The sequence below is a fragment of the Streptococcus iniae genome (genome assembly GCF_030732225.1).
Classification (GTDB): Bacteria; Bacillota; Bacilli; order Lactobacillales; family Streptococcaceae; genus Streptococcus; species Streptococcus iniae.
Genome location: NZ_CP132230.1, coordinates 2,085,685 through 2,175,659 on the forward strand (window position 1 = coordinate 2,085,685; position 89,975 = coordinate 2,175,659).

85 protein-coding genes, 3 tRNA genes, 1 pseudogene and 1 other annotated feature (1 of these 90 running past the window's edge) are annotated in these 89,975 nt (G+C 35.1%); of the genes and pseudogenes, 23 read left to right on the plus strand and 66 right to left on the minus strand.

Annotated features, from left to right (window positions below; translation table 11 throughout):
- Together rpsB and tsf are read left to right on the plus strand one after the other, a co-directional pair.
- A protein-coding gene (rpsB, locus tag Q9317_RS10115; RefSeq protein ID WP_003100386.1) for a 30S ribosomal protein S2 crosses the window boundary here: on the plus strand, positions 1-114 show its end. It extends 654 nt beyond the left edge of the window; only the last 114 of its 768 coding nucleotides appear in the window; the start codon falls outside the window, past its left edge; its stop codon occupies positions 112-114.
- 126 nt (positions 115-240) lie between these two features.
- Positions 241-1,281, plus strand: coding sequence for a translation elongation factor Ts (gene tsf / locus Q9317_RS10120; protein ID WP_121791555.1), 1,041 nt, complete (start codon positions 241-243; stop codon positions 1,279-1,281).
- A gap of 186 nt (positions 1,282-1,467) precedes the next feature.
- Here tsf and Q9317_RS10125 read toward each other — a convergent pair whose 3' ends face one another.
- From Q9317_RS10125 to treP, 8 genes are all read right to left on the minus strand, one after another.
- Positions 1,468-3,363, minus strand: coding sequence for a M13 family metallopeptidase (locus tag Q9317_RS10125; protein ID WP_003100390.1), 1,896 nt, complete (start codon positions 3,361-3,363; stop codon positions 1,468-1,470).
- A gap of 131 nt (positions 3,364-3,494) precedes the next feature.
- A complete protein-coding gene (locus tag Q9317_RS10130; RefSeq protein WP_003100392.1) occupies positions 3,495-4,430 on the minus strand; it encodes a transketolase family protein in 936 nt (311 codons plus the stop codon).
- On the minus strand, positions 4,427-5,284 hold the full coding sequence (locus tag Q9317_RS10135; RefSeq protein WP_003100394.1) for a transketolase: 858 nt from the start codon (positions 5,282-5,284) through the stop codon (positions 4,427-4,429). The genes Q9317_RS10130 and Q9317_RS10135 overlap by 4 nt, the downstream gene beginning before the upstream one ends.
- Positions 5,284-6,630, minus strand: coding sequence for a PTS ascorbate transporter subunit IIC (ulaA, locus tag Q9317_RS10140; protein ID WP_003100396.1), 1,347 nt, complete (start codon positions 6,628-6,630; stop codon positions 5,284-5,286). The genes Q9317_RS10135 and ulaA overlap by 1 nt, the downstream gene beginning before the upstream one ends.
- A gap of 12 nt (positions 6,631-6,642) precedes the next feature.
- Positions 6,643-6,927 carry a PTS sugar transporter subunit IIB gene (locus Q9317_RS10145; protein ID WP_003100398.1) on the minus strand — a complete coding sequence of 95 codons (285 nt, stop codon included), beginning with the start codon at positions 6,925-6,927 and terminating at the stop codon, positions 6,643-6,645.
- Between the two features lie 3 nt (positions 6,928-6,930).
- Entirely contained in the window at positions 6,931-8,970 is a 2,040-nt protein-coding gene (locus Q9317_RS10150) for a BglG family transcription antiterminator (RefSeq protein ID WP_003100401.1), read from the minus strand.
- A 221-nt stretch (positions 8,971-9,191) separates the two neighbouring features.
- On the minus strand, positions 9,192-10,817 hold the full coding sequence (gene treC / locus Q9317_RS10155; protein WP_003100403.1) for an alpha,alpha-phosphotrehalase: 1,626 nt from the start codon (positions 10,815-10,817) through the stop codon (positions 9,192-9,194).
- Positions 10,818-10,881: 64 nt separating this feature from the next.
- Positions 10,882-12,858, minus strand: a complete 1,977-nt coding sequence (treP, locus tag Q9317_RS10160) for a PTS system trehalose-specific EIIBC component (RefSeq protein ID WP_061866600.1) — start codon at positions 12,856-12,858, stop codon at positions 10,882-10,884.
- Between the two features lie 204 nt (positions 12,859-13,062).
- On the opposite strand from treP, the gene treR reads away from it, so the two are divergent.
- Positions 13,063-13,776 (plus strand): trehalose operon repressor, encoded by a 714-nt coding sequence (gene treR, locus Q9317_RS10165; RefSeq protein WP_003100405.1) that lies wholly within the window; start codon positions 13,063-13,065, stop codon positions 13,774-13,776.
- Between the two features lie 58 nt (positions 13,777-13,834).
- A complete protein-coding gene (yaaA, locus tag Q9317_RS10170; RefSeq protein WP_031239270.1) occupies positions 13,835-14,566 on the plus strand; it encodes a peroxide stress protein YaaA in 732 nt (243 codons plus the stop codon).
- Positions 14,567-14,669: 103 nt separating this feature from the next.
- On the opposite strand, the gene nrdG is transcribed toward yaaA (Q9317_RS10170), so the two are convergent.
- From nrdG to argR, 22 genes are all read right to left on the minus strand, one after another.
- Positions 14,670-15,290, minus strand: a complete 621-nt coding sequence (nrdG, locus tag Q9317_RS10175; RefSeq protein WP_003100407.1) for an anaerobic ribonucleoside-triphosphate reductase activating protein — start codon at positions 15,288-15,290, stop codon at positions 14,670-14,672.
- 9 nt (positions 15,291-15,299) lie between these two features.
- A complete protein-coding gene (locus Q9317_RS10180; RefSeq protein ID WP_003100408.1) occupies positions 15,300-15,800 on the minus strand; it encodes a GNAT family N-acetyltransferase in 501 nt (166 codons plus the stop codon).
- 10 nt (positions 15,801-15,810) lie between these two features.
- Positions 15,811-16,743, minus strand: coding sequence for a Gfo/Idh/MocA family protein (locus Q9317_RS10185; protein ID WP_003100409.1), 933 nt, complete (start codon positions 16,741-16,743; stop codon positions 15,811-15,813).
- Positions 16,744-16,771: 28 nt separating this feature from the next.
- Positions 16,772-16,918, minus strand: a complete 147-nt coding sequence (locus Q9317_RS10190; protein WP_003100410.1) for a hypothetical protein — start codon at positions 16,916-16,918, stop codon at positions 16,772-16,774.
- A gap of 82 nt (positions 16,919-17,000) precedes the next feature.
- Positions 17,001-19,196 carry an anaerobic ribonucleoside-triphosphate reductase gene (gene nrdD / locus Q9317_RS10195; RefSeq protein ID WP_003100412.1) on the minus strand — a complete coding sequence of 732 codons (2,196 nt, stop codon included), beginning with the start codon at positions 19,194-19,196 and terminating at the stop codon, positions 17,001-17,003.
- A gap of 114 nt (positions 19,197-19,310) precedes the next feature.
- Complete coding sequence (locus Q9317_RS10200) at positions 19,311-20,870, minus strand: ArnT family glycosyltransferase (protein WP_003100414.1); 1,560 nt, start codon at positions 20,868-20,870, stop codon at positions 19,311-19,313.
- Between the two features lie 72 nt (positions 20,871-20,942).
- On the minus strand, positions 20,943-21,083 hold the full coding sequence (locus Q9317_RS10205) for a FeoB-associated Cys-rich membrane protein (protein WP_071794741.1): 141 nt from the start codon (positions 21,081-21,083) through the stop codon (positions 20,943-20,945).
- A gap of 1 nt (position 21,084) precedes the next feature.
- Complete coding sequence (gene feoB, locus Q9317_RS10210; protein WP_016356258.1) at positions 21,085-23,238, minus strand: ferrous iron transport protein B; 2,154 nt, start codon at positions 23,236-23,238, stop codon at positions 21,085-21,087.
- The gene (locus tag Q9317_RS10215) at positions 23,213-23,710 is read right to left on the minus strand and encodes a ferrous iron transport protein A (protein ID WP_003100421.1); all 498 of its coding nucleotides are present in this window, start codon (positions 23,708-23,710) and stop codon (positions 23,213-23,215) included. The genes feoB and Q9317_RS10215 overlap by 26 nt, the downstream gene beginning before the upstream one ends.
- A gap of 177 nt (positions 23,711-23,887) precedes the next feature.
- Complete coding sequence (locus Q9317_RS10220) at positions 23,888-24,187, minus strand: DUF1292 domain-containing protein (protein WP_003100423.1); 300 nt, start codon at positions 24,185-24,187, stop codon at positions 23,888-23,890.
- A gap of 10 nt (positions 24,188-24,197) precedes the next feature.
- Complete coding sequence (ruvX, locus tag Q9317_RS10225) at positions 24,198-24,617, minus strand: Holliday junction resolvase RuvX (protein WP_037582983.1); 420 nt, start codon at positions 24,615-24,617, stop codon at positions 24,198-24,200.
- Positions 24,614-24,883, minus strand: a complete 270-nt coding sequence (locus tag Q9317_RS10230; protein WP_003100426.1) for an IreB family regulatory phosphoprotein — start codon at positions 24,881-24,883, stop codon at positions 24,614-24,616. The genes ruvX and Q9317_RS10230 overlap by 4 nt, the downstream gene beginning before the upstream one ends.
- A 111-nt stretch (positions 24,884-24,994) precedes the next feature.
- Positions 24,995-25,393 (minus strand): transcriptional regulator Spx, encoded by a 399-nt coding sequence (spx, locus tag Q9317_RS10235; protein ID WP_003100427.1) that lies wholly within the window; start codon positions 25,391-25,393, stop codon positions 24,995-24,997.
- A 594-nt stretch (positions 25,394-25,987) separates the two neighbouring features.
- Entirely contained in the window at positions 25,988-27,121 is a 1,134-nt protein-coding gene (recA, locus tag Q9317_RS10240; RefSeq protein WP_003100429.1) for a recombinase RecA, read from the minus strand.
- A gap of 81 nt (positions 27,122-27,202) precedes the next feature.
- A complete protein-coding gene (locus Q9317_RS10245; RefSeq protein WP_003100430.1) occupies positions 27,203-28,474 on the minus strand; it encodes a competence/damage-inducible protein A in 1,272 nt (423 codons plus the stop codon).
- Between the two features lie 134 nt (positions 28,475-28,608).
- Complete coding sequence (locus Q9317_RS10250) at positions 28,609-29,160, minus strand: DNA-3-methyladenine glycosylase I (protein ID WP_003100431.1); 552 nt, start codon at positions 29,158-29,160, stop codon at positions 28,609-28,611.
- Positions 29,161-29,162: 2 nt separating this feature from the next.
- Positions 29,163-29,756 (minus strand): Holliday junction branch migration protein RuvA, encoded by a 594-nt coding sequence (ruvA, locus tag Q9317_RS10255; protein ID WP_003100432.1) that lies wholly within the window; start codon positions 29,754-29,756, stop codon positions 29,163-29,165.
- Position 29,757: 1 nt separating this feature from the next.
- Positions 29,758-30,981: an MDR family MFS transporter gene (locus Q9317_RS10260; protein WP_003100433.1), complete on the minus strand. Its 1,224-nt coding sequence runs from the start codon at positions 30,979-30,981 to the stop codon at positions 29,758-29,760.
- A gap of 9 nt (positions 30,982-30,990) precedes the next feature.
- Positions 30,991-32,949, minus strand: a complete 1,959-nt coding sequence (gene mutL, locus Q9317_RS10265) for a DNA mismatch repair endonuclease MutL (protein WP_003100434.1) — start codon at positions 32,947-32,949, stop codon at positions 30,991-30,993.
- 134 nt (positions 32,950-33,083) lie between these two features.
- Positions 33,084-35,624: a DNA mismatch repair protein MutS gene (gene mutS, locus Q9317_RS10270; RefSeq protein WP_003100436.1), complete on the minus strand. Its 2,541-nt coding sequence runs from the start codon at positions 35,622-35,624 to the stop codon at positions 33,084-33,086.
- Positions 35,611-35,964, minus strand: a complete 354-nt coding sequence (locus Q9317_RS10275; protein ID WP_003100437.1) for a YlbF family regulator — start codon at positions 35,962-35,964, stop codon at positions 35,611-35,613. Before Q9317_RS10275 ends, mutS begins: the two co-directional genes overlap by 14 nt.
- On the minus strand, positions 35,961-36,398 hold the full coding sequence (gene argR / locus Q9317_RS10280) for an arginine repressor (protein WP_003100439.1): 438 nt from the start codon (positions 36,396-36,398) through the stop codon (positions 35,961-35,963). The genes Q9317_RS10275 and argR overlap by 4 nt, the downstream gene beginning before the upstream one ends.
- A gap of 290 nt (positions 36,399-36,688) precedes the next feature.
- Between argR and argS the strand changes: the two genes are divergently transcribed.
- Entirely contained in the window at positions 36,689-38,377 is a 1,689-nt protein-coding gene (argS, locus tag Q9317_RS10285) for an arginine--tRNA ligase (RefSeq protein ID WP_003100441.1), read from the plus strand.
- A gap of 38 nt (positions 38,378-38,415) precedes the next feature.
- Here the strand turns inward: argS and Q9317_RS10290 are convergent, their stop codons facing one another.
- From Q9317_RS10290 to hisS, 5 genes are all read right to left on the minus strand, one after another.
- Positions 38,416-39,294, minus strand: coding sequence for a YitT family protein (locus Q9317_RS10290; RefSeq protein WP_003100443.1), 879 nt, complete (start codon positions 39,292-39,294; stop codon positions 38,416-38,418).
- A 217-nt stretch (positions 39,295-39,511) separates the two neighbouring features.
- Entirely contained in the window at positions 39,512-40,396 is an 885-nt protein-coding gene (locus Q9317_RS10295) for a YitT family protein (protein WP_003100445.1), read from the minus strand.
- Between the two features lie 17 nt (positions 40,397-40,413).
- Positions 40,414-41,349, minus strand: coding sequence for a YitT family protein (locus Q9317_RS10300; RefSeq protein WP_003100448.1), 936 nt, complete (start codon positions 41,347-41,349; stop codon positions 40,414-40,416).
- Positions 41,342-43,090 (minus strand): aspartate--tRNA ligase, encoded by a 1,749-nt coding sequence (aspS, locus tag Q9317_RS10305; RefSeq protein ID WP_003100450.1) that lies wholly within the window; start codon positions 43,088-43,090, stop codon positions 41,342-41,344. Before aspS ends, Q9317_RS10300 begins: the two co-directional genes overlap by 8 nt.
- A 158-nt stretch (positions 43,091-43,248) precedes the next feature.
- Positions 43,249-44,523 carry a histidine--tRNA ligase gene (gene hisS, locus Q9317_RS10310; RefSeq protein WP_016356260.1) on the minus strand — a complete coding sequence of 425 codons (1,275 nt, stop codon included), beginning with the start codon at positions 44,521-44,523 and terminating at the stop codon, positions 43,249-43,251.
- A 330-nt stretch (positions 44,524-44,853) separates the two neighbouring features.
- On the opposite strand from hisS, the gene rpmF reads away from it, so the two are divergent.
- The 3 genes from rpmF (at position 44,854) to Q9317_RS10325 (ending at position 46,621) form a co-directional block, all read left to right on the plus strand.
- Positions 44,854-45,036: a 50S ribosomal protein L32 gene (gene rpmF, locus Q9317_RS10315; protein WP_000290414.1), complete on the plus strand. Its 183-nt coding sequence runs from the start codon at positions 44,854-44,856 to the stop codon at positions 45,034-45,036.
- A gap of 15 nt (positions 45,037-45,051) precedes the next feature.
- On the plus strand, positions 45,052-45,201 hold the full coding sequence (gene rpmG / locus Q9317_RS10320; RefSeq protein ID WP_002982147.1) for a 50S ribosomal protein L33: 150 nt from the start codon (positions 45,052-45,054) through the stop codon (positions 45,199-45,201).
- A 77-nt stretch (positions 45,202-45,278) separates the two neighbouring features.
- A protein-coding gene (locus Q9317_RS10325; protein ID WP_370297234.1) for an IS3 family transposase occupies positions 45,279-46,621 on the plus strand; the annotation gives its coding sequence in 2 pieces (ribosomal slippage) (positions 45,279-45,729 and positions 45,729-46,621; 1,344 coding nt in all).
- A 222-nt stretch (positions 46,622-46,843) separates the two neighbouring features.
- On the opposite strand, the gene Q9317_RS10330 is transcribed toward Q9317_RS10325, so the two are convergent.
- The 6 genes from Q9317_RS10330 to Q9317_RS10355 form a co-directional block, all read right to left on the minus strand.
- A complete protein-coding gene (locus Q9317_RS10330; protein ID WP_003100470.1) occupies positions 46,844-47,308 on the minus strand; it encodes a helix-turn-helix domain-containing protein in 465 nt (154 codons plus the stop codon).
- Between the two features lie 17 nt (positions 47,309-47,325).
- Entirely contained in the window at positions 47,326-47,571 is a 246-nt protein-coding gene (locus Q9317_RS10335) for a hypothetical protein (RefSeq protein ID WP_003100472.1), read from the minus strand.
- Between the two features lie 213 nt (positions 47,572-47,784).
- Positions 47,785-48,822, minus strand: coding sequence for a sensor histidine kinase (locus Q9317_RS10340; protein ID WP_003100474.1), 1,038 nt, complete (start codon positions 48,820-48,822; stop codon positions 47,785-47,787).
- Between the two features lies 1 nt (position 48,823).
- Positions 48,824-49,510, minus strand: coding sequence for a response regulator transcription factor (locus tag Q9317_RS10345; RefSeq protein WP_003100477.1), 687 nt, complete (start codon positions 49,508-49,510; stop codon positions 48,824-48,826).
- Positions 49,511-49,677: 167 nt separating this feature from the next.
- Complete coding sequence (locus Q9317_RS10350) at positions 49,678-50,139, minus strand: hypothetical protein (RefSeq protein ID WP_003100478.1); 462 nt, start codon at positions 50,137-50,139, stop codon at positions 49,678-49,680.
- Between the two features lie 137 nt (positions 50,140-50,276).
- Positions 50,277-51,299 (minus strand): helix-turn-helix domain-containing protein, encoded by a 1,023-nt coding sequence (locus Q9317_RS10355; RefSeq protein WP_003100481.1) that lies wholly within the window; start codon positions 51,297-51,299, stop codon positions 50,277-50,279.
- A gap of 201 nt (positions 51,300-51,500) precedes the next feature.
- On the opposite strand from Q9317_RS10355, the gene Q9317_RS10360 reads away from it, so the two are divergent.
- On the plus strand, positions 51,501-51,989 hold the full coding sequence (locus tag Q9317_RS10360; RefSeq protein WP_003100483.1) for an NAD(+) diphosphatase: 489 nt from the start codon (positions 51,501-51,503) through the stop codon (positions 51,987-51,989).
- Between the two features lie 151 nt (positions 51,990-52,140).
- Here Q9317_RS10360 and Q9317_RS10365 read toward each other — a convergent pair whose 3' ends face one another.
- On the minus strand, positions 52,141-52,668 hold the full coding sequence (locus tag Q9317_RS10365) for a TetR/AcrR family transcriptional regulator (protein WP_003100485.1): 528 nt from the start codon (positions 52,666-52,668) through the stop codon (positions 52,141-52,143).
- Positions 52,669-52,796: 128 nt separating this feature from the next.
- Here Q9317_RS10365 and Q9317_RS10370 point away from each other — a divergent pair, with 128 nt between their 5' ends.
- Both Q9317_RS10370 and Q9317_RS10375 read left to right on the plus strand, forming a co-directional pair.
- Positions 52,797-53,618 carry a cation diffusion facilitator family transporter gene (locus Q9317_RS10370; protein WP_003100487.1) on the plus strand — a complete coding sequence of 274 codons (822 nt, stop codon included), beginning with the start codon at positions 52,797-52,799 and terminating at the stop codon, positions 53,616-53,618.
- Positions 53,619-53,676: 58 nt separating this feature from the next.
- Positions 53,677-54,519, plus strand: a complete 843-nt coding sequence (locus Q9317_RS10375) for a DUF368 domain-containing protein (RefSeq protein ID WP_003100489.1) — start codon at positions 53,677-53,679, stop codon at positions 54,517-54,519.
- Between the two features lie 99 nt (positions 54,520-54,618).
- On the opposite strand, the gene Q9317_RS10380 is transcribed toward Q9317_RS10375, so the two are convergent.
- Positions 54,619-54,975 carry a DUF1304 domain-containing protein gene (locus Q9317_RS10380; RefSeq protein WP_003100490.1) on the minus strand — a complete coding sequence of 119 codons (357 nt, stop codon included), beginning with the start codon at positions 54,973-54,975 and terminating at the stop codon, positions 54,619-54,621.
- A gap of 126 nt (positions 54,976-55,101) precedes the next feature.
- On the opposite strand from Q9317_RS10380, the gene Q9317_RS10385 reads away from it, so the two are divergent.
- Positions 55,102-55,638, plus strand: a complete 537-nt coding sequence (locus tag Q9317_RS10385) for a TetR/AcrR family transcriptional regulator (protein ID WP_003100492.1) — start codon at positions 55,102-55,104, stop codon at positions 55,636-55,638.
- Between the two features lie 629 nt (positions 55,639-56,267).
- Here the strand turns inward: Q9317_RS10385 and rpsD are convergent.
- The 8 genes from rpsD to mnmA form a co-directional block, all read right to left on the minus strand.
- Positions 56,268-56,879: a 30S ribosomal protein S4 gene (gene rpsD / locus Q9317_RS10390; protein WP_003100498.1), complete on the minus strand. Its 612-nt coding sequence runs from the start codon at positions 56,877-56,879 to the stop codon at positions 56,268-56,270.
- Between the two features lie 238 nt (positions 56,880-57,117).
- The gene (locus Q9317_RS10395; protein ID WP_003100499.1) at positions 57,118-57,396 is read right to left on the minus strand and encodes a Veg family protein; all 279 of its coding nucleotides are present in this window, start codon (positions 57,394-57,396) and stop codon (positions 57,118-57,120) included.
- Between the two features lie 15 nt (positions 57,397-57,411).
- On the minus strand, positions 57,412-58,770 hold the full coding sequence (gene dnaB, locus Q9317_RS10400) for a replicative DNA helicase (protein ID WP_003100500.1): 1,359 nt from the start codon (positions 58,768-58,770) through the stop codon (positions 57,412-57,414).
- Between the two features lie 30 nt (positions 58,771-58,800).
- Positions 58,801-59,253: a 50S ribosomal protein L9 gene (rplI, locus tag Q9317_RS10405; protein WP_003100501.1), complete on the minus strand. Its 453-nt coding sequence runs from the start codon at positions 59,251-59,253 to the stop codon at positions 58,801-58,803.
- A complete protein-coding gene (locus Q9317_RS10410; protein WP_121791556.1) occupies positions 59,253-61,226 on the minus strand; it encodes a DHH family phosphoesterase in 1,974 nt (657 codons plus the stop codon). Before Q9317_RS10410 ends, rplI begins: the two co-directional genes overlap by 1 nt.
- A 90-nt stretch (positions 61,227-61,316) precedes the next feature.
- Positions 61,317-63,215: a tRNA uridine-5-carboxymethylaminomethyl(34) synthesis enzyme MnmG gene (mnmG, locus tag Q9317_RS10415; protein ID WP_003100505.1), complete on the minus strand. Its 1,899-nt coding sequence runs from the start codon at positions 63,213-63,215 to the stop codon at positions 61,317-61,319.
- 24 nt (positions 63,216-63,239) lie between these two features.
- Positions 63,240-63,698, minus strand: coding sequence for an NUDIX hydrolase (locus Q9317_RS10420; protein ID WP_003100506.1), 459 nt, complete (start codon positions 63,696-63,698; stop codon positions 63,240-63,242).
- Positions 63,699-63,892: 194 nt separating this feature from the next.
- Positions 63,893-65,014 carry a tRNA 2-thiouridine(34) synthase MnmA gene (mnmA, locus tag Q9317_RS10425; RefSeq protein ID WP_003100508.1) on the minus strand — a complete coding sequence of 374 codons (1,122 nt, stop codon included), beginning with the start codon at positions 65,012-65,014 and terminating at the stop codon, positions 63,893-63,895.
- Between the two features lie 206 nt (positions 65,015-65,220).
- On the opposite strand from mnmA, the gene sdaAB reads away from it, so the two are divergent.
- The 3 genes from sdaAB to Q9317_RS10440 are packed head-to-tail and all read left to right on the plus strand — an operon-like array spanning position 65,221 to position 67,434.
- Positions 65,221-65,892 carry an L-serine ammonia-lyase, iron-sulfur-dependent subunit beta gene (gene sdaAB, locus Q9317_RS10430; protein ID WP_003100509.1) on the plus strand — a complete coding sequence of 224 codons (672 nt, stop codon included), beginning with the start codon at positions 65,221-65,223 and terminating at the stop codon, positions 65,890-65,892.
- 11 nt (positions 65,893-65,903) lie between these two features.
- A complete protein-coding gene (gene sdaAA / locus Q9317_RS10435) occupies positions 65,904-66,776 on the plus strand; it encodes an L-serine ammonia-lyase, iron-sulfur-dependent, subunit alpha (RefSeq protein WP_003100511.1) in 873 nt (290 codons plus the stop codon).
- A gap of 10 nt (positions 66,777-66,786) precedes the next feature.
- A complete protein-coding gene (locus Q9317_RS10440) occupies positions 66,787-67,434 on the plus strand; it encodes an HAD hydrolase-like protein (RefSeq protein ID WP_003100512.1) in 648 nt (215 codons plus the stop codon).
- 111 nt (positions 67,435-67,545) lie between these two features.
- Here Q9317_RS10440 and Q9317_RS10445 read toward each other — a convergent pair whose 3' ends face one another.
- The 8 genes from Q9317_RS10445 to yfmF all read right to left on the minus strand — a co-directional run bounded on the left by Q9317_RS10445 (position 67,546) and on the right by yfmF (position 74,974).
- Entirely contained in the window at positions 67,546-68,163 is a 618-nt protein-coding gene (locus Q9317_RS10445) for a transglycosylase SLT domain-containing protein (RefSeq protein ID WP_305981558.1), read from the minus strand.
- A gap of 133 nt (positions 68,164-68,296) precedes the next feature.
- Positions 68,297-69,103 carry an energy-coupling factor transporter transmembrane component T family protein gene (locus tag Q9317_RS10450; protein WP_003100515.1) on the minus strand — a complete coding sequence of 269 codons (807 nt, stop codon included), beginning with the start codon at positions 69,101-69,103 and terminating at the stop codon, positions 68,297-68,299.
- The gene (locus Q9317_RS10455; protein ID WP_003100516.1) at positions 69,096-69,938 is read right to left on the minus strand and encodes an energy-coupling factor transporter ATPase; all 843 of its coding nucleotides are present in this window, start codon (positions 69,936-69,938) and stop codon (positions 69,096-69,098) included. The genes Q9317_RS10450 and Q9317_RS10455 overlap by 8 nt, the downstream gene beginning before the upstream one ends.
- Positions 69,914-70,753, minus strand: a complete 840-nt coding sequence (locus Q9317_RS10460; protein WP_031239148.1) for an energy-coupling factor ABC transporter ATP-binding protein — start codon at positions 70,751-70,753, stop codon at positions 69,914-69,916. The genes Q9317_RS10455 and Q9317_RS10460 overlap by 25 nt, the downstream gene beginning before the upstream one ends.
- Positions 70,754-70,755: 2 nt before the next feature.
- Positions 70,756-71,298: a CDP-diacylglycerol--glycerol-3-phosphate 3-phosphatidyltransferase gene (gene pgsA / locus Q9317_RS10465; RefSeq protein WP_003100520.1), complete on the minus strand. Its 543-nt coding sequence runs from the start codon at positions 71,296-71,298 to the stop codon at positions 70,756-70,758.
- A complete protein-coding gene (locus tag Q9317_RS10470) occupies positions 71,298-72,395 on the minus strand; it encodes a helix-turn-helix domain-containing protein (RefSeq protein ID WP_121791557.1) in 1,098 nt (365 codons plus the stop codon). The genes pgsA and Q9317_RS10470 overlap by 1 nt, the downstream gene beginning before the upstream one ends.
- A gap of 49 nt (positions 72,396-72,444) precedes the next feature.
- The gene (gene yfmH / locus Q9317_RS10475) at positions 72,445-73,728 is read right to left on the minus strand and encodes an EF-P 5-aminopentanol modification-associated protein YfmH (RefSeq protein ID WP_003100523.1); all 1,284 of its coding nucleotides are present in this window, start codon (positions 73,726-73,728) and stop codon (positions 72,445-72,447) included.
- Positions 73,721-74,974 carry an EF-P 5-aminopentanol modification-associated protein YfmF gene (yfmF, locus tag Q9317_RS10480; protein ID WP_016356267.1) on the minus strand — a complete coding sequence of 418 codons (1,254 nt, stop codon included), beginning with the start codon at positions 74,972-74,974 and terminating at the stop codon, positions 73,721-73,723. Before yfmF ends, yfmH begins: the two co-directional genes overlap by 8 nt.
- Before the next feature lie 239 nt (positions 74,975-75,213).
- Here yfmF and yaaA (Q9317_RS10485) point away from each other — a divergent pair, with 239 nt between their 5' ends.
- On the plus strand, positions 75,214-75,597 hold the full coding sequence (gene yaaA / locus Q9317_RS10485; protein ID WP_003100527.1) for a S4 domain-containing protein YaaA: 384 nt from the start codon (positions 75,214-75,216) through the stop codon (positions 75,595-75,597).
- A gap of 2 nt (positions 75,598-75,599) precedes the next feature.
- The gene (gene recF, locus Q9317_RS10490; protein WP_003100528.1) at positions 75,600-76,694 is read left to right on the plus strand and encodes a DNA replication/repair protein RecF; all 1,095 of its coding nucleotides are present in this window, start codon (positions 75,600-75,602) and stop codon (positions 76,692-76,694) included.
- A 159-nt stretch (positions 76,695-76,853) separates the two neighbouring features.
- Here recF and Q9317_RS10495 read toward each other — a convergent pair whose 3' ends face one another.
- From Q9317_RS10495 to trpS, 3 genes are all read right to left on the minus strand, one after another.
- Entirely contained in the window at positions 76,854-77,720 is an 867-nt protein-coding gene (locus Q9317_RS10495) for a GRP family sugar transporter (protein WP_003100529.1), read from the minus strand.
- Positions 77,721-77,896: 176 nt separating this feature from the next.
- The gene (gene guaB, locus Q9317_RS10500) at positions 77,897-79,378 is read right to left on the minus strand and encodes an IMP dehydrogenase (protein ID WP_003100530.1); all 1,482 of its coding nucleotides are present in this window, start codon (positions 79,376-79,378) and stop codon (positions 77,897-77,899) included.
- Positions 79,379-79,631: 253 nt separating this feature from the next.
- On the minus strand, positions 79,632-80,654 hold the full coding sequence (trpS, locus tag Q9317_RS10505; protein ID WP_003100531.1) for a tryptophan--tRNA ligase: 1,023 nt from the start codon (positions 80,652-80,654) through the stop codon (positions 79,632-79,634).
- A gap of 45 nt (positions 80,655-80,699) precedes the next feature.
- Positions 80,700-80,934: a binding site (T-box leader), on the minus strand.
- Between the two features lie 118 nt (positions 80,935-81,052).
- Between trpS and Q9317_RS10510 the strand changes: the two genes are divergently transcribed.
- From Q9317_RS10510 to Q9317_RS10520, 3 genes are all read left to right on the plus strand, one after another.
- Positions 81,053-81,925: a YitT family protein gene (locus Q9317_RS10510; RefSeq protein ID WP_003100532.1), complete on the plus strand. Its 873-nt coding sequence runs from the start codon at positions 81,053-81,055 to the stop codon at positions 81,923-81,925.
- An 82-nt stretch (positions 81,926-82,007) separates the two neighbouring features.
- A complete protein-coding gene (locus tag Q9317_RS10515; protein WP_003100533.1) occupies positions 82,008-83,627 on the plus strand; it encodes an ATP-binding cassette domain-containing protein in 1,620 nt (539 codons plus the stop codon).
- Between the two features lie 53 nt (positions 83,628-83,680).
- Positions 83,681-86,275 (plus strand): YfhO family protein, encoded by a 2,595-nt coding sequence (locus Q9317_RS10520; RefSeq protein WP_003100534.1) that lies wholly within the window; start codon positions 83,681-83,683, stop codon positions 86,273-86,275.
- Positions 86,276-86,290: 15 nt separating this feature from the next.
- Here the strand turns inward: Q9317_RS10520 and Q9317_RS10525 are convergent.
- From Q9317_RS10525 to Q9317_RS10535, 3 genes and pseudogenes are all read right to left on the minus strand, one after another.
- Positions 86,291-86,364 (minus strand) — tRNA-Asn (locus Q9317_RS10525).
- A 33-nt stretch (positions 86,365-86,397) separates the two neighbouring features.
- Positions 86,398-86,469, minus strand: a tRNA-Glu gene (locus Q9317_RS10530).
- Between the two features lie 132 nt (positions 86,470-86,601).
- Positions 86,602-86,718 (minus strand): annotated as a pseudogene (locus Q9317_RS10535) (IS30 family transposase); the annotation flags it as partial.
- A gap of 215 nt (positions 86,719-86,933) precedes the next feature.
- Between Q9317_RS10535 and Q9317_RS10540 the strand changes: the two are divergent.
- Positions 86,934-87,007 (plus strand) — tRNA-Arg (locus Q9317_RS10540).
- A gap of 54 nt (positions 87,008-87,061) precedes the next feature.
- Here the strand turns inward: Q9317_RS10540 and rlmH are convergent.
- Complete coding sequence (gene rlmH, locus Q9317_RS10545; RefSeq protein WP_003100536.1) at positions 87,062-87,541, minus strand: 23S rRNA (pseudouridine(1915)-N(3))-methyltransferase RlmH; 480 nt, start codon at positions 87,539-87,541, stop codon at positions 87,062-87,064.
- A gap of 145 nt (positions 87,542-87,686) precedes the next feature.
- Here rlmH and Q9317_RS10550 point away from each other — a divergent pair, with 145 nt between their 5' ends.
- The gene (locus Q9317_RS10550) at positions 87,687-88,889 is read left to right on the plus strand and encodes a S1C family serine protease (RefSeq protein ID WP_003100537.1); all 1,203 of its coding nucleotides are present in this window, start codon (positions 87,687-87,689) and stop codon (positions 88,887-88,889) included.
- A gap of 78 nt (positions 88,890-88,967) precedes the next feature.
- Entirely contained in the window at positions 88,968-89,741 is a 774-nt protein-coding gene (locus Q9317_RS10555; protein ID WP_016356271.1) for a ParB/RepB/Spo0J family partition protein, read from the plus strand.
- The last annotated feature ends 234 nt before the right edge of the window (positions 89,742-89,975 follow it).

Genomic DNA, 89,975 nt, shown 5'->3' on the forward strand with positions numbered 1-89,975 from the left:
GACGCTGTTATTGAAGGCCGTCAAGGTGAAGATGCAGACGTTACTTTTGAAACAGAAGCAAAAGCAGATTCAATCGAAGAAATTGTTGAAGTTGTAGAAGGCGACAACGCTTAAGTAACACTAAGTGTAACTTAGCAAAGGCTTAACTTGACAATCGAAAACCTAAACGGGGCAGAAAGCAAACCGCTCTGTCTCGTTTTTTTAAACTAAATTGTAATAAAATTTTGGAGGATTCTACTAATGGCAGAAATTACAGCAAAACTTGTAAAAGAATTACGTGAAAAATCTGGTGCCGGCGTTATGGACGCTAAAAAAGCACTTGTTGAAACTGATGGAGATATGGACAAAGCAGTTGAATTACTTCGTGAAAAAGGTATGGCTAAAGCTGCTAAAAAAGCTGACCGTGTTGCCGCTGAAGGGTTAACTGGTGTTTACGTTGATGGTAACGTTGCAGCTGTTGTTGAAGTTAATGCTGAAACAGACTTTGTTGCGAAAAATGCTCAATTCGTTGAATTGGTAAATGAAACAGCTAAAGTTATTGCTGAAGGTAAACCAGCTAACAACGACGAAGCAATGGCATTAACGATGGCTAACGGCTCAACTCTTGCTGAAGCCTATGTTAACGCAACTGCTACAATCGGTGAAAAAATTTCATTCCGTCGTTTTGCATTAATTGAAAAAACTGACGAGCAACACTTTGGTGCATACCAACATAACGGTGGCCGTATCGGCGTTATCTCAGTTATCGACGGTGGCGATGACACACTTGCTAAACAAGTATCAATGCACATCACAGCTATGAAACCAACTGTTCTTTCATACACTGAACTCGATGCACAATTCATCAAAGACGAATTAGCACAATTAAACCACGCTATCGAACTTGACAATGAATCACGCGCAATGGTTGACAAACCAGCACTTCCATTCTTGAAATTTGGTTCTAAATCTGAATTGTCAGATGACATCATTGCTCAAGCAGAAGCTGATATCAAAACTGAATTGGCTGCTGAAGGCAAACCAGAAAAAATCTGGGACAAAATCCTTCCAGGTAAAATGGACCGCTTCATGCTTGACAACACTAAAGTTGACCAAGCTTACACACTTCTTGCTCAAGTTTACATCATGGACGACAGCAAAACTGTTGAAGCTTACCTTGACTCAGTAAACGCAAAAGCAATTGCATTTGCACGTTTTGAAGTTGGTGAAGGTATCGAGAAAAAAGCTAACGACTTTGAATCAGAAGTTGCTGCAACTATGGCTGCTGCACTTAACAACTAATTTATATCAAGAAAGAGACTGTAAACTTCTTGTTTACAGCTCTTTTTTCTGTACTTTTTCCTATTTTTGATACAATTTTACGAATAATCTTATGAGGACACTTCTTAGTCTTGTCCTCATACTCCCACAAGAAAAGACTAGACGTTTTGGAACATCTAGTCTTTTTGCTTTTCTTTTAACAATCACTTACCAAATAATGACACGATCCTCAGGCGCACGCCACATGGCATCTCCTTCAGTAACCTCAAATTCTTTATGAAATTCTTCAAAATTTGTCAGCGTCACATTAGTACGGCATTGCCCTGGAGCATGGACATCAATACTTGCCATCATTTGCATAAATTCTTCACGTGCTTTCATACGCCAAATGGTTGCAAAATTGATAAAGAAATCACGTGCTGAGAAATCACTTTCTTTCTTCGCTGCTTCAAGTGCACAAGCCACACCACCTAAATCAGCAACATTTTCAGAAACGGTCAACTTCCCATTTACCTTAGCACCATAAGACTCCAAGCCATCAAACTGCGCTACAACCTTATCTGTTCTTTCTTTAAAGGCTTCATAATCAGCCTTCGTCCACCAATCATTCAAACTACCATGCTCATCAAATGAAGCCCCATTGGTGTCAAAAGCATGTGAAATTTCATGAGCAATAACAGCTCCAATACCACCATAATTAGCTGATGAACTCTGCTCTAGTGCATAAAATGGTGCTTGTAAAATAGCTGCTGGAAAGACAATTTGGTTTTGCTGTGGGTCATAATAAGCATTAACCATATGAGCAGGCATATGCCATTCACTACGATCAACAGGTTTATTCCATTTACTCCAACCATGTGCAATAGCAATTTTAGATAGGTTTTGCACATTCTCAACCAAACTAAGAGTTGGATCAATCACTTTCTTAGCATAGGTTTCTGGTAATTTTTCTGGATAGCCAATATGTGGAGTAATGACATTCAATTTGACAATGGCCTTATCACGAGTAGCTTGGTCTAACCAGTCTGCGGTTTCAAGGCGCGATTTATAAACATCAATCATTGTAGCTACTTTATGCTCAACATCAGCCTTAGCTTCTGGAGAGAAATAGTGATTTGCATACCAAAGTCCCAAGGCTTGATTATAAGGTCCTTGTGCCAAGTAGTAAGCTGCTTTTTTCTGATCCATGGCTTGTGGTGTACCAGATAGAGCACGGCCATAAACTCCCGACTCCACACGAATTTCATCTGTTAAATAAGAATTATAAGCATTAGCCGCTTCTAAAATCAGCTCAGCCTTCAACAATTCCCAATTGTCTTCTGAATAATAGGTAGCCGCAAATTCTGTCCAAAAACGTTTCTCAGGAACAATAATTTGATCTGGCTCTTCCCCTAAAATTGCTTTAAATATTGTATCTAAAGGTAACTCTGGTACCAATGCCTTGAAATCTGCCCATTTATAGGGATGGTAAAGTTTAACATACTCTGAAGATTCTTCACGAGATAAAACGTAAGCTGCCACTTTCTTATCTAATGCCAAGACCTTATCAAGAAGGTCTTGAATAGCTGGCGCAGAAAAGCCAAATTGTGGTAATAATTTCTCTTGAGATTGACGCCAAATGCTAATAAGCTCCGCTGCCTTTTCATGTCCTTCTTCATAGTAAGTAGTATCAGGAAGAAGAATCGACGGCGCATCTGCCCACAAAACATTCAGCTGTGCATTCATAAAGTCAGGAGCAATACCAAATGGTATCAGATTCGGTTTACCACTCATTTCATAGTCTGCAATTTTTGTAACAAAGTCCGCAAATGAGTTAAGATTTTGATACTCTTCAATCAAAGGCAATACAGGTGCTACACCTACTTGATCACGTTTTTTGTAATCTGACGTCATGTGATGAAAGGCTACAAAATTTTCTAAAATTGCATCTTTAGGAAGATTCTTACCTTGCAACCACTCATCTGTTGTTGCTAGCATTAAATCTTCAATCTCGTCAGCCAAGTCAGAAAAACCTCCTGTTCTTGGTTTATCATCAGGAATAACAGCTATTTTGGCCCATTCACCATTGACAGCCTCATAAAAATTTTCTTTATAATCGACCATATCTTCTCCTTCGTCCGTTCAACTTGCTTGAGTTTTTCTCAAGACTGTAATCTCTTACATTGTATCAAAAAAGCCTTTGGAATAAAAGTTCCCAAGGCTTTTATGAGTAAATCCTCTAAAGACTTATTATTTTAATGATAGTCCTTCAAAAATTCTTTAATATTATGATAAATATGGTCTTGTGTTAATTCATATACTTCTAAAAGGTAATCCATCTTACCAACTTGGCCAAATCTTTCATCAACACCCATGCGTCGAACTGGTGTATCTGTTTCTTGACTCAGCAATTCACAGATAGCACTTCCGACACCTCCAATTTTATTATGATTTTCAACAGTCAAAACTGGTTTGCCAACTAGTAATCCTTTGATATCCTCATGAATCGGTTTGATTCTAAAGAGATCAATTACACCTACTTCTAAGCCTTCTTTTGCAAGCTTATCAGCAACTTCAAGAGCCTCAGCAACCATAATACCTGATGCTACAATGGTTGCTTCAGGTCCTTGACGCAACTGAACATAACCTTTACTAAAATCTTCGTCACCATTGTAAACAGCTTTTGGTGCCTTGCGAGTCGTACGGATATAATGGAAGGCCTTACTTGTAAGGGTTTGTTTTAAAACAGCATCAAATTGAATATCATCACAAACATCATATACCACAGCATTTGGCACCAGTCGCATAAGGCCAATTTCTTCAAAAGGCATGTGTGTGCCACCATTCATCTCAGCAGTAACCCCAGCATCAGACCCAATAACTGTCGCATTAAGTTTTGCATAGGCCAAGGAGACAAAAAGTTGATCAAAGACCCTACGCGAAGCAAATGGACCAAAGGTATGCAGGTATGGCTTGTAACCTTTGACGGCTAGTCCTGCAGCAAGTCCAACCATTTCTGCTTCCATAATTCCTACATTTATGTAACGGTTTCCAAATTCTTTTGCTAAGCCATTTGTTGCCATAGAACTTGATAAATCAGCTTCTAAGACTGTGACTTTACTATTAATCTTATTGGCTGTCTTAAGGAAATCACGATAGACATACCTCATTTCTTTTACGTGACGCATCATGACATTTCCTCCAATCTTTCCTTAAGTACTGCAAGTTCTTGCTCCAATGCCTCTTTGTCTGATTGGCTTGGTCTCAAATGATGATTAGCTGCCATATCTTCAATGAACTGAACCCCCTGCCCTTTCACCGTATCTAAGACAATACATTTTGGTTTTTTAGAACCACTTGCTTTCAAACGTTCAATAGCATGGAAAATTGCTGAAACATCACTACCGTCAACTCTCAAAGCATCAAAACCAAAGGCTTCAAATTTAGTCACAAAGTCACCTGTTTGGCAAATATCACGGGTTAAACCATCCAATTGTTTCTTATTGTCATCAACAAATACGATTAGATTTGAAAGAGATTTATGAGTAGCAAGCTGAATCGCTTCCCAACATTGCCCTTCATTTAATTCCCCATCTCCAACAATAGTATAAGTGTAATAGTCTGACCCTTCTATTTGCTGTGCACAAGCAATACCAGTCGCTGCACTAATTCCTTGTCCCAGAGATCCGGTAGTCATATCCACACCCGGTGTCATATTGCGATCGGGATGTGAGGGTAGTTTTGTACCGTTGCAATTTAAAGACAAGAGAAAGTCTTTATCAAAGAATCCTTTTAGATAAAGCGTAGCATAAAGACCAGGACCTGCATGCCCTTTAGATAAGACAAAATAGTCACGGTCTTTTTGTGCAAAAACATCAGGCGTCATTGGCATTACTTCTCCATAAAGCACCGCCAAGGTCTCAACAACGGAAAGACTTCCCCCGTAATGGCCAAACCCAAGATGGTTTAAGCTTTCTAAAACATGTATTCTAATATTGAGGGCAAATTTCTCCAATTCCTGACGTTTAATGTCTGATAAGGGCATTAATGCACCTCCTCATTTTTTGCTTTTCCCACAAAAGACAAACCTACAAGGGCTAGTAAAATAAGGATTAAACCAATAGCAATGGCAGTAGTTCCACCTGCTTTATTTAAAGCACCTAAAATAATACCTGATAAACCAAAGTCAGCATCTGAGAATGTTGACCCTTCAAAACCAAGACCACCTAAAACAGGCATCAAGAAAATTGGCAGATAACTGATTAACACCCCTTGGAAGAAGGCACCAACTGTTGCACCACGAATACCACCTGAGGCGTTACCAATAACACCAGCTGTCGCACCACAGAAGAAATGAGGAACAACCCCTGGTAAAATAACTGTCGTACCTGTCATAAGCATAACAGCCATACTTACCAAACCTCCTGCAAAACTTGACAGAAAACCAATAAGAACAGCATTTGGTGCGTAAGGGTAAACAATTGGACAATCCAAAGCTGGTTTTGAGTTTGGAACCAATTTTTCAGAAATTCCTTTGAAGGCTGGAACAATCTCCCCTAAAATTAAACGAACACCTGCAAGGATAACAAAGACTCCCGCAGCAAATTGACCTGCTAATTGCAAGGCATAAACAAGACCATGTGTTCCATTTGACAATTCTTTAGCAATCCATGATGGACCAGCAAAAATAGCAACAATTAAATAGAAAATGGTCATTGAAATGGTGATACTTACTGTACTATCTCGTAAGAAAACCAAACTTTTTGGAAAATTAATATCTTCTGTTGATTTTGATTTATCTCCAACCAAGCCCCCTAGAAAGCCACTAAGAAGATAGCCTAATGAACTAAAGTGGCCCAAAGCGACTTTATCATTTCCTGTTAACATGACCATGTATTTTTGGACAAAAGCTGGAGACACACTCATGATAATACCAAGTGCTAAACCACCAAAAATAATAAGAGAAACAGAAGTAAAGCCTGAAACAGACATGATAACAGCAATCATACAAGCCATGTATAAGGTATGATGACCTGTTAAGAAAATATATTTAAACTTGGTAAATCGAGCAATAAGAATGTTAAAAATCATCCCAGCAAACATGATTAATGCTGTTGTTGACCCAAATTTTGTTAAAGCAAGAGCTACAATTGCTTCGTTATTTGGAACAACCCCTGAGAGGTGAAAGGCATGCTCAAACATTTTTCCAAATGGGTTCAAAGAACTTTGAATAATGCCCGCTCCACCTGACACTACCAAGAAACCTACAAAAGTCTTAATACCACCTTTAACAATATCTGGGGTAGCTTTCTTTTGTAAAAGTAAGCCAATAATTGCAATTAAGGCAACAAGAATGGCCGGTGTACTGACAATATCAACTAAAAACTTCATTTTTTCTTCCTCCTAGATAAGGCCTTTTTCCTGACAAATAGCAGTAACTAATTCACGTAGTTCATCCATATCAATAATACTATTTAAAATGCGAACATCCCCTAGGTGGCCTGCAACATCTTCCAAATCACGACCAACAATCCAAACATCTGCTGCACTTGGATCTGCACCGCCAATATCATAATGCTCTACTTCAACACCTGTAACACCTAAATCTTTCAAAACAGATTCAATATTCATTTGGACCATAAAACTTGACCCTAGACCTGAACCACAAGCTGTACCAATTCTCAACATAAATTATGCCTCCTGTTTAATAATAGTTTTAATATCCTGATAAGAATGTGACTGAAGTAATTGGGAAATAGCTTCCTTACTTCGTAAAATAGTTGTCAAATGCGACAAAGCCTTCAAATGAGTTTCATTATCAATAGCTGCAATACAAATCAACAAATAGATTTCCTGTTTAGGATCATCTAACAAATAAATGGGCTTTTCTAAAACAAGCATTGACATACCAACTGCATTAACTCCGTCTTCTGGACGGGCATGGGGAATAGCAATACCACTTCCCAAATTAATGAAAGGACCAAACTCTTCCACCTTTGCAATCATGGCTTCTGGGTAAGTTTCTCTAATTTGTCCACTATCACGTAATGGTTTTGCAGCAAGGCGAATGGCATCCCTCCACTCTAGTTGTTCAGAGCAACTCTGATAGGTTGCTTCCGTAATAAGTTCATCTAACACTGGTCTATAATCCTTTCTAACAAGGTCTTGCCTTAAGAATTTTTTCAAAGCAATCCTTAATTCATTTTCATGTGTAATTGAAGCGTACTGCCTAATCACTCCAAATAATTGTTCCATTTCCAAATCATTGCCTAGAATTGGAAAATCCTTAGTCACCAAAGCACTGAGTTGGAAAGATTGTTCCTCAGTCATAATCATGGGCACCAAATAAGATGGTTTTTGCGTTTCAATACTGATGGTTGAAAAAACCATATCATAATCTTCCACTGCCATTTGAGCAAGTTGGTCAATCCTTGAAACTCCTTGAAAGGAAATTTCTGGAAAAAGAATCTTCAAATTCTCTTTAATGATTAGTGATGAACTAACCCCGTTGGGGCAAATAATAACTGCTCGGTAGTGCGACCTTTTCTCATTATCTGCCTTTTTCAAGTAACCACCAAAATGGAGTACAAAATAAGCAATTTCACCATCTGGAATCGATCTTTTCACCTCATGCGCCAAAGGCTCTAGAGACTGTTTAACCAAATCAAACAATTCAGCATAGTCTTGCTTGATCCGAGAGGTATACTCATTATCACTAGGAAGAGCATAACGTAAACGATAATAGGCTGGAACTAAATGCCTTTCTAAATCACTGTATAATGTTGTGATATGGTCAAAATTTAAAATGGAAATGTCTTGCATCTTTTGAACAATTGCCTTGGTCAAAGACTGAAAGAACTGATGGTTATAATCTCCTTCACCTTCAAAGGATCCCGCCAGCAACACAGACAGATAATCTTGGTCTTCTCGACTTAAGTCACATTGTTCTTTTAATTCAGATAAAATTTCAGAGGACATCAAGTGACTTAATCCCTGTAATTGATCTGAAACCAACAATGGCTCCATAACTATCCTATCAACGGGTCTTAAGTAGCGACAGATGATAAAGATAAGGTGATAGATTGATTCTTGGAGACGATTCAAAATAGGAGACATTTTAAAGGTTTGATAGTAAAGATTAACCTTTTGTTCAATTGTTTCATATGAAACATTGTAGTCCCAGGAATCAAGAACATATTCTAATGTCCAAATTCCCATCGATGATTTAACCAATGAGGAAATACTTTCAAAGGCCATGCGATGTTTATCTTTTTCAGCTCCTTTGATTGTGTATCCACTTGCCCTAGTATAAGGAAGCTCCAAATGATAAACAGCCATTTTCTGTCGTAGGGCTTTAATATCCGTTAAAGTGGTATTTTTGCTGACCTTTAAAAAATCTTGATAATGATTATTTGAAACAAAATCTCTCCGGCAAAAAGTATAAAGGTAAATTAAATCCAATCGTTCATCTTGTGGAAGGTAAATTTGCTCTTTATTTAAGGCAGAAAAGATCTCTTCTGAACACGCCTTTGTCATCTGAGAAACTGAAAAACGACCATTTTTTTCTTGCAATTGCCCATAATGATGATTATCCAAAAAGTGATTCAGAAGGTCCAAGTAACTTTTTAGTTCCTTAATGGAAAATTTTGTTTTAACACTTAATTCATAAAGTGACAGTTCTTTATGCGTCATCAAAGTAATTAAAATAATGACAGCTTTATGATCAACCATTTCATTTCCTTTCTAAATTCATTTTATAGAAAACGTTTCTAATTAACTAGTCCCTATTGAGCACAATTAACAGCATTTCAAAATGACAGGCTACTGGGCTAATTGGTCTAAGCAGTTAAAGGCTAATTCCAGTCTATCATAATTTTCAGAATTCTTTGAAATCTCAAGCAAACAAAACACCCCTTAGGTAGAAATCCTAAGGAGGTGATTGTCTCTAACAGCTATTTCCCTAAAATAGCAAGTGTTTGATAGGGTTTTAAGGTCACTTTATCTGTAACAATGTGATCATCATAGTTACTGATTAAGACCTGACCATGTTGATAAGCAAGTGGCAAGTTCAAAGTCACTTCTTCTTCATAGAAATGATTCAAAACGAGTAACTGTTGTCCATCCAATTCTCTCTCAAAAGCATAAACTGACTCACTATCTTGATAAGCAGCCTTATAATCTCCTTCAGCAATCAATGGCATTTCTTTACGAAGTTTAATCAGTTTTTGATAGAATGGGAAGATTTTACCATTCTTTTCGTTTTCAACATTAATTTGTGAGTATGACTTACCAGCCTTCAACCAAGGAGTAGCTGTTGAAAAACCTGCATTTTGACTAGCATCCCATTGCATTGGTGTACGTGAATTATCCCGTGATTTTGCTTTGATGATTTCAAAAGCTTCTTCTTTTGACTTCCCTTGATCTAGCATCATCTGATAAGCATTTAAACTCTCAATGTCAACATAATCAGCCATTGAATCATAATCCGGATCAAGCATACCAATTTCTTCGCCCATATAGATATAAGGTGTGCCACGTGATAAATGAATCGATGCTGCTAACATGGTTGCTCCTTCATTTCTAAAGTCCTCCACATTAACAAAACGATTCAAAGCACGTGGTTGGTCATGATTATTATAGAACAAGGCATTCCAGCCATTACCCTGACTCATGCCTTCTCCCCAAGAATGGAAAAGATCACGTAAAGCAAGAAAATCAAAGTCCATAATAGTCCACTTTTGACCATCTTGATAATCCACCTTCAAATGATGGAAGTTAAAAGCCATAGATAATTCTTCACGTTCTGGTGCAGTGTATAAAATACAATTTTCAATAGTTGTTGCAGACATTTCACCAACAGTCATAAAGGAAGTGTCTTGACCAAAACTGGCATTGTTCATCATTTTCAGGTAATCATGTGTGATTGGTTTATCAGTATAGGCTGGTTTGCCATCATTAATTGGACAATCTTCTAATTCTTGGTCTTTACCTATCAAATTAATCACATCAAAGCGAAAACCTTTAACACCCTTATCACGCCAGAAATTAACAACTTTAAAAAGCTCTTCACGGACATGAGGATTACGCCAATTAAGGTCAGCTTGTGTCACATCAAAAAGGTGCAGATAATACTTACCGGTATCCCCAAAAGGCGCCCAGGCATTACCACCAAATTTAGACACCCAGTCAGTTGGTTGGTCTCTCAAAATAAAGAAATCCTGATAAAAGCTGTCACCAGCTAAGGCTTTTTGGAACCACTCATGATCTGTTGAACAATGGTTTAAAACCATATCCAACATAAACTCAATGCCATTGTCCTTGGCAATAGCAACCATCTCTTCAAAATCAGCCATAGTCCCAAACTCAGGATTAACAGCCCTATAATCTGACACATCGTAACCATTGTCTCTTTGAGGACTTGGATAAAATGGGTTTAGCCAAACCATATCAACACCAAGTTCTTTTAAATAAGGAATTTTGTCAATAATCCCACGCAAATCTCCAACGCCGTTACCACTTGTATCCTTATAAGATTTTGGATAAATTTGGTAAACAACTTTTCTTTTATCAATAGCCATATTTTTCCTTCCTTAAATGGTTATAGGAACTGTCGCCAGTTCCTATTATCCATATGTCAATTCCTTATTTCTTTTCAGCCACAAACAAGTCTTCATTGCGGGAAATGTGACCAGACAAATCATGTTTGAATACTAAGTTATAAGCATCTTGATTTGTCACAACAACTGGTGTTTCCGTTTTGTAACCAGCAGCTTCGATAAGGTCAATATCAAATGAAATCAAAGGATCTCCAACTTTAACCATATCACCTTGTTGAACATGACTTGTAAAGCCTTTTCCTTCAAGATTTACAGTATCCATACCAATGTGCATTAGTAATTCCAAGCCTTCAGTTGACACTAGACCAACAGCGTGTTTTGTTGGGAAAAGTACTGTCACTTGACCATCAACTGGAGAAACCAACTTCCCATCAGTAGGTTGAATAAGCAATCCTTGTCCCATAATACCTTGGGCAAATACTTGATCACTAGCTTCGCTCAATGCTTTTACACTACCAGTCAATGGACTTGTAAGAGCAACACTAGTACCATTAGTTAAACTTGTTACTTCAGAAGAAGTTTCCGCTTGATTTGACAAATCATTAGCTTCCATTAACTCTTGCTCTTCAACTTTAGTCATGATTTTTGATTTATGGAAGAAGAAAGTTAATAACATCGGTACTGCAATAGCTGCAGCCATACAGATAAAGAATGGAATCATATATTTAGCGTTGATTGACATAAATCCTGGAAGTCCCCCAACACCAATAGCATTAGCTTGAACATTAAATGTTGTTGATAATAAACCAGCAACACCTGAACCAATCATACCAGCTACAAATGGATAGATGTATTTAACGTTAACACCAAACAATGCAGGCTCTGTAACCCCAAGATAAGCTGAGATAGCTGCTGCAAGCGACACTTCTGCTTTACGTTCATCATGACGATTCATCAAGTAATAGGCAAAGACAGCAGAACCTTGAGCAATGTTTGAAAGAGCAATCATTGGCCATAGACCAGTTGTACGACTTGCAGTATCTGCAATCAATTGCGTATCAATAGCATTTGTCATATGGTGAAGACCAGTAATAACAAGTGGTGCATAAAGTGCTCCAAAAATAGCACCAAACAACCATTTAACAGGTCCAGTTAAACCAGCAAGAACAACAAATGAAATTCCTTTACCAATTGTCCAACCAAGAGGCCCTAACACCGTATGCGCAAGAATTAAAGCGGGAACCAATGACAAGAATGGTACAAAAATCATTGAAATAACTTCTGGAATACGTTTCCGCCAGAAAATTTCAAGATAAGACAGTGATAAACCTGCTAATAAAGCTGGAATAACTTGGGCTTGATAACCAATACGATTAATTTGGAAAGCACCAAAATCCCAAACCCAGTTCTTAGCAATTTCAGAAGCGGGAGTACTTGTTACAGCATAGGCATTTAGCAACTGTGGTGAAACCAAACAGATTCCTAATACAATACCAAGAATTTGAGTAGTCCCCATTTTACGTGTCACAGACCATGTAATACCTACAGGCAAGAAGTGGAAAATAGCTTCTCCTGGTAACCATAAGAAATGATTAACCCCAGCCCAGAAAGTAGACACTTCAACAATTTTTTTACCGTCTAGAAATTCAAAAGGAACACCCTCAAGAATATTACGGAAGCCTAAAATAAGACCCCCAACAATGATTGCAGGAATGATCGGTGTAAAGATTTCAGCAAGCATTGTCATCACACGTTGGATAACATTTTGATTACTTTTAGCCGCTGACTTAGCTGCTTCTTTAGAAACACCTTCTACCCCAGATACTGCCGTGAAGTCATTATAAAAAATTGGCACATCATTTCCAATGATAACTTGGAATTGACCGGCATTTGTAAATGTCCCTTTAACGGCAGAAATTTTTTCAATTTCTTTAACATTAGCTTTGCTATTGTCATTAAGAACAAAACGCATGCGCGTTGCACAGTGAGTAACAGCTTTGATATTTTCTTTACCGCCAATAGCGGCAAGAAGGGTCCGAGCTTCATTTTCAAATTTTCCCATTAGAATTCCCCTAAATCCTTTTCCTTTGATTGCTTAGGCAAGCAAGTTTTAAAATGAATAAGTTTGTCATCAACTGACTGACACCTTAATTGTAATCGATTGCAAATTTGTAGGCAAGTTGTTTGGTTGAAAAAAAGGATATTTTTGGTAAAATAAGAGATGTTGTATGTTTTAAAGTAGACAAATGAGAAAGATAGACTAGTAATGAAGAAATACGAAAGCATTTTTAAAGACCTCGAAACAAAAATTTCAAAAGAAGTTTATGCCATAGATGACTTTTTACCAACTGAAATCGAATTAAGTAAAGACTATAATGTTAGTAGGGATACTATTCGAAAAGCACTCAATCTTTTAGCAAAAGCTGGTTTGGTCAAAAAACAACAAGGTCGAGGAACACAGGTGATTAAACACCACCATATTTTATTTCCTATATCTGAATTAACAAGTTACCAAGAACTTGTTTCCTATTTTGATATGGATTCTAAAACCAACGTGATTGCTATTGACAAACTCATTGTTGATCCTAAAATGGAAAAGTTGACTGGCTTTCCAACACATTCACTGGTTTGGCGCGTTACCAGACAAAGAGTGGTAGACGGGGTTGCCTCTGTATTGGATATCGACTATTTGGACAAGGATATTGTGCCAAATATGACAAGGGAAATCGCCCAAATATCACTTTATGCCTTCTTGGAAAAAGACTTAAAACTGTCTATTGATTTTGCTCTAAAGGAAGTCACTATCGATCAAGTCAATGACCGAGATAAAATTCTATTAGATCTTGGTTCAGACAAACATGTGGTTTCTGTCAAATCTAAAGTATACCTCTCAAATAACAAGCAATTTCAATTTACTGAAAGCCGACATAAATTAGAGAAATTCAAATTTGTTGATTTTGCAAGACGCAATCCCAAATAAGAATACTTATGACAAGCCTTCCTTGACAGAAGGGCTTTTTCTTTACTACAATAGTCTTATGTTAACTTATTTAATTCCAACAGCTAAAGAAATGACCACACCAGAAAGGGCTTTTAAGTGTCCGTTACCTGAAAAGAGTAAACCCATTTTAGCAGCACTGCTTTCCTTATCTGAAGAAGAACTGGCAAAAGCCTACCATTTAAAAGAAGAAGCCACTCTAAAAGAAATAGAACGCCTGCAAAAGATTGCTGATGCTAGTGCAAGCTCTTACTTTGCTTACCAACTGTTTAATGGGCTTATGTATCGTTATATCGAGCGGACAGACTTATCTCAAGAAGAAGAAAACTATCTTTTTGAACATGTTTACATTACGTCTTCTCTTTACGGTGTAATCCCATTCAATCATAAAATAGCCAAGCATCGTCTTGACTTCCATACTAAAGTCAAGGTTAATGGCAGGTCTCTCAAGCAATACTGGCGTCAAGACTATGATCGCTTTGTCACTGAGGATAAAGTCATTGTCTCTCTCTTATCTAGCGAATTTGAAGAAGTGTTTTCAACAGATGTTAAAAAGCTGTGGATAAGTGTGCGCTTTATGGAGGAAAAAGCTGGCCAACTCAAGACTCATTCCACCATCTCAAAAAAAGCACGTGGGAGCTTTTTAACAGCAGCAATGAAAGCCAATTGCCAAAGTATCGAAAACCTTAAATCCCTTGATTTTAAAGGCTTTCGCTTTCATCCTGAACTCTCTGATAAACAAACATTAACCTATATCAAAAAAGAGGCATGAGCCTCTTTTTTTGTCTTTATTCACAAATTTTAAACTTATTAACAGCCTGTGGATAAGTTTGAGGATAAGAAGTGGAGAAGTCTTAAACTAGCATTTAAATCCTTTACTCACTTTTAGATGTTGTACGATTTAGAACTTCTACAGCCTGATGGCCATCATTAAGTTTGTCCCAAATAACAACTTTATTAGCCGCTAATGACTTTTGCACATCAATAATACGTTGATTTGATGACCCCCTAAACTGTAACATTAGGTTTTTTTTACTGATATCAAAACGACCATCAACCAAAATATCAATCAAGGCTAACAACTCCAATTTATCGTCAGTTTCAAGCATCATCTCTTCCCAAGTATAACCTGTCCAAGACCAAATATCTTTTTCTGGTAATTCCCGACGAATGCGTTTCACTAAAGGAAGCAAAATCTCCGTGTTAAGAAAAGGTTCACCACCTAGTAAGGTTAACCCCTGAACATAAGGTTTAGCCAAATCAGCCATAATTTGATTTTCCAATTCCTCTGTATAAGGAATCCCTGCATTAAAAGACCAGGTAGCTGCATTATAACACCCTTTACAATGAAACATACAGCCTGACACATAAAGCGAATTACGGACACCTTCACCATCAACAAAGTTAAAGGCCTTGTAATCAATGACTCTTTTCTTACTCAACTCGGAACTTTTCCATTCTTGTGGTTCTGGTGTATTCCAACATTTACTTTCCATTTGGCAGCCTCACTTAACAGTAATCCAATAACGTTCGACCTGATCTCTGATATCCTCTAAAATACCTTGATTAGCCAAAATAACTGCTCGACTAGCCAAATTACTAGTATGACAGGTAACTAGTAGCTTCTTAATGCCTTTTGACTTAGCTTGACTAACACCTAACTTGAGCATTTCTTTAGCGTAGCCTTTCCCACGTTCGCTTGGTCTGATGGAATAACCAATATGCCCTCCACACTTTAACAGAGCATCATTTAGCCCAAGGCGTAAACTCAAAAAACCTAGTGGCTTATTTTGAGTATCAAAAGCCACAAATTGAATAGAGGGAACAAAGCCATTTGCAATAGCAATTCCCATCTCATTTAAGTGATTTTTTGCTATCCAGTTTTGAAAATCAAAAGAATCTTCTGGCCAAAACCCTCCATCATGTGGGGAATCAAAAGCTTTAAACTCTTGCATCATTGCTATTACTTGATTTTTATCTGTTTCTTCAGGTCGTCTTAGTTGCATATGTTCCTCGCTAGTTAGGAAGAGTGATATCCAGCTCTCCATGTTCGCTTGATGATTGCGCAATCTGATGGCAAAGCCAATGACTCATCAAACTTGACTCAACATTGACAGGGTTGACACCCGACTTGACAGCTTCTAAAAAACTATTAATGACGGTTTCAAAGCCTCGTTTATAGAGAGTCGTGTCCCAAGAACCAAAAGCTTTAACTTCCTTGTCAGTCCCCTTGTAAATGGTTAACTCATCCAAGTTCTCAAGGTGCCCTGTTGCTTCAGGTGTTTGGACTTCCATCACTTCTCGACGACTACCAGATTGTAAATTCATTCCAACTATAATTTGGCTAGATGCCGTTTCAAGACTAACAGAAACATGGCTTAAAAGTTGATTTTCTAAATGGTAACGAAAGCGCCCTCTCAAAGGCTTTTCATCACTCAAAAACAAGGCAGTGTCTAAAGGGTGAATAAAAAAGTCGAAGAGTTTAAAAACTTTATGACCAACACTATTTACATCATTTTTTTCAACAATGATTCTTTTCTTAGATGCTAACTCTTTTAAATCACTAAGTCGTGGAGCAAAACGTCTGTTAAATCCAGCCATTAAGAAGGTATTATTAGCCTTAGCAAGGTCATAAAGATGCTGAGTCTCTTCAAAAGACTCCGTTAATGGTTTATCCATATAAACTGGAATACCTGCTTTTAAAAAAAGAGAAGCTAAAGTAAAATGCGCTTTTGTTGCTGCATGAATAAAGACGCCATCTAAGCTTACATTTACAAGTTGGTTGACATCAGTGTAAATCGTTGAATTGCCAAATAAGTTATCAACTTGCTCACGGATAACATTATCACGTGTAGAAATATGCCAATGAACATCCTTAAGTTGACGCATATAGGGAAGGTAAGCTTTTTGAGCAATTCCCCCTAACCCTATCAGTCCAATATCTAACATAAGAAACCTTCTTCCTTAATTTTGAGACTTACTTTTCCTTTTTTGTCATTTTTTTCAGAAAAGCTGCCTTTAAATCTTTTGCATCTGTTTTTTGTTTAGCACTTTTTGAGCTATTTTTCTCATGAAATCGCTCAACTTGTTGCATGCCTTTATAATCTAATTGATATTTTCCCATAATAATTTCCTTTTCTTGATAAATAAAAGATTGCTTGCATGAAGCAACCTTTTATTCTAGCATAACATATTTACCTAGTGACTTAAAGCCCTGGATACTTAATTGTAGAGCCATTCATGTGTTTAACACGCGCTGAAATTTCTTTATGACGGCCATTTACCATCGGTCTAGCTTGAGGATTGCCTAAGTAACCACAGGTTCTTTTGACAACATCTACAGTTTTGGGATCACTATTGCCACAGTTTGGACAAGTAAACCCTCTCTCCGTTGGTGTAAAATCTCCCTCAAACTGGCACTTGTAACATTTATCTATTGGTGTATTGGTACCTAGATAGCCCACACGATCATAGGCATAATCCCAGACTGCTTCTAAAGCTTTTGGATTTTGTTGAAGTACCGGATACTCACAGTAATGAATAAACCCACCTGAAGCACCTGCTTCTGGATAAACCTTTTCAAAATCTAATTTATCAAATGGTGTTGGATTTTTTCGAACATCGTAGTGGAATGAATTCGTATAGTATTCCTTATCCGTAATATTTTCAACAATTCCAAATTTTTCAGTATCTAAACGACAAAAACGATCTGTCAAACTTTCTGACGGCGTTGAGTAAACAGAGAAGTGATAACCATATTCTTGAGACCAAGACTCACATGCATCTTTCATCGCTTTTATAATAGCAATGGTAAAATCTTTGGCTTCCTGATTGTCCTCCCACTCTCCACCATAGAAAGTTGAAGCAACTTCATATAAACCAATATAACCTAATGAAATTGTCGCCCGTCTGTTCTTAAACAACTCATCAACATGACCAGTCTTTTCAAGACGCTTCCCAAAAGCTCCGTACTGATAGAGAATCGGTGCATTTGCTGGTGTCGCTTCCTTAACGCGTTCTACCCGGTAAACCAAAGCATCCTTACCAATTGAAAGACGCTCCTCAAAAAGTTCCCAGAACTTGTCCATATCGCCATTTGCTTCCATAGCAATCCTTGGCAAATTCAAGGTTACAACACCTAGATTCATACGACCAGAAGTCACATCATTGCCATCTTCGTCTTTCCAACCTTGCAAGAAAGAACGACAACCCATCGGTGCTTTAAAAGAGCCCGTCAAGTCAATGATTTTATCATAAGACAACATATCTGGGTACATTCTCTTAGACGCACATTCAAGAGCTAACTGCTTAATATCATAGTTAGGTGAGTCTGTCTCTAAGTTCAAGCCACGTTTAACTGTAAAAATCAACTTAGGGAAGATAGCTGTACGATGTTCACTTCCAAGCCCCTTAATACGAATTTCCAAAATTGCCTTTTGAATTTCACGTTCAAACCAAGACGTCCCAAGACCAAAACCAAGTGACGTAAAAGGCGTTTGACCATTTGAAGTAAAAAGAGTATTAATCTCATATTCTAGAGACTGCATAGCATCATAAATGTCTTTTTGAGTTTTCTCATAAGCATACTCTTCACGCTTATCTTCAACAACCCATTTTTCAGCATCAGCCATGTGTTTGTGATAATTGAGCTCCGCATATGGGGCTAAAAATTCATCGATACGATCTGCAGTACAGCCTCCATACTGACTTGAAGCCACATTTGCAATAATTTGAGAAATCTGAGCTGTCGCTGTTTGAATTGATTTTGGACTTTCAACTTCAGCATTGCCAATTTTGAATCCATTTGCCAACATACCCTTGAAATCAATTAAACAACAATTTGTCATAGGCGTGTATGGACTATAGTCTAAATCATGGTAATGAATATCACCTTTTTGATGGGCATTAGCCACATGAGCTGGCAACATTTTAAGACCAATAGATTTACCAACAATTCCTGCTGTTAAATCACGTTGCGTGTTAAAAACATCACTGTCTTTGTTTGCATTTTCATTAACAACCGACTGGTCCTTATTTAATAATTTATCGATAGAGAAATTAATATCTGTTGCTTGAGAACGCGCAAAATCGCGTTGCGTGCGGTAATTAATATATTCCTTAGCAATAGCATATTCGTTTGAACTTAACAATTCATGCTCAACAATATTTTGAATTTCATAAATTTTAATATTGTTTGGAAAACGTTCCAAAATTTCAGCGATAACACGATCTGAAATAGCTTCTAATTTTGCTTCAACCAGTGGTGACATTTTGGTAACATTAACACTGGCTTTTAGAAGGGCACTGTAAATTTTAGTCGTGTCAAAATTTACCAAACGGCCATCTCGTTTGATTACTTTTATGTCTGGTTGAACGATTACTTTTTCATTATCTTGTGTCATCTTTTCAATTTCTCCTTACTGAACTATTATATCATTGAATTTAAAAAAATCAACACAAAAAACAATATCTTGTGTTTTGATTTTACACCTAACACAAGATATTGTTATTTTACTCTAATTTACTTTTAAAATAAGAAATGGTGATAAGTTACTTGTCTTATCAATTTTATAGTTTTTTTCAATAATTTTAGTGACTTTATCTGGCATTTTTTTATTCTTATTGATGACAATATAGGCAGCCGATTTTTGTAACAGTTCATCTTCTAAAATCTTTTGATGGCTTTCTTTTTTCAGATTAACATCAGCAGATGGAAATTGTGAAGCAACTTTACGTTGACTGCTTAAGTAAATCCTTGCATTATCATCCCAGACAAAAATCCTATCTGATTCCTTTGTTTCCTTTGCAATATAAGTTGCTACTTCCTGACGGGTATGATTCAGTTGGAATTGTGTCAGATAATTCTTCACTGGAAGAAAGAGTGACAGCAACAATAACACAATCGGCAAAAATAAATGTCGGGACAAAAAGAGTGAAATAACACGGCTTGTCCCTTTTTTGACTTTACTGCGACGATGCGTTAAACGATCAAATTGACCCAAGAATTTCTCTGCAATTGGCAAAGCTGTCAAAATTAAAGCAAAAGGTAAGACTGGCAATAAATGATAACTTTGCATATCTTGTGATAAAAGCGCAAGCAATAAATAAAAGACAACTAATAAGACCAACAATGCCTTAACCATACGATCTTCAGCATTTTTCAAATGACCAATCACATAAATCGGTCCTGTTAAAAGCCCTAAACCTAAAGCCAAAACAAGATAATACAATACTGAATAAGCCAGTGATAAATTACCCGATGCAAAATAAGTAAACTGATACTTAACTGCCTGTGCAAAATAAGGTCCTAGGATTTGCAGATTTAGAATAAAATAACCAGCTGTATAGAAAACAAAAAGCATCCCTAATATAGCCGCTAAAAGCTGATAAAATCCTCTTGCAATATGTTTTTCCTTAATGTTATAAATAATAATTGTCACTGCTGCTAACAGCCAAAACAACATAGCCTGCGGCTCAATCAGCATAGCCATAGCGCCTGAAAAGCCAAATAGGATAAAGGCTTCATCCTTGACCAAGTTAACAAAATACTTGGTTAAAAACCATAAGGACATCATGACAAATGGTAAGGCAAATTGTATTGAATACAAGCCACCAAAACCAAGAGCAAATGAAAAGAGGTAATAAAGCAAAGAAAAAGCTGACGACACTTTTTGACTAGCCGTAAAATAATTGATGAGTTTATAGAAATAAATGCCCGTCATATAGAAACAGAAAGCTTGAACCACAACTAAAAAGAGGGAGGTGCCAAGTTTATAACTCAAGGCTATTAGAACAAAATACAACATCCCACCAGTTGAAAAAACATCACTATAAGGGATTTGCCCCTTCGTTAACATCATCCCAACATAGAGGTTTTGCGATTGTAAACTATTTGCCGCATCTGTTAATAAGGGATTGGCTACACTTAGCAAAGCTACTGCCAAGCTTAATAACATAATATGGATTTTATGTAAACTAGGAACCTTTGTTTCATACTTACTTGTATGCAGTCTTGGTCCATCGTTATATTCAGAATTATCACGTTCTGATAGGGTTTCTTCATTAAAATGAGTCACAGGTCTTCTCCTTGAAATGTCATAGTACAAGTATATCAGAATCTACTATTTAGTCAATTTCAGACCATACTACTAGGGTTTATATTTGCTCATTTGGTCCTTAACTGGACAACTGCATTGGCAATCGCCACAGGACCCTTTTTGTTTACGATAATAAGATAAACTAAGTAGCGCAAGAATAAGAATAATTAAGGCAATAATTAGGGTTGACATTTTATTTCTCCGAACTCATTTTTTTCAATTCTTCCAAATTAATAACCGTTGGCATCTCCGATTTAGAAGGACGCAAAACAAAATATATCAAACTTAACAAAGAAAGCATTGCAACTACAGAAAATACCGTCACCGGTTTTCCAAGTAACAACAGTCCTAATTGATAAATGATTAAACTTATCACATAGGCAAGACCTGTTTGAAATACAATAGCAACAAGAGACCATCTCAAATGATTCATTTCCCTCTTAATAGCACCAATAGCCGCAAAACAAGGCGCACATAAAAGATTAAAAACTAAAAAAGAGTAGGCAGATAACCAGCTGTAATCTGCTTGCAGACTTGACCATAAGGCCTTACTAGTCTCAGTAGCATCATTTTGATGGTATAAAATACCAAAGGTGGCAACCACAGTCTCCTTAGCAAGTAGACCTGTTGCTGTTGCTACTGTTGCTCGCCAATTACCAAAACCCAACGGAATGAATAGCCAAGACAAGAGATGCCCTAAACTAGCAAGAATACTTTTGTCAGTCTCTACAGCCTCAAACCTAAGGTTATAAGAAGACATAAACCAAATCAAAATGGTACACACAAAAATAATAGTCCCTGCTCTTTTGACAAAGCTCCAAGCCTTACCTAAAGCATACCTTAAAACAGTCAGAAGATTTGGCAAATGATAAGCTGGAAGTTCCATGATAAAAGGACTTGTCACTCCTCCAAGCATTCTTGTCTTTTTTAGAGCAATACCGGAAAAAACAATAGTTGCAATTCCAATAAAATAAGCACTCGGTGCAATCATGGGATTACTAGGAAAAAAAGCACCTGCAATTAAAGCAATAATAGATAGCTTGGCAGAACAAGGCATAAAGGTGGTTGTCATAATAGTGATGCGACGATCACGTTCATTTTCAATAGTTCTACTGGCCATTATAGCTGGAACACCACAACCCGTTGCAATCAACATTGGAATAAACGATTTTCCTGACAAGCCAAAACGACGGAAAAAACGGTCCATAATAAAAGCAATACGGCTCATGTAACCAATGTCTTCCAAAATACCCAAACAAATAAAAAGGACGAAAATCTGTGGAACAAAACCAACAACCGCACCCACACCTGCAATAATACCATCTAGTAGCAATGATTGTAACCACTGTTCTACTTTCAAGTATGACAAAATACCCTCAACAGTTTGGGGAATATAGTGACCAAAGACAACATCATTAACCCAATCTGTACCGAGAGTTCCTATTGTCTGAATTGATAAAAAGTAAACACCAAACATGGTTAGCGCAAAAATCGGTAGTGCCAAAAAACGATTGGTAACAATGCGATCAATCTTATCTGACAACTGCAATTCAAAATGATTTTCTGTAACCTGAGCCAACTGACAGATTCTCTCAATCAATTGATAGCGTTGATTAATAATAATCGTTTCAGCATCTTCAAAAAAAATAGACTCTGTAATGGAAATAATATCCCTAATCTCAGCTTTGCTTTCAGTAGAAAGCGACACACTTTCTAGGACCAATGGATCTTGTTCAAATAACTTTATACCATTAAAGCGACTCGCTCCTAGTAAAGTCTTGTCCTCAATAAGTGCTTCAATTTGAGATAAGGCAACTTCTAGTCGTTGATCATAAACTGGAAATTGTGGGCTTTTTTTACTGTTTGATAGTAAATGCTTGCTTGTGGTAAGTAGATGATCAAGCCCAGTCTTTTTGAGTGCGCTAATTGCAATCACTGGAATTCCCAGTTGATAGCTTAATTTATCACAATTAATCTGTTTGCCACTGCTGGCTAAAATATCAGACATATTAAGCGCTAAAATCATCGGCAAACCAATTTCAATCAATTGTAGGGTTAAATAGAGACTACGTTCCAAATTAGTTGCATCCACAAGATTAATAATCAATTGTGAATCACCACTCAATAAATAATCACGCGCTATCTTTTCCTCAGGAGTATAAGGTGACATGGAATAGACACCTGGTAAGTCTTGGATCTCGATTTCCTTGTCTTTTTTCAAAAAACCACTCTTGCGAGCAACCGTGACCCCCGGCCAATTACCAACTCTTTGATTGGAACCTGTTAAAAGATTAAAAAGACTTGTTTTACCACTATTAGGATTACCTATTAAAGCTATTTTTTTCATTTACTATCTCATCTTCTATCTTAAAAACACTAATAAGTTGAGCCTCTGATTTACGAATACTGAGTTCATACCCTCGTAAACTAATTTCCAGTGGATCTCCTAAAGGTGCCACTTTTCTCAAATGAATCTTTGTTCCTTTGGTTAAGCCCATATCCATTAAACGGCGTTTAATAGCTTTATTGGCATAAATGCCTTCTATAAAAGCATAATCAGAAACCTTTAACTCTGATAAAGCAACTGTTTTATCTATTCCTTGTGTTGGTATAACATCAATAGCATCTAAGACAGTGTAATCAAAAGCTAAACGACTAGATAAAAGCATGATAATAGCATTTTCTTTTGTCTTTGATAATAACTTAAGACTCGTATCTTTTTTTAATCCTAAATTAGCAAGATGCCTCTGATAATCTGACGGTAAATCAACTGATAAAATAAGGTAAGAAACACCAATTTCTGCTTCTGATAACTTCATCAAACAACCTCTTTTTTCATAAATGATTAAACAATTCACTTTTTTTAACTTTATTCATTATATCACAACTTATTTAACAGAAAGAAAATAATCTTTTTCTTAACAATTCTGACAATATTTGCCATAATGCTGTCATCTAAAAATAGGGGACAAAAAAAGACCTAGGCGGTCTTTTCATTATTCTTCGTCCAAAAAGCTGTTAAAGACTTCTTCAATCATATCCCATTCAGCATCTGAATCTTCTGGAATTGGTTGAAGATCCCCTTCTGTACCATCTTCATTTTCTGTAAATGAATAAGCTTGGATTTCAATTTCGCCATCTTCATCTTCTTCAGATCCAGCAGGTACCAAAAGAACATAATTTTTACCAAATTCTTCTCTACCATCGATAGTGAGTAAAATTTCAAATAATGATTCATTCCCTTGGTCATCCACCAAAGTAATAACTTCATGTTCATGATCGTGATTGTGTGCCATTGTTTTCTCCTTAATAGGTTCTATCTAAATAATTTTGTAAAATCAACTGTGCGGCTAATTTATCAATAACTTTTTTACGCTTGCCACGACTAATGTCTGCTTGTTCAATGAGCATCCGCTCGGCTTGAACTGTTGTTAATCGTTCATCTTGATACTTGACAGGAATCTTGAAGAGTTCTTCAATTTTTTGACCATAAGCCTGACTAGCTTCCACCCGTGGACCACTTGTATTGTTCATGTTTTTTGGCAAGCCCACAACAAATGTGTCAACCTTGTATGCTTTGACAAGTTCCCCCAGACGTTCAAAACCGAACTCTTCTTTGTCTTCATCAATCTTAATAATTTCAAGGCCTTGGGCTGTAAAACCTAAAGGATCGCTAATAGCTACTCCAACTGTCTTAGAACCTACATCCAGTCCCATTATTCTCATTTTATGTCAATTCCATTTCCTTGCAAGTAATAGCGAACAAGTTCTTCAACAATCTCATCACGTTCATATTTGCGAATTTGATTGCGAGCATCATTATATCTCGGTACATAAGCAGGGTCACCACTCAATACATAACCTACAATTTGATTGATAGGATTGTAACCTTTTTCCTCAAGAGAATGGTAAACAGCTGTTAGTGTTTCACTGATTTCTTTTTTATCACCATCATCTAACTTAAAGCGAACTGTTTCGTCTGTAAATCCCATACCTACACCTTCTTTCTAAACTAAGTACTATGCTTTATTATAGCTTATTTTTTTTAAATTAACAAGAAATCTAGGTTAAAGGCACAGAAAAAAAGCCCAATTATTGAGCTTTTAAAGTGCTGCGCGCAAACGCGCTTCTGTATTTTCAATATTACGGATAGAACGTGGTAAGAAGGCTCTAATATCATCTTCTTTATAGCCCACTTGCAAACGTTTATCATCAATTAAAATAGGACTTTTTAGAATACGAGGATTGTCCTGAATTAAGTCGATAACTTCACTAACGCTCAGTTCATCAATATTACAATTAAGGGCCTTAGCATATCTATTCTTTGATGAGACAATACTTTCGACACCATTTTCTGTCTTAGATAAAATAGCTAATATTTCTTCTTTTGTAAGTGGTTCTTTTCCTAAATTTTGTTCTTTATAAGGGAGCTTATGACCATTTAACCAGGTTTTGGCCTTTTTACAGCTCGTACAACTTGAAATCGTATAAATTTTAATCATGTTGAGAGTCTCACTTTCTATTTCGTGATATATTCATTGTAGCATAGTTCTTTTTTCTGAACATAGGTCTGTGGACCTATTTTCTCATCTAAATAGATTATTTTCTAAATATTAATATCAATCCAAAAGGCTTGACATAAGGATTTCAAGCAGAGAACATTTCATTCTTACATGAAATTGGCACTTTTTCGCCTTGCCAATGGAGAATAACAATCATTTGCTTTAAGACATCATTCCCAGTCACAAAAGAACCGTATCAGAAGGTGACAAAAACCCTAAAGCCCTTGATGAGGTGACATTTTTATCACCGATTCAAAATCATGAAAACGCTCCACACTTAACTTTTCTCGCTTTAGGCCTTTTTGCTCGAAGAAAAAACAGTCCACTGGACTGTTCAGAACGTAGACAAACCCTCTTATTGATAGAAAAATTGTTAGTTTAAAGGTTGACTACCACATAATTGAAACTCATAGAAATACTGTTATAACAGTGGTTCCATGAGTTTTTTTAATTTCAAGTAAAAGAAAACAGATTGAAGAAAATTGCCCAAAATGGACTTTTTCTTCAATCTGAACAGTCCACTGGACTGTTTTTTTAATCTTCAATTTCAATAGCATTATCTAAATCTAAAATAAGTTCGTCTGTTGTTGATGAAACTTCTTCAACTTCTTCTATCTCTGTATCTTCAACCAAGCCCACTTTAACACGAACTTTATGGTCAATCTCATCAAAGAGTTCTGGATGATCTGCCAAGAATTTTTTAGCATTCTCAGATCCTTGACCAATCTTTTCACCATTATAAGAGAACCATGCACCGGCTTTTTGGATAATGTCTAGGTCAGATGCAATTTTAACAAGTTCTCCTGTGCGTGAAATTCCTTCACCATACATGATTTCAACTTCTGCAACTTTAAAAGGTGGGGCAACTTTATTTTTAACAACCTTGATTTTGGTTTCTTTACCGATGCTGCTATCTTTTTGATCGCCAGTTCCTTTAATTTGAGTATTGCCACGAACATCTAAACGAACAGATGAGTAGAACTTCAAGGCACGACCACCAGGAGTTGTCTCAGGATTACCAAACATAACCCCAACTTTTTCACGCAATTGGTTAATAAAGATAGCAATTGTTTTAGTTTTATTAATTGATGCAGAGAGTTTACGCATGGCTTGGCTCATCATTCGAGCTTGTAAACCAACATGACTATCACCAATGTCGCCATCAATTTCTGCACGTGGTACAAGTGCGGCAACCGAGTCAACAACAACCAAATCAACAGCACCTGAGTCAATCAATTTTCCTGCAATCTCAAGTCCTTGCTCTCCAGAATCTGGTTGTGATAAAAGCAATTCATCAATATTAACACCCAATGAAGCTGCATAAGCAGGATCAAGTGCATGTTCGGCATCAATAAAGGCAGCAATTCCACCTTCTTTTTGAGCTTGAGCAACAGCATGCAAGGCAACTGTTGTTTTACCTGAAGATTCTGGCCCATAAATTTCAATAATACGCCCCTTAGGATAGCCACCAGCACCTAAAGCAATATCAAGTGCTAAACTACCAGAACTCATCACTTGAACTTTTTGCTCTGCACGCTCTCCCAGACGCATAACAGCACCTTTACCGAAATCTTTTTCAATGTTTTTTAACGCGTCATCAAGAGCTTTTCTACGGTCGTCACCAAATTTTTTAGTGATTTCTTCTGTTTTTTTAACTTTTTTCGCCAATTTTTTCTCCTCTACACATGGGGAATCTTCTCATTTAGAGCCGTTTAAATGATTCTAATCTTTAGTTCCCAGACTATTTTATTATACCAAATTTTCGCCCTTTAATAAAGTTTTACGGACCAGGTTAAAAGCATGCATACATGCTATTTTCCTAATATCTGAACGGCTGCGACCTCCGATGAAAATCTTAAATGATTCAACTGTTTCTTGACTAGCAATACCAATATAAACTGTTCCTACTGGCTGTTCCTCCAAACTATCTGGTCCTGCAACACCAGTTAAACTAATGGCAATATCCGAGTCTGTTAGCGTTTTTGCTTTCATGGCCATCTGCTCTGCAGTAAAAGCACTAACAACCCCATGCTGCTCGAGCAACTCTAAAGGTATTCCCAACATTTTTGACTTTTCAGTTATACTATATGTGACAAATCCTCCATTAAAAACTGCTGAAGAACCTGAAAAGTCTGCCAAAGAAGATTGAAACATTCCTGCCGTTAAACTTTCTGCTGCCGTTAAGGTTTTTGTGTGTTTCTTCAATAATTGAAAGACTTCTTTTGCCAAACTATTATCCTCTCCATAGCCATAAAGAAATTCACTAAGGTAGGAGCCATCCAAAGTAGTAAGCGCTAGAAGTTTTTTTTCAAAATCAGCCAGTTTTTGATAAGCTTCACTCTGATTTCGCCCTTTTGTTGATAGTCGTAATGTTACTTCTCCAATTTTAGCGTAGGGAGCAATGGTAGGATCCGTTTGATTTTCAATAATATCAGCAAGGACCGTTACCAGTTGACTCTCACCGATACCAAAAAAACGCAACACTTTAGAGTACAAAGCACTTTGATTACCCGATAGTAACGGAATGAGACCTTGATTAACCATTGGTCTTAATTCATTTGGTGGTCCAGGTAAAACAACATAAGTAATCCCATTTACCTCAATCAAGCCACCTACTGCAAGGCCCGTAAGATTTTGAATTGGGATTGAGCCTTCAATCACTTGAGCTTGACGCTCATTATTAGGGGTTCTTGAATGACTTGGTCGACTGGAGAAAAAATCATCCAATTTTAAGCTAGCATCAGAATCAAAAATCAGATTTTTTCCTAAATACTTAGCAAGAGTTTGCTTTGTTAAATCATCTTCTGTAGGTCCAAGGCCACCACACAAAATAATTAAATGACTTCGCTTACTTGCAATGTCAATCACTGATAAGAGCCGTTCCTCGTTATCTCCAACAGCCGTTTGAAAATAAACATCGACTCCAATCTCAGCCATCTTCTCAGACAAAAATTGGGCATTGGTATTTAGAATTTGTCCTGTTAATAATTCTGTTCCAACAGCAATCAATTCCGCCTTCATTCAATCACCTACTTACCTATTCGTAATTTGTTTTCTATTTTATCATAAAAGTTTCTATTTTTTATTTGCCAAGTTAAGCAAAGCGGCATATATATCTGTCTATTAAAAAATACCGCTAACACATTAACGGTATCTTACTTAAAATCACAAGTATCTTCATGGTCATTAACCATACCCGATGCCTGCATAAATGAATAAACAGTCGTCGGTCCTAAAAAAGCAAAACCTCTTTTCTTCAAATCTTTAGCAAGTGCTTTCGATAAATCTGTTTGTGTAGCAACAGGATGACTTGAATTGACAATGTTGACAAGTGGTTTCCCATCACAAAAACCCCATAGATAAGCCGAAAATGATCCAAATTCTTCTTGAATAACTTTTACAGCCTTAGCATTTTTGACTGTTGCAGTCAATTTCAGGCGATGCCTAATAATAGCGGAATTCTGTAAAGCTTCTGCTATTTGCACTTCAGAAAATTGAGCAACTTTATCAATATCATAGTTGCTAAAGACTTGTCGAAAGGCTTGACGTTTTTTCAAGACTGTCAACCAAGATAAACCCGACTGATAACTTTCCAGGCATAACAATTCAAATAACTCTCGATCATCAAAAATAGGTTTTCCCCATTCTAAATCATGGTAATCACAGTATAATTTATTGCTTTGAGGCACCCAACTGCAGCGTTTCATTTTTACCCTTTCATCAACATCTTCAAAGCTGATTTAATGTATTGTTCAGTCTTTTCATCTGTTCCTTCAAAGAAAGCTCGGATTTTCTTAAGTTCACTTGCTTTATAACCTAATGCCAATAAGGCTTCAATAGCTTCATCTAATTGTTCGTTGCTATTTGACTTAACAGAAGCTGATTTAGCATTTTCTTGAGGGGCTTCAACAAACTTCCCTGCCAAATCTAAAATCATCTGTTGCGCAGTTTTCTTCCCAATTTTAGGGAATTTCATCAAGTATTTAATATCACTATTATCAATTGCATTAACCAAGCCTTGATTATCGTCCACAGCAACAATCGCTAAGGCCGTCATTGGTCCAATTCCTGAAACAGATATCAGTTTAAGAAATACATCCTTTTCGTCTTCAGAATGAAAACCAAAGAGCAAATGCGCATCCTCTCTAATCACTTGGTGCAAATAAACAATACAATTTTGGTTGACGCTGTCTGTAAAGCTATAGGGATTTGCAACGTAAATAATATAGCCCAAACCACCTGTTTCAACGACAATATATTTGGCCGTTATCTTTGTCAATTGTCCTTTTATATAATCAAACATTTTAAACCTTCTTTTTCATTCTTGCAGATAGTAGGGTTAGGTAAATACCTGCGGTAGCAATCACTAGAAACATTATTTGGACACCAATAGGCCCACTGAAATGGCTAAGTGATACTAGAAAACCTGCTAAAATAGCCCCGAGTGGATGTGCCATTGATACAAATCCTGTATAAGAACCAATCTTTGACTGATCCATCATGTCAGCTCTTAACACCTGATTAGCTGGCACATTAATCATTTCCCCAACTGTAAAAATAAGAACAGCAATCCAGATACCAATAAAATGCGTGAAGGTAAATGACAAGAATACCCCAACTGAAAAAATGATAGAACCTATCAATAATTGTGGGAGCAATTTCCATTTAACTGTCAACTTATTGACAAGTGTCATAAAAAACACGATCAAAAAGGTATTGGTAAAAACCATAATAGAGAGCATTTTTGCTCCCGTCACTTCAAAACCAAAGAGATGCGTAGTTTCAAAATACAACTTTAAATGAACAGGAATGTAATTATCCATCTGCATCCAAACACTCGAAAACAAGATTGAACCCATAGTGAAAATAACAAAAGCTCTGTCTTTAAAGACCTCACTATAATTTTTAAAGGTTGCTGACAAACTAGAATTATGAGCAAAATCATGGTCATCAGGACGTGTCTCATGGAATTTATAATATGCCACAAAAAAACAAAGTAAATTAACCACAAACATGGCAAGCAATAATTCTATAAAATAATGGTCATAAAATAAACCTGCAATACCAGCACCAAACATCACTGCAATATTAATCAGCCAATAATTAATAGTATAAACAAATCGTCTATTGCTACTATCCGTCAAATCAATCAACATGGCTTCATAGGCAGGGCCATAAAAACAAGATGAAATATCAACTAGAAGAATCCCTAAAAAAGTCAACCATGGTATGAGATGTCCTGGAATATTTGCTGTAATGGTTAAGAACCATCCAATAATAGTACCAATTGAACCAATGATAACAACCTTTTTTCGACCAATGGCATCGGACAAGTGACCTCCATACATGGTTCCCAAAAAACCACTAAGACTCGTTATCATCATCAAAATACCAGTCATAAATGTTCCAAAGTAAGTTGTGTAATACATGGCCATAAATGGGAAAATACTACTTCCAAGTGTAATAGTAATAAACCTCATTAATTCCCGTAATTGAATTTGTTTTGGTAATTGAAAAAACTCTGACACATATACCTCCTAATATTTCCCTAACTCCCTTAAACTCGTGTGATTTTCTTGAATACGCCTGAACATTTTTTCCATGTCTGCCTTGCTAAAATTAATTAAGACTGGCCGACCATGAGGACAATTATAAGGATTTTTACATTCTGCTAATTGCAACAATAATTGTCTGGCAGAATAATCGTCTAAGGTGTGATTTGCCTTAATAGATCGTTTACAACTCATCATAATAGCCAATTCTGCACGATAATCCTTAATAGATACCTGATGGGTTAAAAGCAACATGTCACACATTTCATAAACACCAGATTCAATTTCACTTTCTTTCATCCAAATAGGATGCTCACGAAGAATAAAGGTATTGGTCCCATAAGCTTCTAAGTATATTCCAACAGCGTTTAAAAGGGACATTTTTTCTTGCAAATTGATAAAATCAGCCCCAGAAAATTCAAACAAATAGGGAACCAATAATTGTTGTAAACTGCTGTCAACATCGCCAATTTTTTCACGGTAATATTCATATTTAACACGTTCTTGAGCTGCGTGTTGATCAATGATAAATAAGCCTTCTTTACCCTGAGCAAAAAGATAAGTCCCATGCATCTGACCAAAATAATCCAACTCTGGAAAAGTTGAACTTTGCTCATTCTCAAGATTCTTCAGCAATTTTTCCATTTTTTGCTTATTCTGTATAGTCAAACTCGGATGTTCAGTGGACTCCTCAACTTGATTATCACGCCTAGCATGCCGAATAGCCGACTGCTTGGATGGCATAGCTTCTGTCAACGACTCATTTACAGGTCTGTCAATATCATTAAATGATGGACTTGCCTCTTCAACTGTATCTCTAACAAAGAAATCATTTTTTTCCCTATCATAATAAAGTGAACTGTTTTTTGATGGTAAGGAAAAACTGGTTTGAACAGGCTTGTCAAAGGCTCTCGTCGTTGACTTAGCTAAATTTTCAAGAGCATCTGGTATTAAATCTTGTTGTCGTAAACTATCAGCAATTGCTGAACTAATGAGTGCCATCAACTCTTTTTCTTTAGAAATACGAACTTCCTGCTTGGTTGGATGAACATTGACATCAGCCAAATAGGGATCGATTTGGATATCAATAACAACAATTGGAAAACGCCCGACCATTAACTTTGAACCATAACCATCTAAAATGGCACGATTCAAAAGGAAATTTTTGATATACCGTCCATTAATAAGTAAAGTAATGTAATTACGATTTGCTCGGGTTAACTCTGGTAGACTAACATAACCACTGACTTCAAAATCTAAATCAGCATTAGAAATCTCAACCATTTTCTTAGCTGTATTTAGACCATAAATCCCTGCAATTGCCTGTTTCAAATCACCTGTTCCAGAAGTTTTAGTCAGTTCTCTTCCATCACAAATAAGTGTAAAGGCAACTTCTGGATGACCCAGACTAAGACGATTGACAACATCAACAATGTGAGCTAACTCTGCCTGTAAACTCTTCATATATTTTAGTCGTGCGGGCGTATTGTAAAAAAGGTTTTCAACCTTTATCTTCGTTCCAACTGGTGTTGAAATCACATCCACCTTCTCAACCTTACCACCTTTTGACATCAGAATAGAGCCATGACTTGAATCTTCTGTTGCCGTTTCTATTGTCAGTTCAGAGATTGAAGCGATAGATGGCAGAGCCTCACCCCTAAAACCTAGCGTTCTAATCCTAAAAAGATCACTCTGGTTTTTAATTTTACTGGTTGCATGACGCAAAATACTCAATGGTAAATCATCTTTTGACATCCCTTCACCATTGTCTGTAATTTTGATAGACTTTAATCCAGATTCTTCAATTTCTATTGTGATTTGATTACTTTTAGCATCAATAGCATTTTCAACCAACTCTTTTACAACACTGGCTGGACGTTCAATAACTTCACCTGCAGCAATTTGGTTGGCCAGTATCTCTGGTAGTTCAATAATTTTTGACATCTCTACTTTTGACCTTTCTCCTCTATGATAACATTCTTATTTTCCAAATGGTTTATCGTTTTAACTTGAAAATATTCTTATGGACTATTATAACACAAAACAAAGTGGCAACCCCTTTGAGATTGCCAGTTTTGCTATATCAATTTTTTTAGCTCATACAATGCTGTCATAGCTTCCATAGGAGTCATATTCATAACGTCAATATCTTTCAATTTTGAAAGCACTTGATCACTCTTATTGTCCATTTGGAAAAGCGTCAACTGCTCTTTTTCCATAGACTGCGTCTTTTGATCAAGCCCTTGCGTCGTTTCTGATTGACTCTCTAATTTAGACAAAATATGGTCTGCGCGTTGCAATAAGTCAGCCGGTAAACCAGCAATTTTAGCAACATGAATACCATAAGATTTGTCTGCAGGACCCTGTGAAATCTTATGTAAAAAGGTCACTTCACCATCTTTCTCTAAGGTTGACACGTGAACATTCTCAAGGCTTGTTAATTTAGTTGACAGTGATGTCAACTCATGATAGTGGGTGGCAAACATTGTTTTTGCTTTAACCTTATCATGAATGTACTCAATAATAGATTGTGCCAATGCCATCCCATCATAAGTGGCAGTCCCACGACCTAACTCATCAAAGAGAATCAATGACGAATCACTAGCACGTTTAATAGCATGGTTAGCTTCCATCATTTCAACCATAAAGGTTGATTGCCCAGAAATAAGATCATCAGCAGCACCAATACGTGTAAAGATAGCATCAAAAATAGGAAGTTGTGCCTTATCTGCTGCTACATAAGAGCCCATTTGAGCCATGATTACTGTCAAGGCAAGTTGACGCATATAAGTTGACTTACCACTCATGTTTGGCCCTGTAATCAATTGAATAGCTGTTTGACTATCAAAATGAATACTATTTGGAATATACTCTTGCACACCCATCACCTTTTCAACAACGGCATGACGCCCATTATCAATAGCAATGATATGCTCCCTATTAAATTCAGGTCTCACATAGTGATTTCGCTCAGCAACAACAGCTAAACTTTGTAAAACATCTACCGTTGCAATGGCCTTAGCCAAGGATTGAAGTCTATCAATGTAGGTCTCAACACGCGCCCTAATACTCATGAAAATATCATATTCAAGATTTGAGGATTCTTCACGCGCCTCAAGCATCTGACCTTCAATTTTCGCTAACTCTGCAGTGCCATAACGTTCAGAATTTTTAAGAGTCGCTTTTCTAAAAAAGTGCTCTGGAACATTCGCTAAATTGGAATTGGTAACATGGAAATAATACCCATCTTTTTTATTATAGTCAATCTTTAAGTTATTGATACCACTTGCTTGACGCTCTTTTAATTCAATTTCAGCAATCCAACCAGTGCCTTCTTTCATGACCTTTCTATAATGATCTAACTTGTCATCAAATCCAGTTCGAATGATATTCCCCTCACTAATTGTTGCAGGGGCTTCTTTTGAAATAGCAGAGCTGATAAGTGCTTCTAATTCTGAAATAGGATCAATAGCTGCAGTAAGGTCATCTAAGCATGGACTGCCAATGGCTGACAGAATTGATTTAATCTGAGGAACCTGACCTAACGTGTGACCTAATTGTAACAAATCCTTGGGATTAACCTTACCAAAAGAAACACGACTTGTCAGACGTTCAATATCATAGACGCCTTTTAAACTGTCACTCAAATCAGCTCTTTCAATAAAGGCGTCTAGAAAAACCTGAATAATAGCTTGCCTTTTTAAAATAGCTTCTTGATTAATCAATGGTCTATCAATCCAATTTTTTAACTGGCGCATCCCCATCGCTGTCTTAGTCTCATCAAGCAACCAATAAAGACTACCGTGTTTTTTTTGAGTTCTAGCATTTTCAATCAAGTCTAAACTATTTTTTGTTGCATAAGACATTTGTAAATAGTCCTTGATTTCATAATGAACAACTTGTTGCAGATGACTAAGCTCTCTCATTTGGGTCTTTTGAACATATTGAAGGAGCTTGCCTGCTACTTGTCTTTCAGCTACTGTCAACTGCTTGTCAAGCAAATGATCATCTTCAAGAATTTCTGATTCCTGTGATAGAAGCAATGCCTTGTTTGGATTTAATTGATTTTCTTGGTCTTGAGTCAAACTAAAGCCAAGAACAACTTCCCTCGCTTTTAGGTTAAAGACTTCACTACAAGCACTTGAAAAATCTGATAATTCTGTGACAAAGAACTCACCTGTTGCAAGATCCATGTAGGAAAGACCAAAAAAACCGTTACAACTATCAATAGCAACTAGGAAGTTATTTGAACTATTAGGCTTACTTGAATCAACAACTGTTCCTGGTGTAATGACTTGAACAACCTCACGTTTCACCACACCAACAGCCTGCTTAGGGTCTTCCATCTGTTCAGCAATAGCAACTTTATAGCCTAGTTCAATTAAAATATCAATATATTGTTGTGCTGAATGATGAGGAACGCCTGCCATTGGAATTGGATTTTCTGCATTTTTATTACGACTTGTCAGTCCAATTTCCAAAATTTGAGCTGCCTTTACAGCATCTTCATAAAATAATTCATAAAAATCGCCCATCCTAAAAAGCAAAAAAGCATCTGGATAATGTTGCTTTATGTCCAGATACTGCTGCATTCCAGGAGAAACTTTAAGATTGCTCATCTATAAACTCCTCGTTAACCTTATCTTCTATTGTCTTTGTTACATATTGCAAAAGATCACTAGCATTTTGCAATTTGTTACGATAATCCTCTACGATTGGTTGGCTTTCTATGTTTTCTTTAAGTTCTGTAGCCACACTTATAGCCATTTTCTCAGCTCTGTCTTTCTCAACCTTGTTAAAAAGAAAGGCATTTTGCTGGTTCTTTTTCATCTGGTAAACTTGCTGCCTGTAAAGAGGATTTGCCTTTATCTTTTTCTCAATGTCTTTGAATTCAAGAATGCTTTGATGTTTTTGAAGTGTATTAACCAATTGGTCTAAGGCATCATCATAATTTGTCATATACTTAGAGCTAAATCCTTCTCGTACTGTGCTGCGATTTCTTCGTTGCGACAAATCACCAAAAGTGTATCTGCGCCAGCTATGGTCCCTAGAATATCTTCAATATGGTCATTATCTATCAAATTAGCCAAAACATCTGCCTCTCCTAAATCAGTATGTAAGACCAACATAAAACCTGCCCTATCAACTTTTATCACATAATAACGAACATCTGTGCTAAAGGGTGAGGCCACAGGCTCTGACAAGCTATAAAAAAGCTTGCCTTCTTCATCACGAAGTTTCAACAAACCAATCTCTCTCAAATCTCTAGAAAGTGTTGCCTGAGTGACGCTAACACCTTCAGAATAAAGATAATTTTTGATTTCTTCCTGGGTACCGACATGCTCAGATTGAATGATTCGTTTAATGTGATTTTGTCGTTCTATTTTATTCATAAGATTCCACCCCAATTGTATATTTATCCTCTCAAATTATAACAGAATTTTACGTTTATTTCATTAAAATCCTGTTTTTTATTCTCTTTTCCCTCAAAAATGAATTCTATCAAAATCCTTTTAAATTAGGAAAAAAAGTAACAATTTTTACAATACTTTTAATTTTAAAAAATCTTATCTGAAGGGCTTTACTTCTCTTTGTTATTGTAGTATAATTTCTCAATTGATTCCTCGTTTATTTTTAAGAATTATGATAAAATGGAGTGAAAAACTATTTTAGGAGAAAAAAGATGGATACTAAAACATTAATAGCTAGTGAAATTGCTAAAGTTGTACCTGAATTAGAGCAGGAAAAAATCTACAGCTTAATCGAAACACCAAAAAATTCTGAGATGGGTGACCTTGCTTTCCCTGCCTTCAGCTTAGCTAAATTACTTCGCAAAGCACCTCAAATGATTGCAGCTGAAATTGCCGAAAAGATTGACGCAAGCTCATTTGAGAAAGTTGTTGCTTTAGGACCATACATCAATTTTTTCCTTGATAAATCATTAATCTCAAAAAATGTTTTACATTCTGTTATTAAAGAAAAATCTGACTACGGACAACAACACATCGGAGATGGGCAAAATGTCACTCTTGATATGTCAAGTCCAAATATTGCTAAACCTTTCTCAGTAGGCCATTTACGTTCAACAGTTATTGCCGATTCTATTGGTCACATCTACTCAAAACTAGGTTATAACGCAATCCGCATCAATCATCTTGGGGACTGGGGCAAACAGTTTGGTATGCTTATTGTAGCTTACAAACTTTGGGGTGATCACGATGCTATTGAAGCTAATCCAATTGATGAACTGTTAAAACTTTATGTTCGTATCAATGCAGAAGCTGAAGAAAATCCTGATTTAGATGAACAAGCACGCCAATGGTTCAAAAAATTAGAAGATGGCGATAAGGAAGCTTGGGACTTATGGCAATGGTTCCGTGATGAAAGTCTTATTGAATTTAACCGTATCTATGACAAACTAGATGTTTCGTTTGACCATTATCACGGTGAGGCTTTCTACAACGATAAAATGGATGAAGGTATCCAAATTTTAGAAGAAAAAAATCTCCTAAAAGAATCTAAAGGTGCTCAAATTGTGGACCTTGAAAAATACGATTTACCTCCTGCACTTATCAAAAAATCAGATGGTGCTACACTTTACATTACACGTGATATGGCAACTGCCATGTACCGCCAACGTACCTTCAACTTTGTCAAAAATATCTATGTTGTTGGCCAAGAACAATCTCACCATTTCAAACAACTTAAAGCTGTTTTAAAAGAAATGGGATTTGACTGGTCAGATGACATGATTCACGTTTCATTTGGTCTTGTCACTAAAAACAAGAAAAAATTATCAACGCGTAAAGGAAATATTATCCGTCTTGAACCAACACTTGACGAGGCTGTTTCACGTGCTTTATCACAAATTGAAGCTAAAAACCCTAATCTTGAGGACAAAGAAGAAGTTGCACATGCTGTTGGAGTTGGAGCCGTTAAATTCTACGACTTAAAAACAGACCGTGACAACGGATATGACTTTGACCTTGAAGCCATGGTTTCATTTGAAGGAGAAACTGGCCCATATGTACAATACACATATGCCCGTATCCAGTCAATTCTTCGCAAGGCTGAATTCACTCCTAATGAAGAAGCATCCTATGCATTAAAAGATACTGAGAGTTGGGAAATTATTAAACTCTTACAAAACTTTGCGACAAGCATTGAACGTGCAGCAGATAAATACGACCCATCAATTATTGCTAAATACGCTATCCAATTAGCTCAGGCATTTAACAAATACTATGCACACACTCGTATTCTTGATGAAAACCCTGAACGCGATAGTCGCCTTGCACTTTGTTTTGCAACAGCTACCGTTCTTAAAGAAGCCCTTCGCCTTCTTGGTGTTCAAGCTCCAGAAAAAATGTAATCCTACAAAAAAGCTCAATCATGAGCTTTTTTCTTATGCTAAACGGGTTTATCATAATTTTTTCGTCTAATTTTAAAGTCCGAACTAATAACTTCATCTACATCCACAATTGAAATAAAAGCATCTGGATCTAATTCTGCTAGAATTCTCTTAACATCCCTTACTTCATTTGGACTTAAGGTAACATACATAACATTGTATTCATTACCAGAATAAGCCCCCTCACCTTTTAAAAAGGTGACACCTCGATTAATTTCTGTCAAAATGGCTGATGCTGCGGCTTTGGAATGTTTTGTGATGATAATCATTCCTCTAATTGTATAACCACCACTTTGAACAATTGTTAGTACCTGACTAAAAACAAAACTAGCCACTAAAGTGTATAACATATGTTTTAAATCAACATAAGAAAGCGAGGCAATTAAAACCAAAGCATCAATAAAAAGTAAGGTTTGCCCCAGTTTGAAGCCACATTTTTCTTCAGCAATGCGTCCAATAATATCCGTACCACCTGTAGTTGCACCATAACGAAAAACAAGGCCACTTCCAACACCTGCACAAAGACCTGCGACAACTGCAACTAGCATCATATCATTTTCTAGACCCATTTCAATTGGAAATTTTTGCCACAACCAAATGAAAATAGACATGGTTACTGTTCCATAAATGGTTAATGCTAAGGAGCGTCTCCCAAAAATTCGTGCACCGATAATAAACAAAGGAATATTCAAAATCAGTGATGAATAAGCCGGATTAATTCCAATTAAGGCGTGCAACATCAGTGTAATACCCGCAACCCCGCCTTCAGCCAATTTATTAGCCATGTTAAAATTAACAAACCCAAAAGCGTAAATAGCAACCCCTAAAGTAATGAGCATAAGCCCTTTTAATTTACTCAACTGTTCAAATTTGTTCATCTATTTCCTCTTTTTCACAAAAAACAAGTTGCTGTAAAGCAAACTCGTTTCAGATTAGAGACAAAGTCAATCTGTCTCCAATTTTCTTTATCATTTTCTTTTTACTTTTTGATGCATTCAATACTTTACTAATGTTTCTTACAAAAAATACAAGAATCAGTTCTAATCTTTTTCATTTACTAAATAAAATACACTGACCATCCCTATTCCCTTCACTCTAAACTAGAGATTTTCTTTTTCGACTTTTCTTTTTAGGGAGAAAGAAATCTGGGCTATTAATCTCGTCCATATCAAAAATGGCTATAAAAGCGCGTGGATCAATAACATTAACAATTGCTTTAACTTCTCGTACATCTGTTCTACTTAAGGCAACATAAATAACTTTCTTTTCTTTGGCAGAATAAGCGCCTTCGCCATTAAGATAAGTCACCCCACGCCCAAGCTCTTCCATAATGAACTTAGAAATCTCTGATGAATAGTCTGAAATAATAATAGTGCCTCGTACAGAGTAACCACCATTTTGAACAAGGTGGGCAATACGGCCATACATAAAACTAGCAATCAAAGCATACATCATCTCCGGAATTGAAATATAGGTTAAAGATATAATCATGACAAAGATGTCAATTCCTAGTAAAGCTTGATTAAGTTGTAACCCAAATCGATTTTCAACAAATTTGGCAATAATATCTGCTCCGCCAATAGTTCCACCGTTTCTAAAGACCAGTCCTCCTCCAATACCACCGACAATTCCAGCCATTAAGGAGATAACCAAATTGTCATGATCAAGATCAATAAGTAATGGAATTTGTTGAAATACCCAAATAAAGAGGTAAAGAGAAACAATTCCAGTCACAGTGTAAATGGTCGATCTGCGACCAAAAAACTTACTGCCTAAAAAGACCAAAGGTAAATTGATTAGGTAACCTGAAATAGTAGGGTTAATGGAAAACAAAGCATTCCCAACAAGTGTTAAACCAGCCATACCATTTGCAGCAATGCGGTTTGCCATATAAAAATAAACAAATGCAAAGGCATAAATAGCTGCTCCAAGCAGAATTAAGCAAATATTCTTGACTTGTATTTTGTTGTCAACTGGCATTTACACCTCCTTGATTTCTAGTCGTCAGCGAAACGACCAATAATTCTAACATTCTCAGCTATAGAAATGAAAGCTTTGGGATCAGCTTTCAACATTAAAAGTTTAAAATCACTGTACTCTTCTTGCGTTAATATTGTAATTAAAACAGATTTTTGCTGATGATTATACGTCCCTTCAGCATCTTTGATTGAGGTAACACCACGGTGTAATTTCTTATGAATACTTTTTATAACAAGCTCAGGATGTTCTGTAACAATCATGGCTTGTAATTTTTTTTGTTTGGTAAAAATAGCATCTGTAACACGACTTGAAATGAAGATAGCAATCATTGAGTAAAGAGCATATTCCCATCCAAAAAGAATTCCTGCAAGAACTAGAATAATCCCATTAACAATTAATGAAATTGTGCCCACATCCTTGCCCGTTTTTTGCCTAAGAACCAGACTAATAATATCTGTACCACCACTTGAGATACGAGATTTTAAACCTAAACCAATACCTACACCCATCACTAATCCACCAAAAATGGCATTAATAATTGGATCTTCTGTGACAACAACTTGCGGCATGATTTGAATAAAAAGTGAACTCATGCTGACAGTTATAAATGTAAATATTGTAAATTTATGCCCGATTTTATACCATGCAAGTATAAGCAAGGGGATATTAATTAAATAGTAAACAAGTGAAATTGGCAAATGCATTCCCACACGATGGCTTAACTCTGAAATAACCTGAGCTAATCCCGTTGCACCACTTGCATAAACATGACCTGGTTGGAAAAAGAAATTAACTGCAATACTAGAAAGTATGCCATAAAGCAGAGAAGCTGAAATCTTCTCTGCATATTTTTCTTTTGAGATACCCTTTAAAGTATGGAGTAAACCAACTTTTTTGGCACCCCTATTAATAACGTATTTTACTTTTTTCTTGTAAGATGTTTTCTTAATCATGGCTTTCTATTTGAAGACTGAGTTCTTCTAACTGTTTGTTTGAAACAAGACTTGGTGCCTGAGTCATTGGATCGCTTGCCTTATTATTTTTAGGGAAAGCAATGACCTCACGAATATTATCTTTACCTGCTAACAACATGACAAATCTGTCAAGACCAATAGCAAGACCCCCATGTGGTGGGAATCCAAAATCCATAGCTTCTAACAAGAATCCAAATTGTTCATGAGCTTCCTCCGCTGTAAAACCAAGGGCTTTGAACATGCGTTCTTGCATATCTTTTTGATTAATACGAAGACTTCCTCCGCCAAGCTCATAACCATTTAAAACAATATCATAAGCCACTGCACCAACCTTAGCCAAATCTCCTTCTAATTCATGAGCGGACTCTTGCGTTGGTAATGTGAAAGGATGATGAGCAGACATGTAACGGCCTTCTTCTTCTGACCATTCAAACATTGGCCAATCTACAATCCATAAGAAGTTAAATTGTGACTCATCAATTAAGCCAAGTTCTTTTGCTAATCTGTTTCGTAAAGCACCGAGAGTTTCATTAGCCACTTCAAGTGTGTCTGCAACAAACAAGATTAAATCATTCTCAGCCAACTGTAAAGCAGATGACAACTCAGACTCAATACTTGTCAAGAATTTTGCAACTGGGCCAGCCAATTTAGCATCTGTTACTTTAACCCAAGCAAGTCCTTTAGCACCAAATTGTTTTGCGTATTCTGTCAGTTTATCAATATCTTTACGAGAATAGTGATCTGCATTCCCTTTAACTACAATAGCTTTAACCGCTTGAGCTTCTGAGAACACTTTGAAGTCAACTCCCTTGACAAGTTCTGTCAAGTCTTGAAGTTGCATATCAAAACGTGTATCTGGCTTATCAGAGCCATATAAATTCATAGCATCATTATAAGCCATACGTGGGAAGGGAAGTGTAACATCCATTCCTTTAGTATCTTTCATAACTTTAGCAATCATGCCTTCTACAAGATCTTGAATCTCAATTTCAGATAAGAATGATGTCTCTAAGTCAACTTGTGTAAACTCAGGTTGACGGTCTCCTCGCAAATCTTCATCACGGAAACATTTTACAATTTGATAATAACGGTCAAATCCTGCATTCATTAAAAGCTGTTTTGTAATTTGAGGACTTTGAGGCAAGGCATAGAAATGACCTTGGCTAACTCGACTTGGCACCAAATAATCACGCGCACCTTCTGGCGTTGATTTGGTCAGCATTGGTGTTTCAACATCAATAAATTCTAGACCATCCAAGTAGTTACGAATAGAATGGGTTACTTTTGCACGGAGTTTAAAGTTTTCCAACATTTCCGGACGGCGTAAATCTAAGTAACGGTAGCGTAGACGATTCTCATCACTAACTTCCACACCATCTTTAATTTCAAAAGGTGTTGTTTTTGACACATTCAAAACTTGTAAATCAGTAACTTTTAATTCAACAGCTCCAGTAGCAACTTTATCATTAGCTTGTTGGCGTTCTTCTACAAGACCTGTAACCTCAATAACGTATTCACTACGTAAAGTTTCAGCTGTTGCCATTACTTTTGCATCAACCTCTTCTGGATTAATAACAAGTTGCATAATCCCTTCGCGGTCACGTAGATCAATAAAGATTAATCCACCCAAATCTCGACGGCGACCAACCCAACCTTTCAATGTGATTTCTTGTCCAACATGCTCCTTACGAACACGTCCTGCATAGATACTTCGTTTCATTTAATATCTCCGTTACATTTTTTTGTCTGTCTTCTATTATAGCAAAAAGCCCTTAAAAACCCCACCCATTTAAAGAGGGAATTTGAGATTTTCAATTCTCTTTTATTGCTTTATTTTTAAAAAGCTAAAAGGTGAAAGTTTCCTCTCACCTTTCTGTATTAAATTTTTTCAATCAAGCTAGCAAAGTTGGTCATAATCTCTTCAAGACTTGCTGTAATTTCTTGTCTTGTCTGATTATTTTTAATAGTAACCTGTCCTTCTTGGACTTCACTTTCACCAAGAGTAATCACTGCCTTGGCCTTATAAACATCAGCTGATTTGAATTGGGCTTTAATTTTACGGCCTAAGTAATCCCGCTCTGCTGTATAGCCTTGTCGGCGAAGACCTTGAACAAGTTCTAAAGCTTTGCTATTAGCGCCTTCCCCCAAGACGGCAACATAGACATCCATCTCCGTTTCAACAGGTAATGTAACACCTTGTTTGTCCAGAATCATCAAAAGGCGCTCTAATCCTAAACCAAAGCCAAAGCCAGGTGTTTCAGGACCTCCAAAGTAAGACACTAAACCATCGTAACGACCACCTGCACAAATGGTTAAATCTGTCTGATCAACCCGTGTAATAAATTCAAAAATGGTATGGTTGTAATAATCAAGGCCACGAACCATATTAGTATCAATGACATAAGGAATATTAAGCATGTCAAGCATCTCACGAACGGCATCAAAATGAGCTTGACTTGCTTCATCCAGATAATCAAGAATCGATGGCGCATTTTCTACTGCAACAATGTCTTCTTTTTCTTTTGAATCTAGCACACGCAAAGGATTTTCATCCAAACGGCGTTGACTATCCTTTGATAATTGCTGACGCATTGGAGATAAGTAATCAATCAGAGCTTGACGGTAAGCAGCACGGCTTTCAGGACTTCCTAAAGTATTCAAATGCAAGGTAACATCTTTAACACCTAAGGTATCAAACAAATGATAGGCCATTGCAATTGTTTCAACATCACTAGCAGGATTTGCTGACCCAAAACACTCAACACCTACTTGGTGGAATTCACGGAGACGGCCAGCCTGTGGACGCTCATAGCGAAACATTGACCCAATGTAATAAACCTTCACAGGTTTTTGCACTTCTGGTGCAAATAATTTATTTTCAACATAAGAACGGACAACTGGAGCTGTTCCTTCAGGGCGAAGCGTGATATGACGATCTCCCTTATCGTGAAAATCATACATTTCTTTAGTAACAATGTCAGTTGTATCACCAACAGAACGGCTAATCACTTCGTAATGTTCAAACATAGGCGTGCGGATTTCACCATAATTATATGTTTTAAATGTTTCACGTGCAACATTCTCAACATACTGCCACTTAGCAGCTTCAATAGGAAGGATGTCCTGAGTCCCTTTAGGTTTTTGTAATTTCATAACACTAAGATACAAAGGCATTAAAAACTGTGCTTAGCTCACACAAGGTCATGCCTTATCCTTTCTTTTTACAATATCATTTAACTTATTCTATCACTTTTCTCCTTCTTTTTGTAGAATAGCAGAGCATTTTAAATATTTTTTTGTCAAGTAACTTTACTTTACAAAAAAAATATGATAATCTATTAAAGTTGATGAAAATCAAAAACAAACAATTAAGCTGAGCCAAAGGCTAGGAAACGAGGAAACAGTTGAAATCCGATATTTCACTGTTAGAATTATCCCTAAAACTTGTACCGCTCAAAATATTTAAACCGGAGGATAGAAAAAATGGCAGTTCCTGCACGTCACACGTCTAAAGCTAAAAAGAACAAACGTCGTACACATTACAAATTGACAGCTCCATCTGTACAATTCGACGAAACTACTGGAGATTACTCACGTTCTCACCGTGTATCACTTAAAGGATACTACAAAGGACGTAAAATCGCTAAAGCTAACGAAGCTAAATAATAGAAGGGAGATACCATGCGCGTAAATATTACACTTGAACATAAAGAATCTGGTGAACGCTTGTACCTTACTTCAAAAAACAAACGTAACACTCCAGACCGTCTTCAATTGAAAAAATACTCACCAAAATTACGTAAACACGTAACTTTTACTGAGGTTAAATAATTGAATATAAAAAGCCTATGAAATGAACTGCACCCCAAAAGTTAGACACAAAATCTAACAGTTGGGGTGTTTTTCTTATGAAATTAAGTTATGAAGATAAACTAGAAATATATGAGCTGAAAAAGAGCGGCGTGTCGTGGACCAATCTTAGCCAAACATACAAGGTAACCATTGCCAATCTCACATACATGATAAAACTCATGGATCGGTATGGCTTAGAAATCGTTGAAAAAGGTAAAAATAGGTATTATTCACTCGAATTAAAGCAGGAAATGATAGATAAAGTCTTGATTCATGGTTGCTCTCAACTCTCAGTTTCTCTTGATTATACCTTGCCAAATCGAGGGATGCTCCCAAATTGGATAGCGCAATACAAGAAAAACGGTTATACTATTCTTGAAAAACCAAGAGGGAGACCTGCTAAGATGGGACGAAAGCCTAAGAAAAAGCTAGAAGAGATGACTGAATTGGAACGTCTTCAGAAAGAATTAGAATACTTAAGAGCGGAGAATGCTGTGCTAAAAAAGCTGAGAGAATACCGCTTGAGGGACGAAGTAAAGCTCAAAGAGCAACAGAAATCATTCAAGCATTAACGAATCGGTTTTCCCTAGAGACGCTACTTGAAATCCTTGATTTACCGTGCTCCACCTATTACTATCAAGTGAAGCGACTAGCTCAAGGAGATAAGGATATAGAACTAAAGAATTTGATTCGAGGGATTTATGATGAACATAAAGGAAACTATGGCTATCGTCGGATTTATTTAGAACTCAGAAATCGAGGATTCCTCATCAATCACAAAAAGGTGCAACGCTTGATGACAGTTATGGGCTTAGCGGCTCGCATTCGTCGTAAGCGCAAGTACTCTTCTTACAAAGGTGAGGTTGGTAAGAAGGCTGATAATCTGATTAAACGTCAATTCGAAGGTTCTAAACCCTATGAGAAGTGTTATACCGATGTGACAGAGTTTGCCTTACCTGAAGGGAAGCTTTATCTATCGCCAGTTTTTGATGGCTATAACTGTGAGATTATTGACTTTACCTTATCTCGCTCGCCTGACTTGAAACAGGTTCAAACGATGCTTGAGAAGGCTTTTCCAGCGGATTCATACAGTGGAACTATTCTCCACAGCGACCAAGGGTGGCAGTACCAGCACCAGTCTTACCATCAGTTTTTGGAAACCAAAGGGATTCGTCCCTCTATGTCTCGAAAGGGAAATAGTCCAGATAATGGGATGATGGAATCCTTCTTTGGCATTCTCAAATCGGAGATGTTCTATGGACTTGAGAAGTCTTACAAAACCCTTGATGAGCTTGAACAAGCTATCACAGATTACATTTTTTACTACAACAACAAACGAATCAAAGCAAAACTAAAAGGACTTAGTCCTGTTCAATACAGAACCAAATCCTTGCAATAATTAATTGTCCAACTTCTGGGGGTCAGTACAAAATCAACGTTTCACAGGCTTTTTTCTTTTAATTTTGGTGAAAACAAAGCTAACTATTTCAGAACATATGATAATGGTCATCACTAGAACTATCCTGATTCTTGGATATTACTCTGTTTAAATCGATTCCTCAAGATTAAAGGAATGTTTATTGCCTTGTCAATCTTGTTTACACATAAACTATAATCCTCTTTACTCTATTTTCTCAAGGTTAAGTTGATGAAGCCGATAACTAAAGTAAGTCAAGGTAATAACTGAAATAATAATTGCAAAAAGACTGTCTTTTAGACTCTTTAAATAGAAAGCTACTAATAAAGAAAGCAGGCAATTTATGAATAGGGTGAGTCGTCTGTCCTTCAATTGATTAAGACGGGTCATGAAAAACCTTACTCCTAGTATTCCTGGTGAAAAAGTGATAACAACTAGTGTCAAGAAAAATTGCTCTTTTGTAAAGAAATGCTTTACTGAATTCCGTCGATCATCTTGACTAATATCTAGTTCTTTATGAAGCAGTTCTAAAGAAATTCTATCTGGAACACTTTTTCCAAGTTCCCATTTTGAAATAGTTTGCCTTGTTACGTAAACCTTATCAGCAAGTTCTTGTTGCGTTAACCCCTGTTTTAATCTAGCTTCTTTAAGAATAGTTGAAATCTCCATGTCTTCTCCTAAACAAATTATCTTTTAAAATCTAATAAATCAATAACTGTGAAAATAATTAAGATAGCAAAAATCAAAGTTGCTGAGGAATTATTAACCATAGCTAAAATAAATAAAAGAATTAAAAATAAATGTCCTGTGCGTGGGTATCTTGTCAATAGTGTCAAGAGCAGTTTACATGTTACTTTAAAAACAATACCTGCTATACCAAACAATAAAATCCAAATAAAGTTATTTTTATACTTCCTTATAAACTGCACCATAAATAATTCTCCTTTTTATTTCTAAGGAAAGTATAGCTAATAAATACAAAAATAACACGCAACCCCAGACTCAAGACGTGCAACAGTTATGACATGTCAAAAAATCCAATGACACTTAACTTCAGTTCTTTTATGATCAAATAAAAAACACCTTATTCAATAGATTGCTGAATCTAATCAATAAGGTGCACTAATCAAAATTCTTCTAAGCTGTTACTGTCTGGCAGGAAATCTTAGGGAGAAACAACTTCCTTTTCCTAAATCACTTTCAACAGTAATGTCTCCTCCTAGTTGTCCTGCTAATTGTCGTGCAATGTAAAGTCCTAGTCCATGGCCTCCTGTGGTCATATTTCGTGAAGATTCAACGCGGTAAAGACGTTTAAAAATACGATCTAAATCTTCTTTTCGAATGCCTTGACCTTGATCAATAACATCAATATGGATGCTACCTCCTTGCTTATAGGCATTTATAGTTAAAGGCGTTCCACTCTCTGAATATTTAATGGCATTGCTAACTAAATTAAGCACAATACGTGACAATGCATCATATTGACTTCGAATTTTAACAACTTCTGGAGAAACAGCAATTGAAACGTGTCGATTTTCCTGCTCTAATGTCAACTGAAACTCAGATAGACTGTCAATTAATAAAGTCTCTAAATAAATTTGTTGCTCTTGATTCATTTGATTATCTTGCGAATGATCATTAAGACTAACCAGATGCAATTCTTCCACCAGTTGGTTTAAGCGGTTGGTTTGTCGCGAAATGGTATTTAAATAATGCCTTTGCTCACTTTTTGTAATAACCCCATCTAAAATCCCTTCTACTGTCGCTTGAATAGAAGTGAGTGGTGTTTTGATATCATGCGACAACTGAGCAATCATCATGGATTTTTCACGTTCGCTCTCATTAAGTGATTCAAAACTAGCTTCTAAATCATGAGACATTTGATTAAAACTATCTTCTAAGACTTTAAATTCCTGAGGTGAGGAAATGTTAACCTCCTGCTGAAATTGTCTCTGAGATATGGCCTGCATCTTTACTCTTAACTTCTTGAGTGACGAGAACACATTTGTTAATAAAAGCAGATTGACAATCCCTCCTGTTAAAGAGGCTACTACAGTAATCAGTAAAATATAAAAAATAGCTTTGCTATCAATCAGCATATGCTTTAAACCAACTATCAGCCCTGCTATCGTAATAAGCATGGAAACTAAATAGCCAATAACAATATAGGTCCTTAGTTTCATATTACCCCTCTAACTTATATCCTAACCCCCAAACCGTCTTAATGGTTGGTGTTTGTTCCGTACTGTTTTTTGCTAAATCATTTCTCAGAGAATGAATATGCACATTAAGGGTATTGGTATCATCTAAAAACTCTTCACCCCAGACACGTTCATACAATTCTGTTTTTGAAAAAACATGATTTTGATGACTAGCTAAGAGCCATAGCAAGTCAAATGATTTATTGGTTAAATTAAGCATTTTGCCAGCAATGCTTACTTCTCTAGTGCTCTTATCCATTTTCAAATCACCAATCCTAAGACTATCTGATGGACCTGTTTTTCCATAAATACGATTCAAAATATTTTTAACCCTTAATACCAACTCCCTAGGACTAAAAGGTTTGGCAATATAATCATCCGCACCTAGACTTAGAGAATAAATTTTATCCGGTTCTGAAACTTTAGCCGTGATAAAAAGAAAGGGTTGCTCAGGTTTTTCGACCAAAACATCACTGATAAAATCATAACCATCCATGTTAGGCATCATAATGTCGCTGACAATCAAATCAAAAGGCTCACGCTTAAAATGCTTAAGGGCTTGAACCCCATCAGATGCTATTGTAACAGCATGCCCTGCCTGTTCTAAATACCTTTTATTAATATCAATTATTTCTGGTTCATCATCTACTAATAAGATTTTATAAGTCATCTGTTCTCCTTATCAAAAAAAGTTAGTGCTATCTTTGTTCAAGTATAACACTAACTCTTATCATAGCCAAACGTCTTTTTTAGATGCTCATTGGATAAGGGCAGTAATTTGTTCTCTCAACTGCTCCTTTTAGGAATAAATAGAGAATAAGTCCTATTATCTATTCATTAAAAATCCCCATATGACAAATCTAAATGTTGTGCACGTTCATAAATTTCGTCATCTGTTAATTTTTCATCAGTATATCTATGTTGCAACTTGCCATACACAGAACTTCCATGATATTCATTAACTTCAGCATTACTATTTGATGGCGTTTCGGTATCTGTTGACTCTAGTGTATCTAGACCATTTCGAATTCTTTCGTTGATTTTATCAAAATCCCCATATGACAAATCTAAATGTTGTGCACGTTCATAAATCTCGTCATCTGTTAATTTTTCATCAGTGTATCTATGTTGCAACTTGCCATAAACAGAGCTACCATGATTTTCTGCTGCTGAAACCGTTGACTCTTGGCCAATAACTGCCATAAAACTTGCTGCAAATACTGCTGAGATTAAACCAAGTTTAAAGTGTTTTTTTAGACGAGATACGTGTTTTGCATTTGATAAAGTTGTTGTTTTCATATAAAATTACCTCTTTCTTTTTGTTGACACTAGTATAACAAGCAGAAATAAACAAAAAGTAAGCTAATTATAAAATAATTCTTAAATGTGTCTTAGCAAAACATAAAAACGGACAAGCTAATGTATTTCAATAGCTGTTATGAGATTAAAGCTTCTATTTTTTGATTAATTCTATCAACATAAAAACCAAATTTGCAATTCCAATCTTCTTTCAAAATCTTCAAGACTTCCTGATAGGCTTTTACAGCATTTTCCTTATCATTCATCAGAAGATAACATTGTGCAATTGATTCATAATAATCTGTATAGCGAGGTTTCTCTTGTACTTGACAGGCCTTCTCCCAAATCGGAATAGCTTCAACATATGCTCCATTTTGACAATAATTATTAGCCACTGAAAACAAAACACGCCAATCATCTTGGTAACACATAGCAAGGTCTTCGTATCTTTCTTTTACCTGTAGAAATCCTAATTTCTTTTCATCAAGGAGAATCTTATAGAAATGATTTAATGGATGACTGTTTTTGTCATAAGATTCTTGCAACACTTTTTGTGCCTCGTCTAATCTGTTATCTTCAATGAGATTATCTAATAAGTAGAAATACATTTTACTATTTTCAGGAGCTGTCTTTAACGTTTTTTGATAGTAAGTGATTAACTCAGAATGATTCTTGCAGTCCCAGTCATAGATAGCCCCACCGGATGCATTATTAATCAAGGTAATATCTACTTTAGAGTTTGGTTGCAATTCCAAAGCCTTTTTTCCAAATATAACTGCTTTACTTCGAACTTGTTCAGAATAAGTATAATACAAATATGTCAAAGTTGAATTGGCTTGGTAACGATTGTTAGTTTGATTAATATCATGCAATAAGAAGGCTTCAAACTGGCAAAAATCCTGAGAATCAAGTCTTGTATGATTCTCCAACATCCCGTCAATTTTGTCATACATTTTATCCCTATTATACGTAAAAATATCGTCAATTCTAACACCAAAAATAATAGCTAACTCCGGCAATACATTGATATCAGGTTGGGAAATGTTTTTTTCCCATTTAGAAACAGCTTGATTTGTAATAGCTAATTTTTCAGCTAACTGTGTCTGTGTAAGACCTGCATTTAGACGTAATTCCTTTATACGATCACCAATTGTTTTCATAGTTTCACCTCTGTTATTTTGATAAAGAGCTCTCTATAAGATTATTATAGCCCAAGTTATTAAAATAACAATTGGAAAATAGTTGATTATCATAGCAAATCAGTTGATCTTATCAAGTAATTCCTTTATCACATTTCCTTGTTAAGACACAACATGTTATAATACATCTTATAAAAAAGTTATCAGTAAAATGGAGTGAATATGAATAAGTTTTGTCAAGAGTGTGGAACGGGATTAGTTGAAAAAGAGATAGACCTTGAAGGCCTTATTCCCTTTTGCAATCACTGTGACCAATTCCGATTCCCAATGTATAATATTGCAGTCAGTTTAATTGTTGTCAATAAAGCTACAAATAAAATCTTATTAATTCAGCAATATGGTCGTCCAAGAAAAATCCTTGTTGCAGGCTATGTCAATAAAGGAGAATCACTAGAAGATGCTGCTATTAGAGAATTAAAAGAAGAAACTGGACTAACAGCTAACTCAATCACATTTAATCGTACAAAGTTTTTTGAACCATCAAATACCCTCATGTGTAACTTTACAGTCTTTGTCAATGATGCTTCCGACCTTAAAGTAAATAATGAAATAGACGATTATGCTTGGTATAGTTTTGATGAAGCGCGTGAAAATGTTTTTCCAAATAGTTTAGCTGCAAAATTTTTAAATGGCTATCTTGATGAACACTGATAAAGAGCTTAAAAAGACTGGTCAATGACCAGTCTTTTACTTTACACAACATGCAATTACATTTACAATAAAAGCAATCACTTTAACTCGTAACACCGATGCCATTTCCTATTTAAAACCTTCTATGACAATAAATATATTGACAGTATTGTCAATTGTTTGTAATCATCTGTAAATAGTAAGTGATAAGTTCTTCTTCTGAAATCATATCACGTTGATGCAACCACCATTTTAGGGTTTCAATAAAACTTGACACGACAAATTGATGAATAAAAGGCTCAGGTATTTTTTTATCCTTCACATAATTTTGGTAAAGAACAGGATAAACATCATGCTCTAATTCAGCTTTTAAATGAAGCAAAAAATAGGGGTTATTTGATAATAACAAACTGGCTACACGATCTTTATTCTTCTTGAAATGCATTACAATATGCACTAAATAATCCTTGAATGAACTATCTTCTTCCTGATAGAAAATATGATGAAACAACTCTTGACACAACTGATCCAGTAAAACTTCTTTACTCTCATAATGTTGGTAAAATGTTGAACGGCCAACGTTAGCTAAGTCAATAATGTCTTGTACTCTAATTTGGTCATATCCTTTTTCATTTAAAATCTCGAGAAATGCTTCGTAAATAATTTTGCGTGTTTTTTGAATTCGCCTATCAACTGCCATACCATACACTTTCTAGATTTTGTTCACTTATGAACATCTCAAATCAACTGTTTCTTTTTCTAATCCTTTTTCTAAGTGATAATAAACTTATAAAAAAACTACCATCAGTATACCAAAAAGGAGCACGTATGACATCTGAAAAAAATATGCTAATAGCTTTCTTACTCAACCTAACTTTCGCAATCTTAGAAGTAATCTTCGGTATCATTTTTCATTCAACTGCCGTGCTCTCAGATGCTCTTCATGATTTAGGAGATGCCTTTGCAATCTTCTTATCTACTTGGTTAGAAAAAATTTCCAATAAAAAACCTGATCATCACTACACCTTAGGTTATAAACCTTTTAGTTTACTTGGAGCTTTACTGACAAGCCTCATTCTTATTTCAGGCTCTCTTTTTCTTATTCTGGAAAACATTTCTAATCTGATTCATCCAAAAATCGTCAATTATCAAGGGATGTTTGTTCTAGGGCTTTTTGCTTTAGCCACTAATCTGCTTGCAAGTTATATTGTTCATAAGGGAAAAAGTCATAATGAGAGAGTCTTAAGCCTTCATTTTTTAGAGGATATCTTGGGATGGTTGGCTCTTATTTTTCTTTCTATTCTCTTACATTTTAAACCTTGGTATATCCTTGATCCCCTTCTTTCCATAGCAATCTCTCTTTTTATTTTATCTAAAGCAATCCCATTATTATGGCAAAATGTAAAACTATTACTTGGCCATATTCCAGAAACTGTCAACCTAGCAGAAATCTATCCTATTTTGGAGGACATTCCTTACCTCCAAGAAATTAATACATTTCAAGTATGGTCTTTAGATGGTCTAGAAAACAGAGCTTTAATTCATATCAAACTATCAGATAAGAGTCAAACACAAGGTGTAAAAGAGTGTATCCGGAAAATTTGTCAATCACAACATATTCAAGAAATTACCATCGAAATCGATTCCTAATTAAGTCTCTCCTTTAACCAAATATGGTACAATAGAGATATTATTTGGGGAGGTTTACATGACATCATTTTTTTCACGAATTATCAAAGGTATGATAATCGCCTTAGGTTTCATTCTACCAGGCGTTTCAGGAGGCGTTTTAGCAGCTATTTTAGGGATCTATGAGCGACTCATTTCTTTCCTTGCCCATATTAGAGAAAATTTTATGGAAAACTTTCTCTTCTTTGTCCCTGTTGGCATTGGTGGTATTTTAGGAATAGCACTCTTCTCATTTCCCGTTGAATTTCTACTTAAGCATTTCCAAGTGCCTGTTCTATGGGGATTTGCTGGCGCTATTATTGGAACACTTCCAAGTTTAATTGCTGAATCCACAAAAAAAACCAAGCGAGACACAAAAGACATCATTTGGTTTTTAGCAACATTTATGATTTCGGGCATACTTCTATTTTTCTTAAATGATATCGTTGGAACAGTTTCAGCTAACTTCTTTACTTTTATTCTAGCAGGAATATTGATTGCACTCGGCGTATTAGTCCCTGGCTTGAGTCCTTCAAACCTTTTATTAATTTTAGGGCTTTACTCACCTATGCTCATTGGTTTTAAATCACTTGACTTAGTAGGAACATTTTTACCAATCGCAATTGGTGGTGCATTAGCCATGATTACCTTCTCAAAAGCAATGGATTATGCACTAAATCACTACCATTCACGTGTTTACCACTTTATCATTGGTATTGTTCTATCAAGTACCTTACTTATTCTCATTCCAAATGCTAAAAGTGACGAAGCTATTTCTTATGTTGGAACTAACATCATCACTTTGGGAGTAGCCTTACTCCTATTTGGACTTGGCATCTGGTTAGGAATTTGGATGAGTAAATTGGAAGAAAAATACAAATAACTAAAAAAGACAGAAACAAGATGGCTCTAAGCTGGAAAACCACCTTTAGCATATCTACTGTTTCTGTTTTTTTAGTTTACATCTGTGTCAACAATGAGATTAAAATAGCAATGAAATCAAAGCCATTAGAGCAACTCCGCCTTGTTTAAAAAGAATTTTCTTGTCAACTGTCAAGGCTCCATAAAGCGCTGCTGCTAAAATATTGACTAAAAACAAAGCAACAATTTCACTATTTTGAGCAATAAAAAGTCCATAAATTAAGAAAAGAGCAATGAGTCCATTATAGATTCCTTGGTTCTTAAAGAGATTATCTATAGTTGGATTCTCTAGTTCTTCTTTAGAAATATTGAAGATACGTTGTGTGGCAGTCGACTGCGTCGCAAAAGTCTCAATATACATAATATAAGCTTGCTCTAAAGCAGCTAAAGTCGCTAAAATAAGTGTTATAATTGACATAAAAAACTCTCTCTCTGTTACTATTTATTGAAAAATAGAATCAATTAATTTGAAATATGGTACAATACATTATACCGACAAATACATATAAAGCAAGAAATATTACTTAGAATACAAAGGGATTTTATGCTCAACACTAGTAGAAAAGAATTAACAAAGAAAGCTCTCTTAGATGCTCTCGTTGACTTATTAAAAACAAATAGCTTTGATGACATTACAACCAAGCAACTTGCCATTACTGCAGGAATAAGCAGATCAAGTTTTTACACGCACTACAAAGATAAATATGAAATGATAGATTCTTACCAGCAAATTCTATTCCACAAATTAGAATATGTTTTTGATAAAGAACATGAAAATTGGGAACACACCTTTGAAGAAATCTTCAGTTTCTTGCAAAATGAACAGCTCCTCTCCGCTCTTTTATCTGTCAATGGCACAAAGGAAATCCAAAATTTTATCATACATAAAGTTAGAAAGATTATCGTAAGAGAAACCTTAACAAAGGCACCCGAAATCAAATTATCACAAAAAGAAAGAGAATACCACAGCATATTCTTATCCCATGCCTTCTTTGGAACATGCCAAGAATGGATAGCTAAAGGAAAAAAAGAATCCCCTAAAGAAATGACAGCCTTCATCCTTAAAATGCTATCAAGATAATTACCCAAAACACCATTAGGTGTTTTTTTTATAACCTATTAATAGTTTACAATTTGTGTAAATTTACAGCATCTAAACACTGATATTACTGAATTTTTTATGTTTACAGTATACTTAATTTAACCTCTAAACGTCACAAAAATAATCTACAATCAAACTGTAATTATTGGGTTAAATAGTTTTTTACCATTAAAAATATCACCAGCAAATATGTTAGCCTTACATTTATCAGCCCAATAAATCTTATATCAATAATATTTTTCATCCTTAGGCTTCTTATCCTGATACAAACTGCCACCAATACCACCAAGTATACCAATAAAAATCAAAACTAATAGTTTTCCTATCTTCTTCATGTTTTACCTTCTTTCTCAAAATATCTTCTTGTATGACCTTAACCATGGCCAAGCAAACATAGCCTGTTAAGATAATATTTTTAATCTTAGATATAATATGATTATCTAACACAATCTTATCACTATCATAAAATTACAGCAATAACACTATCAAGCAATTAAATATAAAGGTACTATTTACACTGGCGACATTATTTCTCTCTAAGTGAACCTTTTAAAATAGAATACAAAAAAAGCCTATTAAATAGGCTTTTAAAGTGTTTAATGTAAGAATTAAAGCATTTTGTTGTAGAATTCAACGACAAGTGCTTCGTTGATTTCTGGGTTGATTTCATCACGTTCTGGAAGACGAGTTAATGAACCTTCAAGTTTTTCAGCATCAAATGATACGAAAGCTGGACGTCCAAGAGTAGCTTCAACAGCTTCAAGGATTGCAGGAACTTTAACTGATTTTTCGCGAACTGAGATTACTTGACCAACTTCAACGCGGTATGATGGAATATCAACACGTTTTCCGTCAACAAGGATATGACCATGGTTAACGAATTGACGAGCTTGACGACGTGTAGTTGCAAGACCTAAACGGTAAACAACGTTGTCAAGACGACGTTCTAAAAGAACCATAAAGTTGAAACCAAGAGTTCCTTCTTTAACTTTAGTAGCTTGTACGAACAAGTTACGGAATTGTTTTTCACCTAAACCGTATGAGAAACGAAGTTTTTGTTTCTCAGCAAGTTGTAAACCGTATTCAGAAAGTTTGCTACGGTTGTTAGGACCGTGTTGACCAGGTACGTAGTTACGGCGAGCCAATTCTTTACCTGTGCCTGTAAGTGATAAACCTAGGCGACGTGATTGTTTCCATGATGGACCAGTATAACGTGACATATTAAATGTCCTCCTCTAAAATAATTGAGGAAATAACCGTTTGAAAAATCCTGATTCGTGCAGGGGGTTTTCGCCTAAACAGCAAAGGTTACTTAATCTAAGTTAACCACCTGTTGACGAGCTTCATATTTTTCTGCTGCTATTTCACACAAAGACTATTATAGCATTATTATTTAATAATGTAAATAATAATTACTATCAAATAAAAAACAAAGAAACAAAATTGTTTCTCTGATTTTTAATCTTGATTTAGATATCTTATCAATGTTTTTTCAGTTAGAATATCTGAGTATGTATAAGATTCAACATATGAATTACTAATTGCTCCTGGCTGATCAGAATGATCATTATACTCGATAATAAATAAGGATGGGTAAACCTCAATAAGGCGACCTATCTTATTTTTTTCACGTTTTCGGCCATTTTCTAATGTTAATTCTACCAGTTGACCTTCATGGGATTTGATATCCTCTTTAATTTTTTTCATTTTTGCTACGTCTGCAAATGCATCACTCATCTTTTTCTCCTTTTATCACTCTTCAAATTGAGCTATACTTGAGAATTTGTTGTATTCCTTTTGGAACATTAACTTAACTGTTCCACGTGCTCCAGAACGGTTTTTTTCAAGTATGACTTCTATCGTATTATCTTCTATTGCTTCTTCTGCTTCTTCGCCTTCTTTTCGATAGTAATCATCTCGATAAAGAAATGCTACGATATCAGCATCTTGTTCAATTGACCCAGACTCACGAATATCTGATAAAACAGGGCGTTTGTCTTGTCTTTGTTCCACACCACGGGATAACTGACTCAATGCAATAACTGGAACTTTCAATTCCTTAGCTAAAATTTTCAATTGCCTTGAAATATCAGAAACTTCTTGTTGCCTATTCTCAGGTTTTGTTCCTGTAATCAGCTGTAAATAGTCAATGACAATTAAACCTAAACCATTGTCAACTTCTTGAGACAACTTGCGGGCTCTCGAACGAATTTCAGTAATTTTAATACCTGGGGTGTCATCAATATAGATGGGTGCTTCTGCTAAGGCACCCTGAGCAATCGTAACATTGTTCCAATCCTGCTCTGTTAACTGACCAGTTCTCAAACTATGAGAATCGACCATCCCTTCTGCAGCAAGCATCCTGTCAACCAAACTCTCAGCTCCCATTTCAAGTGAGAAAATAGCAACAGCTCTTTTTTGTTTAGTTCCAACATTTTGAGCGATATTCAAAACAAATGCCGTTTTTCCGACCGCAGGTCGAGCAGCTAAAATAATCAATTGATCTGGGTGTAAACCTGTTGTAACCTTATCAAGATCCCTAAAGCCAGTGGGTAAACCTGTAACATCTGACGTTTGTTTAGAACGAGCCTCCAAACTCTCATAATTGACTTTTAAAACATCTGAAATCTTACGAAAACCACTACGGTTACTATGTTCGTTGATTTCAATTAAAGCTTTCTCTGCACCTGCAATGATGTCATCTGATTCAGAGGCACCTTCATAAGCTAGATTTACAGTCTCTGTCAACCTGGAAATAATATCACGCAACATTGCTTTTTCAGCCACAATTTTTGCATAATATTCAGCATTGGCACTTGTTGGTACACTGTTTACTAATTCAACAATATAAGCCAAACCACCAATATTTTGCAGATCACCTTGGTCGTCAAGAATGGTTCTTACAGTAGTCGCATCAATTGCATCATTGCGATCACTTAGTGTAATCATTGCCCGAAAAATAATTTTATGAGAATACTTATAAAAATCGTCTGGACTGATAAATTCTCGAACCGTAATCAGCTTATCAGGCGAAATAAATATCGATCCTAAAACAGATTGCTCTGCCAATAAATCCTGAGGTTGAACCCTTAACTCTGGTGCTTCAGACAATTTTTACACCTCCATTTCTTAACATATTAATTAGGCTTCTTCAATTTTTAATTTAATTTCTGCTTTAACTTCTTTATGTAATTTTACTGGAACTTCAATCAAACCAATTGCACGAATAGGATGGTCTAAAATAATATGTCTCTTATCCACTACAATATTGTATTGTTTTTTTAATTCTTCAGAAATTTTCTTAGCTGTTATTGAGCCAAAAGTACGTCCATCTGGACCAACTTTTTCGGTAAAGGTAACTAAGGTTTTTTCATCTTCTAAAGAAAGTTTAGTTGCTTTAGCATCTGCTAAAATTTCCGCTTGTGCTTTTTCTTCAGCCTTTTGTTTTCCTTTTAATTCACCAATTGCTTGATTATTTGCTTCCTTAGCAAGATTTTTCTTCAAAAGAAAGTTTTGAGCGTAACCTGTTGGTACCTCTTTCACTTCACCTTTTTTACCTTTGCCTTTAACATCTTGTAAAAATATTACTTTCATTAATCCACCTCATTTGCTTCTTTTAATGTTGTTTCAATAGTTTCAATCAACATGGTTTTCACCTGATTAAAATCTTCCCCTTCAATCTGACATGCTGCCTGATTAAAGTGACCTCCTCCACCAAGTTTTTCCATAATCCTTTGAACATTAATTTTACTTCGACTACGGGCTGAAACCACAATTTTGTTTTGTCTTGTTTTTACTACAGCAAAACTAGCTTCTGTCCCTGCCATTGATAACATTGTATCAGCAGCCTTACTTGCAATAACATTAGTATAGGAAGAGCCATCTACTCCTGTTGCAACAATCACACTGTCTAAAATGCGCTCTCCTCGGAGAATAATCTCATTGATTTTCTTATACTCATCAAAATCTGTCGCTGCAATTTGTTGAATTTCAACACTATCACTTCCTTTATTACGTAAGTAACTTGCTACGTCAAAGGTACGACTAGTCACGCGTGTTGAAAAATTTTTAGTGTCTAGCATAATTCCAGCCATCAGAATACTGGCTTGAATCTTACTAAGTCTTTTCTTATCATTTTGAAACTGAATAAGCTCAGTTACTAATTCAGCAGCACTACTTGCACCACTTTCGATAAAGGTTAAGACAGCATTTTCTGGGAAATCATCATCACGTCGATGATGATCAACAATAATGACATCTGTGAAAAGATTGTAGAAGTCTTGTGACAAAGTCAAGCTTGTTTTAGAATGATCAACCATGACTAATAAAGATTGTGGCGTTACAAGTCTCATTGCTTGATTGACACTAATAAAACGAGTTTTCCCGTCGGCTTGTAGCCGTTCAAGTGCTCGTTCAATATCTGCTCCTAAATCTTCTGGATCGTAAACAGCAAAACTATTTTCAATAATATTACTTGCAAAAAATTGCATTCCAACAGCTGAACCTAAAGCATCCATATCAAGTTTTCGATGTCCCATGACAAAGACATTGTCAACCGTTTTGATACGGTCTGAGATTGCTGTCATCATTGCTCTTGTTCGAGTTCTTGAACGTTTTACAGTCGAAACTGATCCACCTCCAAAATAAATTGGCATTTTACTGTCATCATTTTCACGAATAACAATTTGGTCACCCCCACGAACAAGTGCAATATTGAGATTTTCCAGTGCAACTTGTCCAATTTCATTGTGGTTGTTTTGCCCAAAAGAAATCCCCATACTTAGCGTTAAGCGCAATTGCTTTTCAGAAGCTTCTTTTCGGAAAACTTCAAGGATGGCAAATTTATCATCCATTAACTCTTTTAAATTATGGTAATCTGTAAAGAAGTAGTAACGATCCATGTTGACACGCCTGTAAAAAATGTGTCGTTTTTCCATGAAATCTGCAATAAAATTTGCCACAAAACTGTTAATCTTAGAAATATCTGCATCCGTTAAATTATCCGTTATTTCATCATAATTATCAATTGAAATAACACCAACAACAGGGCGTAACATGCTAGCATCTATGGTCTGTCTATTTCCAATAAAGGCATCAAAGAAATAAAAAATTCCTGATGTATCGTCAAGATAAGATGTATAGCGATTTCCCAAGACTTCAAAAGTTTGAGAAATATTACCTTTACGCTTTTCAATTAGAATATCTCTGATAAGTGCATCTTCTAACACTCCAGCTTCATTAGTAAATATTAATTCTGCATATGGATTATACCATTCAACCGTATTGGTTTCAGTATCAAATTGAATAACACCAACTGGCATTTTATCTAAAAGTGTCTTTAGATTACCCTCAGTTTTTTCATTCAATAATTCAATATGGTCCATACCAGATAGTTCATAAACCTCTTTTTGATACCAGAGAAGGGCAATTACAAATAAAAGTACAAGAAAAATAGCTGATATAATCAACGTTTTTGATTGCATGATACTAACACATAGAGCTAGTAACCCAAATAAAATTAAACCCATCATTATTAAATGAATGGTTTCAAAACGAAATCTTTTCATCCTTTAACCTCTTAAGCAATAATTATACCATAAAACAGCCCTGAAATACAGAGCTGTGTGAGTCTATAGAGGTTACAATTTCATGACTGATTATGACCTGCGACGAGCCTTGCCATTACCTTCAAGATAAACCATCAAAATTGAGATATCTGCAGGATTTACCCCTGAAATTCGGCTGGCTTGCCCAATGGTTTCTGGTTGAATTTTCTTAAATTTTTGTCTCGCTTCCGTCGCAATGGAGTCAATAGCATCCCAATCAATCGTTTTTGGAATGCGTTTTTCTTCCATTCGCTTCATTTTAGCTACTTGATCAAGAGCCTTATTGATATATCCTTCATACTTAATTTCTGTTTCCAACAATTCAATCACCTTTGAATCAAGGTTTTCTGCTGCAGGTCCCACAAATGAAATTGCTGTTTTATAATCAATTTCTGGGCGACGCATAAATTCTTTAGCCGTCATTGCATCAGTTAATGCTTTAAACCCAAGAGATTGCACACGCTCATTTGTCTCTTTAACAGGTTTTAATTTGATACTATCAAGACGTTTTAATTCATTTTCAAATTGATTTTTCTTAATTTGGAACAGCTGCCAACGATCATCCTCAACTAAGCCAATTTCACGACCAATTTCGGTCAGCCTCATATCAGCATTATCATGTCGTAAAATAAGTCTGTATTCTGCACGTGATGTTAACAAACGATATGGTTCTAAAGTTCCTTTTGTTACCAAATCATCAATCATAACACCAATGTAAGCATCGCTACGATCTAAAATAAGTTCTGGTTTTTCTTGAACCTTTAAAGCAGCATTAATACCAGCAATAAGCCCCTGACCTGCGGCTTCTTCATAGCCCGAAGTACCATTCGTTTGACCTGCTGTAAAGAGTCCTGAAATCATTTTTGTTTCCAGAGTTGCACGTAATTGATGTGGCAAAACAATATCGTATTCGATAGCATAGCCTGTACGCATCATCTCAGCATTTTCCAAACCTTTAATAGAGTGAAGTAACTCTTTTTGAACATCCTCGGGTAAACTTGTTGATAAGCCTTGAACGTAAACCTCTTCAGTATTGCGACCTTCTGGTTCTAAAAACAATTGATGTCTTTCTTTATCAGCAAAGCGAACAATCTTGTCCTCAATTGATGGACAATAACGAGGACCAACTCCTTTTACAATACCAGAAAACATCGGAGCTCTATAAAGATTCTTGTTAATAATGTCATGACTCTCATGATTCGTGTAAGTTAACCAACAAGGAACCTGATCTTGTAAATAATCGTCGTCTTTAGACATGTATGAAAAATGATTAGGTCTCTCGTCTCCCGGCTGAATCTCAGTTTCATCATAGTTAATTGACGATGCCTTTACACGAGGCGGGGTTCCAGTTTTAAAACGCCCAATTTCTAAACCATGTTTTTTTAGATTATCTGCCAACGTAATAGATGCTAAACTATTATTTGGCCCCGCCGAATACTTCAATTCCCCTAAAATGATCTCACCGCGAAGAGCCGTTCCAGTTGTAATAACGACTGCTTTTGATGAAAATTTTTGCCCTGTAGCTGTTAACACACCAACAACTTTACCATCTTCTATCAAAACATCATCTATCATTGCTTGGCGTAAAGTCAAGTTTTCTTGTTTTTCAACAGTATGCTTCATTTCCTGAGCATAAAGTGACTTGTCAGCTTGAGCACGCAAGGCTCTAACAGCTGGCCCCTTACCTGTATTAAGCATTTTCATCTGGATATAGGTTTTATCAATATTTTTGCCCATTTCCCCACCAAGAGCGTCGATCTCACGAACAACAATTCCCTTAGCAGAACCTCCAATTGAAGGATTACATGGCATAAAAGCAAGCATATCCATATTAATCGTTGCAAGTAAGGTTTTACAGCCCATACGACTTGCAGCTAAACTTGCTTCAACTCCAGCATGCCCAGCTCCAACAACGATAACATCGTAAGCCTCAGTGAAATTATGAATCATTCTCTTCTTCCTCTTTTTTATATCTTATTTATTAACAATATGAACAAGATGACCTGGCCAATTGAGAATTCCTGTTTGTAAACATTCAGGCACGAGATTAATCTTAGTCAACTGATCCAAATCAACCCACTCACAAGCCTGCAATCTTCCATTTTCAACCATTTCGAGTCTTGGTTCGGACAAAAGTTTTACAAAATAATGAAATTCAATATTATGCCAAAATTGCTGTCCCGAACAGAAATGGTTCTCAATAACAAATGCAAGTTCACCAACTTCAATTTCAGCTCCAATTTCCTCAAACGTTTCACGTGAAACAGTATCTATAGTCTTTTCACCAATTAAGCTAGCACCACCAATTGTATAATAACATTCCCTGTCATCTTTTGTAAGAAGAATCTGATTATTTTTTATTATCAATGCACTAGCTCTTAAGCTAAAAGTTTGGTTATTTTGAGTGTGTCTAAAATCTCCTGATAATACCATTAAAAACCTCATTAATCATCGAAAAAATAGCCAAAACTCTCGAAAATTGCAAGTCAAAAAGACCTACAATTTCCATGAGCTTTGACCATCATCGTTATTGTTGTATTCATTTTATCAAATAGTGATTTTTTGTCAATGAAGAACTTCTAAATCATTGTCAATTTTTTTACAAACTTGTAAACATGCCTGTAAACTTAGATATACTGACAGGCTTTTCCGTCCTTATAAGCCATATCTATCATACCACCACCCAAACATTCATCACCGTCATAAAAAACAACTGCTTGACCTGGTGTTATTGCTCGCTGTGGTTCCGCAAAAATAACTTCTGCCTTATCCCCTTTAACTTTTACTGTTACAGCAGAATCTGGTTGACGATAACGGAATTTAGCTGTACATTCAAGTGTAAACTCTTCCGGAGTCTCAGTTGTAAAGTGAATGACAGATGCATCAAGGCTTGTTGACATTAACGATTCATGGTAAAAACCCTGTCCGACATACAAAATGTTTTGAGATAAATCCTTACCAACAACAAACCATGGTTGATTGTCCCCACCATGTTGACCACCAATCCCAAGGCCACCCCGCTGACCAATAGTGTAATACATTAATCCAGCATGTTCACCCATATCACGACCATCAACAGTCATCATGCGACCTTTTTGTGCCGGTAAATATTGGCTTAAAAATTGTTTAAAATTCTTTTCACCAATAAAACAAATACCTGTTGAATCTTTTTTCTTTGCAGTAGCTAATCCAGCTTCCTCAGCAATTTTTCTAACTTCAGATTTCTCTAGGTGTCCTAGAGGAAATAAGGTTTTTTGTAACTGCTCTTGTGATAATTGACTTAAAAAATAAGTTTGATCTTTCCCATTATCAACGCCTCTTAGCATGTGAACTGTTCCATTCTGATCACGTTTAACCTGAGCATAATGTCCAGTAGCTACATAATCTGCGCCTAATGTCATAGCATAATCTAAAAAGGCTTTAAATTTAATTTCTTTATTGCACATAACATCTGGATTGGGCGTTCTCCCAGCTCTATACTCAGCCAAGAAATATTCAAAAACCCTGTCCCAATATTCTTTTTCGAAATTAACCGAATAGTAAGGAATACCAATTTGATCAGCTACTGCTGCAACATCCTTATAATCTTCTGTAGCCGTACAGACACCAAATTCATCTGTATCATCCCAATTCTTCATAAAGACGCCAACCACATCGTAACCTTGCTCTTTTAACAAAAGAGCTGTTACAGATGAATCAACACCTCCACTCATTCCGACGACAACACGTGTCTTTGAGTTATCTTTCATAAAATTCTCCCATCTTTCGTTTAACGTACGATTTGAAGGTCGTCGTTTTCAAAAGTCGATTTGAAGGTCGATTTTGAAGCGCTAATTACGCAAAGACTATTATAACAGTAATTGATACTATTTCCAAGATTTCTACTTGATTAAATATAGAAATTATTTTTCATTCTGATATAATGAAGTTAAAGTATAAAGATATCGGAGTTCATATGAAAACACAAAAATTTCAATCCGTTTTTGATATTATAGGACCAGTTATGATTGGCCCATCAAGTAGTCATACTGCTGGCGCTGTCAGAATTGGAAAGGTTGTTCATTCTATCTTTGGTCAAATCCCAGATCAAGTAACCTTTCATCTTTATAATTCATTTGCCAAGACCTACCAAGGACACGGAACTGATAAAGCTTTAGTAGCTGGTATTATGGGAATGGACACTGACAATCCTGAAATCAAAAATTCCTTAGAGATTGCTCACCAAAAAGGAATAAAAATCTATTGGGAAATTTTAAAGGATAGTAATGCTCCACATCCAAACACTGTCAAGATTACAGTCAAGAAGGAAGATAAAGTAATGAGTATTACTGGAGTTTCTATTGGTGGAGGAAATATTCAAGTAACAGAACTTAATGGTTTTTCAGTCTCCCTATCAATGAATACACCAACCATTATTATTGTACATCAAGATATCCCAGGCATGATTGCTAAAGTAACAGATATCCTTTCAGAATACAATATCAATATTGCTCAAATGAACGTTACTCGTGAATGTGCTGGTGAAAAAGCTATCATGATTATTGAAGTTGACAGCAGAGATTGTCAAGAAGCTGTCAATCGGATTGAGAGCATCCCTCACTTATTCAACGTCAACTTCTTTGACTAGAAAGAGAATTTATGTTTTTTACAATTGAAGAACTTGTCAAACAAGCCCATGACAATTACAATGATAATGTAGCTGAGTTGATGATTGCAACTGAAATCGAAATGACTGGTAGAACACGTGAAGAAATTATTTCTATAATGCAACGTAATTTACAGGTTATGAAAGAATCAGTTGTCAATGGACTAAGCCCTTCAAAATCTATCAGTGGACTCACCGGTGGTGATGCTTTAAAAATGGATAATTATATAAAAACTGGTAAGACATTAGCAGATAAAACAATTTTAACTGCCGTTCGAAATGCAATGGCTGTTAACGAATTAAATGCAAAAATGGGCTTAGTATGCGCAACACCAACTGCTGGAAGTGCCGGCTGTTTACCATCCGTTTTAGCAACAGCCATTGATAAATTACAATTGAAAGAAGAAGACCAAATTGACTTTCTCTTTACAGCAGGAGCCTTTGGTTTAGTAATAGGAAATAACGCTTCTATTTCTGGTGCTGAGGGAGGCTGTCAAGCTGAAGTTGGCTCTGCATCAGCAATGAGTGCTGCTGCACTTGTAAAGGCTGCTGGAGGAACTGCATATCAAGCTAGCCAAGCTGTCGCCTTTGTCATTAAAAATATGTTAGGATTGATTTGTGATCCAGTTGCTGGTCTAGTTGAAGTTCCCTGTGTCAAAAGAAATGCCCTAGGCTCAAGTTTTGCAATTGTAGCAGCTGATATGGCCCTTGCTGGAATCAAATCACAAATTCCAGTTGACGAAGTTATTGATGCAATGTATCAAGTTGGTTCTGCTCTTCCAACAGCTTTTCGTGAAACTGCTGAAGGTGGATTAGCAGCAACACCGACTGGACGTCAATATAGTAAAGATATATTCGGAGAATAATACAAGAATCATGTCAATTTCAAGTAAACATATCCTATTTGATTTAGATGGAACACTTGTTAATTCAAGTGAAGGAATCATTAATGCTTTTACTTATTCATTTTCTAAAATGAACACTGAAATTCCTGACAAACATTTATTAGCAAGCTTTATTGGACCACCCCTTGAAACAAGTTTGAAGACATTTTTTCCCAATGAAGAAAAACTCGACGAAGCCATTCATCACTTCAGGACTTTTTACAAGACCATTGGTGTTAGACAAACACATCTATATCCTGATATAATAGACCTTCTTCAAAAGTTACGGAATTTAGACCTATCACTTTATGTCACAACAAGTAAATATGAACCAATGGCTATTAGAATGCTTAAAGAACTTGGAATTGACAAGTACTTTGACAACATTTATGGAGCAACAGCAACTAGGTTTCATAAAAGTGACCTTATTAAAGATTGTTTAATTGACAATACTATTCCCTTATCTGATGCTCTTATTGTCGGAGATACAAAATTCGATATCATTGGATCAAATGAAGTTGGAATTAAAAGTATTGGTGTCACTTGGGGATTTGGAACTGCTGAAGAGCTACTGCTTAATAAAGCAGATGCCATCATTAGCCATCCATTTGAACTTGTAAATCTATTAAATGAACGATAAAAAAAGAGTAGGATTTTTTTGAAAAGAACCTCCTTATATAAACAGTATAGTACTTTTTTACTGTCCATTATAAGGGGGTCTTTTCATTTTCCTACTCTTTTTTTAACAATATTAGTAACCCCAAGCAGATAAACCTTGGGCATTGTATGCTTTAACAGCTGCATTTACTTGATCTTGAACAGTTGCTGTTGAACCCCAACCTGGCATGGTTTGGAATAATCCAGATGATCCTGAAGCATTCGCAACATTTGGATTACCATTGGATTCACGAGCAATGATTGCTTCCCAAGTCGACTGTGGGACACCTGTTACTGCAGCCATTTGAGCTGCTGCTTCACTACCAATTGCACCAGCAGTGTTCCCATTTGATGGGTATGCAGGTGATGCATAATGTTGAACAGCTACTTGTTGTTGTACTGGTTGAGCAGCTACCACATGTTCTTCAGTTACAACAGCTGCTTCATTTACAACCGTTTCTTCAGGAACTTGTGGCTTTGGATCATTTGCATGTGTTAACTTCGTCTCAACCTTTGATGAGTCTAAAGATGCTGAACTTTGTTCTTTTGAACTCACAACTTTTTTTACGATTTTCGAATCAGATTTCTTAGCGTATGTCTCTGTATTTACGTTTTTACTTGAAAAAGCAAAAACAAGAGCCAATAAAGAAACGGCAAAGGCTAGAACCCCAAAACTAATATAGCGTTTCTTAAACAATTCATTTGTAAACATAAATATACCTCTTTTTTCTCCAGATACCATCTTAACCTAAGAATATTACCTAGCTATAGAAAATATATTAAAAATATTACAGAGATATTTATTTTTTGAGATTTTACTCAAAATCGAAGAGAAAATACCACATTTAGTTTGAAATTGGTGTTTTTAAATAAAATAACACAATACCTAGTATAAGAATACTCATTACTGCAAGACTATCTTTTATTGTCCATTTTAATAATCTGTATTTGCTTCTGCCTTCTCCACCCTGGTATCCTCTTGATTCCATAGCAATAGCTAATGCATCTGCACGTTTAAAACTAGAAGCAAAAAGTGGAATTAATATTGGGATAATTGATTTAACTTTTTGAATCAAACTTCCCTCTCCAAAATCGACACCTCTGGCCTTTTGAGCATTCATTATTCTTGTTGTATCATCCATCAAAGTTGGCACAAAGCGTAAACTTAATGACAACATCAATCCTATCTCATGTGCAGGAACTTTTAATGGTGTTAAGGGTTGTAATAAAGACTCTACAGCATCTGATAAACTTAGAGGAGTAGTTGTCAAGGTTAGTAAAGTTGAAAAGAAAATAATCAGTAAAAAACGCATAAAAATCAGTAAAGCCTGATTGACACCGTGACTACTAATTGTGATAACACCAAATTGAAAAATCAGATGTCCACCTTGAGTGAAAAACATTTGGAAAAATGTTGTAAATAAAATAATGCCAATCATCGGTTTTAAACCATTAATAAAAAAAGATAGCTTCACTTTAGATAACATAACAACTAATAAGGTAAAGGTCAGCATAATAAGATTTGTAATAAAATTATTTGCCCAAAAAATAATAATAATATAACAAATCATTGCCACTAATTTACTTCTTGGATCTAACCGGTGGATGATTGAATTTCCTGGAATATATCGACCTAAGATAAGGTTATCCATGTTTTATCACCTCTTTTAACTCTTCTAATGTCGTTGGTAAGAAGTCAATCTTTAAACCCATCTCAACCAAATTTTGTGCAAATTGGGTTACTTTTGGAACACCTAGTTGTTTTTGATTAAGAAAAGCAATCTTTTGGAAAATATCCTTAGGATAGCCAGATAAGATAACTTCCCCAGCTTCAAGAACGTAGACAAAATCAGCGTAGTCAGCAACATCATCCATTAAATGAGTTACTAGAACAATTGTCATTCCTGAAGTGTGTAAGTCCTTAAAAAGGCTCATTAAATCGCGTCGGCCTTTAGGATCTAAGCCAGCAGTTGGCTCATCCAACACTAAGACATCAGGTTGCATGGCTAAAATACCTGCAATAGCAACACGACGCATCTGTCCACCAGATAATTCAAAAGGATTTTTTAAAAATAAGTCTTCTGGTATGCCAACAAGCATCAATTTTTCTCTTGCAATCTCTTCAGCTTCTTTTTTTGAAATACCAAAATTCTGTGGACCAAAAGCAACATCTTTTAAAACGGTCTCCTCAAAAAGCTGACTCTCTGGAAATTGAAACACCAAACCAACTTTTTTACGAATCGGCTTAATGTCTTTATTTTTTGAATGACAAGTAATTTTTTGCTTTTCAACTGTAACAGTTCCAGAGGTTGGAAGGTGTAAACCATTTAACAATTGCATAATTGTTGATTTTCCTGAACCTGTATGGCCAATGAAAGCAGTGTAAGAATTGTCTTTAATATCTAAATCAACGTCAAAAAGGGCACGCCCTTCAAAAGGTGTCCCTGATTGATAAGTATAACTTACATCTTGGAAATTAATTGCCATAATTGATTTTCTAGTTCCTTTTCTGTCAAATAGTCACTCTCAAACGTGTAGCCTTCTTCTTTTAGCATCTTAACTACCGTACTAGTGAAAGGAATATCCAATCCTAAATTTAGTAACTGATCACCACGCGCAAATAAGGCTTTAGGTGATGAACTTGATTCCACACGACCATTTTTCATTACAAGGACTCTATCACTTAAAGCAACTTCATCCAAGTCATGCGTGATTGAAATAACTGTTAAATCATATTCCTTTCGAATATCTTTAATGGTTTGAATAAGGTTAAGTCTACCTTTAGGATCCAGCATACTAGTTGCTTCATCTAAAATAATGATTAACGGTCTTAGAGCTATCGCGCCTGCAATAGCAACACGTTGTTTTTGCCCACCTGATAAACGAGCTGGTTCGCGCTCTTTAAAAGCAGACATTCCCACCATTTTAAGAGCTTGGTTAACACGTTCTTCCATAATGTCATTTGGTATGCCTTTATTTTCAAGTCCAAATGCAACATCATCTTCAACAGTCGCTCCAACAAACTGATTATCAGGATTTTGAAAGACCATTCCTATTTTTTGTCGAATCTCCCAAATGTTTTGTTCGCAAAGTATATCACCGTCAATCATAATACTACCAGATTCAGCCTCTAATAGTCCATTTAAAAGACGAACAGTCGTTGATTTTCCTGAACCATTATGACCAATAATAGATAGCCATTCTCCACGTTTCACGTGAAACGAGACATCGTCTAAAGTGTAGTTTTCTTGATCCTCATGGTACTTAAAATTTACATGTTTTACATCAATAATTATCGACATCATTATTTGAAGGTATCTTTAAAAAGAAAACCTGCTCCTTTAAAATAATCGTAACCTGAATAAATTGTAAAGAAAAGAGCAACATAGAGCAAGATATTTCCTAATAGCATCCAATGACACAATAAGAAGATTACAGAAAACATTTGAGTTGCTGTTTTTATTTTTCCAGGCATAGCTGCTGCAAGTATTTCACCACCTGATTCAACTAAAAGTAGTCGGAGACCTGTCACTGCAAGTTCACGGCAAATAATAATAGCCGAAACCCATGCTGGTGCTAAATTTAAACCAACAAGCATAATAAATGCAGACATAACAAGCATTTTATCTGCTAGTGGATCTGCAAATTTACCAAAATTGGTAACAACATGCCATTTTCTAGCTAAATAGCCATCTAGATAGTCCGTAAGGCTTGCTACAGCAAAGATAAGTGCAGCTGCAATATGCCAACTTCTTTCTTGAGAAAAAGAAGTTATCATTAAGAATATTGGAATCATAATGATCCTTAGCATAGTTAATAAATTGGGAATATTTTCTTTTTTTGTCATTATTCTGCCTTATTGTTAAATTGTAAAGCGATGTAACTTACATTAGTTGTTGGCAAGTTTGTTAAATCAACTTCTTGTCCGTCAATTTTTAATGTAACACCTTGTGCAAGACCAAGTGTTAGTAAAGACTCAGTTACTTCAGCTGGGAATGTTGCTGTATAACTTGGAGAATCAACTGTTAAAGTCGTTCCAGCATCAGCAATTTCTGAATTTGTTAAAGATATCCAAGCACTCTCAGCATCTTTTAAAGTTACAGTAACTTCAACGGTTGCATGAGCTTTCTCAACTGTTGCTAAAAGATAATTATCTTGAACTTCTGTTTTAATCTTAGACTTTGGTTCAGAAGATGACGATGATGATTTTTTAGACTGATCTAAGAAAGTAGATTTAACATCATCAACATGCTTCGTTTCTTTTGAAAACTGTTGCCAAACAGTAAAGAAGATAAAGACAACAATAGCCATAGCAATCAGACAAAGTAAGATAACAGAAAGGAAAGATTTCGATTTAGAATCCTCCTCCTTATATCGACTTGAGCGGGATTTATCAAGATCTTCTTTAAAATCCATCTCATTTTTTTGCCTTACACTAGAAGGTCTAGTACTTGTTTCAACTGGAGACTTTTCAGCCACTTTAGAAAGTGTTTTATGCTCTTCAGTTAACAAATCTTTTTTTTCTGGCTTCTGATCAATCAATGCCTGTAATTGCATTTTTTGGGCAATTCTTTTTTCCAAATCACTAGCAACATTTGATACTTTAATTGGTGGAACAACAATTGTATTATTTTGTTTTTGTTTTTGTTGACTAAGTTTTTCTTCAACAATCTGCGTTACACTAAGTTCATCTGTTTGACTTTCTCTCTGACTCATCTGTTCATTGTAATGTTCTTTCAATAAATAAAAATCCAATAAAACAATATCAGCATACTGCTTCAAGAAAAGACCAAGTTTATTCGCAGGAATAATTTTAAATTGGTCTAATTCCATAGCTAACAGATAGTGAGAGGAAATGCCTGTTTTACTCTCTATTTCATCCAGAGTAATTTTTTTGCTAACACGGGCCTCTCTTAATAATTCACCTAGACTTTTGTCTCTCATTCGGGTACCTCAAAACTAAAATATTACCTCCATTATAACAGATTTTCACTTATTTGGGAAAGACCGTAAAATCTGAAATATCAGCAGTTCCAAAAAACTCTTGGCCAATTTCTAAAATTCTCTCTAATGTCATCGTATCAATAAGATCTGGCACATCATAAAAATTTTCATTATCAGAAAGAAATAAGTTAAACTGATTCATTAAGTGATCAATCGAATCTAAACCTTGCATAAAATCACCAAACATTTCTCGTTTCAAAATAGACAGGTGTCCATTATTAATATCTTTTGATTTAAGAAAATGAGCAATCTTTTTGCGAACACGACTTGACATTGCAATTGGTTCACTGGTATCCATAGAAATCAAAATAAATGAGAAGTCATGCTGAATTTCAATTTCAATGTCAAAAGAATCATCAATTTTACTGTCATTATACCAATCTTGATAAGTTTTAGACGTCCATCCCATCAACATAGCCAATAAGAATTTCAGAGCAATTTTATACTCCATCAGTGATTTTTCAGAACTCAATTTTTGCCCACGATAGCCTACAACTAATTTAGGTGTCACAATATCCATAGCAATAGAATTAGACCTTATCACTGGATTATAGTCAAGTGCTTGCAATTCAAAACGCGATAGTCGATTTACCCTAATCGATTTTTGCCCTTCAATAATACCATCAAGAACTTCCTGAGGATCTAAATCACCAGAAATAATTAATGTCATATTAGCAGGATAATAAAACTGACGATAATGCCTTTGTAACAGAGCACAATCAATCTCTGAAATAGAATCTTTAGTACCAACTATATCTTTTGATAAACTCGAATTTGGAAAAAGGTTTTGCAAAATCCCAATATAGGATTGATAATCAGGGTCATCGGAATACATGTCAATTTCTTGAGAAATAATTTTTTTCTCTCTATTGATAGATTCCTCTGTAAAATGAGCAGTCATAACCAATTCTTGTAGCAATGTTAAACTTTCCATAAATCGACTAGTCCCTGAAAAGTAATAAGATGTTTTATCAAAAGTTGTAAACGCATTGACATCCGCACCTAAATCAGTAAATTTAAGAGACAAATCTTGCCCAGAATCTCCTTCAAATAATTTATGCTCTAAAAAATGCGCTAAGCCTTCTGGAGCTTCTACCAAACGTTTTCTAGATGTAAATCGATTGTAAATAGATCCAAAATTAACTGTCAACATCGCAGATTTTTCTGCAAACATTTTTTTAGGAAGAATAACTAACTTCATTCCATTTTTCAACTGACTGTAAAATAATTTTTCAGAAATCCTAGGGTATTCAATTTGATTTAATTTACTCATTAATTGTCCCCTCTAAAAAGAATAAGGTCTGTAATTTCAATTGATTTGCAACAGTAACAATATCTTTTTTTCTAATTTTATTAATATTTTTTATCCAATCCGCCATAGAAAAGGTTTCATCAATATACTTTCTTGTAAACTCTCTGTCAATGATAACTTTACAATTATCTTCAGATTGTATTAACTGACTTCTAATCATCGATTTAGTTTTCTCAATAAGACTACTTGAAAACCTCCCCATCTTGATGTCATTAATTTCTTTGATAATCAATTGTAAGGCTTTTGTACGATCTTTTTGTTCAATTCCAGCATAGATAGCAAGCATTCCAGTATAAACGTCAAGACGACTTCCAATTGAGTAAGCTAGTCCCTCATCTTCTCGAATTTTAGTAAATAAAGTTGAATGTGAAAAAGAACCAATCATACCATTAAGGATGATTAAAGCAAAATAATCACTTTCTCCAAAGTTAACTGGACAGTAATAGGCCAATTCTAACACAGATTGATTGATATCTTTTTGTTCAATAGATTCCTTGACCACGTTGACATAATCTTGACGGTAGAAAAAATGCAATGTTTTTTGACGAGCTGTAAATGGAAACTGATGAAGTAATTGCACAACACGATAGTCATCAAACTCCCCTACAATATAGATATCAATTTGATCTTCCATTATCATCTTATGAAATTCTTGATAACTCGTATAAGCTGTTTCTTTCTGAACAGACTCTGAACTGCCATACTTTGAGTCTTGTAAATTAAGATCTGTAAAAAACAGTTTTCTGGTTTGTAAAGAACTGTAATAAAAAGAATCTTCACGATCAGCCTCTAAATAATTGATTAAGTTATTTTTCTCAATTTCAAAAACTTTTGGTTGGTATTGAGCAACTGATAGAAGTGGTGAAAAAAGTACTCCTTTTAAAAATAACAAAACTTCCTCAAGAACACTTTCAGCTGTAAAGGTATATTGATCTTGAACAAAGGTAATATCAATATCAACAAAATGAACCAAGCCTTTAGTTGACACATTAGTTGACAATGTTGCTCCATAAAGTTCTGCTAATCGATGACGAAATTTTTGAGCCGTAGGGTAAACTTCATTTGCTGTCGCAAGCATTTGTGCAACTAAGACGCGCTTTGCAACTGATTTTTGACTTAAGTCCCCTAAAAAACGTGCTGTAATATGATTGGTTTTAAATTTTTTTGTTTTTATTAAATGTAGTTGAACACCATCAACAATTTTCATAATCTATCCTTTAAACTTATATGATTCCTTAAATTATACCATTTTTATACCTTTTTACCCATTGACAACGGTTATTAATAGCATTTTCTAAGAAATATTCAGCTGAAAAATACTTTTTAGCAGCATGAGCTACTCAAAAGTGATTGCTAAAAGCTGATAAATTAACTTGTCAGTAATCCTATATTTCAGAATGTTTTTATTTATGCTATAATTACTTGAATTGTAAATGGGAGAAAAAAATGGAATACAAATTATTTACTGAATTTATTACCCTTCAAGCACTTTTAAAAGAGCAAGGAATTATTCAAAGCGGTGGAGCAATTAAATCTTTTCTAGAAAACAATCTCGTTTTATTTAACGGAGAAGAAGAGAAACGTAGAGGCAAAAAAATCAGGATTGGAGACGCAATTAGTATTCCGGAAATGGATATTACTATTAAGATTATCCAACCTAGTCAAATTGAAATTGAAGAACACCAACAAGATTTAGCTGAAAAAGAACGAGTTGCACAATTAGTAAAAAAACTAAATCAAAACAATAAGAAAAAAGCTAAAAAAAATACCATTATGTCTAAAAATAATACAAAAAAAGAAAAGAAACCTGTTCGTTTTCCTGGAATATAACTATGTGGATTGAAGAACTGCACCTCAAACATTACAGGAATTATCACGACATTTCTGCCACATTCTCACCTAGCCTCAATATTTTTATTGGCAATAACGCTCAAGGGAAAACAAATTTCCTAGAAGCAATTTATTTTCTTGCCCTAACGAGAAGTCACAGAACACGAACTGACAAAGAACTCATTCAATTTAATCAAGTTGACTTTAGACTCACAGGTAAAATAAAACGGCTGAATGGTTCTGCCCAACTTGACATTAGTCTAACAGATAAAGGAAGAATTACAAAAATTAATTCTCTCAAACAAGCTAAGTTATCCGATTATATTGGTACCATGATGGTTGTTCTTTTTGCACCAGAAGATTTACAATTGGTTAAAGGCTCCCCTAGTTTACGACGTAAATTTATTGATATTGATTTAGGACAAATCAAGCCTATTTATTTATCTGATTTATCACAATACAACCATGTATTAAAGCAACGAAATGCCTATTTAAAAGCAAACAGTTCTATTGATAGTCACTTTATAGCTGTTTTAGATGAACAATTAGCACATTATGGTAGTCGTGTTATTGAGCAACGTCTTGATTTTATTCAACAACTTAATCAAGAAGCTTGTAAACACCATCAAGCAATCTCAAACAATTTGGAGCAACTAAATATGACTTATCAATCATCAATAACCTTTGATGACCAAACAGATATTAAGAGTCATTTTGTTAAAGCATTGGAAAAAAATAGAGATCGTGATATTTATCGAAAAAATACAAGTGTTGGACCCCATAGAGATGATATAACATTTTTTATTAATGATATGGATGCTAATTTTGCTAGCCAAGGACAACACCGTAGTTTAATTTTATCATTAAAAATGGCTGAAGTAAGCCTAATGAAAAATCTAACAGGTGATAATCCAATTCTCTTACTAGATGATGTTATGAGTGAACTTGATAACACCCGTCAAACCAGATTGTTGGAAACAGTTATCAAAGAAAATGTGCAAACTTTTATCACAACAACAAGTTTAAATCATTTATCTGATTTACCTGATAATATAAAAACATTTACTGTAACTCAAGGGAGCATAAAAACAGACTAAGTAGTCTGCTTCAAAGCTTATCAATCATATTTAGAGATTAACTAAACTATAAAGAAAAACTCTTAAAAACACTGTTATATCAGTTTTTTACTTATCTAAGAAGAAAATTGTCCAAAATGGATGTTTTCTTCAATCTAATCAGATTAAATAGTCTGCTTTTTATGCTTTAACGAAACCTAACAAAATAGCTCCAATTACAAAGCATGAAATCCCAATAATTACCCATTTCATTTCTTTCTTTGTTTTAGTCTCTCCAAGAAATAAAATACCACCAATAATTGAAATAATAGCTCCAAGTTGTGAAAAACTAAAAGCAATTGCTAGCCCCGCTTTTGCTGCAGCTTGAAGCATAAAAATATTACCAATGCCCCAAAGTATTCCAACTAAACTATTTTTTATGACTAAAGTATCAAAACTTAGTTTGAAGGACATAAATAGTGCGGCACCAAATACCATACCAAATGCCATAGGAAGTAGAACTGATAGAAAATCAAATTTCATAATATTATTAAATAAAACAACATATGAAACATAACCAATGGTTGAATAGGTTAACGATTGAAAACCTTTAGTATACTCAGATAATTGGTGTTTTTCTTCCTGTAAGTGGTTATCTTTCTTACTTGAAAAATAAAAACCAATAATTAATAACATTAATGCTAAAGAACCAAAGATAAATTGAAATGGTCGTGTCCATTCATGAAATGCAAAAACACCTACTAAACTTCCCAAAACAAGCTGTGATCCACTGGACAAAGGGTTTGCAACAGAAACACCCATGTATTTCATAGCATAAAACTGGCCAGTCTGACCTACAGACCATAAGAATCCACCAAGAAAACCAAAAATCCATAAGGTCATTGACATCTCAGGTCTTACAACAGACCAAACAACTGTAGCAAAAAGCAAAGACCCAAGTGTCATCCCAAATGTTTGTTGACTAGGGCTTCCTCCTATCTTGTTACTAACAAATCCAATGCTTCCCCATGCAAACATAGGTACTAAAGCAAGTAATATACCTTCCAAAATTTCTCCTTTACATCAAATTGACAACAAATTTACATTTAAGTAAAGATGTTGTCAATGTTATTTTATATATCTGGGAAATATATTATATCAAAAACTCACAAATAAACAAGATAAGTTTACAAAAAAGTAGTTCTATTAGTCAATAGAACTACTTTTTTTATATGTCATGATGATTATTTAACAGAATAGTTTGGTGCCTCATTTGTAATCTGAACATCATGAGGATGACTTTCAATTAGACCTGCACCTGACATTTCAACGAATTGAGCATTATCGTGAAGTTCTTGAAGATTTGCAGCACCAACATAACCCATACCTGATTTGATTCCTCCAAGCATTTGGAAAACAATATCAGAAGCAGCACCTTTATAAGCAACACGTCCTTCAATACCTTCTGGTACAAGTTTATTAGCTTCATTAACTGCACCTTGGAAATAACGGTCACTTGACCCTTTTTTCATTGCTGCAATTGAACCCATACCGCGGTAGGTTTTAAATTTACGTCCTTGGAAAATCTCTGTTTCACCAGGAGCTTCATCTGTACCTGCAAACATTGAACCAAGCATAACAGCATTACCACCAGCTGCAAGAGCCTTGACAATATCACCTGAATACTTGATACCACCATCAGCAATGATTGTTTTACCATATTCACGAGCAACTGCAGCTGCATCATAAATTGCCGTTACTTGAGGAACACCAACACCTGCTACAACACGTGTTGTACAGATTGAACCTGGACCAATACCAACTTTAACAACATCAACACCTGCATCATAAAGTGCACGCGCACCTTCTGCAGTAGCAATATTACCGGCAATTAATGTTTTATCTGGGAAATGTGCACGAATTTCAGCAATTTTTCTAAGAACCCCTGCCGAATGACCATGTGCAGTATCAATAACAATTGCATCTGCACCAGCCTCAAATAAAGCCTCTGCACGATCAAAAGTATCTGAAGTAACCCCAACTGCAGCTGCAACTAATAAACGACCAAAGTTATCTTTTGCAGCATTTGGAAACTCGATAACTTTTTCAATATCTTTAATAGTAATAAGACCTGATAAACGACCATTATTATCAACTAAAGGTAATTTTTCAATACGATGCTCATGAAGAATACGCTCAGCTGTTTCTAAATCTGTACCAACTTCAGCAGTAACTAATTTTTCACTTGTCATATGTTCTGAAATTAAAGAATCATAATTCGAAATGAAACGCATATCACGATTGGTAATAATTCCTACTAATTTACGATTTGCAAGAGTTTCTACAATTGGCACACCACTAATGCGGTAACGTTGCATTAATTCTTCTGCCTCAGAAACTTTATGATCTGGCGTCAAGAAGAATGGGTCAATGATAACACCATTTTCTGAACGTTTTACCTTACGAACTTCCTCAGCTTGTTCAAGGATAGACATATTTTTATGAATAACACCAAGTCCACCAGCACGCGCAATTGCAATAGCCATTTTGCTATCAGTTACAGTGTCCATTGCAGCTGTCATAATAGGAATATTTAATGTTAAATTTTTTGCCAACTTCGTTTGCATGTTAACTTCATTCGGAAGAACTTGACTTTCTGCTGGAATGAGCAAAACATCATCAAAGGTGTACCCTTTTTTCAAAAATTTAGTGTCCCAATTTGACATTAAAATAATCCTCTTTTCTTTGGTATCAAGGGAAATATCCCTGCCATTTTTTTATTGTTACTATCATATCATGCCATAGACATTTGTCAACAAATTATATTCAATTTTTTCAAGAAGAATTTAATAACTCACTTTTTATTTTATTACTTACTTTTAATACAAAAAAACTCTTTTTTCCAGTAAACTAGAAAAAAGAGGATATTTTAACGAGGTCTATTTTGACCTTTCATTTTCTTAAATTACCAGCCTAGTGTTAGAAGTAGTTGATTCCCATGGCACTTTTAACTTCTGATAGGGTTTGTGCTGCAACAGCTTGCGCTTTTTGACTGCCTTTTTCAAGCATATTAAACACTTCACCCATATCATTAGCATATTCTAGACGACGTTGACGGATTGGTTCTAGTTCACGTTCCAAAATATCCAATAAATAACGTTTTGTTTTAACATCCCCTAAGCCACCATTTTGATAATGTTCTTTCATTTCTTGAATGGTCTTTTGATCTTCATCTCTACCGAAAATATCAAGATAATGGAAAACCATATTGCCTTCAATTTGGCCTGGATCTTCTACACGAATATGATTAGGATCTGTATACATACTCATCACTTTCTTACGAACGGTATCGGCATCATCACAAAGATAAATACCATTTCCTAAAGATTTTGACATTTTTGCATTCCCATCAAGTCCTGGAAGACGACCAGCTGCCTCGTTACTTGGGTAGATACCTTCTGGCTCAACTAAAACATCTGTCTTATAGGTGTGATTAAAGCTTCTTACAATTTCTCGTGTTTGTTCAATCATTGGTTTTTGATCATTTCCAACGGGAACAAGGTTAGCTTTAAAAGCTGTAATATCAGCTGCTTGAGATATGGGATAAACCAAGAATCCTGACGGAATACTCTCTCCAAATCCTTTTTGAGCAATTTCTGATTTTACTGTAGGATTACGTTCTAAACGAGCTAATGATACAAGATTCATATAATACATTGTCAATTCTGCTAATTCTGGAATTTGACTCTGAATAAAAATAGTTGATTGATTAGGCTCAAGTCCTACAGATAAATAGTCCAAAGCAACATTACCGATAGACTCTTTAATTAAGGCAGATTCCTTTGCATGGTCAGTCAATGCTTGTTGATCAGCAAGAAAAACAAACATATTATAATGGTTTTCATTTTGAAGAAGAACCCTATTTTTTAAACTACCAACATAATGGCCTAGATGGAGTTTTCCTGTTGGTCTATCACCTGTTAAAATAATTGGTTTTGTCATTTTTTATCTCCTTTTTTACATTAAAAAACTCACACGTCGTCGACATGTGAGGGCGTCATTACTTGTGAATACGCGGTACCACCTCAATTAACATTAATCATTAATGTTATCTCATCTTTTCCAAAAGAAAAAGTGCACGATAAGGGGTGCCAAACCTGAAAGATATGGGTTACTTTCATGAAATAATTAGTCCATTCATTCTTTAATGTTACTAACTCTCAGCATCCGTTAGCTCTCTATAAACACATAAAAAATTACTCTTCTAATTTAGCATCATTTTATGAAATTTTACTTTATTTGTCAAGTTTATCAGTATTTTATGAAATAATACTTGACTCTAGGACTCCATATAAGAGATAATAATTTCTAATCAGTTGGGATTTAAGGAGATAAAGGAAATGAAAGATAAAGTAGTAGCTTTTTTAAATGTAACCATTGGATCATTTATCACAGCTATTGGTTTCAATACAATGTTGGTTCATAATAATATTGCTTCTGGAGGAATGGTTGGGATTTCTGTTGTTATGAAGCAACTATTTGGTATTAGTCCCTCACTCTTTCTGATGCTAAGTAATATTCCTTTATTGTTATTGTGTTACTTCTTTTTAGGAAAACAAACCTTTATTAAAACACTCTATGGTTCATGGATTTATCCTATTGCAATTCGATTAACCAATCAATTTCCAACACTGACACATAATCAATTTTTAGCTGCAATTTTTGGCGGAATTATTGTTGGAATTGGTCTAGGTATGGTTTTCTGGGGCAATTCATCAACAGGAGGAACTGGGATTTTGACACAAATTCTTCATAAATATTCGCCTTTAACACTTGGAATTGCTATGACAATTATAGATGGAATTAGTGTCTTAATGGGATTTTTTGCACTTTCTGCAGACGATGTCATGTATTCCATTATTGGTCTTTTTGTTATTGGATATGTTATTAGTATTATGGAAAATGGCTTTGATTCATCAAAAAATATTATGGTCATTTCAAGTGAATACCAAGCTATTAAAGAATATATTACAACTGTTACTAATCGTGGAGTTACTAAAATACCAATTCGTGGTGGCTATACAACATCCGATAAAATGATGTTAATGTCTGTAGTATCAGCATTTGAATTGCCAACACTTCAAGAAAAAATTCTCGAAATAGATGATACTGCATTTATTGTTGTTATGCCAGCTGCTGAAGTGATTGGTCGAGGCTTTAGTATTACAAAACATTATAAATTAGAAGACCAAGATGTCTTATTGCCAATGTAAGCAATTAATCCTCCTTTACGATTGATTAAAGGGGGATTTTTAGGTACAATGAAAGTTAGATATAAAATAACGAGGTGGAAAATTGCTTACTGTTTCTGATGTGTCACTACGTTTTAGTGATCGTAAATTATTTGATGACGTCAATATTAAATTTAATGCTGGAAATACCTATGGTTTAATTGGTGCTAATGGTGCTGGAAAATCAACTTTTCTTAAAATATTGGCTGGTGATATTGAACCATCAACAGGTCATGTTTCTTTAGGTCCTGGTGAACGTTTGTCTGTCTTACGCCAAAACCACTTTGACTACGAAGAAGAACGTGCTATTGATGTTGTTATCATGGGAAATGAGCAATTATTCAGTATCATGAAAGAAAAAGATGCTATCTACATGAAAGAAGATTTCTCAGAAGAAGATGGCGTACGTGCTGCAGAATTAGAGGGTCTTTTTGCTGAATTAGGTGGTTGGGAAGCAGAAAGCGAAGCTTCTCAATTGCTTCAAAATTTATATATTCCTGAAGACTTGCATTATTTAACAATGAGTGAACTTGCTAATGGGGATAAAGTTAAGGTCTTACTTGCAAAAGCACTGTTTGGTAAACCCGATGTACTCCTTCTTGATGAGCCTACCAATGGTCTTGATATTCAATCTATTTCATGGTTAGAAGATTTCCTTATTGACTTTGAAAATACTGTTATTGTTGTTTCCCATGACCGCCATTTTCTAAATAAAGTGTGTACGCATATGGCCGACCTTGATTTTGGAAAAATCAAACTCTTTGTTGGTAACTATGATTTCTGGAAACAATCATCAGAATTAGCTGCTCGACTTCAATCAGACCGTAATGCAAAAGCAGAAGAAAAAATTAAAGAATTGCAAGAATTCGTTGCACGTTTCTCTGCTAATGCCTCAAAATCAAAACAAGCCACATCTCGTAAGAAAATGTTAGATAAAATTGAACTTGAAGAAATTGTTCCTTCAAGCCGTAAATACCCATTTATCAATTTTAAAGCAGAGCGTGAGATGGGGAATGACTTTGTCACTGTTGAAAATCTTTCCGTTACAATCGATGGTGAAAAGATTTTAGACAATATTAGTTTTATTCTTCGTCCAGGTGATAAGGCTGCTATTATTGGCCAAAATGATATTCAAACCACTGCTCTAATGCGCGCATTAGCTGATGATATTGATTATGAAGGAACCATTAAATGGGGTGTAACAACCAGTCGCTCATACCTTCCTAAAGATAATTCTCGCGATTTTGCAACTCCAGAATCTATTTTAGAATGGCTTCGCCAATTTGCATCAAAAGGTGAAGATGACGATACCTTCTTACGTGGTTTCTTAGGACGTATGCTTTTCTCAGGTGATGAAGTAAAGAAAACTGTTAATGTGCTTTCCGGTGGTGAAAAAGTTCGTGTCATGTTGTCTAAATTGATGCTACTAAAATCAAATGTTCTTATCTTAGATGATCCAACAAATCACTTGGATTTAGAATCTATTTCAAGTTTAAATGATGGGATTAAAGACTTTAAAGAGTCTGTTATCTTTGCCAGTCATGACCATGAATTTATTCAAACTATTGCAAATCATATCGTTGTCATTTCAAAAAATGGTGTCATAGATCGTATCGACGAAACTTATGATGAATTCCTTGAAAATGAAGAAATACAAGCTAAAGTTGCAGAACTTTGGAAATAAGGTAATAAGGCGGAAACGCCTTATTATTTTTTCATTCTGATAGAAAGGTTACTATGTTTAATCAAAAGAAAATAATCTCTCTTCTTCCCTATTTAACTAGTTTTATTATTCCAATTATTATTATCAGCTTTGTTCTTTATTCAAAAGACATTTATTATAATGGGCCAAAGACTATTTTAGCAAGTGATGGTTTTCACCAATATGCTCTTTTTGCCCAAAATTTAAGGAATATCTTACATGGTTCCGATAGTATTTTTTACACTTTCACTAGCGGTTTAGGGATTAATTTTTATGCTTTAATCAGTTACTATTTAGGAAGTTTTTTCTCACCTTTTTACTACTTTTTTTCTTTAGAAACAATACCTGATGCTATCTACGTGTTTACTATTGTAAAATTTGGTTTAATTGGACTAACTACTTACTTTTCATTCCATCGGATTTACCCTAAGGTTAAAAGCTATTTTTTAATTCCTTTATCTGTCTCGTTTGCTTTAATGAGTTTTTTAACTAGCCAATTTGAAATTAATAATTGGCTAGATGTATTCATTTTATTTCCCATTATTTTACTAGGTTTTCATGGTCTAATTTCCCAACAAAAAACACTACTATATTATCTCAGTTTAAGTCTATTATTTGTTCAAAATTATTACTTTGCTTATATTTTTGCTATTTTTCTTTTTTGTTATGCCGTCATTGAAATAGCAACTCTTAAAGAGATTAAACACAAGATAAAATGTTTTCTTAGATTTATTTCTGTTTCTATTTTATCAGCTTTAAGCAGTTCATTTATGTTACTGCCAACTTTTATTGACTTGACAAGTCATGGCGAAAAATTTACAAAGTTGTCACGTATCTTTACAGAGCAGACATGGTATTTTGATTTGCTATCCAAATCCTTAATTGGAGCCTATGATACAACTAAGTTTAATGCAATACCAATGATTTATATGGGACTTTTCCCTTTACTGTTAAGTTTACTATTTTTTACAATTAAGTCAATTAGGTTGTCACATAAAATAGGCTATTTGCTTTTTATTTCTCTCGTTATTGCTAGTTATTATATTCAGCCTTTGAATCTATTTTGGCAAGGGATGCATGCGCCAAATATGTTTTTATATCGTTATGCATGGTCTCTTCCATTAATAATGTTGTCACTTTCGTGTAAAGTCTTGTCAAGAGAAGAGGAAATAAGTCATTTCTCTATTGTCATGACATTTATTATCCTTAGTCTTTCACTAACCACACCCTATATTTTCTTAGAGAATTACCATTTTTTATCTCTTGATTTATTTTTCCTCAGTATTTCATTTTTAACAGCTTATACTATCCTACTTTTAGCAAATAAGGAAAACAATATCCCTATCCTTATTATTATTTTCTTTACATTTCTTTTTACTAGTCTTGAGAGCTCTTTAAATACATTCTATCAAGTTTCTGGAATTGAAAAAGAATGGGTATTTCCATCACGAAAAGGATATTTAAAAAATTCTCAAGATATCCAAACTCTTCTTAAAAAAACCAGTAATGACAGTTTTTATAGAACTGAACAGCTTATTAGCCAAACTGCAAATGATAGTATGAAATATAATTATCATGGCATTTCTCAATTTTCTTCTATTAGAAACAGATCGTCAAGTCAGGTATTAGATCGTTTAGGATATAAGTCAGATGGAACCAATTTAAATTTACGTTATCAAAATAACACACTTATTGCGGATAGTTTGTTTGCAGTTAAATATAATCTTACTCATTCTTCACATCTTGACAAATATGGTTTTCGTTTTATTTCTGATAGTGGTCATACTAAACTCTACCAAAATCAAAATGCAACTCACTTAGCCATTTTAACTGATAAACCATACCAAGACTTAGCTTTTTCTGTTAATACACTTGATAATCAGACACAATTATTAAACCAACTAAGTGGTCAAGAATTGACATATTTTACAGAAATAGAAACAGAGTTGGTATCAAAAATAAAACCAATTAATAAACGTTTTACTGTAAAAGCAGAAAAGGACTCACATGATTCTAAAGTTTCATATCGTGTCAAAAGTCCTCAAAATAGTCAATTATATTTAAGTCTTCCAAATATTAGTTATTCAAATGCTAATGAAAAATCTGTCCTAATTAGAGTAAACGGAAAAACAAAAGAATACACAACAGATAATGCTTTTTCACTCTTTGATTTGGGCTACTATGAAGATGCCACCAATTTAGACATTATGCTTATTTTTCCTAAAAATATGACTATTTCCTATAGTCAACCCCATTTATACCGCTTAAATACCCTTAATTATCAAAAAGCAATGACAACCATAAATAAACATCAGGTTAAAACAAAAATCTTTAAAAATAAAGTCATTACTACTTACAATAGCCCTAAAAAAGCTTCCTTACTAATAACACTTCCCTTTGATAAGGGATGGTCAGCATCACTAAATGGTAAAAAAGTATCTGTTCAAAAGGCTCAAAATGGTTTTATGAAAGTAGATATTCCAAAAGGAAAAGGACACCTACAATTAAGCTTCCTTCCTAAAGGTTTACTATCTGGACTGTTTATTTCTTTCGCTGGAATTTTGCTATATCTTTTTATTTTTATCATAGGAAAAAGAAAACAAGAAAAAGCACCTATCATTAAAAAATGATAGATGCTTTTTTAACTCCGGCAGTAGGACTCGAACCTACGACATCATGATTAACAGTCATGCGCTACTACCAACTGAGCTATGCCGGAAAAATAAAAAAAATTGCTTAGCAGCAATTATGATAGTCCGTACGGGATTCGAACCCGTGTTACCGCCGTGAAAAGGCGGTGTCTTAACCCCTTGACCAACGGACCAGAAGCTGTTAGAGATAACTATCTCTTCAACACTCTTATTATTATATCAGATTGTTTTGATTTGTCTAGTATTTTTTTGAAAAAAATTTACTTTTTTTTAGAGCCCTATTATAGATAAATTTCAAGTCCAAATTATCCAGTTCGTAAAAATACTTTAGGAGATTTGCAGTTTAAGATTTTCTTAGGATAATTATTTATCCAGTTTTTGATATCAGTGAGCATTCTTGTGGTCGTTTTCTTAATACCTTTTTGGTAATATCATAATAGTACATCTCTGATTTTCTTTAATGTATTTGTGGTAAACTACATTATATCTTTCTAAGAGATTTTTATACCTTTAACTGACTAAGAGATTTTAGAACTTTCAAGAATATTTCAAATCATTTTTATAGCAAGTTTCAAAAATTCAAAATAGAATTAAGCATTGACATGATTAGTATATTTTTGTTAAAATAAGGAAGTTAGGTCTCATAGCTCAGCTGGATAGAGCATTCGCCTTCTAAGCGAACGGTCGCAGGTTCGAATCCTGCTGGGATCAAAAAAGAGATACTGGATTTTTTCCAGTATCTTTTTTGTTTCACGTGAAACTTTATTATTTATGATAAGGACTTCCTTCAGTAATCATAAAAGCCCTATAAATTTGTTCGATTAAAACAAGTCGCATTAATTGATGAGGTAACGTAAGTAAACCAAAACTCATCAGCATATTAGCTCTTGATTTTACTTCTTTTGTTAAACCTAAACTTCCACCAATGATAAATGTAATATCGGAAATACCATTAATAGAAACATTGTCTAATTGCTGACTGAATGCTTCTGATGCCAATTGTTTCCCCTCAATTGCTAACGCAATAACATAATCTCTTTGACCAATCTTATTAAGAATGCGCTGACCTTCTTTTTCCATTATTCTATCTTTTTCAGACGAACTAGCTTTATCAGGTGTCTTCTCATCAGCTAATTCAACAATTTCAAACTTGCAAAAACGACTTAGCCGTTTTTGGTACTCAGCAATACCGTCCTTAAGGTATTTTTCTTTTAATTTTCCTACACAAATAATTTTTATTCTCATAATTTTATTGTATCACAAGTTAATGGAAAAGTTTTATACTAAAAAAAGTTTTCCACAGCCTGTGGATTTCTTTATTTTTAAACTATTTTAAGGTATAATTAAGCAGAATTTTATACCATTGTAAATAATAGTTGGAGGTAGTATAATGTCACATTTTAAAAATATATACAAATTAATTTGGGTTCTTTTGGCAGGCTTTTTAGGTGGTTTTTTTGCATTTATAGTTATTAATACCTTTAATCAAAAAACTTCTACACAAGAGACAATTATTTCAAATCCTACTAAAACAAGTAAAGTAACTTATAAAAACACAACTAATACAACTAAAGCGGTAAAGGTTATCCAAAATGCTGTTGTATCTGTGCTCAATTATCAAGCAGTTGATACAAATACGTCAAATCCTGCAAGTCAACTTTTTGGACAAGAAAATGATTTAAAAAAAGATGACGGGCTAGCTCTTTTTAGTGAAGGATCTGGTGTCATTTATAAAAAAGATGATAAATCTGCTTATTTAGTAACAAATAATCATGTTATTGATGGTGCTAAACGAATTGAAATTCTACTAGCTGATGGTTCTAAAGTTGTTGGAAAATTAGTTGGTTCTGATACTTATTCAGATTTAGCTGTTGTTAAAATTTCAGCTGATAAAATTAAATCTATTGGAGAATTTGCTGACTCTACAAAAATAAATGTTGGTGAAGTTGCAATTGCTATTGGTAGCCCACTGGGATCTGAATATGCTAATTCCGTAACAGAAGGTATTGTTTCAAGTCTTAGCAGAACAGTTACTCTAAAAAATGAAGAAGGACAGACCGTTTCAACAAATGCTCTACAAACAGATGCAGCAATTAATCCTGGTAATTCAGGTGGTCCATTAATCAATATTGAAGGGCAAATTATTGGGATTAATTCAAGTAAAATTTCTTCAGGTTCAAATGGAGGAGCTGTCGAAGGAATGGGATTTGCAATTCCTTCCAATGACGTTCTTAAAATTATTAATCAACTTGAAGGAAAAGGAGAAGTGATTCGTCCTGCCTTAGGCATTTCAATGGTTAATCTTGGTGATCTGTCAACAAATGCAATTAGCCAATTAAAGATTCCAAAGGACTTAACAGGTGGTATTGTTGTCGCATCTGTCAAAGAAGGGATGCCTGCTTCAGGAAAACTTGAGCAATACGATATTATTACAGAAATTAATGGCAAAGCTGTCACTACAACAAGTGATCTTCAAAGTGAATTATATGGACATAATATTGACGACTCAATCAAAATAACTTTCTATAGAGGAAAAGATAAGAAAACAGATACCATCAAACTAACAAAGACAACTAAAGATTTAGAAAAATAAGTTTTCTAAGAAACTTGACAAGTAATGTCAAATACCTTTACAATATTGTAAAGGTATTTTTTTAGATTGGAAAATCGCATGACAGAAACATATAAAAAAATAGCCATTAAAGATATTGTTGCTAATCCTTATCAACCAAGATTACATTTTAATGAAGATGAGTTAAAAGAATTAGCAGCATCAATTTCTTTAAATGGTTTAATTCAGCCAATTATCGTCCGTAAATCTGAAGTCTTTGGTTATGAATTAATTGCTGGTGAAAGAAGATTAAGAGCTTCTCAAATAGCAGGTTTAACTGAAATACCTGCTATTATCAAAACTATTTCTAATAGTGAGAGTATGAATCAAGCTATTATTGAAAATTTACAACGTTCCAATTTAAATCCAATAGAAGAAGCTAAAGCTTTTCAAAGTATTATTGATAAAAATCAATTAACCCATGATCAATTAGCAGCATATATGGGGAAATCTAGACCTTATATTACAAATACAATTAGACTCTTACAATTATCCACATCTGTTCTAGATGCCATTGAAAAAAAGACAATAAGTTCTGGCCACGCACGCAGCCTTCTAGCACTCTCAACTAAGGAAGAACAAGATAAATATCTTAATTATATTATCAGTCAAAACTTAAATGTTCGACAAACAGAATCTCTTATTCGAAAGAGTAAGGTTAAAAAAGAAAAGAAAAAAGAAAAGACACTTTTTACAAAAGCTATTGAAAATGAGCTTGCTAAATCACTTGGACTAGCAGTTTCAATTTCCTTAAACAAAGATGGTAGTGGGCAGTGTCATTTTACTTTTCACAACGACGACGAATTAAACAGAATTATCAACAAGCTAAAATAAGCTGTTGATAGTTTCTTTTTTATAACTTCTTTTTCCACACCTTTTTAAGCCTTCAAACCCTTGTTATTCAAGGTTTTTTTCTTTTTTCCACAAGTTGTGGAAAACTTCCACTAACAATGTGTATATTCTTTCCACAAGTTGTTAATAACTTTAATTATTCTCTTTAGAACTGTGGAAAACTTTTCGTTTTTGTGTTAGAATAGTCCTAGTATTACCCATTAGAAGGAAACTCAT

Coding starts and splice junctions, on each gene's coding strand:
- Q9317_RS10335 (WP_003100472.1), bottom strand. CDS start 47,571: ATGGTGCAGTTTATAAGGAAGTATAAAAATAACTTTATTTGGATTTTA.
- sdaAA (WP_003100511.1), top strand. CDS start 65,904: ATGTTTTTTACAATTGAAGAACTTGTCAAACAAGCCCATGACAATTAC.
- rpmG (WP_002982147.1), top strand. CDS start 45,052: ATGCGCGTAAATATTACACTTGAACATAAAGAATCTGGTGAACGCTTG.
- rpsD (WP_003100498.1), bottom strand. CDS start 56,879: ATGTCACGTTATACTGGTCCATCATGGAAACAATCACGTCGCCTAGGT.
- rlmH (WP_003100536.1), bottom strand. CDS start 87,541: ATGAGAATAAAAATTATTTGTGTAGGAAAATTAAAAGAAAAATACCTT.
- Q9317_RS10510 (WP_003100532.1), top strand. CDS start 81,053: ATGAAAGATAAAGTAGTAGCTTTTTTAAATGTAACCATTGGATCATTT.
- Q9317_RS10440 (WP_003100512.1), top strand. CDS start 66,787: ATGTCAATTTCAAGTAAACATATCCTATTTGATTTAGATGGAACACTT.
- Q9317_RS10245 (WP_003100430.1), bottom strand. CDS start 28,474: ATGAAGGCGGAATTGATTGCTGTTGGAACAGAATTATTAACAGGACAA.
- Q9317_RS10130 (WP_003100392.1), bottom strand. CDS start 4,430: ATGATGCGTCACGTAAAAGAAATGAGGTATGTCTATCGTGATTTCCTT.
- Q9317_RS10385 (WP_003100492.1), top strand. CDS start 55,102: ATGCTCAACACTAGTAGAAAAGAATTAACAAAGAAAGCTCTCTTAGAT.
- guaB (WP_003100530.1), bottom strand. CDS start 79,378: ATGTCAAATTGGGACACTAAATTTTTGAAAAAAGGGTACACCTTTGAT.
- argR (WP_003100439.1), bottom strand. CDS start 36,398: ATGAATAAAATAGAACGACAAAATCACATTAAACGAATCATTCAATCT.
- Q9317_RS10470 (WP_121791557.1), bottom strand. CDS start 72,395: ATGAGAGACAAAAGTCTAGGTGAATTATTAAGAGAGGCCCGTGTTAGC.
- rpmF (WP_000290414.1), top strand. CDS start 44,854: ATGGCAGTTCCTGCACGTCACACGTCTAAAGCTAAAAAGAACAAACGT.
- Q9317_RS10215 (WP_003100421.1), bottom strand. CDS start 23,710: ATGAAGTTATCAGAAGCAGAAATTGGTGTTTCTTACCTTATTTTATCA.
- recF (WP_003100528.1), top strand. CDS start 75,600: ATGTGGATTGAAGAACTGCACCTCAAACATTACAGGAATTATCACGAC.
- Q9317_RS10395 (WP_003100499.1), bottom strand. CDS start 57,396: ATGAGTGATGCATTTGCAGACGTAGCAAAAATGAAAAAAATTAAAGAG.
- Q9317_RS10365 (WP_003100485.1), bottom strand. CDS start 52,668: ATGGCAGTTGATAGGCGAATTCAAAAAACACGCAAAATTATTTACGAA.
- Q9317_RS10350 (WP_003100478.1), bottom strand. CDS start 50,139: ATGAAAACAACAACTTTATCAAATGCAAAACACGTATCTCGTCTAAAA.
- Q9317_RS10455 (WP_003100516.1), bottom strand. CDS start 69,938: ATGGCAATTAATTTCCAAGATGTAAGTTATACTTATCAATCAGGGACA.
- yaaA (WP_003100527.1), top strand. CDS start 75,214: ATGGAATACAAATTATTTACTGAATTTATTACCCTTCAAGCACTTTTA.
- yfmH (WP_003100523.1), bottom strand. CDS start 73,728: ATGAGTAAATTAAATCAAATTGAATACCCTAGGATTTCTGAAAAATTA.
- ruvX (WP_037582983.1), bottom strand. CDS start 24,617: ATGAGAATAATGGGACTGGATGTAGGTTCTAAGACAGTTGGAGTAGCT.
- Q9317_RS10380 (WP_003100490.1), bottom strand. CDS start 54,975: ATGTCAATTATAACACTTATTTTAGCGACTTTAGCTGCTTTAGAGCAA.
- Q9317_RS10220 (WP_003100423.1), bottom strand. CDS start 24,187: ATGGCACACAATCACGATCATGAACATGAAGTTATTACTTTGGTGGAT.
- Q9317_RS10295 (WP_003100445.1), bottom strand. CDS start 40,396: ATGCCAGTTGACAACAAAATACAAGTCAAGAATATTTGCTTAATTCTG.
- Q9317_RS10290 (WP_003100443.1), bottom strand. CDS start 39,294: ATGAACAAATTTGAACAGTTGAGTAAATTAAAAGGGCTTATGCTCATT.
- rplI (WP_003100501.1), bottom strand. CDS start 59,253: ATGAAAGTAATATTTTTACAAGATGTTAAAGGCAAAGGTAAAAAAGGT.
- Q9317_RS10520 (WP_003100534.1), top strand. CDS start 83,681: ATGTTTAATCAAAAGAAAATAATCTCTCTTCTTCCCTATTTAACTAGT.
- Q9317_RS10125 (WP_003100390.1), bottom strand. CDS start 3,363: ATGGTCGATTATAAAGAAAATTTTTATGAGGCTGTCAATGGTGAATGG.
- yaaA (WP_031239270.1), top strand. CDS start 13,835: ATGTTAACTTATTTAATTCCAACAGCTAAAGAAATGACCACACCAGAA.
- mutL (WP_003100434.1), bottom strand. CDS start 32,949: ATGTCAAAAATTATTGAACTACCAGAGATACTGGCCAACCAAATTGCT.
- treP (WP_061866600.1), bottom strand. CDS start 12,858: ATGGGAAAATTTGAAAATGAAGCTCGGACCCTTCTTGCCGCTATTGGC.
- ruvA (WP_003100432.1), bottom strand. CDS start 29,756: ATGTTTGATTATATAAAAGGACAATTGACAAAGATAACGGCCAAATAT.
- Q9317_RS10145 (WP_003100398.1), bottom strand. CDS start 6,927: ATGTTGAGAATTGGTACAGCTTGTGGTTCAGGTCTAGGGTCAAGTTTT.
- Q9317_RS10300 (WP_003100448.1), bottom strand. CDS start 41,349: ATGATTAAGAAAACATCTTACAAGAAAAAAGTAAAATACGTTATTAAT.
- Q9317_RS10555 (WP_016356271.1), top strand. CDS start 88,968: ATGACAGAAACATATAAAAAAATAGCCATTAAAGATATTGTTGCTAAT.
- mnmG (WP_003100505.1), bottom strand. CDS start 63,215: ATGATTCATAATTTCACTGAGGCTTACGATGTTATCGTTGTTGGAGCT.
- mnmA (WP_003100508.1), bottom strand. CDS start 65,014: ATGAAAGATAACTCAAAGACACGTGTTGTCGTCGGAATGAGTGGAGGT.
- trpS (WP_003100531.1), bottom strand. CDS start 80,654: ATGACAAAACCAATTATTTTAACAGGTGATAGACCAACAGGAAAACTC.
- treR (WP_003100405.1), top strand. CDS start 13,063: ATGAAGAAATACGAAAGCATTTTTAAAGACCTCGAAACAAAAATTTCA.
- Q9317_RS10345 (WP_003100477.1), bottom strand. CDS start 49,510: ATGACTTATAAAATCTTATTAGTAGATGATGAACCAGAAATAATTGAT.
- pgsA (WP_003100520.1), bottom strand. CDS start 71,298: ATGACAAAAAAAGAAAATATTCCCAATTTATTAACTATGCTAAGGATC.
- Q9317_RS10410 (WP_121791556.1), bottom strand. CDS start 61,226: ATGAAAAGATTTCGTTTTGAAACCATTCATTTAATAATGATGGGTTTA.
- Q9317_RS10135 (WP_003100394.1), bottom strand. CDS start 5,284: ATGCCCTTATCAGACATTAAACGTCAGGAATTGGAGAAATTTGCCCTC.
- Q9317_RS10275 (WP_003100437.1), bottom strand. CDS start 35,964: ATGACAAATTATGATGATGCCTTAGACCAATTGGTTAATACACTTCAA.
- Q9317_RS10450 (WP_003100515.1), bottom strand. CDS start 69,103: ATGGATAACCTTATCTTAGGTCGATATATTCCAGGAAATTCAATCATC.
- Q9317_RS10550 (WP_003100537.1), top strand. CDS start 87,687: ATGTCACATTTTAAAAATATATACAAATTAATTTGGGTTCTTTTGGCA.
- Q9317_RS10205 (WP_071794741.1), bottom strand. CDS start 21,083: ATGTCAACCCTAATTATTGCCTTAATTATTCTTATTCTTGCGCTACTT.
- Q9317_RS10460 (WP_031239148.1), bottom strand. CDS start 70,753: ATGTCGATAATTATTGATGTAAAACATGTAAATTTTAAGTACCATGAG.
- Q9317_RS10250 (WP_003100431.1), bottom strand. CDS start 29,160: ATGAAACGCTGCAGTTGGGTGCCTCAAAGCAATAAATTATACTGTGAT.
- Q9317_RS10360 (WP_003100483.1), top strand. CDS start 51,501: ATGAATAAGTTTTGTCAAGAGTGTGGAACGGGATTAGTTGAAAAAGAG.
- yfmF (WP_016356267.1), bottom strand. CDS start 74,974: ATGAAAATTGTTGATGGTGTTCAACTACATTTAATAAAAACAAAAAAA.
- argS (WP_003100441.1), top strand. CDS start 36,689: ATGGATACTAAAACATTAATAGCTAGTGAAATTGCTAAAGTTGTACCT.
- Q9317_RS10355 (WP_003100481.1), bottom strand. CDS start 51,299: ATGAAAACAATTGGTGATCGTATAAAGGAATTACGTCTAAATGCAGGT.
- Q9317_RS10230 (WP_003100426.1), bottom strand. CDS start 24,883: ATGGGATTTACAGACGAAACAGTTCGCTTTAAGTTAGATGATGGTGAT.
- feoB (WP_016356258.1), bottom strand. CDS start 23,238: ATGAAAAAAATAGCTTTAATAGGTAATCCTAATAGTGGTAAAACAAGT.
- spx (WP_003100427.1), bottom strand. CDS start 25,393: ATGATTAAAATTTATACGATTTCAAGTTGTACGAGCTGTAAAAAGGCC.
- Q9317_RS10190 (WP_003100410.1), bottom strand. CDS start 16,918: ATGGGAAAATATCAATTAGATTATAAAGGCATGCAACAAGTTGAGCGA.
- aspS (WP_003100450.1), bottom strand. CDS start 43,090: ATGAAACGAAGTATCTATGCAGGACGTGTTCGTAAGGAGCATGTTGGA.
- Q9317_RS10445 (WP_305981558.1), bottom strand. CDS start 68,163: ATGTTTACAAATGAATTGTTTAAGAAACGCTATATTAGTTTTGGGGTT.
- Q9317_RS10370 (WP_003100487.1), top strand. CDS start 52,797: ATGACATCTGAAAAAAATATGCTAATAGCTTTCTTACTCAACCTAACT.
- Q9317_RS10180 (WP_003100408.1), bottom strand. CDS start 15,800: ATGCAACTAAGACGACCTGAAGAAACAGATAAAAATCAAGTAATAGCA.
- nrdG (WP_003100407.1), bottom strand. CDS start 15,290: ATGGAAAGTAAATGTTGGAATACACCAGAACCACAAGAATGGAAAAGT.
- tsf (WP_121791555.1), top strand. CDS start 241: ATGGCAGAAATTACAGCAAAACTTGTAAAAGAATTACGTGAAAAATCT.
- nrdD (WP_003100412.1), bottom strand. CDS start 19,196: ATGACACAAGATAATGAAAAAGTAATCGTTCAACCAGACATAAAAGTA.
- Q9317_RS10375 (WP_003100489.1), top strand. CDS start 53,677: ATGACATCATTTTTTTCACGAATTATCAAAGGTATGATAATCGCCTTA.
- treC (WP_003100403.1), bottom strand. CDS start 10,817: ATGGCTATTGATAAAAGAAAAGTTGTTTACCAAATTTATCCAAAATCT.
- Q9317_RS10330 (WP_003100470.1), bottom strand. CDS start 47,308: ATGGAGATTTCAACTATTCTTAAAGAAGCTAGATTAAAACAGGGGTTA.
- Q9317_RS10340 (WP_003100474.1), bottom strand. CDS start 48,822: ATGAAACTAAGGACCTATATTGTTATTGGCTATTTAGTTTCCATGCTT.
- Q9317_RS10185 (WP_003100409.1), bottom strand. CDS start 16,743: ATGTTAGATATTGGACTGATAGGGTTAGGGGGAATTGCTCAAAAAGCT.
- hisS (WP_016356260.1), bottom strand. CDS start 44,523: ATGAAATTACAAAAACCTAAAGGGACTCAGGACATCCTTCCTATTGAA.
- Q9317_RS10420 (WP_003100506.1), bottom strand. CDS start 63,698: ATGGTATTATCAGGAGATTTTAGACACACTCAAAATAACCAAACTTTT.
- ulaA (WP_003100396.1), bottom strand. CDS start 6,630: ATGAAGTTTTTAGTTGATATTGTCAGTACACCGGCCATTCTTGTTGCC.
- mutS (WP_003100436.1), bottom strand. CDS start 35,624: ATGAGCAATCTTAAAGTTTCTCCTGGAATGCAGCAGTATCTGGACATA.
- sdaAB (WP_003100509.1), top strand. CDS start 65,221: ATGAAAACACAAAAATTTCAATCCGTTTTTGATATTATAGGACCAGTT.
- Q9317_RS10150 (WP_003100401.1), bottom strand. CDS start 8,970: ATGGTTGATCATAAAGCTGTCATTATTTTAATTACTTTGATGACGCAT.